88 protein-coding genes (2 of these 88 cut by a window edge) are annotated in these 114914 nt (G+C 64.1%); 37 read left to right on the top strand and 51 right to left on the bottom strand.

Features of this window, described 5'->3' with window-relative positions:
* The 3 genes in view from ACXZ1M_RS08130 to ACXZ1M_RS08120 are tightly spaced (at most 11 nt apart) and all read right to left on the bottom strand, a layout consistent with a single transcriptional unit that may run on beyond the window.
* Positions 1-484, bottom strand: partial view of an ABC transporter permease gene (locus tag ACXZ1M_RS08130; RefSeq protein ID WP_459052667.1) — the 5' portion only. The gene continues 311 nt to the left of window position 1, outside the view; 484 of the gene's 795 nt are visible here — the first part of the coding sequence; its start codon is at positions 482-484; the stop codon falls past the left edge of the window.
* Positions 481-1248 (bottom strand): ABC transporter ATP-binding protein, encoded by a 768-nt coding sequence (locus ACXZ1M_RS08125; RefSeq protein ID WP_459052666.1) that lies wholly within the window; start codon positions 1246-1248, stop codon positions 481-483. Before ACXZ1M_RS08125 ends, ACXZ1M_RS08130 begins: the two co-directional genes overlap by 4 nt.
* An 11-nt stretch (positions 1249-1259) precedes the next feature.
* Positions 1260-2228, bottom strand: a complete 969-nt coding sequence (locus tag ACXZ1M_RS08120; RefSeq protein WP_459052665.1) for an ABC transporter substrate-binding protein — start codon at positions 2226-2228, stop codon at positions 1260-1262.
* Between the two features lie 372 nt (positions 2229-2600).
* Here ACXZ1M_RS08120 and ACXZ1M_RS08115 point away from each other — a divergent pair, with 372 nt between their 5' ends.
* Complete coding sequence (locus tag ACXZ1M_RS08115) at positions 2601-3581, top strand: isopenicillin N synthase family dioxygenase (protein WP_459052664.1); 981 nt, start codon at positions 2601-2603, stop codon at positions 3579-3581.
* On the opposite strand, the gene ACXZ1M_RS08110 is transcribed toward ACXZ1M_RS08115, so the two are convergent.
* The 3 genes from ACXZ1M_RS08110 to ACXZ1M_RS08100 form a co-directional block, all read right to left on the bottom strand.
* Positions 3578-4699, bottom strand: a complete 1122-nt coding sequence (locus ACXZ1M_RS08110; RefSeq protein ID WP_373988723.1) for a branched-chain amino acid ABC transporter substrate-binding protein — start codon at positions 4697-4699, stop codon at positions 3578-3580. The two genes, ACXZ1M_RS08115 and ACXZ1M_RS08110, sit on opposite strands and share 4 nt — an antisense overlap.
* Positions 4700-4804: 105 nt before the next feature.
* Complete coding sequence (locus ACXZ1M_RS08105; RefSeq protein WP_459052663.1) at positions 4805-5593, bottom strand: substrate-binding periplasmic protein; 789 nt, start codon at positions 5591-5593, stop codon at positions 4805-4807.
* Positions 5594-5815: 222 nt separating this feature from the next.
* Positions 5816-7894, bottom strand: coding sequence for a hypothetical protein (locus tag ACXZ1M_RS08100; RefSeq protein ID WP_459052662.1), 2079 nt, complete (start codon positions 7892-7894; stop codon positions 5816-5818).
* 180 nt (positions 7895-8074) lie between these two features.
* Between ACXZ1M_RS08100 and ACXZ1M_RS08095 the strand changes: the two genes are divergently transcribed.
* The 5 genes from ACXZ1M_RS08095 to ACXZ1M_RS08075 all read left to right on the top strand — a co-directional run bounded on the left by ACXZ1M_RS08095 (position 8075) and on the right by ACXZ1M_RS08075 (position 15264).
* On the top strand, positions 8075-8428 hold the full coding sequence (locus tag ACXZ1M_RS08095) for a hypothetical protein (protein ID WP_459052661.1): 354 nt from the start codon (positions 8075-8077) through the stop codon (positions 8426-8428).
* Between the two features lie 88 nt (positions 8429-8516).
* On the top strand, positions 8517-10937 hold the full coding sequence (locus ACXZ1M_RS08090; RefSeq protein WP_459052660.1) for a catalase: 2421 nt from the start codon (positions 8517-8519) through the stop codon (positions 10935-10937).
* Positions 10938-11038: 101 nt separating this feature from the next.
* A complete protein-coding gene (locus ACXZ1M_RS08085) occupies positions 11039-12670 on the top strand; it encodes an MFS transporter (protein ID WP_459052659.1) in 1632 nt (543 codons plus the stop codon).
* 18 nt (positions 12671-12688) lie between these two features.
* On the top strand, positions 12689-13885 hold the full coding sequence (locus ACXZ1M_RS08080) for an HlyD family secretion protein (protein ID WP_459052658.1): 1197 nt from the start codon (positions 12689-12691) through the stop codon (positions 13883-13885).
* On the top strand, positions 13882-15264 hold the full coding sequence (locus tag ACXZ1M_RS08075; protein WP_459052657.1) for an efflux transporter outer membrane subunit: 1383 nt from the start codon (positions 13882-13884) through the stop codon (positions 15262-15264). The genes ACXZ1M_RS08080 and ACXZ1M_RS08075 overlap by 4 nt, the downstream gene beginning before the upstream one ends.
* 95 nt (positions 15265-15359) lie before the next feature.
* Here the strand turns inward: ACXZ1M_RS08075 and ACXZ1M_RS08070 are convergent, their stop codons facing one another.
* The 9 genes from ACXZ1M_RS08070 to ACXZ1M_RS08030 form a co-directional block, all read right to left on the bottom strand.
* Complete coding sequence (locus ACXZ1M_RS08070; RefSeq protein ID WP_459052656.1) at positions 15360-15818, bottom strand: AraC family transcriptional regulator; 459 nt, start codon at positions 15816-15818, stop codon at positions 15360-15362.
* Positions 15790-18924, bottom strand: a complete 3135-nt coding sequence (locus ACXZ1M_RS08065; protein ID WP_459052655.1) for an efflux RND transporter permease subunit — start codon at positions 18922-18924, stop codon at positions 15790-15792. Before ACXZ1M_RS08065 ends, ACXZ1M_RS08070 begins: the two co-directional genes overlap by 29 nt.
* A 9-nt stretch (positions 18925-18933) precedes the next feature.
* Complete coding sequence (locus ACXZ1M_RS08060; protein WP_459052654.1) at positions 18934-20067, bottom strand: efflux RND transporter periplasmic adaptor subunit; 1134 nt, start codon at positions 20065-20067, stop codon at positions 18934-18936.
* A gap of 15 nt (positions 20068-20082) precedes the next feature.
* Positions 20083-21588 carry a TolC family protein gene (locus tag ACXZ1M_RS08055; protein WP_459052653.1) on the bottom strand — a complete coding sequence of 502 codons (1506 nt, stop codon included), beginning with the start codon at positions 21586-21588 and terminating at the stop codon, positions 20083-20085.
* Positions 21585-22283: a CerR family C-terminal domain-containing protein gene (locus ACXZ1M_RS08050; protein ID WP_459052652.1), complete on the bottom strand. Its 699-nt coding sequence runs from the start codon at positions 22281-22283 to the stop codon at positions 21585-21587. Before ACXZ1M_RS08050 ends, ACXZ1M_RS08055 begins: the two co-directional genes overlap by 4 nt.
* Positions 22284-22467: 184 nt before the next feature.
* Positions 22468-23658, bottom strand: coding sequence for a GGDEF domain-containing protein (locus tag ACXZ1M_RS08045; RefSeq protein WP_459052651.1), 1191 nt, complete (start codon positions 23656-23658; stop codon positions 22468-22470).
* A gap of 278 nt (positions 23659-23936) precedes the next feature.
* Entirely contained in the window at positions 23937-25286 is a 1350-nt protein-coding gene (locus ACXZ1M_RS08040; protein ID WP_459052650.1) for a hybrid sensor histidine kinase/response regulator, read from the bottom strand.
* A gap of 34 nt (positions 25287-25320) precedes the next feature.
* Positions 25321-26088: a 2OG-Fe dioxygenase family protein gene (locus ACXZ1M_RS08035; protein ID WP_459052649.1), complete on the bottom strand. Its 768-nt coding sequence runs from the start codon at positions 26086-26088 to the stop codon at positions 25321-25323.
* Positions 26089-26108: 20 nt separating this feature from the next.
* The gene (locus ACXZ1M_RS08030; RefSeq protein ID WP_459052648.1) at positions 26109-26570 is read right to left on the bottom strand and encodes a MarR family winged helix-turn-helix transcriptional regulator; all 462 of its coding nucleotides are present in this window, start codon (positions 26568-26570) and stop codon (positions 26109-26111) included.
* Between the two features lie 115 nt (positions 26571-26685).
* On the opposite strand from ACXZ1M_RS08030, the gene ACXZ1M_RS08025 reads away from it, so the two are divergent.
* On the top strand, positions 26686-27765 hold the full coding sequence (locus ACXZ1M_RS08025; protein ID WP_459052647.1) for an HD-GYP domain-containing protein: 1080 nt from the start codon (positions 26686-26688) through the stop codon (positions 27763-27765).
* Between the two features lie 44 nt (positions 27766-27809).
* Complete coding sequence (locus ACXZ1M_RS08020) at positions 27810-29711, top strand: CHASE domain-containing protein (RefSeq protein WP_459052646.1); 1902 nt, start codon at positions 27810-27812, stop codon at positions 29709-29711.
* On the opposite strand, the gene ACXZ1M_RS08015 is transcribed toward ACXZ1M_RS08020, so the two are convergent.
* Positions 29702-30517, bottom strand: a complete 816-nt coding sequence (locus ACXZ1M_RS08015) for a sugar phosphate isomerase/epimerase family protein (RefSeq protein WP_459052645.1) — start codon at positions 30515-30517, stop codon at positions 29702-29704. The genes ACXZ1M_RS08020 and ACXZ1M_RS08015 overlap by 10 nt on opposite strands.
* Positions 30517-31356 (bottom strand): phytanoyl-CoA dioxygenase family protein, encoded by an 840-nt coding sequence (locus ACXZ1M_RS08010; protein WP_459052644.1) that lies wholly within the window; start codon positions 31354-31356, stop codon positions 30517-30519. The genes ACXZ1M_RS08015 and ACXZ1M_RS08010 overlap by 1 nt, the downstream gene beginning before the upstream one ends.
* Before the next feature lie 110 nt (positions 31357-31466).
* Between ACXZ1M_RS08010 and ACXZ1M_RS08005 the strand changes: the two genes are divergently transcribed.
* Positions 31467-32381 carry a LysR family transcriptional regulator gene (locus ACXZ1M_RS08005; RefSeq protein WP_459052643.1) on the top strand — a complete coding sequence of 305 codons (915 nt, stop codon included), beginning with the start codon at positions 31467-31469 and terminating at the stop codon, positions 32379-32381.
* A 1-nt stretch (position 32382) separates the two neighbouring features.
* Here the strand turns inward: ACXZ1M_RS08005 and ACXZ1M_RS08000 are convergent, their stop codons facing one another.
* Complete coding sequence (locus ACXZ1M_RS08000; protein WP_459052642.1) at positions 32383-33432, bottom strand: M29 family metallopeptidase; 1050 nt, start codon at positions 33430-33432, stop codon at positions 32383-32385.
* 162 nt (positions 33433-33594) lie between these two features.
* Here ACXZ1M_RS08000 and ACXZ1M_RS07995 point away from each other — a divergent pair, with 162 nt between their 5' ends.
* On the top strand, positions 33595-34047 hold the full coding sequence (locus ACXZ1M_RS07995; protein WP_459052641.1) for a hypothetical protein: 453 nt from the start codon (positions 33595-33597) through the stop codon (positions 34045-34047).
* 83 nt (positions 34048-34130) lie between these two features.
* A complete protein-coding gene (locus ACXZ1M_RS07990; protein ID WP_459052640.1) occupies positions 34131-34469 on the top strand; it encodes an apolipophorin in 339 nt (112 codons plus the stop codon).
* A 62-nt stretch (positions 34470-34531) separates the two neighbouring features.
* Here the strand turns inward: ACXZ1M_RS07990 and ACXZ1M_RS07985 are convergent, their stop codons facing one another.
* From ACXZ1M_RS07985 to ACXZ1M_RS07965, 5 genes are all read right to left on the bottom strand, one after another.
* Positions 34532-35197 (bottom strand): PEP-CTERM sorting domain-containing protein, encoded by a 666-nt coding sequence (locus tag ACXZ1M_RS07985; protein WP_459052639.1) that lies wholly within the window; start codon positions 35195-35197, stop codon positions 34532-34534.
* Between the two features lie 210 nt (positions 35198-35407).
* On the bottom strand, positions 35408-37474 hold the full coding sequence (locus tag ACXZ1M_RS07980; protein ID WP_459052638.1) for a GGDEF domain-containing protein: 2067 nt from the start codon (positions 37472-37474) through the stop codon (positions 35408-35410).
* Between the two features lie 170 nt (positions 37475-37644).
* The gene (locus ACXZ1M_RS07975; RefSeq protein WP_459052637.1) at positions 37645-39420 is read right to left on the bottom strand and encodes an ABC transporter ATP-binding protein; all 1776 of its coding nucleotides are present in this window, start codon (positions 39418-39420) and stop codon (positions 37645-37647) included.
* Positions 39410-41164, bottom strand: a complete 1755-nt coding sequence (locus ACXZ1M_RS07970) for an ABC transporter transmembrane domain-containing protein (protein ID WP_459052636.1) — start codon at positions 41162-41164, stop codon at positions 39410-39412. The genes ACXZ1M_RS07975 and ACXZ1M_RS07970 overlap by 11 nt, the downstream gene beginning before the upstream one ends.
* A gap of 148 nt (positions 41165-41312) precedes the next feature.
* A complete protein-coding gene (locus ACXZ1M_RS07965) occupies positions 41313-41960 on the bottom strand; it encodes a phasin family protein (RefSeq protein WP_459052635.1) in 648 nt (215 codons plus the stop codon).
* Positions 41961-42144: 184 nt separating this feature from the next.
* Here ACXZ1M_RS07965 and ACXZ1M_RS07960 point away from each other — a divergent pair, with 184 nt between their 5' ends.
* The 6 genes from ACXZ1M_RS07960 (at position 42145) to ACXZ1M_RS07935 (ending at position 50729) form a co-directional block, all read left to right on the top strand.
* Positions 42145-43419, top strand: a complete 1275-nt coding sequence (locus ACXZ1M_RS07960; protein ID WP_459052634.1) for an amidohydrolase family protein — start codon at positions 42145-42147, stop codon at positions 43417-43419.
* 115 nt (positions 43420-43534) lie between these two features.
* Positions 43535-46342, top strand: a complete 2808-nt coding sequence (locus ACXZ1M_RS07955; protein ID WP_459052633.1) for a bifunctional diguanylate cyclase/phosphodiesterase — start codon at positions 43535-43537, stop codon at positions 46340-46342.
* A 70-nt stretch (positions 46343-46412) separates the two neighbouring features.
* The gene (locus ACXZ1M_RS07950; protein WP_459052632.1) at positions 46413-46934 is read left to right on the top strand and encodes a GNAT family N-acetyltransferase; all 522 of its coding nucleotides are present in this window, start codon (positions 46413-46415) and stop codon (positions 46932-46934) included.
* The gene (locus tag ACXZ1M_RS07945) at positions 46931-47449 is read left to right on the top strand and encodes a GNAT family N-acetyltransferase (RefSeq protein WP_459052631.1); all 519 of its coding nucleotides are present in this window, start codon (positions 46931-46933) and stop codon (positions 47447-47449) included. The genes ACXZ1M_RS07950 and ACXZ1M_RS07945 overlap by 4 nt, the downstream gene beginning before the upstream one ends.
* An 87-nt stretch (positions 47450-47536) precedes the next feature.
* Entirely contained in the window at positions 47537-49162 is a 1626-nt protein-coding gene (locus ACXZ1M_RS07940) for a methyl-accepting chemotaxis protein (protein WP_459052630.1), read from the top strand.
* Positions 49163-49277: 115 nt separating this feature from the next.
* The gene (locus ACXZ1M_RS07935; RefSeq protein ID WP_459052629.1) at positions 49278-50729 is read left to right on the top strand and encodes a putative bifunctional diguanylate cyclase/phosphodiesterase; all 1452 of its coding nucleotides are present in this window, start codon (positions 49278-49280) and stop codon (positions 50727-50729) included.
* Here ACXZ1M_RS07935 and ACXZ1M_RS07930 read toward each other — a convergent pair.
* Positions 50719-53988 (bottom strand): alpha/beta hydrolase-fold protein, encoded by a 3270-nt coding sequence (locus tag ACXZ1M_RS07930; protein WP_459052628.1) that lies wholly within the window; start codon positions 53986-53988, stop codon positions 50719-50721. The two genes, ACXZ1M_RS07935 and ACXZ1M_RS07930, sit on opposite strands and share 11 nt — an antisense overlap.
* Positions 53985-55841, bottom strand: coding sequence for a glycoside hydrolase family 13 protein (locus ACXZ1M_RS07925; RefSeq protein WP_459052627.1), 1857 nt, complete (start codon positions 55839-55841; stop codon positions 53985-53987). The genes ACXZ1M_RS07930 and ACXZ1M_RS07925 overlap by 4 nt, the downstream gene beginning before the upstream one ends.
* A gap of 506 nt (positions 55842-56347) precedes the next feature.
* On the opposite strand from ACXZ1M_RS07925, the gene ACXZ1M_RS07920 reads away from it, so the two are divergent.
* Both ACXZ1M_RS07920 and ACXZ1M_RS07915 read left to right on the top strand, forming a co-directional pair.
* Positions 56348-59104, top strand: coding sequence for a TonB-dependent receptor (locus ACXZ1M_RS07920; protein ID WP_459052626.1), 2757 nt, complete (start codon positions 56348-56350; stop codon positions 59102-59104).
* A gap of 95 nt (positions 59105-59199) precedes the next feature.
* Positions 59200-60528, top strand: a complete 1329-nt coding sequence (locus ACXZ1M_RS07915; RefSeq protein ID WP_459052625.1) for an outer membrane protein assembly factor BamB family protein — start codon at positions 59200-59202, stop codon at positions 60526-60528.
* A 3-nt stretch (positions 60529-60531) separates the two neighbouring features.
* Here the strand turns inward: ACXZ1M_RS07915 and ACXZ1M_RS07910 are convergent, their stop codons facing one another.
* Complete coding sequence (locus ACXZ1M_RS07910; protein WP_459052624.1) at positions 60532-62364, bottom strand: M2 family metallopeptidase; 1833 nt, start codon at positions 62362-62364, stop codon at positions 60532-60534.
* Between the two features lie 135 nt (positions 62365-62499).
* On the opposite strand from ACXZ1M_RS07910, the gene ACXZ1M_RS07905 reads away from it, so the two are divergent.
* Complete coding sequence (locus tag ACXZ1M_RS07905; protein WP_459052623.1) at positions 62500-64134, top strand: ATP-binding domain-containing protein; 1635 nt, start codon at positions 62500-62502, stop codon at positions 64132-64134.
* A gap of 7 nt (positions 64135-64141) precedes the next feature.
* Here ACXZ1M_RS07905 and ACXZ1M_RS07900 read toward each other — a convergent pair whose 3' ends face one another.
* From ACXZ1M_RS07900 to ACXZ1M_RS07885, 4 genes are all read right to left on the bottom strand, one after another.
* Entirely contained in the window at positions 64142-64444 is a 303-nt protein-coding gene (locus ACXZ1M_RS07900; protein WP_459052622.1) for a type II toxin-antitoxin system RelE/ParE family toxin, read from the bottom strand.
* The gene (locus ACXZ1M_RS07895; protein ID WP_459052621.1) at positions 64441-64671 is read right to left on the bottom strand and encodes an addiction module protein; all 231 of its coding nucleotides are present in this window, start codon (positions 64669-64671) and stop codon (positions 64441-64443) included. Before ACXZ1M_RS07895 ends, ACXZ1M_RS07900 begins: the two co-directional genes overlap by 4 nt.
* Positions 64672-64743: 72 nt before the next feature.
* Positions 64744-65124 carry a DUF1761 domain-containing protein gene (locus tag ACXZ1M_RS07890; protein WP_459052620.1) on the bottom strand — a complete coding sequence of 127 codons (381 nt, stop codon included), beginning with the start codon at positions 65122-65124 and terminating at the stop codon, positions 64744-64746.
* Between the two features lie 18 nt (positions 65125-65142).
* Entirely contained in the window at positions 65143-65484 is a 342-nt protein-coding gene (locus ACXZ1M_RS07885) for a YciI family protein (RefSeq protein WP_459052619.1), read from the bottom strand.
* Between the two features lie 76 nt (positions 65485-65560).
* Here ACXZ1M_RS07885 and ACXZ1M_RS07880 point away from each other — a divergent pair, with 76 nt between their 5' ends.
* A complete protein-coding gene (locus ACXZ1M_RS07880) occupies positions 65561-66493 on the top strand; it encodes a CE1 family esterase (RefSeq protein WP_459052618.1) in 933 nt (310 codons plus the stop codon).
* On the opposite strand, the gene ACXZ1M_RS07875 is transcribed toward ACXZ1M_RS07880, so the two are convergent.
* Positions 66485-66913 carry a MerR family transcriptional regulator gene (locus tag ACXZ1M_RS07875; RefSeq protein WP_459052617.1) on the bottom strand — a complete coding sequence of 143 codons (429 nt, stop codon included), beginning with the start codon at positions 66911-66913 and terminating at the stop codon, positions 66485-66487. The two genes, ACXZ1M_RS07880 and ACXZ1M_RS07875, sit on opposite strands and share 9 nt — an antisense overlap.
* Positions 66914-67040: 127 nt before the next feature.
* Here ACXZ1M_RS07875 and ACXZ1M_RS07870 point away from each other — a divergent pair, with 127 nt between their 5' ends.
* Positions 67041-67997, top strand: a complete 957-nt coding sequence (locus ACXZ1M_RS07870) for an acetoacetate decarboxylase (ADC) (RefSeq protein ID WP_459052616.1) — start codon at positions 67041-67043, stop codon at positions 67995-67997.
* A 19-nt stretch (positions 67998-68016) separates the two neighbouring features.
* Here the strand turns inward: ACXZ1M_RS07870 and ACXZ1M_RS07865 are convergent, their stop codons facing one another.
* Positions 68017-70458 (bottom strand): glycoside hydrolase family 31 protein, encoded by a 2442-nt coding sequence (locus ACXZ1M_RS07865; protein WP_459052615.1) that lies wholly within the window; start codon positions 70456-70458, stop codon positions 68017-68019.
* A gap of 170 nt (positions 70459-70628) precedes the next feature.
* On the opposite strand from ACXZ1M_RS07865, the gene ACXZ1M_RS07860 reads away from it, so the two are divergent.
* From ACXZ1M_RS07860 to ACXZ1M_RS07850, 3 genes are read left to right on the top strand one after another with little or no spacing between them, the layout of a single operon-like run.
* Positions 70629-71948 (top strand): MFS transporter, encoded by a 1320-nt coding sequence (locus tag ACXZ1M_RS07860; RefSeq protein ID WP_459052614.1) that lies wholly within the window; start codon positions 70629-70631, stop codon positions 71946-71948.
* A 52-nt stretch (positions 71949-72000) separates the two neighbouring features.
* Positions 72001-73632: an alpha-D-glucose phosphate-specific phosphoglucomutase gene (locus ACXZ1M_RS07855; RefSeq protein ID WP_459052613.1), complete on the top strand. Its 1632-nt coding sequence runs from the start codon at positions 72001-72003 to the stop codon at positions 73630-73632.
* A 21-nt stretch (positions 73633-73653) separates the two neighbouring features.
* Complete coding sequence (locus ACXZ1M_RS07850) at positions 73654-75315, top strand: alpha-amylase family glycosyl hydrolase (protein WP_459052612.1); 1662 nt, start codon at positions 73654-73656, stop codon at positions 75313-75315.
* Here the strand turns inward: ACXZ1M_RS07850 and ACXZ1M_RS07845 are convergent.
* The 3 genes from ACXZ1M_RS07845 to ACXZ1M_RS07835 form a co-directional block, all read right to left on the bottom strand.
* Positions 75231-77054, bottom strand: coding sequence for a sensor domain-containing phosphodiesterase (locus ACXZ1M_RS07845; RefSeq protein ID WP_459052611.1), 1824 nt, complete (start codon positions 77052-77054; stop codon positions 75231-75233). The two genes, ACXZ1M_RS07850 and ACXZ1M_RS07845, sit on opposite strands and share 85 nt — an antisense overlap.
* Before the next feature lie 138 nt (positions 77055-77192).
* Entirely contained in the window at positions 77193-79484 is a 2292-nt protein-coding gene (locus ACXZ1M_RS07840) for a GH92 family glycosyl hydrolase (RefSeq protein ID WP_459052610.1), read from the bottom strand.
* A 13-nt stretch (positions 79485-79497) separates the two neighbouring features.
* On the bottom strand, positions 79498-82224 hold the full coding sequence (locus ACXZ1M_RS07835) for an alpha-1,6-glucosidase domain-containing protein (RefSeq protein ID WP_459053984.1): 2727 nt from the start codon (positions 82222-82224) through the stop codon (positions 79498-79500).
* Between the two features lie 176 nt (positions 82225-82400).
* Here ACXZ1M_RS07835 and ACXZ1M_RS07830 point away from each other — a divergent pair, with 176 nt between their 5' ends.
* On the top strand, positions 82401-83468 hold the full coding sequence (locus ACXZ1M_RS07830; protein WP_459052609.1) for a helix-turn-helix domain-containing protein: 1068 nt from the start codon (positions 82401-82403) through the stop codon (positions 83466-83468).
* A 79-nt stretch (positions 83469-83547) separates the two neighbouring features.
* The gene (locus tag ACXZ1M_RS07825; RefSeq protein WP_459052608.1) at positions 83548-84099 is read left to right on the top strand and encodes a discoidin domain-containing protein; all 552 of its coding nucleotides are present in this window, start codon (positions 83548-83550) and stop codon (positions 84097-84099) included.
* Positions 84100-84160: 61 nt separating this feature from the next.
* Here ACXZ1M_RS07825 and ACXZ1M_RS07820 read toward each other — a convergent pair whose 3' ends face one another.
* Positions 84161-85708: a POT-type proton-dependent oligopeptide transporter gene (locus tag ACXZ1M_RS07820; RefSeq protein WP_459052607.1), complete on the bottom strand. Its 1548-nt coding sequence runs from the start codon at positions 85706-85708 to the stop codon at positions 84161-84163.
* A gap of 217 nt (positions 85709-85925) precedes the next feature.
* On the opposite strand from ACXZ1M_RS07820, the gene ACXZ1M_RS07815 reads away from it, so the two are divergent.
* Both ACXZ1M_RS07815 and ACXZ1M_RS07810 read left to right on the top strand, forming a co-directional pair.
* Positions 85926-87563, top strand: a complete 1638-nt coding sequence (locus ACXZ1M_RS07815) for an alpha-glucosidase family protein (RefSeq protein WP_459052606.1) — start codon at positions 85926-85928, stop codon at positions 87561-87563.
* A gap of 67 nt (positions 87564-87630) precedes the next feature.
* Positions 87631-89505: a glucokinase gene (locus ACXZ1M_RS07810; RefSeq protein WP_459052605.1), complete on the top strand. Its 1875-nt coding sequence runs from the start codon at positions 87631-87633 to the stop codon at positions 89503-89505.
* A gap of 3 nt (positions 89506-89508) precedes the next feature.
* Here the strand turns inward: ACXZ1M_RS07810 and ACXZ1M_RS07805 are convergent, their stop codons facing one another.
* Entirely contained in the window at positions 89509-91659 is a 2151-nt protein-coding gene (locus tag ACXZ1M_RS07805) for a TonB-dependent receptor (RefSeq protein WP_459052604.1), read from the bottom strand.
* Positions 91660-91817: 158 nt separating this feature from the next.
* Here ACXZ1M_RS07805 and ACXZ1M_RS07800 point away from each other — a divergent pair, with 158 nt between their 5' ends.
* Both ACXZ1M_RS07800 and ACXZ1M_RS07795 read left to right on the top strand, forming a co-directional pair.
* Positions 91818-92339, top strand: a complete 522-nt coding sequence (locus ACXZ1M_RS07800) for a PadR family transcriptional regulator (protein WP_459052603.1) — start codon at positions 91818-91820, stop codon at positions 92337-92339.
* Complete coding sequence (locus ACXZ1M_RS07795; RefSeq protein ID WP_459052602.1) at positions 92336-93580, top strand: MFS transporter; 1245 nt, start codon at positions 92336-92338, stop codon at positions 93578-93580. Before ACXZ1M_RS07800 ends, ACXZ1M_RS07795 begins: the two co-directional genes overlap by 4 nt.
* A 6-nt stretch (positions 93581-93586) precedes the next feature.
* On the opposite strand, the gene ACXZ1M_RS07790 is transcribed toward ACXZ1M_RS07795, so the two are convergent.
* Positions 93587-94165 carry a hypothetical protein gene (locus tag ACXZ1M_RS07790; RefSeq protein ID WP_459052601.1) on the bottom strand — a complete coding sequence of 193 codons (579 nt, stop codon included), beginning with the start codon at positions 94163-94165 and terminating at the stop codon, positions 93587-93589.
* A gap of 193 nt (positions 94166-94358) precedes the next feature.
* Here ACXZ1M_RS07790 and ACXZ1M_RS07785 point away from each other — a divergent pair, with 193 nt between their 5' ends.
* From ACXZ1M_RS07785 to ACXZ1M_RS07770, 4 genes are read left to right on the top strand one after another with little or no spacing between them, the layout of a single operon-like run.
* Positions 94359-95246, top strand: coding sequence for a 2-dehydro-3-deoxygalactonokinase (locus ACXZ1M_RS07785; protein ID WP_459052600.1), 888 nt, complete (start codon positions 94359-94361; stop codon positions 95244-95246).
* A gap of 2 nt (positions 95247-95248) precedes the next feature.
* A complete protein-coding gene (locus tag ACXZ1M_RS07780) occupies positions 95249-95872 on the top strand; it encodes a 2-dehydro-3-deoxy-6-phosphogalactonate aldolase (RefSeq protein WP_373988664.1) in 624 nt (207 codons plus the stop codon).
* Between the two features lie 33 nt (positions 95873-95905).
* Positions 95906-96787 (top strand): SMP-30/gluconolactonase/LRE family protein, encoded by an 882-nt coding sequence (locus ACXZ1M_RS07775; RefSeq protein ID WP_459052599.1) that lies wholly within the window; start codon positions 95906-95908, stop codon positions 96785-96787.
* Between the two features lie 9 nt (positions 96788-96796).
* A complete protein-coding gene (locus ACXZ1M_RS07770) occupies positions 96797-97222 on the top strand; it encodes a DUF7684 family protein (protein ID WP_459052598.1) in 426 nt (141 codons plus the stop codon).
* Here the strand turns inward: ACXZ1M_RS07770 and ACXZ1M_RS07765 are convergent, their stop codons facing one another.
* From ACXZ1M_RS07765 to ACXZ1M_RS07735, 7 genes are all read right to left on the bottom strand, one after another.
* Positions 97223-97651 (bottom strand): VOC family protein, encoded by a 429-nt coding sequence (locus tag ACXZ1M_RS07765; protein WP_459052597.1) that lies wholly within the window; start codon positions 97649-97651, stop codon positions 97223-97225.
* A gap of 71 nt (positions 97652-97722) precedes the next feature.
* Positions 97723-98151, bottom strand: a complete 429-nt coding sequence (locus tag ACXZ1M_RS07760; protein ID WP_459052596.1) for a VOC family protein — start codon at positions 98149-98151, stop codon at positions 97723-97725.
* An 85-nt stretch (positions 98152-98236) separates the two neighbouring features.
* The gene (locus ACXZ1M_RS07755; protein ID WP_459052595.1) at positions 98237-99295 is read right to left on the bottom strand and encodes a GGDEF domain-containing protein; all 1059 of its coding nucleotides are present in this window, start codon (positions 99293-99295) and stop codon (positions 98237-98239) included.
* A 151-nt stretch (positions 99296-99446) separates the two neighbouring features.
* The gene (gene groL / locus ACXZ1M_RS07750) at positions 99447-101090 is read right to left on the bottom strand and encodes a chaperonin GroEL (protein ID WP_459052594.1); all 1644 of its coding nucleotides are present in this window, start codon (positions 101088-101090) and stop codon (positions 99447-99449) included.
* 46 nt (positions 101091-101136) lie between these two features.
* Positions 101137-101427, bottom strand: a complete 291-nt coding sequence (gene groES, locus ACXZ1M_RS07745; protein ID WP_008451606.1) for a co-chaperone GroES — start codon at positions 101425-101427, stop codon at positions 101137-101139.
* Between the two features lie 228 nt (positions 101428-101655).
* Positions 101656-102807, bottom strand: coding sequence for a YdcF family protein (locus ACXZ1M_RS07740; RefSeq protein WP_459052593.1), 1152 nt, complete (start codon positions 102805-102807; stop codon positions 101656-101658).
* A gap of 5 nt (positions 102808-102812) precedes the next feature.
* Positions 102813-105299 (bottom strand): TonB-dependent receptor, encoded by a 2487-nt coding sequence (locus ACXZ1M_RS07735; protein ID WP_459052592.1) that lies wholly within the window; start codon positions 105297-105299, stop codon positions 102813-102815.
* A gap of 181 nt (positions 105300-105480) precedes the next feature.
* On the opposite strand from ACXZ1M_RS07735, the gene ACXZ1M_RS07730 reads away from it, so the two are divergent.
* Both ACXZ1M_RS07730 and ACXZ1M_RS07725 read left to right on the top strand, forming a co-directional pair.
* Positions 105481-106566, top strand: coding sequence for an ROK family transcriptional regulator (locus tag ACXZ1M_RS07730; RefSeq protein WP_459052591.1), 1086 nt, complete (start codon positions 105481-105483; stop codon positions 106564-106566).
* An 8-nt stretch (positions 106567-106574) separates the two neighbouring features.
* Positions 106575-107936, top strand: a complete 1362-nt coding sequence (locus ACXZ1M_RS07725; RefSeq protein ID WP_459052590.1) for an MFS transporter — start codon at positions 106575-106577, stop codon at positions 107934-107936.
* Here the strand turns inward: ACXZ1M_RS07725 and ACXZ1M_RS07720 are convergent.
* The 6 genes in view from ACXZ1M_RS07720 to dgoD are tightly spaced (at most 31 nt apart) and all read right to left on the bottom strand, a layout consistent with a single transcriptional unit that may run on beyond the window.
* Complete coding sequence (locus tag ACXZ1M_RS07720) at positions 107916-108689, bottom strand: SDR family oxidoreductase (RefSeq protein WP_459052589.1); 774 nt, start codon at positions 108687-108689, stop codon at positions 107916-107918. The two genes, ACXZ1M_RS07725 and ACXZ1M_RS07720, sit on opposite strands and share 21 nt — an antisense overlap.
* Positions 108690-108713: 24 nt before the next feature.
* Positions 108714-109697 (bottom strand): L-arabinose ABC transporter permease AraH, encoded by a 984-nt coding sequence (gene araH / locus ACXZ1M_RS07715; protein WP_373988657.1) that lies wholly within the window; start codon positions 109695-109697, stop codon positions 108714-108716.
* Positions 109694-111220 carry an L-arabinose ABC transporter ATP-binding protein AraG gene (gene araG, locus ACXZ1M_RS07710; protein WP_459052588.1) on the bottom strand — a complete coding sequence of 509 codons (1527 nt, stop codon included), beginning with the start codon at positions 111218-111220 and terminating at the stop codon, positions 109694-109696. The genes araH and araG overlap by 4 nt, the downstream gene beginning before the upstream one ends.
* Positions 111220-112191, bottom strand: coding sequence for an arabinose ABC transporter substrate-binding protein (locus ACXZ1M_RS07705; protein ID WP_459052587.1), 972 nt, complete (start codon positions 112189-112191; stop codon positions 111220-111222). The genes araG and ACXZ1M_RS07705 overlap by 1 nt, the downstream gene beginning before the upstream one ends.
* A gap of 31 nt (positions 112192-112222) precedes the next feature.
* Positions 112223-114850, bottom strand: a complete 2628-nt coding sequence (locus tag ACXZ1M_RS07700) for a beta-galactosidase (RefSeq protein WP_459052586.1) — start codon at positions 114848-114850, stop codon at positions 112223-112225.
* A protein-coding gene (gene dgoD / locus ACXZ1M_RS07695) for a galactonate dehydratase (RefSeq protein ID WP_459052585.1) crosses the window boundary here: on the bottom strand, positions 114844-114914 show its 3' portion. The gene runs 1078 nt beyond the window's last position; the window shows 71 of its 1149 coding nt (coding positions 1079-1149); its start codon lies off the right edge, out of view — the gene reads right to left on this strand; its stop codon occupies positions 114844-114846. Before dgoD ends, ACXZ1M_RS07700 begins: the two co-directional genes overlap by 7 nt.

Genomic DNA, 114914 nt, shown 5'->3' with positions numbered 1-114914 from the left:
TGATGCGGAACAGGTTGAGCAGGCCGGGGTTCACGCTGCGCAGGCCCAGCACCGTGTTGGAGATGATGGGGAACACCGCCACCATGGTGGCGCAGATCACCAGCGCCATGGTCGGGTCCTTGACCCAGATGATGATTAGCGGCGCGATCGCCACCACCGGCGTCACCTGCAGCAGAATGGCATATGGCAGCAGGCTCGCTTCGATCACGCGGCTTTGCACGAACAGGAAGGCAGCGGCGCTGCCGGCCACCACCGCCAGCGCGAACGCCATCATGGTGATGCGCAGCGTCACCCACAGCGAGCCGGCCAGCAGGTCCCAGTCTTCCACCAGCGCGCGGCCGATGGCGCTGGGTGCGGGCACCAGGTATTCGGGCACCGCCAGCGCGGTGCAAACGGCCTGCCATACGGCGAGCAGGATGACACCGAGCGCCAGCGGCGCGGCCACGCGTTGCGCGGCGGGATGGGAGAGCAGGGGCATGTTCATGCTGCGTTCCTTTCGTAGTCGGTATTCGCTTGCGTCAGCAGGGAGGACAGCTCGGCGCAGTAGCGCATGAAGGGCGGCGACACGCGGAAGGCGTCGTCGCGCACCAGCGGGCCTTCGATCGGCACGTCGGCAATCACGCGGCCCGGCCGCGCCGCCATCACGATCACGCGGCTCGACAGGTACACCGCTTCGTAGATGCTGTGGGTGACGAAGACCACCGTCAGCCCCCGCTCGGCCCACAGCGCGCGCAGGTCGGCATCGAGCTTGTTGCGGGTGAATTCATCGAGCGCGCCGAACGGCTCATCCATCAGCAGCAGGTCGGCGTTGGTGGCCAGCGCGCGGGCGATGGAGACGCGCATCTGCATGCCGCCCGACAGCTCGCGCGGATAGGATGCGGCGAATTTATCCAGTCCCACCAGCTTGAGCGCACGCGTCACGCGCTCGTTGGCTTCGGCGCGGTCCAGCTTTGCCAGGTCCAGTGGCAGGCGCACGTTCTCGGTCACGCGCGCCCACGGCATCAGGGTCGCTTCCTGGAACACCATGGCCAGCTTGCGGTCTTCGGCGCGGCGGATATGGCCGGCCGAAGGCTGTTCCAATCCCGCGAACAGTTTGAGCAGCGTGCTCTTGCCGCAACCGGAAGGGCCCAGCAGCGAGACGAACTCGCCGGGCTGTATGCCCAGCTTCACGCTCTCCAGCGCGATGGTGCCGTTGGGGTAGGTCTTCTCAACATGGTTGGCGTACAGCGCCGGCATCAAGGTGGCCATGGTCATCTCCTTTAAGGCAGTACGCGCAGGTCTTGGACGAACTGCGTGGTGTAGGCTTTCTTCCAATCGGCATCCGCTTTCAGCAGGCCGGTGCTCACCATGAAGTCGCGCGTCTTTTGCCAGCGGGCGTCGCTCATGGTGCCGATGCCTTTGGTGGCGGCCTCGCCGCCGTTGATCATCTTGTATTCCTTGAGCTTTTCCACGCCCCATGCCAGCTGGTCGTCCTGCATGTTCGGATTGTCCTTCTTGATCAGCGCATTGCCCGGCGCCGGATTTTCAAGATAGCTCTTCCAGCCCTCCATCGACGCCTTGACGAAGCGCGCCACCAGGTCCGGCTTGTCCTTGGCGGTCTTCTGCATGGTGACGATGGTGGTGCCGTAGGGCGGATAACCGTCGTCGGCGAACAGGAAGAACTTCGCTTTCACGCCGCCTTTGGTGGCGGCGAAAACTTCCGACGATGCGTAGGCCTGCTGCGCCGAACGCGGATCGGCAAAGAAGGGCTGCAGGTTGAAGGTGTAGACGCGCGACTGCGCATCATCGAGCTGGTATTTATTCTTCAGCCACGGCCACCACGTGGTACGGCCGGAGGTGGAGACCAGCACGGTGCGGCTTTTCAGGTCGGCGAGGCTTTTCACGTCGTCGTGCGTCATCATGCCTTGCAGTTCGCTCTGGAAGCTGGCGGCCACGGTGGTGATCGGCACGCCGGTCTCCACGCTCTTCAGCACCTGCAGGTCGTAGCCCATCAGGAAATCGGCCTGGCCGCTGCTGAGGATCTGCACGCCGTTGACCTGCGGGCCGCCCATGCGGATGGTCACATCGAGTCCATGCTTCTTGTAGTTGCCGGTGGCGACAGCCTGATAGAAGCCGCCATGTTCGGCTTGCGCGTACCACGAGGTGAGGAAGGTGACTTTGTCGGCGGCCAGCGCGGGGGCGCCGAGGCACAAGGATAAGCAGAAGGTAAGGCAGGAGCGTAGTCGCATGATGGTCTTCCAGAGAGCGTTGATAACGCGCCCGCAACCGCACCAATCATGAAGAGCATAGCGCTTCTTGAAGGTGCGCACTGGCGCAGCTTCAAGAGCAATTTCCCCCTGCGGCTAACCTCAGGTGAACGCTTATACTCTTGCCCTTGTGTGATGCAAATCCTGTGCCACCGCTTTTGCCCGTGCGCGGGGCGGTGCGCGCACCATGGTGATGCGAGCGATATCGATATTGGTGCGGCAGCGCCTTAATCATGTGCTTTTTCGCTGGCCTGGAATTTGCATCGACAGGCGGCGAGAGTATAAGCGTTCAGCGGCCGCCCAGGCCTGCAGGGAATTGCTCTTGAATCCTTCATCCATTCAAGAGGAACGCTTATGTACGCACTCAAAGAACTGAACAAAGAAGCCCGTATGGGCACGCTCGGCACCGAAACCGGCAAGCGCGAAATCCGCCGCATCGATCTTTCGGACTTCAACACACGCAAGGCGCAGATCGCCGATGAGCTATGGGCTGCATCGGTGGATGTGGGATTTTTCCAGGTGCGCAATCACGGCATCGATCTGGATAGAGTGCGCGCGGCCTTTGCGGCGGCGGAGTCCTTCTTCGCGCTGCCGGATGCGGTGAAAGCGCAGTACCCGCTGCGCAAGGCCGACAACGCCGGCTGGGAGAGCAAGGCGCAGGTGCGGCCATCGACCGGCACCGCCGATCAGAAAGAGTCGTACCAGATCACGCGTCCGCATATGAGTGTGCTGTGGCCGAGCGAGGAAGAGCTGCCTGGCTTCCGCGCGACCATGCTGGAATTCGAATCGCAGTGCTGGCAGGTCGGCATGCGCTTGTTGTCCTGCTTTGCCGACAAGCTGGGATTCGACAGCGATTTCTTCACCAAGGCGCACGATCCGCAGCAGGCGAGTTACCAGAGCACCTTGCGGCTGCTGCATTACTACGCCATCGACCCATCGATCAAGGACAAGCTGGGACTGTGGCGCGCGGGTGCGCATACCGACTTCGATTGCCTTACCTTGCTGTTCCAGCAGAAGAACCAGAGCGGGCTGCAGGTCTGTCCGGGCAAGGAGATGGATGCGCAGGAGTGGACCAGCATCGAGCCGGCGGACGATGTCATCACCTGCAATATCGGCGACATGCTGATGCGCTGGAGCGACGATCAGCTGCCGTCGAATTTCCATCGCGTGAAAAACCCGCTGCCGGATGAATACCTGGGGCCGCGATACAGCCTGGCGTTCTTCTGCCAAGCCAACCGGGATGTGATGATCGAAGGGCCGGGCAAAAAATACCCGGCCATCAGCGCCGACGACTACCTGAAGCAGCGCGTCGCCGCCAACTTCAAAGCGTATTAATACGTCGTCAGCGGCGAAGGCTGGCCGGCCTTGAAGGTGAAGATGGTTACTGGCGATTGCTTCATGTCGCCTTTGGCGTCAAACGCATAAACGCCGGCCACGCCTTGATACGAACCGGCGCTGATGACCGCCTGTACCTTCTGCGCGTCGATCGAATTCGCTTTCTGCATCGCTTGCGCGTACATCATGACGGCGTCGTAGTAGGCGGCCGCGTACACATCGGCCTCCTGCTTGAAGCGCGCCTTGAACTTGGCCTTGAAGGCCGGGCCGGTCGATGCCTTGTCCAGGATCGCGCCACCCTGCGAGCACAGGACGTTGTCGGCCACCGCATCGCCACCGAGCTTGCCCATTTCGGCGGTGCAGATGGTGTCGCCACCCAGCAGCTTGGCGTTGATGCCCAGCTGTTTCATTTGACGTGCCATCGGCGCGGCCTGTGGCGCATAGCCGCCGAAGAAGATCGCTTCGACCTTCTTGGTTTTCAGCTTGGTCAGGATGGAGGTGAAGTCGAAGGCTTTGTCGTTGGTGAACTCGTGGCCGGCCACGGTCATGCCGGCGGCTTTGGCCTGCTTCTTGAACTCTTCCGCCACGCCCTGGCCGAAGGCGGTACGGTCGTCGATCACGGCCACGTTCTTCAGCTTCAGCTCATTGGCCGCGTACAGCGCCATTTTGGAACCGAGTTGCGTGTCGCTGGCGTTCACGCGGTACAGGCCTTTGTAGCCTTGCTGGGTGAGTTTTGGATTGGTGGCCACGGTGGCGATCAGCGCACCGGCGTCGTTGTAGGCGCGCGAGGCGGGAATCGCCACGCCCGAATTGTACGGACCCACCACGTAACGCACGCCGTTGTCGATCAGCTTCTGGGCGGCGGCCACGCCGGCTTTCGGGTCGCCCTGGTCGTCTTCCGACAGCAGTTCGAATTTCAGCTTCTTGCCGCCCACGGTGATCGGCTTGGCGTTGAGTTCTTCCACTGCCAGACGCGCGCCGCTTTCGTTGTCCTTGCCGGAGAAGGATTGGGAGCCGGACAGGGGGCCGCTATGGCCGATTTTGACGACGGTGTCTTGGGCCTGGGCGGCAAAGGCGGTCAACAGCGCCAGCGCGGCGGCGGTATGCTTCAATTTCATGCGATCTCCTGATTCGAACTGCGGTTTTGATAATCCGATGATTATCGCCAAAAACGCAAAATATTATCGTGTGACTTGGGGCCTCAAACGGTGGCCGTTCAGAATTTAATTCGGTGCGCGCTGGTGTATCCGGGCCAGCGCTGCGTTGATGCGGTCGATGATGGTGGTGTCCTTGTTGCGGGCGATGGCGAAAAACACGCCGGCGTCGATGGCCAGGGGCTTGGGCAGCACGCTGTAGCCGGCGTTGGCGGCGCTGCCGATGTCGGCCAGGCGTGACTTCATGTAGGCGTTGACTTCGGCCTCGACATCGGCGGCGGTCTGGGTGTTGGGCTGGAACAGCAGCACCGCGTCGACCCGCCTGAGCATCAGACGCGTGAGGCGCGTGCCGCGCGAGGCGATGTTTTCGTCGGTGCGGAAGATGGTGCCGCGTGCGCGTTCGACTTCTTCGCCGTAGTCGTAGCCGCGCACCAGACCGATGGATCTGCCGCGCAGGTCTTCGATGGTGTTGAAGCGGAAGGTGGCGTCGCTGCGGGTGACGATCCACAGCTTGTTGTAGGCGGCCACTTCGGAGTAACGCAGGGCGTGCAGGCGTTCGGCGTTTTTCGGCAGGCCGAAGATCACGGCCACGCCGTCGAGGGCGTAGCGTTCGGCGCGCGCCCAAGGGTACATGCGCAGTTCGAAGACGACGCCCAGTTCGCGTTCGAGGTCGTTCAGCAGCTTGCGTTTGAGGGGATTGATCGGTTTGGGCTTGCCTTGTTCGTCCAGCGTGTCGCCGATCAGCAGGGGGATGGTTTGCGGGCCGGCCGTGGCACGCGGCGCAGGGGCGCAGCACAGCAGGGCGGCGAGCAGGATACCCGTGATCGAGAGGCGAGGCGTCGGCAAAAAGGTCGGCATGCCTACGATTATTGCAGATATTCCCGGTCATGCCGAAAAACCGTGGGCCATGATCGTCATTCCCGCGTAAGCGGGAATCCATACGCGATTTGCCGGGCAAATTGTCTATGGGTTCCCGCTTGCGCGAGAACGACGGAGCCGGGGTTATTGACCGGTTCCGATGCTGCGGGTAGCTGCGGTGGCGTTCACCGCGCCTACTGCGGGAATGACGGCAGTGGCGGTTTACGGTGTGCGCGCGTTGGTGCCGGCGACGTCGTTGATGTTGTAGGCGGCGATGGCTGCAGCCAGTGCGGGATTGGCGCGTAGTGGATCGGTCGGCGCGTTGGCGGCATCCTGCGCTGCCGCCAGTTGGGCCGCGCGGATTTGTTCGGCGGCCGCCGACTGGGCTGCGGAGGCTTGCTGGGCGGCGTTGGCTGCGGCTGCGGCCTGTTGCGCCGCGCTGGCTGCGGCGGCGTTGGCGGCGGCCAGGTTGGAAGCGGTTTCCCGCGCGGCGGCCACTTGTTGTGCGGCGACGGTGGCGGCGGTTGCCGCATCGGCGCCGGTAGCGTTGCTTTGGGCTGCACGTGCTTGCGCTGCAGCTGCATTGGCGGCGGCGTTTTGGGCGGCCAATGCGTCTGCAGCGTTTTGCGCAGCTTGCGCCTGAGCCGCTGCCGCTTGTGCTGCCGAGTTGGCGATGGCCACTTGCGCGGCGGCGGTTTGCGTTGCTTCGGCCTGCTGCGCCGGCGTGGCGTTTGGCGGAACGTTGATCGCGCCTTGGGCCGCGTTCTGCGCCGCGATGTACTGCTGCTGCGCAGCCTGCGCGGCGACGGCGGCATTGTTCACACTTGCAGTGGCCTGCTGGCGCGTGGCCTGAGCCTGCGCCGCAGCCTGCGCCTGCTCGGCGGCGGACGGCGCAGTCGCAGTCTCCTGCGCCTGATTAGCAGCAGCCTGCTGCGCTTCCTGCGCGGTCTGCGTCGCCGCAGTGAGTTGCGCCTGTTGCGCCCCAGTCTGCTGCGTTCCCTGAGCGGTCTGCGTCGCTGCCGCGCGTTGCGCCTGTTGGGCTGCGGTCTGCTGCGTTTCCTGAGCGGTCTGCGTCGCTGCCGCGCGTTGCGCCTGTTGGGCTGCGGTCTGTTGCGCTTCCTGAGCGGTCTGCGTCGCTGCTGCGCGTTGCGCTTGTTGCGCTTCCTCGGCAGTTTGCGTCGCGGTGGCGCGTTGCGCTTGTTCGGCGGCGGTTCGCGTTGCTGCGGCTTGTTGGGATTCCTCGGCCGCAGTTGGCGCGGTGGCTTGTTGCGCTTCGTCCCGGGCCGCTTGCGCGGCGGCGGTTTCGCGGGCCTGTTCTGCGGCTATCTGATTGGCGGCGAGGGTCTGCTGCAGCGACGTCACGCCAGCCACCTGCGCCTGCTGCGCGTTCTGGGCCAGCGTCGCCGCCTGCTGCACGCGCGCCTGTTGCTCGGCCTGCGCCTGCTCCAGTTGCTGCTGCTGGGCTAACGCTGCCTGCGTCTGCTGCTGTTGATTGACGATCGGCGACGGCGTCTCCTGCTGCTGCACATTGACCGGCTGCTCCAACTGCGCACGCTGCGCCGCCAGCCGGTCGGCGATGGTCTCCGGCAGCGGATTTTGCGACAAGGTATCCAACGTCGCACGCGCCAGATCCAGCCGCGCATTGGCGGCGACATCGGCAGGTGTCAACGCCGGCTGCAGGGTCGGATTCAAACCGGGAATCTGCGAACTGCCGGCAGCACTCAACTGCTCGGCAAAATCGGTGGCGATCTGGCGGAACGTGTTCAGCGTATTTTGCAGCGTCGACGTGGTCTGCTCATTGTTCGCATTGACAGCCGCGCGCAACCGCTCCGGCTCCAGCGACAAGCCGCCCGTCAGATCCGACAACAACGGCGGCTGCAAAGTCACGCCCACCTGCGCCAGATTCTGCGCCTGCGAACTGGCGCCATCATTATTCTGCTGATTCAGGCTGCTAACCAAATTGTTGAGCAACGAAGCATCCTGCACCTGCTGATCGAAACCCACAGAAGGCAGCAGGTTGAACGAATCCACCACATTCTGCACCGCCGCAGCCACCGTTTCCGCACGCTGCGCATTGTTGCCCTGCGTTTGCGACAGTTGTTCCTGCGCATTCGTCACGGAGAGCAGGAAGCTGGCCACGGGCGACAAGTCTACCGTCACCGAACTGGCAGGCGGCGCATCAAGGGCCGAGCCCACCGCATTGATGGTGGTCCCGTTGACGGCCGAAGTTTCCGCAGTACGGCTGACCGGCTGCAGTTCCGCCGCTGCCGACGACGACGTTAATGACGAGATAGGAAACATGCCGCTCTCCAAAATAGGTTTGCCTCACCTGTAGCATGCGCCTGCAAACACGCCTGTGTCCGTGTGCCAGTTCACATAAGCGGGGCATTTGACCGAGGGTGCGGTCCCGCACGGTCAAGCGTGCCTGATGCGCCTATCGTTGCAGTTCCCTACCTGCACACACAACGAGAGGATCACATCATGGAAAACACCATCGACACCAAAATCAACAGCACCCGCGACGGCGTCACCCAAATCGGTAAAGACCTGCGCGCCGACGCGCATGCCACCATCGATAAAGTCGCAGAAAAAGTACCACCAGCAACTGAACGACTGGCCGGCCAAGCCCACACCGGCGTCGACAAAGTTGCCGACACCGTAGAAAGCACCTCCGACACGCTGGCCGCACGCGGCAAACAACTGGCGGAAACCGCAAAGAACCTGACCGAATCGAGCCGCAACCACGTGCGCGCCAGCCCGGTGATCTCGGTACTGGTGGCCGCCGCCGCCGGCTACGGCATCTCCAAACTGCTCGGCTCCCGCAGCAGCAAATAATTTCTCCAGCCCGTCCGGTATCGCTTCCGGGACGACCGGCAGCGCCCCAGGACGGGCGCCGTTTCGTCTACAGGTTTAGAGGATATCCATGGCTAATAGTAAAAAACCGCCGGCTTCCGTAATGGGAGCCGGTTCTGTATTGAGCACCGTTTCAGGACCGTCGTCACCGGACACGCCGGACAGTCTGGGAGGCGCCAGCCCCCTGGAGCAGCTACTGCTACGCAAAGTCGAAGGCGGCCAGCAGGTCGCCGCAAGCATGCCTTTCAACGCCAACAAGCCAGGCGAACATGGCGACGCCGCACGCACACCGCAGCCGGGACAGACCTGCCCCGTGCCGCATCCTGTCGCCGCCGCCAGTACCGCTAGCGAAACTAGCGCATCGCCCAAAACCGGCAGCGGCACGCCGCCCGCCGGCGTTTGCCCGGCCGGTGACCTGGACCGCGTGCGTGCCGATGCCGGCGACCAGCGCCTGACCACCAATCAAGGAGTGCCGGTGGCGGACAACCAGAATTCGCTCAAGGTCGGCCTGCGAGGCCCGACCGCCATGGAAGACTTCATCCTGCGCGAAAAGCTGACCCACTTCGACCACGAGCGCATTCCCGAGCGCGTAGTGCACGCGCGCGGCTCGGCGGCGCACGGCTACTTTGAAAGTTATCAGGATCTGAGCGCCGTCACGCGCGCCGCGCCGTTTGCCGCCGCAGGCAAACGCACGCCGGTGTTCGTGCGCTTCTCCACTGTCGCCGGCGAACGCGGCTCGGCAGACACCGTGCGCGATGTGCGCGGCTTCGCCGTCAAGTTTTACACCGACGAAGGCAACTGGGATTTGGTCGGCAATAACATGCCGGTGTTCTTTATCCAGGACGCGATGAAATTCCCGGACCTGGTGCACTCGGTCAAACCGGAACCGCACCACGCCATGCCGCAGGCATCGAGCGCGCACGACACCTTCTGGGACTTCGTCTCGCTGATGCCCGAATCGACGCACATGCTGATGTGGCAGATGTCCGACCGCGCCATCCCGCGCAGCTACCGCACCATGCAGGGCTTCGGCGTGCATACCTTCCGCCTGGTGAACGCCGACGGCGAGTCGGTGTTCTGCAAATTCCATTGGAATCCGGTGGGCGGCACGCACTCGCTGGTGTGGGATGAAGCGGCCAAGATCGTCGGCGCCGATCCGGACTTCCACCGCCGCGATCTGTGGGAAGCCATCGAAGCGGGCGCCTATCCGGAATGGGAACTGGGCCTGCAGATCTTCACCGAAGAGCAGGCCGCCGAATTCCCGTTCGACGTGCTGGACCCGACCAAGATCGTGCCGGAAGAACTGGTGCCGGTGCAGGTGGTCGGCAAGATGACGCTGAACCGCAATCCGGATAACTTCTTCGCCGAGACTGAGCAGGTAGCCTTCTGCACCGCGCACATCGTGCCCGGCATCGACTTCTCCAATGACCCGCTGCTGCAAGGGCGCATCCACTCGTATCTGGATACGCAGATCAGTCGCCTGGGTGGTGCCAACTTCCACGAGATTCCGATCAACGCGCCGCTGGCCCCGGTGCACAACAACCAGCGCGACGGCATGCATCGTCAGGCCGTGCATCGTGGCCGCGTGTCGTATGAACCGAATTCGCTGGGCGGTGGCTGTCCGTTCCAGGCCGGCATGGCCGGCTTCACCACGGCCTTCAGCCGCATGCCGCAACCGCCGGAAGATAAGGTGCGCGGCAAGCCGGAACTGTTCGCCGACCACTACTCGCAGGCCCGCCTGTTCTGGATCAGCCAGACGCCGGCCGAGCAAGCCCACATTGTCAACGCTTTCCGCTTCGAGTTGAGCCGCGTGCAGACGCTGGCTGTGCGCGTGCGGCTGCTGTCCATGCTGGCCAATGTCGATCCGATCCTGGTCGAAGGCGTGGCGCAGGGACTGGGCCTGGAAGTGCCGCCGGCGATGCCGCTGGCGACCGACGCGCCGCCGCCGCATTACGAGCCATCGCCGCCGCTGTCGCTGCTGGCGCGTCCCGGCGCCACTGGCGCCAAAACGCGCAAGGTGGCGATTTTGGCCGCTCACGGCGTGGATGCGGCCAGCCTGAAGGCGATCTACGCCGACTTGCTGGCGGCCGGCGTGGCGCCGCGCGTGGTGGCCGCGCAACTGGGGCAACTGGTGGCGAGTGACGGCAGCAAGATCGATGTCGAGATCTCGCTGGAAGCCGGACCTGCGGTGCTGTATGACGCGGTGATCGTGGCCGATGGCGCCGACAGCGCAGCCGCACTTGCCGGCGATGCGGACGCCCGCGATTTCGTGCGCCTGCAATTCAGGCACTGCAAGCCTATCCTGGCGGTGGGCGCGGGCAAGGACCTGTTGTCGGCGGCCGGCGTGCCGACCACAATGAAGGACGGTTCGGCCGATTCGGCGCTGTGGTGCGTGGAGGCGAGTGCCGTTGACGGCGCGCTGGCAGAATTCAAGCAGGCCTTGGCCAGCCATCGCGACTTCCAGCGCGAGACCGATGGCGCACCGCTGTAAGATCATCCTGTACTATTGAAGTATTCAACAATGGCGAGCATAGTGATATGCTCGCCATTGTGCATTTCCGGCCACATTTTTCTATTCTGGACACCTGACGCATGGACGTTTACGCCCCCCAAGTCTGGCAGCCCCACGAGCGTCCTCTTTTGCCGGGATCGCCGTCCACACCGTTACACACGTTTGAAAAGCGCATCGCCTATCTGGTGGTGGGCTTCATCGTCGCCATTACCGGCGGTTTGGGGAACGCGCTGGTGTCGGTCAACCTGCCGTACCTGCAAGGATCGCTGGGCGTGTATTCTGCGGAGATCCAATGGCTGCCGGCCGCTTACGTGATGGCGAACGTCTCCATGAACCTGTTGCTGGTCAAATTCCGCCAGCAGTACGGACTGCGGCTGTTCACCGAACTATTCCTGCTGCTGTACGCGGCGGCCACGGTGGCCCACTTGTTCGTGCATGGATTGGCGTCGGCCATCGCGGTGCGCGCGGCGCACGGCATGAGTGGCGCGGCCCTGACCACGCTGGGACTGTACTACACGCTGCAAGCCTTCCCGGCGCAGCACCGCCTCAAGGGCGTGGTGCTGGGCATCGGCTTCTCGCAACTGGCGATACCGATGGCGCGGTTGTTTTCGTCGGAGCTGATGGAGTTCGGCGAATGGCGCGGCTTGTACTTCTTTGAACTGGGGCTGGCGCTGTTATCGCTGGCCTGCGTGCTGTTCCTCAAGCTGCCGCCCGGTGACCGCATCAAGGCTTTTGAGAAAATGGACTTCGTCACCTTCGGCCTGTTCGCGTCCGGCGTGGCGCTGCTGTCGGCGGTGCTGGCGCTGGGACGCACGGTGTGGTGGCTGGAATCGCGCTGGCTCGGTTACAGCCTGGTGGGCGCGATCGTGCTGATTACGGCGGCGCTGGCGGTGGAGCACAATCGCAAGCGGCCGCTGCTCAATACGCGCTGGCTGACCAACGCCAACATCGCGCGGCTGGCCTTGTCGGTGCTGCTGATCCGCGTGGTGCAATCGGAGGCCAGCGGCACGGTGGGCTTCCTGCAGGCGCTAGGCCTGAACAACGATCAAATGGTGGAGCTGTGGTGGATCGTGATGTTCGGCGCGATCGCCGGCATGGTGGTCAGCGCGCTGACGATCACGCCGGCGCGCATACCGGGGCAGCTGATCTTCTCGGTGGGGATGATGGCGCTCGGCGCTTACCTCGATGCGGACGCCACCAACCTTACGCGGCCGGCCGATATGTACCTGTCGCAGTTCCTGCTCGGCTTCGGCGGCGCCATGTTTGTGGGGCCGACTTTTGTATCGGGCTTTGGCGCGGTGATCGCGGCGCCGAATAACCTGGTCAGCTTCTCGGTCATGTTCAGCATCACGCAAACGCTGGGCAGCCTGCTCGGCACCGCGCTCACCGGCACCTTCCAGGTGTGGCGCGAGAAGTACCACTCCAGCATACTGGTCGAGCATCTGACGCTGCTTGATCCGCTGGTGGCGGCGCGCATCCAGGCTGGCGGGCCGCAAGGCCTGGCGTCGCTGGGTGCTTCGGCCACGCGCGAGGCCAACATCCTCGCGTATAACGATGTCTTCCTGGCGATCACCGTGCTGGCGCTGCTGACCATGGCGTGGCTGCTGGGGCGTCACCTGTGGACGATATGCGTGGTCTGCCAGCCCAAGCAGGCGCACAATGCGCAGACCGGCATGGCCAATGTCTCCCTGAATAACTCGGGCTCCCGTTGAATCACCTGATGAAAAAACATGGATAAAAATACGCCGGACAACGCATCAACTTCGGAAACCCGTGTGGCGGCGGTGGCCGCCGCAGCGGCGGCAGCGGCAGTGGCGGCAGCGGCGCCAAGCGCGCCGCCGCCCGACCGGCGCGCGCAGGTCATCTCGGCCATTTTGTTCTCGATGGTGGCGCTGGTGGGCGTGCTGGTGGTGCTGTACGCGTGGCGCCTGCCGCCGTTCAGCAGCGCCATTGTCTCCACCGAGAACGCGCTGGTGCGCGGGCAGGTGACGCTGATCGGCACGCAGCTACCGGGCTATGTGGTGGACGTGAAGGTGCAGGACTTCCAGCTGGTGAAGCAGGGTGATTTGCTGGCGCAGATCGACGACCGCATTTATCAGCAGCGCTATGAGCAGGCCTCGGCGCAGCTGGCGGCGCAGAAGGCGGCGCTGGACAACTGGGCGCAATCGCATCGTACTGCGGAAGCGGGCGTGCTGTTGAACCAGGCCGCGCTGGCCAATGCGGAGGCGCAGGCGTCGCGTTCGGTGGCGGATCTGAAGCGGGTCGATTCGCTGGCGGCGGATGGTTCGCTGTCCTTGCGCGAGCAGGACTCGTCGCGGGCGGCGCGGGCGCAGACGGTGGCGGCGGTGTCGCAGGCTCGCGCTAGTCTGGATATCGCGCGGCAGCAGGTGCGCACGGTGGCGGTCAACAAGCAATCGCTGGAGGCGGCGGTGGCGGCGGCGGAAGCGGCGCTCAAGGCGGCCAAGGTGGATCTGGATAATACGCGCATCACGGCGCCGGAGGATGGCCAGCTGGGGCAGGTCACGGTGCGCAAGGGCGCTTACGTGAACACGGGCGCGCAGTTGATGGGATTGGTGCCGAAGCAATTGTGGGTGATCGCCAATCTCAAGGAAACGCAGATGAACAATGTGCAGGTGGGACAGCCCGCCACGTTCAAGGTGGACGCGCTCGATGGCGCGCAGCTGACCGGCGTGGTGGAGCGGATTTCGCCAGCCACCGGATCGGAGTTCGCGGTGCTGCCGGCCGATAACGCCACCGGCAACTACGTCAAGATCGCGCAGCGCATACCGGTACGGATACGGATCGACGCCGGCCAGGCCAAAGCGCGCCGGCTGGCGCCGGGCATGTCGGTAACGGTCAGTATCGATACCTCGGTGCAGGTGGACGAGACCGCGCGTACCGCACCGGCGGGCGGAGCCAAACCATGAGCGCAGTCTCGCGCCACACCGCAGCCGCGATGGCAATTGCGGTCATGCTGGCCGGCTGCGCCGCGAAGGTCGCACCGCCGGCGGCGTCCACCTTGCAGGTGCCTGCCGCCTGGCGTAGCGCGGTGGAAGGCCATGGCAGCGGGCCGGTCGCGCGCGAGTGGTGGCAAAGCTTCGGCGATCCCGCGCTGACGGCGCTGGTGAACCAGGCGCTGGAAAACAACGGCGACCTGCGCATCGCCCGCGCCCGCGTCGCCCAGTACCGCGCGCTGGTGGGCGTCGCGGAAGCAGGACAGAAAGCCGACGTCATCGTCGACAGCGCACCAACGCGCACGCGCCAGCTAGCCTACAACGGCGTGCCCTACGTGACAAATGTCTACCAAGCCGAATTCCAGGCCAGCTACGAAATCGACGTGTGGGGCCGCCTGGCCGCGCTGACCGACGCCGCCACCGCCAGCTATCAGGCCGAGCAAGCCAACGCCGACGCGGCGGCGCTATCAATCGCCGCCACGGTCGCATCGGGCTATCTCAACCTGCGCGGCCTGGACGCGCAACTGGCGCTGACCCAAGCCACGCTCAAGCTGCGGGAACAATCGAGCAAGCTGGCGCAGAAGCAGTTCGAAGTCGGCTACAGCTCGCGGCTGGAATGGCTGCAGGCGCAAGCCGAATACCAGACCACCGCCGAACAGGTGCCGCAGTTGAAACGCCAGATCTTCGAACAGGAAAACGCGCTCTCGATACTCACCGGCGGCAATCCAGGCCCGATCGCGCGCGGCATCGACCTGGCGCAACTGGCGCCGCCGGATGTACCGGCAGGGCTGCCGTCGGAATTGCTGCGCCGCCGTCCGGACATCGCGCGCGCCGAGTACAACCTGATCGCCATCAACGCCAACCTGCAGGCCACGCGCGACCAACTGCTGCCGTCCTTCAAACTGACGGCGGTGGGCGGTGTACAAAACCTGAAATGGCACGACTTCGTGAACGCGCCGACGGCGCTGTGGCGGCTGACGGGCGCGGTGGCCGCGCCGGTATTCGAAGGAGGGCGTGTGCAGAGCCAGACCGACTCGGTGGCGGCGCAGCGCGACCAAAGCATCTACGCGTATGAGAACGCAGTGCGGGCGGCGTTCTCGGAAACCGAGAACGGCCTGGGCGCGATCGCGCGTTTGAAAGAGCAGGCGGTGCAGAACGACGCGCGCCGCGCGACGGCGGCCGAAACGCTGCGCATCGCGCACAACCGCTACAGCAACGGCTACGCCTCGTACCTGGAAGAGCTGGACGCCCAACGCACGCTGTTCACAGCGGACGTCGGGCGCTTGCAGTTGAAAACGCGGATGCTGGTCGCCTCGGTGGACCTGTACCGCGCCATGGGCGGCGGCTGGTAAAAAACCGGGGTCAGTTCTGCCAATCGGACACGAGCCCAACCGTAGCAGCCGCTACGGTTGGGCTCGTGTCCGATTGGCAGAACTGACCCCGGTTTTTATTTGACCGGAATGCAGAGTTCCGCTTCGAAGATGCCGGTGGCGGGATCCATTACGTAGTCGGCCGGGTAGCGTTCGAAGCAGACGCCTTGGTCCGCTTTGCCTTCGGCGTGCAGTTGGCCGAAGAATTCACCCCACGCCGCCGGCACGTCCGCGCCGGTGCCCTTGAAGGACGCCACCGCGTAGCGGCCCGCAGGAATGCTGCCTTCCTGCGCCGGCGCCTTGATCGGATATTCCGCCGACACTTCCACGCAGGCGTCGTAACGGCATTCGTTCGCCGGCGTGGTGCTCGGGTCGTCCTGCGCCACGCCGTAGGTTACCTTGCCCACCAGGCCGTAGGCCTTTTGCCACGGCGTGAAGACTTCTTTCCAGAATTCGCCGATGGCGGCGCCGAACGGGCCTTTATAGCGCAGGTAGGCGACGCGGACTTCAGGCAGTTCTTTTATTTCGTACTTCATGCAATTCTCCTTGATCGTCATGCTGGACCGGCGGCTGCTTGCGCAACTTGCGCAGCATGCGCTTCATCCAGTGTTCAAAATCGTCGACGTAGGTGAACACCGCAGGCACCACCAACAGGCTCAATAGCGTCGAAGTTATCAGGCCACCGATGACGGTGATCGCCATCGGTGAGCGGAAGCTCGGATCGGCGCCCCAACCCAGCGCCAGCGGCATCATGCCCGCGCCCATGGCGATGGTGGTCATCAGGATCGGACGGCTACGCTTGTGGCAGGCATCCACCAGCGCATCGAAGCGGCTCATGCCGGCCTGGCGCGCCAGAATAGCATAATCAACCAGCAGGATCGAGTTCTTGGTGACGATCCCCATCAGCATGATCAGGCCGATCATCGACGGCATCGACAGCGCGCTGTTGGTGATCAGCAGCGCCACGAACGCGCCGCCGATCGACAGCGGCAGCGCCGCCAGAATCGTCGCCGGCTGCATGAAGTCCTTGAACAACAACACCAGCACGCAGTAGATGCACAACACGCCGATCAGCATGGCGATGCCGAAGCTGGCGAACAGCGAGGCCATTTCCTGCGTATCGCCCAGCTCCGCGATCTTCACCGAGGCCGGCAGGTTTTTCAGCGCCGGCAGCGCACGCGCTTCGTCGTTGACTTCACCCAAGGCGCGCTTGCCCAGCTCCACTTCGAGCGTGACGTTGCGGCTGCGGTTCAGGCGATTGATCTGCGCCGGGCCGCTTTCCATGGTGATCTCGGCCACGGTGGCCAGCAGCACAGGGCCGTTCTTGCCCGGCACCGTCAGGCGGCCGATGGCGTCCAGGTCGGCGCGCACGGCGTCCGGCAGCTTGACGCGGATCGGCACCTGGCGCTCAGGCAGGTTCATCTTCGTCAGGTCGGTGTCGTAGTCGCCGGCGGTGGCTACGCGCACGGTCTGGCCGATGGAGGCGGCGGTCACGCCCAGGTCGGCCGCCTTGGCGAAGTCCGGACGCACGATGATTTCAGGACGCACCAGCGATGCGGTCGAGCGTACATTGCCCACGCCTTGCAGCGTGCGCATTTCGCGCTCGGCTTTTTGCGCGGTTTCCTTCAGCGCCACCGGGTCGTCGCTGCGCAGCACCAGTTGCATCTTGACGCCGTTGTCGGCCGGGCCCACCTTGAAGCGCGCGCCGGGAATGGCGTCCATCTTGTGGCGGATTTCACCTTCCAGGTCGGCCATCGATTCCTTGCGGTCGGTGCGGTGCGCGGTGGTCAGCGTCAGCACGGCGCTGCGCGCTTCGGCCGCCGCACCCGGTGCGAAGGCGTCGCCGCTGGAGCCGCCGCCGACGGAGCTGAATACCGATTTGATGCCCTTGACTTCCATGGCGGCCACTCGGGCGCGCTCGGCCACCACCCTGGTTTCAGCCAGCGTGGAACCGGGCGGCAGTTCGAGGTTGATCTGCGTTTGCGCGCGGTCGGCCGCCGGCACGAAGCCGGTCGGCAGCAGGCCCACCAACATGATGGAGCTGGCGAAGAACACGGCGGCGGCAATCGCGGTCACCAGGCGGTGCGACAGGCACCAGCGCATCACGGCGATGTAACGCGCCATGATGGGACCATCTTTCTCTTCCTCGTGCGCTTTCGGCTTGAGGATGTAGGCCGCCATCATCGGCGTCAGCAAACGCGCCACCACCAGCGATGCCAGCACCGCGATCACGGCGGTCCAGCCGAACTGCTTGAAGAACAGGCCGGGAATGCCGCTCATGAAGGCGGTCGGCAGGAACACGGCCACCAGCGCGAAGGTGGTGGCGATCACCGCCATGCCGATTTCGTCGGCCGCTTCCATGGCCGCTTCCATCGGCGTTTTACCCATGCGCAGGTGGCGCTCGATGTTTTCGATTTCGACGATGGCATCGTCCACCAGCACGCCGACCACCAGGGCCAGCGACAGCAGGGTGACGGTGTTGAGCGTGTAGCCGAACAGGTAGATGCCGAGGAAGGCCGGCAGCACCGACAAAGGCAGGGCCGCCGCAGCAACCACGGTGGCGCGCCAATCGCGCAGGAACCACCACACCACCAGCACCGCCAGGATGGCGCCTTCATACAGCAGCTCCATCGAGCCTTTGAAGTTTTCTTCGACCGGATGGGCGTTGTCGATCACTTGCGTCAGTGCGACCTTGGGATTGGCCTTTTGCAGTTCCTCGATGGCGGCACGGGCGTTCTTCGCCACCTCGGTTTCACTGGCGCCCTTGGTGCGGAAGATTTCGAAGCCGATCACCGGCTTGCCGTCCTGCAGGGCGATGGCGCGCGGTTCGGACACGGTGTCGGTGACCGTCGCCACCTGGTCCAGGCGCACGCGACGTCCGTCCGGCAGCGGCAGGTCGATGGCGGCCAGTTCGGCCGCGCTCTTGACGGTGGCGATGGTGCGCACCGATTGCTCGGCGCCGCTGATATCGCCACGGCCGCCCGGCGCTTCCTTCTGCACCAGGCGCAGTTGGCGCGACACGTCCAGCGCGGACACGCGCAGCGCGGCCATGCGGCCGTCATCCAGTTCCACGCGGATTTCGCGGTACACGCCCCCCACGCGCTTGACTGCACCCACGCCGGGCACCGACAGCAGGCGCTTGGCGACGGTGTTGTCGACGAACCAGCTCACTTCCTGCTCGTCCATTTTTTCGCCGGAGGTTGCGGCGGCTGCGGCGGTGAAGGTCAGCACCACGCGGCCGGCGGTGGATGCCTTGGTTACGTTCGGGTCGCGCAGCTCGGCCGGCATGTCGGCCTTGACGCGGGCCACGGCGTCGCGCACGTCGTTCACGGCGTCGGAGATATTCTTCTCCAGGATGAATTCCACCGTGGTGGTGGACACGCCGTCGAGCACCGTGGTGTAGATGTTCTTGACGCCTTGCAGCGAGGCCACCGAGTCTTCGATTTTGCGCGAGACTTCGGTTTCCAGCTGCGCCGGCGCGCTGCCGTCCAGCGTCGCGGTGACGGTGACGATGGGCAGTTCGATGTCCGGGAAGTCCTGCACCGGATTGGCCTTGTAGGCCATGAAACCCGCCAGCGACAGCAGCACGAACAGCATGATCGCCGGGATCGGGTTTTTGATGGATAGGGCGGAGAAATTCATTGTGCTTCCTTATTTCGCGGCGATCTTGTCGGCCACGATGTTTACCAGGTCGCCGTCGTTGAGGAAGCCGGCGCCGCGCACCACCACTTGGGTGTCGGTGGTCAGCCCGCCCAGCACTTCGATGCGGTCGCCCAGGCGACGTCCCGGCTGCACCTTGATCTGGCTGACGTGCTTGTCGGCGTTGAGGCGGAACACGAAGCTGAAGCCGTCGCGCACCACGATGGCCTGCTGCGGTACGGTCATGGCGGACGAGGCGCCCAGTTCGAACTGGCCGCTGGCGAACATGCCGGCCTTGAACGGCGCGTCTTTGCTGCCGGCGTTGGCCGGCAGGTCGACGTAGACCAGCGCGGAGCGCGTTTGCGGATCGACGGTCGGAGCAACCATGCGCACCTTGCCGGTGACTTCGCTGCCGTTGGCCGCTTTCACGGTGGCGCTCAGGCCAGGCTTGATGTTGCGCAGGTCGGCGGCGACGATTTCGGCACGCCATTCAAGGCGGCCCTGGCGGATCATGCGGAACAGTTCCGTGCCGGCGCCGGACACCGCGCCGACGGTAGCGCTGCGGGCCGAGATCACGCCGCTGTCCGGCGCCACCACCTTGGTGTATTTCAGGCGCAGCTGCTGGCTGGCCAGCACCGCCTTGGCCGAGGCGATGCGGGCGTTGGCGGTTTGTTCGGCGGTGTTGTATTGGCTGATCTGCTGCACGCTCAGGGCGCCGGAGTTTTGCAGCGTGCGTGCGCGCGCCGCATTGGCGGCGGCATCGGCGGCGTTGGCCTGGGCTTCGTTCAGGGCCGCTTGCGCCTGCGCCAGGTCGGCGTTGACGGTTTCGGCGGAGAACACGGCCAGCACTTCGCCGGCCTTGACCACGTCGCCGACGTTGACGCGCACTTCGGTCAGGCGCAAGCCGCTCGATTCGCTGCTGACGCTAGCCTCCTGCCAGGCCGCGACGTTGCCGTTGGCGGCCAACTTGATCGGCAGGCTGGCGTTGGACGGTTTGGTGGTGGTGACGGTGAGGGCGGCTTTCGGCGGTTCGGTTTTCTTGTCGTCGGCGGCCTGCGTGGCCGGGGAGTAGGCGACGATGCCGGCCGCCGTCACTGCGAACGCTGCTGCCAGGATGTATGCGGCTGGTTTGAGTTTGGTTTTCATAGTATGCGGTGATGGTTAGTTGGTGGCGGCGGGTGCGGTCCAGCCGCCGCCGGCGGCGCGGTACAGGGCAACCCAGGCGGCGCTGCGTTCGCGCTGCAGGCTGATGACGGTTTGTTCGGCGGCCAGGCGCGTGCGGCGTGCGTCTTCCAGTTCGAACAGGCTGGCCATGCCGTTCTTGTAGCGGTCTTCCGCTGCGGTGTAGTTGACGCGGTAGCCTTCCAGTGCGGTTTGCGCGTCGCCGGCGCGGGCGGCGGTGGCATCGAGGTTGACCAGCGCCTGTTCGACTTCGCTCACGGCCTGGCGCACGGTGGCGCGGTAGCTGCTGACGGCGGCGTCGTAGCGCGCGCTGGCCGCATCGACGTTGGCGCGACGGCGGCCGGCGTCGAACACCGGTACCGAGATCGAGAGCGGGCCGATGGTCCAGGTGTCGGTCTTCGTGTTCTCGCCGCCGGCGCGGAAGTTGGCCACGCCGATAGAGCCGGACAGCGCCAGGCGCGGATAGCGCTGCGCTTGCGCGGCGCCGACATCGGCGCTCGATGCCGCCACTTCGCGTTCTGCGGTGAAGACGTCGGGGCGCTGGCTCAAGATGCGCGCCGGCAGCTCGGCAATCGCCATCGACGGCGCGGCGAAGACGGGCGCCGCGCCCGGTGCGCCAGCTGCGGCAGCGGCAGCGGCCACGTCGCGCGACGCGCCAGCGGCGGTCATGGCGGCCGTGGTGGCGCCAGCCGCTGGGATGGCGGGAGCGGGCGTGGCGGCGGCCAGCTTCTGGCGCAGCGCCGGTTCGGCGATGGCGGTCAGCGCGGACAGCACTTTGACGTCGATGTCGCAGGCCGCACGTTGTGCGATGTAGCGGCTGTTGCCGTCGGCGGCGCTGGCGCGCGCCAGTGCCAGGCTGGCCGGCGACTGGAAGCCGGCCGTGGCGCTCAGCTCCGTCAAGCGTGCCGTATCGGCACGCGAGGCCGCATCCTGCTTGGCCACCGCTAGCAACTGCTCGCAGGCGCGCAAACCGTAATACTGGTTCGCCACCTCGGCCGCCACCGACACCCGGGCATCATGCCAGCCTGCGTGCGCGCTATCGAGGCGCAACTGCGCCGCATCGCGCGCCGCGCGGTTGGCGCCGAACAGATCGATCTCCCACGAGGCGTTCAGCGCCGCCTGGGAAGTAGTCCCCATCGGCAGCGCCGATTGCTGGTTGGAGCGGTTCACGCTGCCCGCCGAGTCCACGTTGGGCACCAAAGCGGCGCCCGCCGCCACGCGCTCGGAACGCGACTGCGCGATGCGCGAGGCCGCCGACGCCACCGTCGGACTGACCACCTGCGCGGTCTCGATCAGCTCCACCAGCAGGCCGTCGGCCTGGCCTCGCCACCAGGTGGCGAGATCGGCCTGGCTGCCGTTGTGCGGCAACGGCGCCTGCCACTGCTGGGGCGCTTGCGACTCGACCTGCGGCGCCGGTCCCTGCACGGCGCAGGCGCTCAGCGCCGCCGCGACGGCAAGTCCCATCGCGCGTAAAAAGATACTCATGCTTTCCCTTGTTGAAGTTTGGTTTTTTCGGCGTTGACCAGGGCCTCGGCAAACGCGGTCAGGTGCTGCGCCCAATCGGCGATGGCCTGTGGCGAGGACATCATGTGTGGCGTGATCGCCGCCACGATGTCGCGCCCGATCATCATCTGCACGCACATGGCGGAAATGGCATAGGCCAGCCGGTGCATGCTGTCGTTCGGCTTTGGCACGCCGAGATGGCGGCACAACACACCCACCAACGCCAGGTGCTCCGGCTTGATGTTGTTCTCGATCTCCTGCTGCCAGATGCCGGTGGGTTCCAGCATCTCGCGATAAAACAGGCGTAGCAGCACGTCCGCATCGCCCCCCATCAGCAGCGGCGTAATCATCTGCCGGTAGAAACCGTCCAGCGATTCGCGCAGCGTGAAATGCGGCTGGTCGAACTGGGCGATGTTGTCCGCAGCCGGCGTGCAGACGGCGGTGAAACATGCCTGGTACAAGCCGGCCTTGTCGCCGAAGTAGTAGCTGATGGCCGCCACATTGGCGTTGGCCGCCTGGGCGATTTCGCGGGTCGAGGTTTTCGAAAAGCCTTGTTCGCCGAACAGGCGCATGGCCGCCTGCAACAGGCGTACCCGCGATTGTTCACCGTCGGAACGTGGCTTGCGGGCGTCTTCGGCTGGCGGGCTGGTATCGGATGAGATTGGTTTAGCGTTCATGGCGGGCATTACAACATATAATTCAAACGAATGATATAACTAAATCGATTGTTTAAACTGTTGGCGGGTGGTCGTACCCACCTGCAGACGTATGCCAAACGCAAATATTGCAAAATGTAGAAATAAAAAAAGCGCCATCCTCGGATGGCGCTTGCGCGGGTGTTGCTACTGCTGCGGGCAGATATCAGGCGGTCATGGTAACTACCGGTATCGCCATGTCCTCGCCATACACGCTCAGGCGATTGCGGCCGTGGCGTTTGGCGTGGTACAGCGCCTGGTCGGCGCGGCGCAGGGCGTCGTCCCATTGCAGGTCGTCGTCCTCGCAGCCGGCCACGCCGAGGCTGACGGTCAGCGTCAAACGCTGGCCGTCGATCAGCAGCGGGCTGCTTTCGATCAGCGCGCGCAGGCGTTCGGCGATCTGGCGCGCCTGCAGGTTGCCGTCGCCGGTGATCAGCACGGCGAACTCCTCGCCGCCGATGCGGAAGCGGGCGTCGTAGCCGCGCAGGGCCTGCGCCGACACCGTCGTCACATGGCGGATGGCGGCGTCGCCCACGGCGTGGCCGTGCTGGTCGTTGATGGCCTTGAAGTGGTCGATGTCGAAGGTGAGGAAATGCAGCGCCTCGCCGTTGCGGCGCTGGCGCTGGAATTCGCGTTCGGCCATGTCCAGCAAGGCACGCCGGTTCAGCCATCCGGTCAGGCTGTCGGTCAGCGAGGCGCTGCGCAGCGCCAGTTCCTGGTGGCGGATCACGATCAGCGCGCAGCACATGGTGGCCAGCGACAGGAAAGCCAGCACCGCCAGCGAGCCCGCCGTTTGCCAGATTTGGTTGCCCATGAAGGTCAGTTGCGGCGGCTTGCCCAGCGCCAGGAACAGGGCGCGCAGCGCCATCTGCGTCATGAATGCGGCTTCCACCAGCAGCAGCGGCAGGTAGGAGCCGCGCACCGCGCGGTCGGTCTGACGCGCCAGCAGCCACACCACGGCGGCGTTGATGCCGACCACGAAAGGCGTCAACATGATCAGGCGCTGGCCCACCGGGCCGTGGGCGAAGCCGCTGGCGTGCAGGGCCAGCACCACCAGCGCCAGTGCGGCCAGCCAGTCGTAGCGCGGGCGCAGGCCCAGGTGGCGGCGCACGCCGGCCAGAATCAGGTAGTGGCCGCCGATGTAGAACACGTTGGCCAGGCCGGGCGCCAGCAGGAAGGGCAGCGTGGTGTGCATGGCCAGCAGGCCGATGGCGTTGGAGGCGAGGAAGCTGAGGCCGGCGGCCGACCAGTCCAGCAGGCAGGGCGTGCGCCGGCTGGCGCGATGGAGCAGGTACATCGTGGCCGCCATGATGGTGCTTGCCAGCGCCGACACGATGACCAGGGTGAAGGAATCCATTGCAATCTCTTGTCTAGGTAGCCGGACAGTATAAGTGCTTGCGATGTGGAAAATAGTCACCAATTCTCACCGCCGCGCCGGAACCCGGGCAAAAAAAAACCCGCGACCATACGGTGCGGGTTGAATTCCAATGTTCTGCGAACGGTTGGAGGAGACAGTTCCAAATATACGCCTCTTTATGTTGCGGCGCAATACCGTAGAACTACTTACTTCCTCCCTCTGTGGCGATAGAATTTTAGGCAACCTTTGTTGCGTTGCACATGATTTCAAGAAACTAGTTACGCCGGCAGCGCCAGGGTGAAGGTGCTGCCGTGGCCGAAATCGCTCTTGAAGAACAGCGAGCCGCCGATCAGGTTGGCCAGGTTCTGACACAGGTACAGGCCGAGGCCGGCGCCTTCGGCGTGCCGGGTCGAGGTCGAGTCCAGCTGCGAGAAGGCCTGGAACAGCTTGGCCTGGTCTTCCTCGCGGATGCCGGCGCCGCTGTCGGCCACCGAAAATTCGATGACGCTCTTGCCGCTGTCGCTGGTGCGCTCGGCCAGCGTGACGCGCACCGTGCCGGTTTCCGTGAACTTGATGGCGTTGTTGCCCAGGTTGAGCAGGATCTGCGTCAGCGCGCGGCGGTCGGTTTTCAGCACGATGGAAGGATTGGCCAGCTGGATCTCCAGCGCCAGGTTTTTTTGCACCGCCAGCGGCCGCAGCGTGTCGACCACGTCCTTGACCAGGTCCTGGCATTGCACGGTTTCCAGCTCCAGCGTCACCTTGCCCGCTTCGATCTTGGCCACGTCCAGGATGTCGTTGATCAGCGAGAGCAGGTGGCGTGCGCTGGTGCGGATGGTGTTGAGTTGCTTGTCCTGCTCCGTCGTCAGCGGGCCGGGCAGCTTCATCAGCAGCGCGCCGGTGAAGCCGATGATGGCGTTGAGCGGCGTGCGCAGTTCGTGCGACATATTGGCGATGAAGGCCGATTTCATGCGGCTGGCTTCGGCCAGCTCCAAGTTCTTCAGCGCGATTTCGCGGTTGATGGTTTCCAGCTCGCCGGCATGGTGGGCCAGGCGCATATTCAGTTCGATCACCTGGCGCTCGCGCGCCTGCAGCTCGGCGTTGACCTGCACCGCCTGCTCGTAGGTGGAGATCAAGAGGTCCAGGATTTGCTGGCGGTCGGCGTTGATGAAGTGCTTTTGCTCGCCCAGGTAGAGGGCGATGCCGATCTCCATGTTCTGGTTCTTGCGCAGCTTCTGGTTCATCAGCATGTGGCCGATGCGGTTGAGCAGATAGTCTTCCGCGTAGGGCTTGCGGATGAAGTTATCGGCGCCGCATTCGATACCGCGGATGATGTCCTTGGGGTCCATCAGCGACGTCACCAGGATCACCGGAATGTCGCGCAACTGGTCGTCGGCCTTGATGGCGCGGCACAGCTCGTAGCCGTCCATCTCCGGCATCACGATGTCCGACAGCACCAGGTGCGGCTTGCGCTCGCGGATCGCTTCCAGCGCCAGGCGTCCATTGGGCGCGACGCGCACGCCATAGCGCATGGACTGGATCAGGCGGCGCAGGCGTTCGGCCTGGGTGGGACTGTCTTCGACGATCAGTATTTCGATTTCATCGGGCTGTAATTCGTAGCTGGTGTCCACAGACCCCCTCCTGGTGCATAGTTAGCTGTACAGACTATATCGGATTCGCCACCGCAGGGGAAGTTTCCTGTCCCTGGAACGCGCCGGCGCGCCAGGTCAGCACCAGCGTGTCGCGGTGGCCCGCCGCGCCGTCGGCCGCCAGCGGCTGGATCGGCGTCGATTCATGGATGACGGTGGCGTCGTCGAGCAGCAGCATGGTCCACGGTTCGGTCATGGTGAAGCGCTTGCCGTTGGGGCCGTCGGCCTCGAACACGCGGGTTTCGCCGCCCTTGATGCCCTCGCGCGCGATCAGCAGCACGGCGACGAAATCGACGCCGTCGCGGTGCGCGCCTTCCGGCGTGGGGCGGCCGATGCCGTCGGCGGTGTCGATGCGGAACTGGTGCGCTTCAACGAACCACGGGCTGCTGGCGCCGCGCGCCTGGCTGCACAGCTGGCCGATGGAGGCGATCAGCGCCGGCCAGGCCGGCTGCGTGATGGTGGCCGGCTGCACCGGTTCAAACAAGCGGTTCATGCCCCCGTGCAGGGCGTTGTATTCGAGCGGCTGCCAGTGCGCGCGGTGCGCGGTCTGGGTCAGGTGGCGGCCGTCCTGCACGAAGCAGGAGTGGCGCCGGCGGCGGTAGCGGCCGCCGTCCTTGAGGTAATTGTCGAGTTCCAGCGCGTTCCAGCTCGGCACCAGGTCGTTGAGGGCGGCCAGCGGCACGCCGGCCAGCGCGGCCACGTCTTCGGGAGGCAGCAGGGCGTAGCCGTGTTGGCGCAGCGCGTCGGCCGCATCGGCCAGCGGAGTGTAGATAGGTGTGGTCATGGTGCGTAGAGTTTATTCAGCTAGTCGGCGGCGTTCATCAGGCTGGCGCGCAGCTCGTCGAGCTGGTGCTTCATGCCGACCACCTGGTCGAGCGTGCACTGGGTGGCTTGCAGGATGGAGGGCGGCAGCTTGGCGGCTTCGTGGCGCAGGGCGTCGCCGTGCGGCGTCAGCTTGATGATGACCTGGCGCTCGTCGCTGGCGGCGCGGGTGCGGGTCAGCAGTTCGGCCGCTTCCATGCGCTTGAGCAGGGGCGTCAGCGTGGCCGAATCGAGGAACAGGCGTTCGCCCACTTCCGAGACGGTCAGTTCGTTTTTTTCCCACAACACCATCATCACGAGGTATTGGGAGTAGGTCAGGCCGAGCCCGCGCAGCAGCTTGCGGTACAGCTTGTTCATCGCCAGCGAGGTCGAGTACAGGGCGAAGCACAGCTGGGCATCCAGCTGCGGCACGCCGGCAGTGGGAGTGTTGTTCGTGGTTTCCATGTGTTCAGTATAGATAGTGCGCTATATAATTGCAAGCAAGGCCCGAGAAAATAATTTTGGGGAGCAATTCCGCTCGGTTATGATGGTGGTGAGAACACACCGGGAGTGGCGCTAGATGAATGTCAAAAAGGCCATCGTACTAATTGTCGATGCAGCCACGGACCACCTGATCCTGATGAACGGCATGCTGGAGGATCAGTACGAAGTCCGGCTGGCCAACAGCGGCCGCGCGGCGCTGGAGATCATGCAGACCGTGCCGCGCCCGCATCTGGTGGTGGTGGATGCCGGACTGAACGACGTGGACGGCTACAGCGTGTGCCAGCAACTCAAATCCAGCCCGGACACCGCCGACATCCCCGTCATCCTGTTGCAGGCGGACGAGCAGCGCGCGCTCGACCTGTGCGCGGCCGACGTCGTGCCCAAGCCGGTCAACGCCAGTGTGTTGCGCGCACGCGTCGACACCCATCTGCAACTGCGCCACTCGCGCGAGCTGCTCAAGCAGCAGCGCAACCTGCTCGAACACGTGGTGGAAGAGGTCACGCTGGAATTGAGCCAGATGCTCGACGCCATGATCTGGGCCATGGCCTCGCTGGCCGAAACGCGCGAATACGAAACCGCCAACCACCTGCGCCGCGTGCAGCACTACATCGCCGCGCTGGGGCGCCAGCTGCAATCGCACAAGCGCTTCGAGGAAGAGCTGAGCGACGCCAACATCAAGGCCCTGTTCAAGGCCGCGCCGCTGCACGACATCGGCAAGGTGTCGATCCCGGACGCCATCCTGCTCAAGCCGGACCGCCTGACCGACGACGAATTCGAAATCATGAAGAAGCACACGGTGTATGGGCGCGACGCCATCGTCAACGTCGAGCACGCGCTGGGCTACACCAACACCTTCCTGCGCTATGCGCGCGAAATCGCCTACTCGCACCAGGAAAAATTCGACGGCTCGGGCTATCCGCAAGGCCTGGCCGGCGAGGCGATTCCGATGTCGGCACGCCTGATGGCGGTGGCCGACGTGTATGACGCCTTGATCTCCAAGCGCGTCTACAAGCCTGCGTTCACCCACGAAACGGCCATGGAGATGATACGGCAGGGAAGCGGCGAACACTTCGATCCCGATGTGGTGGACGCCATGCTGACGGTGGAAGAGGAGTTCATGGCCATCGCCAACCGTTACACCGACCCTGTCGGCTGACCATGCGCGGGCGCGGCTACCTGGCTTTCTTCGTCGGGATCTTTTTGACCGCATGGACCTGCTATTTCGTCATGGAGGAGCAGCAGAAGCTGCAGGTGCGCGCCGGCTTCCAGCGCGACACCGAAAAGGTGGCGCGCGATACGCAGACCCGCATGCAGGTCTACTTCGATTCGCTGCATGCCTTGAAGGGCATGTATGCCGTCAACGACCGCATCGACCGCCTGCAATTCCACCGCTTTGTCAATGAGCTCCGGATCGATCGGCGCTATCCCGGCTTCCAGGCCTTGCAGTTCGTGCGCGTGGTGCCGGCCGCCGGACTAGCCGCCTTTGCCGACGGCGTGCAGCGCGACACCAGCGTCGTGCCGGCCGGCTACCCGGACTTCCACGTGCACCCGGCCAGCCTGCGCCCGCTGCATTACATCATCGAATACACCGAGCCGCTGAAGGGCAACGAGAACGCCTTCGGCCTCGACCTGGGCGCGCTGCCGACGCATTTGAAAGCGCTGGAACTGGGACGCGACGGCGGCGAGATCGTCGCCACCGAGCCGATTACGCTGGTGCAGGACAAGAGCGGCGAGCCGGGTTTCGTGGCGCGCGCGCCGGTGTACCGTAACAACATGCCGCTGGAGACCACGGCGCAGCGGCGCGAGGCGCTGGTGGGCTTCGTGGCGGTGGTGTTCCGCATGAATACCTTGATGCGCGAGGTGATCGACGGCGCGCTGCTGGAACATCTGCACGTGCGCATCGAGGACGGCGGCTTCCAGAACGGCAAAGCGCCTGCGCCCGACGCCAACACCCTGCTGTATGACAGCGACGGCAAGGTGCAGTCGCATCAGACGCGTCTTGAGCCCATATCGGGGCTGAGCACCAGCACCGTGTTGCCGGTCGGCCAGCGCAACTGGGTCATCAAGTTCGAGGGACGCTCCGGCGCTCGCTACGGGCGCTCGCAACTGCCGGTGGTGCTCATCGCGGTGGGTGGCTTCATCATCAGTGGCCTGATCGCGCTGCTGCTGGTGGCGAACCGGCGCGAGTCGGATGCGCGCCATGGACTGGAGTTCAGCCTGAAGGAGCTGGAGCTGCATAAGAACAAGGTCGAAGAAGCGCGCAACGACCTGTCGCGCGTGGTGGCGACACTGAAGCAGGCGCAGACCAATCTGCAAACCTCGGAGAAAATGGCGTCGCTGGGGGCCTTGGTGGCCGGCGTGGCGCACGAACTGAATACCCCGATCGGCAACAGCCTGCTGACGGCCAGCGCGCTGGGCGACATGGTGCGCGACTTCGAGCAGCGCCTGAAGCAGGACGGCGGCCTGAAACGCTCGGCGCTGGAAGCGCACCTGAACGACGCGCGCAAGGCGTGCGACATCATGAACAGCTCATTGGTGCGGGCGGCGGACCTGATCACCTCCTTCAAGCAGGTGGCGGTGGACCAGGCCAGCGGCCAGCGGCGCCGCTTCCGCCTGGACGAAGTGTTGCACGATACGCTGGCGACCTACGCGTCGCAGCTGCGGCGCGCGGCTTGCACGGTCACGGTGGACGTGCCGGCCGACCTGGTGTGCGATTCCTATCCGGGCAGCGTGAGCCAGGTGCTCAGCAACTTGATCGGCAACGCGCTGCTGCACGGCTTCGACGGCCGTGAAAGCGGCACGCTGGACATCAGCGCGCGGCGCGAAGGGCCGGACCTGGTGGTGGTGCAAATGAAGGACAACGGCGTCGGCATGACCGAAGTGGTGCTGCACAAGATCTTCGATCCCTTCTTCACCACCAAGATGGGGCAGGGCGGCTCAGGCTTGGGGATGAACATCGTCTACAACATCGTCACCGGTGTCCTGAAAGGGAATATCCGGGTGGAGTCGGTGCCGGCGCAAGGCACTTGCGTGACGCTGGTGCTGCCGCTGCGGCTGGAGCAGGAAGCCCCGAACGTCCGAAGCCCGGTGTTTCAGGCGTAGCGCTGGCGCAGCAGGGCCAGCATGGCGACGTTCAGCTCCCATGCGTTCGACACTTCTTTTTGCGTATAGGGCAGCGTTTGCGTGTAGGGCGCGGGACCGAATTCCGGCGTCAGCGTCATGTGGCTTGCGCCTTCGGCGCGGCGCAGGCGGATCACTTCATCCCACCACGACAGATGCGCTTCCAGCGCCGCCTGCGATTCCGGCGCGCGGAAGTCGCCCACCTGCGGGCCTTGCGTGTGACCGACGCGGGCGTGGATGTGGCGCACGCGCGGCAGGGTGAGGGCCAGCGTTTCGGGCTGGTCTTCCAGCAGCGATTCGCAGACGCAGCACCAGTGCGACAGGTCGGCCGTCAGCTGCAGCGACGGCATCTGCTGCAAATAGGGCAGCAACAGCATCGGGTGGCCGCTGAAGCGGCTGCGGTGGATCTCATGATAGATCGGCACGCCGTGCTGGCGCGCGATGTCGTCGGCCAGTTCCAGCAGTTCGCGGTTTTGTTCCGACGTGAAGTAGTCCTTGCCGGTTTGCGAATTGACGTGCAACGGCCTGGCGGCGCAGGCGTTGTGCAGCAGCTCGGCCAGCGCGGCCTTGTGCGGCGCGAAGGTCGGGTGGAATACCGTTTCCCACTGCCCCACGATCAGGCCCAGGCCGGCGTCGGCGATCTGGCGGGTCCAGTCGTCGCGCTCTTTGGCGTCGAGCGGCAGCGACATTTCGATGCCGTCGAAACCGGCGGCTTTCACGCGTTCGATGAACACCGGCGCCGGCAGCTCGTTGTTGCCCCACTGGGCGGCGAAGATCTGGATGCGCATTACAGGAAACCTCGCGCCGGCAGTTTGTCGTCGCGCTGGATCCAGTTCTGCGGCGAATACGTGGTGGCGCCGTCGGTCACGTGCAGGGTGTAGGCGTGGCGCGACACGGCCGAGCGGTTCGGCGCGCTGTAGTGCGGCAGCAGGCCGTGGAAGCACACCAGGCTGCCGGCCTTGCATTCGAGCGGCACGGCGGTGCTGTTGTCGGGCCAGGGCAGGTCGCTGAGTTTTTCCATGCGCACGTCGTCGCCGTTGCGCAGGAAGCGCTCGCGCATCGGGCCGCGATGGCCGCCCGGCTCGGCCCACATGCAGCCGTTGTCCAGGGTGGCGTCTTCCAGCGCGAACCAGAAGGTGGTGACGCTGACCGGATCGGTGTCGAAATAGGTGGCGTCCTGGTGCCAGCGCACCTCGCCGCCGATGCCGGGCTGCTTGAAGATGTACATCGACTGCCACACGCGCGGATCGGACAGGCCGATTTCGCGCGCCAGTTCTTCCAGGCGGGCGTCGGCGGTGAAGGCGCGGAAGGCCGGGTCGAGGTCATGCATGGCGTGGCCGATCTTGTTGATCGACAGCGACTTGGCTTGTTTCAGCCGGCCGTCCGGGCCGAATGCTTCCTCTTCGAAGAAGCAGCGCACGGTGTTGTCGGAGCGGAGGAAATAATCGTCGGTGGTTTTTTCCTGCTCGATGGTGCTGAAGATGCCGGATTGGTCGGCTGGATCGAAATCGTTGACAATCTGCGCGGCGCGGGCACGCAGGGCGGCGATCTCTTCGGCGGTCTTGAAACCGGGGATGACGATAAAGCCATCGCGTTGATATTGTTGTTTTTGTGCTTCCGTCAGCATTTCCAGCTCCATTAGTGGATATTCGATGGATGCCATTCTACGGAGGCATGCCAGGCGCCACAATCGGCAAAAGGTTGACACATTGTCGCCAAATTGGAGACAATCAGGCCATGGACCAATTACGGGCAATGGAAATCTTCGTCGAAGTGGCAAGGCTGCGCAGCTTCAGCGAGGCCGGCCGCCGGCTGGGCCTGACGCGCGCCATGGTCAGCAAGCACATCCTGCAACTGGAGGAAAAGCTCGGCGCGCGCCTGCTGCACCGCTCCACGCGCGAGGTGAGTCTGACGGACGTGGGCCAGGCCTACCTTGCGCCCTGCACGGCGACGGTGGCGCAGGCACAGGAAGCGGCGCGGGTGGTGGCGCAGAGCGGCCACGAGCTGGCGGGGCCGCTGAGGATACAGGCACCGTCGAGTTTCGGCAGCGAGTGGCTGGCCGGCTCCCTGGCGCGCTTCGCGCTGCGGCATCCGTTGCTGGAGCCGATGCTGTTTGTGGACGATGCGCTGCTCGATCCGATCGAGCATGGTTTCGACCTGACGATACGGGTGGGCGGCATACCGGACGTGCACGCGCTGGCGATGCGCCCGCTGGCGCCATGCCGTGGCGTGTTGTGCGCCTCGCCGGACTACATTGCGCGGCACGGCATGCCGGCCACGCCGCAGGACCTGCTGCAGCACCGCTGCCTGCATTTCAGCCACCTGACCGACGGCACGCAATGGCGCTTCACGCGCGGCGACGAGCAGCAAACGGTGCGAGTGCCGGCGGCCTTCACCGCCAACAACGGCCTGGTGTTGCAGCAGGCGGCGCAGCAAGGCCTCGGCATCGTCTACAACACCACCTTCCTGGCGTGGCGCAGCCTGAAGGAGGGTACGCTGGTGCCGGTGCTGAGCGACTGGGAACTGCCGCTCAACCACCTGAGCGCCCTCTATCCCGCCAGCCGCCAACCCTCGCCGAAAGTGCGCGCCCTGATCGACTTCCTGGTCGACGAATACCAACCGGTCCCGCCATGGGACCAGGCCACGCCCTGATTCAGGCGATTTGCCAGGCGCCGTTTTGGTAGACGCGCTGGTCGTCGAGGTAGACGCCTTCGGTGACGGCGAAGACGTCGATGTGGTAGCGGGCGTCCTTGCGTTTGAACTGCGGCTTGGCGTAGACGCCGTGCTTGGCGCCCAGCGAGAGGTGGATGCCGCACATGCGCTCGTAGGTGCCGATGTCGTTCACCATGCAGTCGCGCGAGAAGGCGCGGTTCATGCCGAAGCCGAGTTCACGCAGCCAGACTTCGCCTTCGTGCTCGCGGATGATGGCCAGCATGTTGTCGAACTCCGGCGTGCTGTTTTCCACGCCCGTCACGCGGCCTTGCTCGACGATCAGCGTGACCGGCGTTTCTGGACGGTTGACCAGGAATTTTGTGTCGCCAAACACGAACACCCGCACGCGGCCACTCACCGCTTCCAGGTCGCGCGCTTCGGTGAAGACTTCGCCCAGCGGAAACTGGCCGCCGATGTTGTTCATGCCGCTGTAGTCGCCGATGTTGAGCTTGGCCGATTCGAACGGTGAAGCGAATACCAGCCGTTCGCCGTTGCCGCTGTCGACCACGCCGCTTTGCGCAGTGTCGATGCGCGCTTTCAGCGCGTGGCCGACGCCACGGTAGTAGGCCGGGTCGTAGGCCAGCGAGGCGATGTAGTGCAGCCCCTGCTCGCCCGGCATGCGCGACAGGTGCACATGCTCGATCACCTTCAGCCCGCGCTTGAACAATTCGATCCGGATGCGGTAGGCCTCCAGCCGGAAGCTGGTGGACTGGATCAGCACCACCAGGTCGCCGGCGTTCATGCGCGCGAAGATGGCCAGGATGTCGTCCGGCGTGGTGTCGTCGAAGTCGACGAACTGGGCGTCCGGCACGGCGCGGCGGTAGGCTTCGGTCAGCGCGCAATTGAGGTCGCTGCGGCCGTCGTGCACGATCAGCGCCGCATGCGGGGCGCGGTGCTCGATGGCGTAGGCCAGCGTGTCGCGCAGGTTGCGTTCGGCGGTGTCGACCGCGTGCTCGGGAATGGCGCCGAAACGCGAGGGGGAGGAGGTCATGGTGCGGCGGTGTCGGGGGTGTTATCGGGATCAGCCCGCATTATAAGGTAGTTGCCGGGCACGCCACGCCCTACGCCTATTCTCCTTGTATTGCTGGGGAGCGCGATATAGAATTAAAAAATAGCCTCGCAGCAACTCCAGGCAATAACAACAGGACGCAAGATGACCGTATTGATGGGACAGGATTTGCCGCTGGAACGACCGGATCTGACCGGGCGCGCAGCGTTGTTTGTGCCGACGGCGGCGATCAAGGGCGATGTGCTGGAGGCCGTGCGCATGGGCGCGGCGATCGTCGGCTATGGCAACCATGACCGCAGCTTGACCATTTACTACGAGAGCAACCGCTTCAACGAAGTCACCCTGGTGAAGTGGGAGCAAAAGGCGCGCAAGGCCTTCGAGCGCCTGGCCGAGAATCTGCCGACCGTCTCCAAGATGGTGAGCAAGCCTGAGAACTTCGAGCAGATCGGCTACATCAGCAGCAAAGGCATCCTGATCCGCCGCATGGAGAAGCTGATGACCTGGCTGGAAAAGTCCGACGCCCTCGATACCGCCCCCGCCTCCGAATCCATCGACTTCGCGCCACCGCCGCCGCCCAAGAAGATCGTCGCCGAATAAATCACGGCCTTCATAGCGTGCGCTGCGCAAGCGCGGCGCGCTGTATGCTCTTGGAAAGAACTCATTCTTTCAGGAGATTAATCATGATGATCCGTTATGTGGCAGTGGGCTTGACCGCGCTGGCCTTGCTGGGCGGTTGCCAGAAGAAGAGTGACCCCAGCGAAGCCGGTCCGGCGGAGCGTGCGGGCCGCAAGTTAGACCAGGCCACCGAACAGGCCGGACAGAAGCTCGATAACGCCACCCAGCAGGCCAGCCAGCAACTCAGCGACGCGGCCAAGGAAACCAGCCAGAAGCTCGATCAGGCCAGCGACAAGGCCGGCGAGAAGCTCAACGAGGCCACCAAGGAAGCGGGCCGCAAGCTGGAGCGCGCCGGCGAGAAGATGCAGACCGCCGCCGAGGAGCGCGAGGCAGCGAAGAAGTAAGCGGTGTCCATCAAAGCGCCACAAGGTGATATCGCCCTGTGGCGCTTTTTGCGTTTACCAGCTTACGAGAGACGACGGCGACGCATCGCCGCGCCGAGCAGGCCCAGGCCGCCCAGCAGCATCACGTAGGTGGATGGCTCCGGCACGGCCGCTACCGACAGGTGGAAGTCGTTTACCGTCGGCCACACATACTCGCTGTCCGTGTGGATCGAGCTTACCGTCACCGATACCATGTGCGCCGTCGACACGAAGCCATAGAAGGAATTGACCTGCGAATTGCTGATCTCGTAACTCAAGGTCGCGCCGGTGCTGTCGGTGCCGGTCACCAGCACCGAGTAGCCCGGTTGCGAGTAGCCGCCCATGTCGGAGGTGAAGAAAAAACCGCCGGCGCCCGCCACCTTGTTGCCGAAGCTATCGAAGATCAGCGCGTCGGAGTCATGGCTGGTGCTTAGCCACCACTCGCCGTCGTTGTCGCCCGCGACGTACATGTGCGGGTTCTTCGGCCCGGCGCTGACGTTGTAAGCATAATCGCCCGCAGTGCGTGCAAACGGCGAGTCGTGACGCGGGTCCCAGTAGTCGAGATCATCGAAGGTATCGACCCCGGTATTGCCCACGGCCGCAAGGTGGGCGGCCTGGCTCGCGTAACCAGTGAGTTCCGCCTGCGCCGTGGTAGCGGCAAACAGCAGGATGGCGGAAGCAAGGGTGGATCTGACGGAAATAAGCTTCATACACATAACTCCTGTAACAAAAGTTGAGGAATAGTTGGTTTTCATCGCTGAGTCTCAAATGTAGCTTCGTCACGACAGCCGCGCAACAAAAATATAAAATTTATATTATTTTTGCGCATTGCAGCACAAGGCTCTTGTATAAATGACGATGGGGATAGTGCGGACGTCAATCCGGCGGCCGCCGGATGGGGAAGGAATTGTGACTAGCGGTTAGTGGCCGTTCTTCTGGCCGGCCTGCTTGATCGAGACCACGTTGGTGTGCTCGGTCGGCGTGGTCGGGTGGCTGCCCGGATCGCCGCCCAGCACCACGCTGAGGTCGACGAAGCCGGCGCGCCAGGCGCGTTCCAGATCCTGCTCGATCGCTTCCATCGAGGTCAGATGGAAGTTCTCGAAGCCGCGCACGCCGTAGGCGCGGTTGCGGCCATGCGCCTTGGCCAGGTACAGCGCCATGTCGACCAGGTTGACCGCGCGCTCCCACGCCAGCGGCACGCCGTCCGGCACCAGCGGGAACGGCGAGAAGCCGACCGACACATTCACTGAAATCTCGTGCTCCTGGTATTTCAGCGATTGCGAGGAGATGCCCAGCAGGATGCGCCGCGCCACTTCATCGACGCCGTGGCGCGGGATCGCCGGCAGGAAGGCGAGGAATTCCTCGCCGCCCCAGCGCACGATCATGTCGGTTTCGCGCAGCGCCACGCGCAGGTTCTCGGCGATCATCTTCAGCACGGCGTCGCCGGCGGCGTGGCCGTAGTTGTCGTTGATGTGCTTGAAGTGGTCGACGTCCAGCAGGAATAGCGCGCCGACGATGTCGTCGGAACGCTTGTCGAGCGTGTTCATGCTGCGCATGAAGTCCTGGAAGTGGCGGCGGTTGTACAGCGACGTCAGCGGATCGAGCGTGGACTGCGCCTTCAGCTCCAGGTTCTTGACCTCCAGCTGCGCGTTGGCATGCCGCACCTTGCGGTACAACAGGCCGACCACGGCGGCGGCCAGCGCGAACACCAGGGCCAGCAGCCACCACACGCGCTGCTGCAGGCGGCGGTTGTCGATCTCCGCGCCCTTGACCTGGTTCTCGCGGCTGAGCAGTTCGATCTGGCGCTGCTTTTTCTCGGTCTCGTATTTTTCCTGCAGCTCCAGCACGGCCTGCTGGCGGCGCTTTTCAAACAGCTCGTCGGAGATGGCGCGCTCGCGGTGGTAGGCCGACACCGCGCCGCCCATGTCGCCGGCGCGCTCCAGCGCCTCGCCGTATTCGCGCAGGGCGGCCTGCAGGTCGGGCTTGTTGTTCTCCTGTTCGTAGCGCTTGATGCCGCGCTCGTACTGCTTTTTGCCGTCGGCCAGGCGGCCCATGCCGATGTAGGCCTGGCCCAGGTTCAGGTAGCCGGTGGCTTCCACCGATTTGTCGCCGGTCAGCTGGGTCGAGCGCAGCGACTCCTGGGCGTACTGCGCCGAGCGCGCATAGTCGTGCGCCTTCAGGTAGCTGTCCGACAGGTTCACCAGCGTGATGCCGACCATGCGTTCGGCGCCAAGCTTGCGCTCGATGTCCAGGCTTTGCAGCAGGGCGCGCAGGGCCCGTTGCGGCTGGCCGGAGTCGATCGCCAGCGCATATTCGGTGTTCTTGGCCATGGACATGCGGCCCGGCGATTTGAGTTTTTCCGTTTCGGCCAGCAGTTCTTCCAGCGTTTCCGAGGCGTTCTCGAATTCCTTCATCTGCACATGCAGCTTGGCCAGCGCGTTGAGCGCCGCCACCAGGCTCAGGGCGTCGCCGCCCGGTTCGCGGGCGATGTCCACCGCGTGCTGCAGCTTGAGCAGCGCGGCGGGGAAGTTGCCCTGTTCGGCGTAGCTTTGGCCGGCGGTGATGGTGGCCTGCACTTTGAGCTGGGTGTCGCCGGTGGTGTTGGCCAGCTTTTCGGCCTCGAACGCCAGGCGGTGGGCCGCTTCCACCTCGGCCTGCGCGAACAGCACGTAGGTCTTGGCCAGCATGCCCTTGGCGATGATGGCGTCGTCGTGCAGCGATTTGCCGAACGAGATCACCTGTTCGGCCGCCTCCAGGGCGACGTCGTTCTGGCCCAGGCGCATGCGCGTGGCGCTCATCTGGTTGAGGAATTCGGCGCGGGTGTAGGAGGGCGCGGCGTGCAGTTCGGGCTGCAGCTTTTGCAGCGCCACCAGTGCCTTGTCGGGCACGAAGCGGCTTTGCTCGCGGATGTCGAGGATGCGCTCGTCCAGCGTGGTTTGCGCCAGCGCGCATGCGGGCAGCAGTGCCAACGCGGCAGCTACAGCCATGGCGCGCCGCCTGCTCTGCCACCACCGATCATTTCTGATTCCTGCCAACTGGACGCCCCCGCGTATGCACCGCAATGTCTAGACAATTATATGCTTGTTGCAGGCGAGAAAGCCTTAACCCAGGCTAATTTTTGCCCAAAAACGCACATTTTTCAAGACATCGCCGCCCGTCAGGCCGCCAACTGTTGCAAAAGATATAGGCGTTGGTACAAGCCGCCGTCGATCTGCATCAGCTGTTCATGCGCACCGGTTTCGGCGATGCGGCCGTGATTCAGCACGATGATGCGGTTGGCGTCGCGGATGGTGGACAGGCGGTGGGCGATGGCGATCACCGTCACCTTACCGCGCAATTCATCCATCGCCACCTGCACGATCTGCTCGGTGGCCGAGTCGATGTGCGAGGTCGCTTCGTCCAGCAGCAGGATGCGCGGCGCCCCGGCCAGCGCGCGGGCGATGGCGATCAGCTGCTTCTGGCCCACCGACAGGCGCGAGCCGCCTTCGCCCAGCGGCGTGTCGTAGCCCTGTTCCAGCGCGGTGATGAAATCGTGGGCGTGGGCGGCGCGGGCGGCCGTTTCGATCTGCTGCTGCGTCAGGCCGCGGCCCATGTCGATGTTCTCGCGCGCCGAGGCGGCCAGCAGGAAGGGGTCTTGCGGCACCAGGCCGACTTCGGCGCGGAAGCGCTCGTTGTCGATGGCGTCCAGCGCCATGCCGTGCACCGTGATGCTGCCGTGCGGCGCTGGATAAAAGCGCAGCAGCAGCGACAGCAGGGTGGACTTGCCGCTGCCGGTGTGGCCGACGATGCCGACGAAGTCGCCCGGCGCGATGTCGAGCGAGAGGTCGTGCAGCACCGGCTGCCCTGCGTTGTAGGCGAAGCTGAGGTGGCGGATGGAGACGGCCGGCGCCTGCGGATCGGCGGCGGCGTCGCGTCCGGCCAGCTGCGCGTGTTCCTTGGCCGCGCCTTCGTCGAGCAGCGCGGCCACGCGGGCGGTGGCCACCACCGACTGCTGCAACTGGCTGAACTGCATGGTGATCTGGATCAGCGGTTCGATCACGCGCGCCAGGTAGCTGATGAAGGCGTACAGCACGCCGACTTCGGTGGCCGTCATCTCGCGCTGGCCGAACATGTAGATCACGGCGGCCAGCAGGATGATGTTGAACAGGTCGAGCGCGGGGCGCAGCAGCCAGGCATTGGCGCGCAGCTCGGCCAGGCGTGCCGTGTAGTGGTCCTGGTTGGTGGCGGCGAAGCGGCGGCCGAAACGCGTCTCGGCGTTGCTGGCCTGGAGCACGCTCATGCCGCCGATCGATTCGGCCACCTGGCCGTTGATCTCGCTGCGCAGCGCGCGGGCGCGGGTCACGGCCGGCGCGCTCCAGCGCTGGTACAGCCAGACGATCAGCAGCACCGCCGGCAGCAGGGCCAGCACGATCAGCATCAGGCGCCAGTCCAGCCAGGCCATGGCGCACATGGTGCCCACCAGGACGATGGTTGAATCGAGCATCACGAACAGTACCTGGATGTACAGGCTCTTGACCGCCTCGGTGTCGTTGGTCACGCGCGAGACCAGCTGGCCGGTGATGGCGCGGTCGAAGAAGGACATCGGCAGCAGCAGCACGTGGGTGTAGACCATCTCGCGCAGGCGCATCACCGAGCGCATGGCCAGGCCGGACAGGCGCACCAGCTGCAGGTAGCGCAGACCGCTGGCGATCCATCCTGTCAGCACCAGGCCGGCCAGCAGGCCCGCCATGCGCGGCCAATCGAGGTGGTGCGGCAGCAGATGCTCGTCGATCAGGGCTTTGCCCATGATGGGGCCGAGCACCTCAAGCAGCGCGGCCGCCATCAGCCACAGCACGGCCCACAACAGGTGATGCTGGTCGGGCAGGGCGGCGCGGCGCAGCAGCGCGAAAGCCTGCCGCATCTGGCCGGCGGTGGAGGTGTGTTCAAGCTTCATCGAGACTGGCTTCCAATTGTTGATAGCGCCACTGGCTGGCGTACCAGCCGTCCAGCGCAAGCAGTTGTTCGTGGCTGCCGGTTTCGGTGATGCGGCCCTCGCGCAGCACGATGATCACATCGGCGCTGACCACGGAGCTGAGGCGGTGACTGGCGATGACGGCGCTGCGGCCCTTGCGCGCCTGGCGCAGTTCTTCGAGGTGCTGCAGGATGCGCGTTTCGGTGCCGGTGTCGACGGCCGACAGGGCATCGTCGAGCAGCAGCAGGTCGTTGTCGGCCAACAGCGCGCGGGCGATGGCGACGCGCTGGCGCTGGCCGCCGGAGAGCGTGATGCCTTTTTCGCCGACCTCGGTGTCGTAGCCCTTCGGGAACAGCAGGATGTCGTCGTGGATGGCGGCCAGGTTGGCCGCATGCTCCACTTGCGCGCGGGTGGCGTCCGGGCGGGCCAGGGCGATATTGTCGGCGATCGAGGCGGAGAACAGGAAGGACTCCTGCGGCACCCAGCTGATGGCGGCGCGCAGGGCGTGCAGCTTGTATTGATCGAGCGCGTGGCCGCTCCACTGCACGCTGCCGTGTTGCGGCGTCAGTTGGCGCAGCAGCACGCGCAGCAGGGTGGACTTGCCGCTGCCGGTGGGGCCGACCAGGCCCAGGGTCTGGCCGGGCTTCAGCTCCAGCGTGATATCGCTGACGGCCGGCGTGCTTTGCGCGGCGTGGGCGTAGCTGACGCCGCGCAGGGACAGCGGGCCGGCGGGGACGGTGTTCAGCGTGCCGTAATCGTCGACCGCCAGCGGCGCATCGAGCATGGGCTGCAGGCGCTGCCAGGCGGCGCGTCCGCGTTCGATCAGCGACAGCACCCAACCGGCGGCGAACATCGGCCAGATCAACTGGCCCAGGTACATGGTGAAGGCGGTCAGCGAACCGATGGTCAGCTGATCGTGCCAGACCAGATAGCCGCCCAGGCCGAGCGTCAGGCCGCTGGCGGCGGTCAGTGTCAGGCCGACCGCCGGTTCATAGGCGGCCTCCCAGACCTGCGCGCGCAGGCTGGCATCGGAGGCTTTGGCGGCCAGCTCGGAAAACTGCTTGGCGCTGCGCTGTTCGAGGCCGAGCGCACGCAGGGTGCGCACGCCGGACAAGGTCTCCTGCACATGATCATTGAGGGCGCTGAAGCGCTTGAGCGAATCGGTGGAGGCGGTGTGGATATGGCCGGAGATATACCAGAACGCCCACGCCATCAACGGGAAGGGCAGCAGCGCGATGCAGGCCAGGCGCCAGTCGACGCCGAGCAGCATCACGCCGAGCACCATCACCAGGGTCAGGGCGCCGTCGAAGCCGGCCAGCATGGCTTCGCCGGCGGCCATCTCGATGGCGTCGATATCGTTGGTGGCCAGCGCCATCAGGTCGCCGGTGCGCTGGCGCTGGTAGAAGGCCGGGCCTTGCAGCGTCAGGCGCTCGTACAAACGGGTGCGCAGGGAGACGCCGAGCTTATAAGCGGCGCCGTACAGGATCTGGCGCCAGGCGACGCGCAGGAAATAGATGCCGATACCGATCAGTAGCAGCGAACCGATTTGCATCAGCAGCGCGTTGCCGGCCAGGGTATGGTTGGCCAGGCCGTCGATCATGGCGCCGACCTTGCGCGGCACCCAGATGGTCAGCACGGCCACGCCGGCGAGCATGGCGCCGGACAGGATATAGGCGCGGCTGTGCTGGCGGACAAAGCCGCCGATCAGCCGAGAGAGCTTGGACATGTTGCCTCAGAAAAGCGTGTAGCCCGCTAGGATAACATGCACCCAATTCGGGGTCAGTTCCGACATTCGGACACGAACCCAGCCCTAGCGACTGCTAGGGCTGGGTTCGTGTCCGAATGTCGGAACTGACCCCGAATGCTGACCCTGTTTATTTCTTTGGCTGGGCTGGCTTGGCTTTGGCGCTTGGCTTGGCGGGCTTGCTTTCCGGCGCCAGGGCGATCGGTTTCGGTGGCGGCGTTGGGAAGCTGGTCGGTTTTACGTCTGCCTTGACTTCGATGAAGCTGTCTTCTTCGGCGATCGGCGCGGCGACCGGCTTGGCTTTCGGGATTTTTGGCGCGGCTTCCACCGCCAGCGGTTCGTTGGCAGCTACTGCCGCGCTGACGGCGGCGGCCAGGACCGGTGGCGTCGCTTGGACCGGCATCGGCGCGGTTGGAATCGTCGGCTTGGTGGCGGCCAGTTCGGTCACTTGCTTGAGCGTGCTCTGTGCGCTCTGCAGCAACACGCCCTGGGCGGCCGAGGCGATGCTGTACAGCTCGCGGCTGTAGGCCAGCAGGCCTTCGATGCCGGACGGCTGCACCGCGTTGAGGGTGAACAGTTCCTTCGGGTCGGTGACGGTCAGCAGCTTCTTGGCGGCGGCCGAGGATTTTTCCACCGTGGCCTTGGTGGTGCTGAGGTTGAGCGCGATGACTTTCTCGGCGCTGCCGACGGCCGTGCTGGCCAGGGTGCTGAATAGCTGGAACTGCGCTTCAAGTTGCGATTTCGTGGCTGCGGAAAACTGTTCGGTGATCGAAGACATGGTTTCTCCTGAAATTATGATGCAACGCAATAAGTCCATTCTAGCGACGATTGTTTGGCTTGGAAAGTTATTTTTTCCACCATGACCGCCGGCGCGCTACATTCGAAATTAATGCAACGCAACAAGTGCTGCATTTTGATGAATCTGCCCTACAATGGTTTACTTTAGATCAACGGAGGTGCGGATGGATGTCGTGATACGCAACGCCAACCTGGCCGATGGGCGGCAGGGCGTCGATGTGGCCATCGAGCACGGGCGCATCGCCGCCGTCGGCCCGCGCCTGCCGCTGCAGGCGGCGCAGGAGATCGACGCCGGCGGCGATCTGCTGAGCACGCCCTTCGTCGATGCGCATTTCCACATGGACGCCACGCTCAGCTACGGCCTGCCGCGCGTGAACGCTTCCGGCACCCTGCTGGAGGGGATCGCGCTGTGGGGCGAGCTCAAGCCCGATTTGACCCAGCAGGCCCTGATTGAGCGCGCGCTCCAGTATTGCGACTGGGCGGTGGCGCGCGGCCTGCTGGCGATCCGCTCCCATGTCGACGTCTGCGACGACCGCCTGCTGGCGGTGGAGGCGCTGCTCGAAGTCAAGCGCATGGTGGCGCCTTACCTCGATCTGCAACTGGTGGCCTTTCCGCAGGACGGCGTGCTGCGCGCGCCCAACGCGCTCATCAACCTCAAGCGCGCCATCGTCATGGGCGTCGACGTGGTGGGCGGCATTCCGCACTTCGAGCGCACCATGGCCGAGGGCGCCGAGTCGGTGCGCATCCTGTGCGAGTACGCGGCCGACCAGGGCCTGATGGTGGACATGCATTGCGACGAGTCCGACGATCCGCTGTCGCGCCATATCGAAACGCTGGCCTACCAGAGCAACCGCCTCGGGCTGCACGGCCGCGTCACCGGCTCGCACCTGACGTCCATGCATTCGATGGACAACTATTACGTCAGCAAGCTGTTGCCGCTGATCCGCGAGGCCGGCGTGGCGGCGATCGCCAATCCGCTCATCAATATCACGCTGCAGGGCCGTCACGACAGCTATCCCAAGCGGCGCGGCATGACGCGCGTGCCGGAGATGCTGGCCGCCGGCATCCCGGTCGCCTTCGGCCACGATTGCGTGATGGACCCGTGGTACAGCCTGGGCTCGGGCGACATGCTGGAGGTGGCGCAGATGGGCTTGCACGTGGCGCAGATGACCGGCCAGGAGGCGATGCGCGATTGCTTCCGCGCCGTCACCAGCACCCCGGCCGCCATCCTCGGGCTGGAAGGCTACGGCATCGCGCCCGGCTGCCATGCCGACCTGGTGCTGCTGGACGCGGCCGACCCGGTCGAGGCGATCCGCCTGCGCGCCGCGCGCCGCCTGGTGATGCGGCGCGGCAAGGTCATCGCCGAGTCGCCGCGCGCCGTGGCCAGGCTGGCGCTGCCGGGACGGCCGCCGCAGACCGATTTCCGCCTGCGGCGCTAAGGCCGCGCCGCGCCGATGGTTGGCATTGTTCATCTGCTTGAATGACGGGATAGGAAAATTCCTATCAGATTCTCCAGAGGCAAATGATGAGCAACCATCCAACCCGCGGAGACACATGAGAAATTACTTGCGCACCCCTTGGAGACGGCTCACGCCGGGCCCGCGCCGTTTGCGCACCTACCTGATCTGGCTGACCTTGGCTTCATTTTTGCCGGCACTGCTGCTGGCGGTGTTTGCGGTCTGGCAAACCACCACTTCCTACCGCGAGGCCAGCGCCCAGCGCCTCACCGAAAGCGCCCGCACCCTGGCGCGCTCCTTTGAAAACGATTTTCTCAGCCGGGAACAACTGCTGCAGATGCTGGCCGCCGCCGCGCCCGACGGCCACCAGGACAATGCCACGCTGACGCGCTGGCTGAACCAGGCCGCGCCGGACACGGGCGCGCTGATGCGCTTCAGTGCCGCCGACCTGGCCGGCGCGCCGCTGCTGCCGTCCGGTGCGCCTCCGCTGGCGTTCCTGCGCGCGGCGCTGGCGTCGCCGTCCGGCGCCGGCAAGGCCAGCGTTTCCAATCTGTATTTCGCCGATGGCGTGCCGCAGGTGGCGTTCGCGCTGCCCGATCCGGATCTCGAAGGCCGCGCCGGCCGCCTGCTGGTGTTTGCGACGCGCCCGGACCGCCTGCTGCGGCTGGCGGGCCAGGCCGGCGCCAGCAGCACCAGCCTGCTGGTGGCCATCGTCGACGGCACCGGCCACATCGTGGCGCGCTCGCGCGACAACCAGCGCTACGTCGGCCGCCGCGTGCCCGATTGGGACACCTTGCTGCAGCTGGGCGCCGGGCAGCGCCTGTTCAATGCCCAGACCACCGAGGGGCCGCAGGTGATCTTCGCCTATGACGAGCTGATCGGCACGCCCGGCTGGGTGCTGGTGGTGGGGGAGCCGCTGGACGCCTTCAACGCGCGCTGGAAGCAGCCGCTGTGGCAACTGCTGATCGGCGGCGTGCCGATGCTGATCCTGGCGCTGGTGCTGGCCGCCTGGCTGGCGCGCCGCATCCTGCAGCCGGTGCGCTCGCTCGAACGCGACGCCCGCGCGGTGGCCGACCACGACGCGACGCAGCACGGGGCGCGCGAAGCGGCCCCCGAGGGGGCCGCCAGCGGGCTGTCGGCCCTGCCGCCGCTGCCGGCGCTGAGCGGCGGCGCGGTCACCCACATCCGCGAGTTCGAATCGATGCGCACCAGCATCGAGGCGGCCCAGGCCGCGCTGCACCAGCGCGCCGTGCAGGAGCGCGACACCCGCGTCGCCATCGCCCGCAGCGAGCTGCGCTACCGCACCCTGGCCCATGCCGGGGCGCTGGTGCTGTGGCGCGCCGAGGCCGGCGTGCGCCTGACCGCCGTGCTGGGTTGGCAGTCGCTGACCGGCGAGGTCGACGAGCTGGCGCTGGGCCGGCGCTGGCTGGAGCGGGTCCACGCCGACGACCGCAGCGCCTTGCTCGAGCGGCTCAACAGCGACACCCGCAACCTCGACATCGAATTCCGCATCGCCGACGCCACCCAGCTATGGCGCTGGGTGCGCGCGCGCGGTTCGCTGGTGCCGCCGTCGGGCGGCCATGCCGCCGAGTGGGTGGGCGTGCTGGAGGACGTGCACGAACGGCGCCAGGCCCAGGACCGCATCGCCTACATGGCCCAGCACGACGCGCTGACCGGCCTGCTGAACCGCGCGGCGCTGCAGCAGCGGCTGGAGGCGGCGGTGCAGCGCGCCGGACGTGGCGAGCCGAGCGCCGTGCTGTACCTCGACCTCGACCGCTTCAAGGAAGTCAACGACACGCTCGGCCACCCGGTCGGCGACGCCCTGCTGCGCGCGGTCACCAGGCGGCTGCAGCAGCATGTGCGCGACATCGACGTGGTGGCGCGGCTGGGCGGCGACGAGTTCGTGGTGATCTACACCATGATCACCTCGGAGGATGCGGTGGCCGTGATGGCGGGCCGGTTGGTGGAGGCGCTCGGCGCCCCCTACGTGCTGGGCGAGCACCAGGCCAATATCGGCGCCAGCGTCGGCATCGCGCTGATCACCAGCGGCAGCGACGACCCCGACCGCACCCTCAAGTGTGCCGACCTGGCGCTGTACCGCGCCAAGCAGGAAGGCCGCGGGCGCTATTATTTCTTCGACGAGGACATGGATGCCCGCTTGCAGCTGCGCAAAAAAATGGAGCAGCAGCTGCGTCGCGCGCTGGAACGCGACGAGTTCGAGCTGAGCTACCTGCAGCAGCGTCATCCACGGCTGCGTACCTTGGCCGGCATCGAGGCGCTGTTGCATTGGAAACACAGCGAGCACGGCCTGCTGCCGGCCGCCGATTTCGCCGCACTGGCCGACGAGAGCAAGCTCACGGCCGAGTTGTGCCAGTGGACGCTGCGGCGCGCCTGCCGCGACCTGAGCGGCCTGCCGCACTGCCCCAAGGTCAGCATCAACGTCAGCGCCAGCGTGCTGCGCTACGGCGACTTCGTGGGCATCGTGGCGCAGGCGCTGGAGGCCAGCGGGCTGGCGCCCGAGCGGCTGGAGCTGGCCGTCAACGAAAGCGTGTTCCTCGGCGATACGCAAAAGATCATGGCCACCCTGACCCGGGTGCGCAAGCTGGGCGTGCGCATCACCATGGACAACTTCGGCGCCGGCTATGCCTCGCTGCTCGGCCATCTGCGCGGCGGCCCGTTCGGCCAGCTCAAGTTCGGGCTGAAGCTGGCGAGCGAGCCGGGCCTGGTGGAGGAGTGGGATGCGGCGCAGCGCGCCGTGGCCGGCCTGTGCGCCAGCCTGGGGATCAAGGTGGCGGCGCGCGACGTCAACGACGAGGAACACCTGGCGGCGCTGGGGCTGGACCGCTACGAGGAAATCCAGGGCCGCATCTGCGGCGAGCCGGTGCCGGTGGCGCGGGTGGCGTAGCAAGCGAGCGCTGGACTTGCCGACTGAAATCCCCGACAATCGGATTTCATCCATCGCGCTGGAGCTGCTTTTGAAAGAAATCGCCATCCGCCCCGCCACGGAAGCCGACTTCGGCGCCATGTGGCAGATATTCCAGGAGCTGGTCGCCAGCGGCGACACCTATTATTTTGCCGCCGACACCAGCCGCGACGATTGCCACGCCTATTGGTTCGGTCCCGGCGTGCAGAGTTTTGTCGCCATCCACAACGGCGAGCGCCTGGTCGGCATGTACCGCCTGATGGCCAACCAGCGCGACCGTGGCGCCCACGTCGCCAACGCCTCCTTCATGGTCAGCCCGGCCGCGCAGGGCGTCGGCGTCGGCAAGCTGCTGGCCGGCGACTGCCTCGAGCGCGCCCGCGCCCAGGGCTACCTGGCGATGCAGTTCAACTACGTGGTCAGTTCGAATATGCCGGCCGTGTTGCTGTGGAAAAAGATGGGCTTTTCCATCGTCGGCACCTTGCCGCGCGCCTACCGTCATCAATACCTCGGCTATGTGGACGTCTATGTGATGTACCAGTTGCTGGAAGATCCCACCCATTGGCCCGACGCATGAAAATACTGGAAACCGAACGCCTTTCCCTTCGCACCATCAACGCCGACGACGCCCTGTTTTACTACGAACTGGTGAACGACCCCACCTGGCTGGAACATATCGGCGACAAGGGCATCCGCACCGTGGCCGAGGCGCGCGCCGCCATTCTGGACGGCCCCTGCGTGATGCAGCAGCGCCTCGGCCATTCGCTGTACGTGATGGAGCGCAAGAGCGACGGCCTGCCCTTGGGACTGTGCGGCCTGATCAAGCGCGACAGCCTGCCCGAGGTCGATATCGGCTACGCCATCCGCCCGGCGCATTTCGGCCAGGGTTACACCTACGAGGCCGCCGCCGCCGTGGTGGCCTATGCGCGCGACGTGCTGCGCCTGCCGCGCCTGATGGGCATTACCAATCCCGCCAATACGGTGTCGATCAATCTGCTGGCCAAGCTGGGCTTGACGTTTGTCGAGCACAAGGTGCTGCCGCCGGATGGCCGTCCTACCAATATTTACTGCCGCGAGTTGTTGCAGGTGTGAGAATTCGATAGAATTTTTTCTTCCTTCTATTGGCATTTGTTGGACGCGCGAGCATCATGAACAATAGTTCTTGCCAAGGGGGAAATGATGAAACTCGCCAATCTCAAGATCGGTGTGCGTTTGGGTTTGCTGGGGGTCTTCTTCTTCGTCGCGCTGGCTGTGGTCGCGACTTCCGGCTGGCGCGCGCTCGATAGCAGCAATTTGCGCAGCGCCGAGGCCTTGGCGCGCTCGGTCGCCATGAGCCAGGCCATCGACACGGCGCGCAGCGCCCAGGTCCTGTTCAAGATCCAGGTGCAGGAGTGGAAAAACATCCTGATACGCGGTAACGATCCGGCCCAGCTGGACAAGCACCGCGCCGCCTTTGTCAAAGGCGGCGAAAGCACCGTCGCCGAACTGAAGAGCCTGGACGCGCTGCTCGCTAAACTCAAGCTGAGCACGCCACTGGTCGACGCCGCCATCAAGACCCAGAACGACCTGATCGCGCGCTACATGGACGCGCTGAAGAAATACGATTCCGCCAATCCCGAAAGCGCGCACGTGGTCGATGCGCTGGTCAAGGGCATGGACCGCGAGCCGACCAAGAAGATCGACGATATCGTGGCCTACATCGGCAGCGAGGCCAAGCGCCTGACGGTGACCATGGAAGAGGAAAATAGCGCCGCCCACCGCTCGGCCATGCTGGCCATGGGCGGCACCCTGCTGGTGACCCTGGTGGTTGGCGTGGTGACGGTGGTCTGGCTGATCAAGAGCATCACCGGGCCGCTGGACGCGGCGGTGAGCGTGGCGCAGACCGTCGCCGGCGGCGACCTGAGCAGCGAGGTGCGGGTCGAAAGCACCGATGAAATCGGCGACCTGCTGGGCGCGCTCAAGCTCATGCAGACCAACCTCAGCAACATCGTCGGCAAGGTGCGCACCGGCACCGAGACCATCCACGGCGCCACGGTGGACATCGCCGCCGGCAACCTCGACCTGTCGGGCCGCACCGAGGAGCAGGCCAGTTCGCTGGAGGAAACGGCGGCGGCCATGGTGGAGCTGACCACCACCGTCCAGCAGAACAACCAGAACGCGGCCGAAGCCTGCCGACTGGCCGACAACGCTTCGCACGTGGCGGCCAAGGGCGGCGACGCGGTGGCGCAGATGGTGCGCACCATGGGTGAGATCAACGACAGCTCGCGCAAGATCGTCGACATCATCGCCGTGATCGACGGCATTGCTTTCCAGACCAATATCCTGGCCTTGAACGCGGCCGTGGAAGCGGCGCGCGCCGGCGAGCAGGGACGCGGCTTCGCCGTGGTGGCTTCCGAGGTGCGCAACCTGGCGCAGCGCTCGGCGGCGGCGGCCAAGGAGATCAAGGAGTTGATCGGCACATCGGTGGGCCGGGTGGAGGAGGGCAGCCGCCTGGTCGGCCAGGCCGGCGACACCATGAACGAGGTGGTGGCCAGCGTGCAGCGCGTGACCTCCATCATCGGCGAGATTTCGGTGGCCAGCGGCGAGCAGCGCGACGGCATCGAGCAGATCAGCATCGCCATCAGCCAGATGGACAGCGTGACGCAGCAGAACGCCGCGCTGGTGGAGCAGGCCGCCGCCGCCGCCGACGCCCTGCAGCAGCAGGCAGCCAGCCTGTCGGAGGCGGTCAGCATCTTCAAGCTGCAGAACCAGCCGGCCGCCGTGGCGGCACCGTCGCGCTCGCGCTCCTTGCAGCTGGCAGGCTGAGCTTTTGCCACAGGCCGTTTGATGCGCCTCAAACGGGCGCATGAACGGCCTGTTTTCACGTCCCCGATCTAATATCATCCCCTCTTTCGCAGTCCACCCGACGAAGAGGGACAGCATGAACAGCTTATGGCCGATAGCGGCCGGCTTGGCGCCATGTTTGCTGGCGCTGGCGGCCGGTCAATGGCAGGCGCGCGGCCTGCGTGCGCGTTGCGCGCAATTGCAGGCGGCGCTGGCGGCGCAGCGCGATACCGAGATGCGGCTGGACTTCATCGCCCACCACGACAGCCTGACCGGCCTGCCCAACCGCCTGCAGTTCCAGATTCAGCTGGAGCACGGCGTGGCCTACGCGCGCCGCCACGAGAGCCTGCTGGCGGTGCTGTTCGTCGACATCGACCATTTCAAGACCATCAACGACACGCTCGGGCACGACGCCGGCGACCAGGTGCTGGTGCAGTTCGCCCAGCGCCTGCGCCAGTGCGTGCGCGAGGTCGACACCGTGGCGCGGCAGGGCGGCGACGAATTCATCATCCTGCTGACGGAGCTGCGCAACGGCGCCGATGCGCAGCAGGTGGCGGAAAAAATCATGAAGGCGATCGCCGAGCCGTTCCTGATCAACGCGCAGCCGATGATGGTGGCCGCCAGCATCGGCGTGGCCGTGTATCCCGATGACGACGAGGATATCGAGACGCTGATCGAGAAGGCCGACCTGGCCATGTACGCCGTCAAGCAGCGCGGCAAGGGCGCCAGCCTGCGCTTCTTGCCCAGCATGCAGGCCAAGGCGTATTCCGCGCTGATCCTGGAGACGGCGCTGCGCCACGCGCAGGCGCACGATGAGTTCATCCTCACCTACCAGCCCAAGCTCGATCTGCGGCGGCAGCAGATCACCGGCGTCAAGGCGCTGCTGCGCTGGAAGCATCCGGAACTGGGGCTGGTGATGCCGCTGGACTTCCTGCCGGTGCTGGAGCAGAGCGCGTTGATCCTGCCTGTGGGCGCGTGGGTGATGACGACCGCGATGGTGCAGGCCCGCCAATGGCTCGATCGTGGCCATGTGCTGACGGTGGCCGTGCATTTGTCGCCGCGCCAGTTCTTCCACAAGGAGATCGTGCAGGTGTTCACCGCCGCGCTGGAGAAGGCTGGCCTGCCTGGCCGCAGCATCGAGCTGGAAATCCCGGAGGCGGTGCTGATCGATAAGAGCCAGGGCGCGGAAGAGGTGCTGCAGCAGTTCAGGCAGCTGGGCGTGCGCATCGCGGTCAGCGATTTCGGCACCGGCTACGCCTCGCTGAATTACCTGCGGCGCTATTCGGTGGATGTGGTGAAGATCGACAAGTCCTTCGTCGACGATTTGTCGCGTGGCGGGGCGATGGTGCGCGCCATCATCGAGATGGCGCATACGCTCAATATGCGGGTGATCGCCGCCGGCGTGGAAACCGGCGAGCAGTTGGCGCAGCTGTCGGCGATGGGCTGCGACGAAGTGTTCGGCTTCTGCCTCAGCGCGCCGGTGTCGCCGCAGGAGGTGGAGGCGTTGCTGGCCGGGCGCCGGCAACGCCTGGCGGCGCCTATTTCCTGAAGAACCAGGTCAGCGGCCTGTCCACCCGCGCCGACCACGATTTTTCATTGTGGCTGCCGCCTTCCGCTTCGTAGTACAGCAGGTCCTGGCCGGGCTGGTAGCCTTGCGCCAGCATGGCTTCGCGCATCTTGCGCGTGTCGCTGATGCCATCGCCGTCGGTGCCGGCATCGATGTAGAACTTCACCGGCTGGCGCGCCGGCACGTTCTTGATGAAGGCCTGCTCGTTCCACCAGAAGGAGCTCGATACGCCGCCGGCCATGGAGAACACCTGCGGATATTTCTGCGCGATGTACACCGAAGCGATGCCGCCCAGCGAGGAGCCCATGATGGCGGTGTGCTCGCGTTCTTTCATGGTGCGCAGGTTGGCGTCGGCCCAGGGCTTGACGGTGTCGACGATGAAGGCCGCGTAGGCGTCGATCTTGCCGCCGCCGTGCTTGGGATCGCAGCACGGCGTGTATTCGCCGATGCGGTCGTCCGTGTTGTCGATGCCGACCACGATGGCCGGTTCGATGGCGCCGGTGGCGATCAGCTTGTCCATGGCCGTGCCGATTTCCCAGGCCGTGCCGAAGGCGGCGGTCTTGGGATCGAACAGGTTCTGGCCGTCGTGCATGTACAGTACCGGGAAGCGGCGCTGCGGCTCGGCGTCGTAACCGGGCGGCAGGTAGATGCGCAGCTTGCGGCTGTTGTTCAGCTGCGGCGATGCGAACTGCTCGACGATGCGCAGCGTGCCGGCGGCGACGGCGTTGGTTGGTGCGTCACTGGCGGGCACCGGCATCACGCGCACGCCGTGGATGTCGAACTTGTTGGACGGGCCTTTGACGCCGCCCGCATCGCTGTAAGTGGCGTTGTTCTTCATGTAGCTCATGTTGTAGAAGTCGCTCAGCTGCAGCTTGTAGCTGCCCGGCTTGAGTTTCGCGCGCAAGGGCGTGGAGTACTTGGCGCCTTCCTCGGCCGGCGAGTGCGGCATCTGCAGCACGCCGTTGGCGACGATGTTGCCGGCGCCGTCCTTCAGCACCGCCCATTTGACGCCGCCGCTGACGCCGAGGTTGATCTGGTGCGCGGTGTTGCGGTATTTGATCTGCAGCGCGTAGCTGCCTTCGCGCTCCACCTTGAATTCCTGCGCGAAGATGTCGGACGGCGATGCGCCGAAGTCGACGCGGGCCACCGAGATTTCCTCGCCCGCGTTCAGGCACGCCGGCATGCTGTGGTGACTGCGGTTGCCGGAGCTGGCATATACCGCTTCCACCGCGTAGCACAGGTTGGCGGTAGCGCCCGAAGCTGCGCCGGCGCTGCGGTCGGCCCACTGCGTTGCAGTGATGCGCGGTCCCACCAGCTGGCCGTTGCGGTAGATGTTGTACACCACGCCCTTGGCGGTGGCCTGTGCATCCGCTGGCGCGATCTGCAGCGTTGGCAAGCCATAGACGCCGCGTTCGAGCTTGACGATACGCGGCTCGGCCGGCGCATACACGGCGGCGTCCTGCACCAGCGGCTTGGCGCTGACGTTGCGCTTGGCCTGCTGGCCAAGCAGCAGCTTGCCGAGGCGAATATCGATCTTGTTATCGTCGCCCAGCGCATCCCACGCCAGCGTGGCGCTGGCTGGCTTGCCGTTCAGCGTGACGCCATCGACCGCGTAGGAGCCATCGCCCTTGGGGGTAGCGGCGGCGGGTAGCAGCACGCGCACCTGCAGGCGCTTGCCGCGTACCGTCAGGTTGTTGAGCGTGATCGCATCGCTGCCGGCGAAGGTATCGCGTCGCAGTTTGGCGGTGATGAAAGGCTTGAGTGCGATGCCGTCGTTGGTGGTCTGCACGCCGAATACGCTGCCGACCACCATGCCGAGATAACCGCCCACGGACCACAGCTGGCGGCGCGAATTGACCACCGGTCCACTGAGCTTGCCGTCTTCAAAGGTCGGCTGGCCGGACAGCCATTCGAGGTTCTCCATGTTGGACAGGTTGGTGGCGGCGCCGCGCATCAGCGTGGAATAGGCGGCATCGGCCACGGCGACGTTGCCGCCGATGGCTGCTGCCTTCAGGCCGTAGGCCGTCACGAACGGCCAGATGGCGCGGTTGTGATACACGGCGGTGTTGGACTGCTGCGGATAGATCACCGGCGCACCCAGCGGCCCATGCGGATAGTGCTCGAGGATGCTCTGCGCCTGGCGCTGGTCGGCGATGCCGGTGACGATGGCCAGCGATTGGCCCAGCCAGTCGTACTTGTACATGGCCGCGCCGTCGAAGTGGCCGGCGGTGACGCTGCTGTACATACCGCTGTCGGCTTGCCAGAAGCGCTGGTTGATGGCGGTCCTCAGGTCGGCGGCCCAGCCGGCGTAACGCGCCGCCAGCCTGGCGTCGCCCTGTTCGCCGGCCAATTGCGCGGCCAGCGTCAGCGCCTTGTAGTGGGCGGCGTTGGTGGACAGCGCCTTGGAGGTTGCCATGTGCGACAGCTCGTTCGGCATCCACGCGGCGTAGCTTTGTTCGCGCCAATCGAGGAAGGATTCTTCGCCGTTGTACAAGCCGTCGGCGGCGTCCCAGATGGCGAGGCGGTCGTTCTCCAGCGTGTTGCTCAATGCGTGCAGGGCTTTCTTGGCGAAGGCGGCGCGCTGCTCGGGTGGCAGGGCTTTCAGCGCCTCGTCGGCGCCGAAGGCCCAGCTCACGCGGTCGGTGCTGACCGGCCAGCTGCCGCCGCTGCCGGTGTCCTGCACGATCTGGTAACCGTCGCCGACGGCGTGCAGACCGGCGCTCACGCCTTCGCGGTAGCCGGCCAGCTTGAATTCCAGCGAATTGCGCGTGCGCTGCGGGTCCAGCATGCCGAGGCCGAGCGAGGCGGCGTAGGACAAGTCGCGGGTCCAGACGTAGTGCCACAACTCGCCGGTTTCGAAGCACTCGCACGGGATGGCGTTGCCGCCGTTGTAGCTGCCGTCGCGGATTTCGTCGACCGAGTCCAGTTTCATCTCATTGCCGGCCAGGGCGAACAGGGCGTCGAAGGCCAGGTTGCCGCTGCGGACGGTCGGCAGCGATGCGGATTCCGCGTAGCCGACTTCCTGCTTGCCGCCTTCGCGCACGCGCATGGTGGTCGATTGCGTGTAGCTGCGCAGCGCGGCGCCGGCGTCCGGCGTGGCGTAGCGTACCAGTTCCTGCTTGCCGTCCCAGGTTGAATACGCGGCCGTGGCGGAATTGGCCGGGGCGGCGGCTGCGTTGGCGGTTACCGCTAGCATTGCCATCAGCGTTGCGCCATGCAGCGCGGGAAGGTGCTTCTTCATTCGATCTCCAATATCAGCGCGGAACTCGCTGGCAGTTTAACTTGTCCATCCAGCGACACGCGCTGGCCGCTGATCACGTCCACGCCGGCGCGCGCGCCGTTCAGCATCTCATGGAAGCGCGCGGTCGGCAGCGTGGTGTCGGTCGTATTCTTGTTCAGGGCCACCATCACCTTCTTGCCGCCGCCGTAGCGGAAGTAAACGTAGATGCCTTTTTCCGGCCCGTAGTGCATCAGCTTACCGCTGTGGATGACGGTGGCGCTCTTGCGCCAGTTGAGCAGCTTGCGGATGTAGGCCTGCGCGTCGGCCTGCTGCGGCGTCAGTCCGGCGCCGGTGAAGGCGTTGATCTTGTCGCCGCTCCAGCCGCCGGGGAAGTCCTGACGGTAGGAGGCGTCGTCGCGTTCCTTGGTGGCGCTGGTCATCTGGATCTCGGTGCCCGAGTAGAACTGTGGAATGCGCGGCATGGTCGATACGAAGGCGATCGCGATGCGGAACAAGCCCTGGTCCGCATCGAGCGCGCTGTAGATGCGCGACAGGTCGTGGTTGCCCTCGAACAGAACCAGGTTCTTCGCGTCCGCGTAGAGGTAGTCCTGCGACACCATTTCATACAGCGTGTTCAAACCCTGCTCGGGCGTCTCAGGCGCCAGCAGCGCGCGGCGCAGGGCGTCGTTGAGCGGGAAGTCCATCATGCTCGGCATGTGCGAGACGTAGCCGTCGAAGTTCTGCTTGCCGCGCTGCCAGTGCGCCACCACCGGCACCAGCGGGCTCCATTCCTCGCCCACCAGGTTCAGTTGCGGATACTCGGCCATCACCGCGCCCGACCAGCGGCTCAGGAAGGCGGTATCCGAGTAGCCGTAGGTGTCGACGCGCAGGCCCGAGAGGCCGGCGTACTCGATCCACCAGATGCTGTTCTGGATCATGTAGTTGGCGACGTAGGGATTGGCCTGGTTCAGGTCCGGCATGGCCGGCGAGAACCAGCCCTGCGTGAAGTTGCGCTTGTCCTCTTCCGATGCATACGGGTCCTGCACCGCCACGCGGTGGTGCGCGGTCGGCACGTGCTTGCCCTGGTAGGTCAGCCAGTCGGTCATCGGCATGTCCTGCAGCCACCAATGCTTGCCGCCGATGTGGTTGAGCACCACGTCCTGGATCACGCCGATGCCCTTGGCGCGCGCCTGCGCCGACAGCTTGCGGTAACCCTCGTTGCTGCCGTAGCGCGGATCGATGCGGTAATGGTCGGTGGTGGCGTAGCCGTGGTAGGAGTAGGCCGGCATATTCGATTCCAGCAGCGGCGTGGACCACAGCTGGGTGAAGCCCAAGCCCGCCACGTAGTCGAGATGGTCGGCTATGCCCTGGATATCGCCGCCATGCCGGCCGCCGCCTTTGGCGCGGTCAAGCTTGTCGGTGTAGCCGTTGACGCTGTCGTTGGATGGATCGCCGTTGGCGAAGCGGTCCGGCATGACTTGATAAATGACGTCGCTGGTGTTGAAGCCGGCGCGCTGCGCCGAGCCTGGCGCGCGCGCCTGCAGGTCGTAGCTGTAGCGGATGCTTTGCGCCCCGCGCTGGAACTGCAGCGCCAGCTTGCCCGGGGCGGCGTCCGGCGCGATGTCGAGGTCGATGAACAGGTAATTGCGGTTCGGCACGCGCGAGACGGCGGCGATGCGCACGCCGGGATAGCTGAGCGCTGGCTCCAGGTCGGCGATCTGCGGCCCGTGCACCATCAGTTGCAGCTTGCCGTTGTGCATGCCGGTCCACCAGGAGGGCGGCTCCATGTGGTCGATGCGGTAATTTTGCGACGCGGCGCCGGCGATGGCCGGCAACAGGGCGGCGCATAGCGCAGCCAGCAGGGTTTTGGTCATTTTGTCTCCAAAAGGTAGTCGTACTACAGACTCGTATTTTTAATGCTGTCGAGCTTAATGTATTGATTTTACGAGAGAATACTCTGAAAGTCCTGCCGTATCAAACTATCTCAAATGGCCGGAATTGAGTCCGAATACAACAATCTTGTCATTTTCCTCCATTTTGCGTTTCAGCACGGAAAGTTGCGCATATCTGCGGCGTTCCGGGGCGGCAGAGCTTGCTGATTCGCCACAAAAATAGCCTGTTTTTGCTTGTTTCGTGTAGTTCTACTACAAGTCGGGCTAGCTGATCCTGTAGCCGAAATACAACGTGAACGGGCTTATCGTGGGGCGTGGCGCGTAGATAGCGCCTTGTAATCCGTAGTGGGCGGGAAGTTTCATTGACATCGAATCTAGTTTTAGTACAAAATTCTTCCTAGAACGTCTTTAGAACGTTGAATTTCCTTGGATCCCGTGTAGTTGCAGTTTTGCGGGACTTATATTTGTGTCATGAGAGGGGACATTAAATGAATTTCTTCGCAAGTACGCGCAGCCACACTGCATTCCCGTTGAAACCAGTTGCCGCAGGTTGCGCACTGTTGTTCGCCGCCGCCACCGCGCCGGTATACGCACAATCCGCTAGCGGCGAGGCCGCTTCGGCCGATGAGCCGAAAGTCATGTCGGTGACCGTGGCCGGTATCCGCCGCGGTATCGAAGACGCGATCTCGATCAAGAAAGACTCGAGCTCGATCGTTGAAGCCATTTCCGCCGAAGACATCGGCAAGCTGCCGGACGCCTCGATCGCCGAATCGATCTCGCGCCTGCCAGGCCTGGCCGCCCAGCGCGTCGCCGGCCGTGCGCAAGTGATCTCGGTGCGTGGTCTGTCCCCGGACTTCTCGACCACCCTGCTGAACGGCCGCGAGCAAGTCTCGACCGGCGACAACCGCAGCGTGGAATTCGACCAGTACCCATCGGAACTGATCAGCGGCGTCACCATCTACAAAACCCCGGACGCCGGTCTGGTGGGCCAGGGCCTGTCGGGCACCATCGACATGCAGACCGTGCGTCCGCTGGCCTTCAGCAGCCGCGCCGTGGCACTGAACGTCCGTGGCGAGAAGAACTCGCTGGGCAAGATCGCCGACGCCAAGTCGACCGGCAACCGCTTCAGCGCCAGCTACATCGACCAGTTCGCCAACCGCACCATCGGTATCGCGCTGGGCTTCGCCCACCTGGAATCGCCAGTGCTGGACAATGAAACCGGCCTGTACGAGCCGTGGAAAAAGGATGGCCGCCCAGGCGTGCCAGCCGGCACCTACATCATGGACGGCATCAAGGCCGTCGCCCGCAGCGGCGTGAGCAAGCGCGACGGCTTCATGGGCGTGCTGCAATACCGTCCTAACAAGCAGTGGACCAGTATCGTCGACGTCTACGCGTCCGAGTTCCGCCGCGAAGAAACCGCCAACCAGATCGAGATCAACCTGGGCGGCTGGAACGGCAACAACACCCCGGCCTTCGGCTACACCAACGTCAACGTGCAGTCCGGCGCCCTGGCCAGCGCCACCGCCAACGGCGTGTACCCGCTGGTGCGCGGCATGTACAACGACCGCAAGGACAAGATCCACGCCCTGGGTTGGAGCAACACCCTGAAGCTGTCGGACTGGACCCTGTTCGCCGACATCAACTACTCGAAAGCCAAGCGTAACGAACTGAGCCTGGAAAACAATGCGCAGCTGGGCAACGGCCGCGGCACCAACGACGGCGCCGGCAATGCTTACCTGGACACCGCCAAGCTGACCTTCAACACCGGCACCTATTCGAGCATCGGCCTGGGCCGCGACTACAGCAACCCGGCCACGCTGTTTATCGGCCCGACCATCTACGGTTCCGGCTACGGCAAGACGCCGCGCGTGGAAGACGAGCTGAAAGGCTTCAAGCTGGTGGCCACCGCCCCGGTACCGGCCGCGCTGGAGAAATTCGTGTCGAGCATCGACGCCGGCGTCAACTATGCCGACCGCAGCAAGCAGAAGCGTCAGCCTGAAGGCAACATCAACCTGAAGGGCACCGATCCGGTCAGCCTGAACAACGGCTTCCTGTTTGGCTCGGCCGACCTGGGCTTCGCCGGCGTCGGTACGATCCCGACCTGGAACGTGCCAGCGATGGTGTCGAAGTTCATGACCTTCAATCCGACCGATACCGAGAGCTACCTGATCTCCAAGGCCTGGGACGTGAACGAGAAGATCACCACCACCTTCATCAAGGCTAACCTGGAAGCGGAACTGGGTGATGTGACCATGCGCGGTAACGTTGGTATCCAGGCGCAGCACACCGACCAGTCGTCGGACGCCAACTACTACGACGGCACGGCGCCTGCCGGCCAGCAGGTCAAGCCTGTGCATGACGGCAAGAAGTACACCGACTACCTGCCAAGCATGAACCTGTCGTTCCAGTTCGACGGCCAGCAGACCCTGCGTCTGGCGGCAGCCAAGCAGATCGCGCGTCCACGCGTCGACCAGCTGCGCTCCGCACTGGACTTCGGCGTGTCCGACACCACCTTCAAACCGGGCGGCAGCGGCGGCAACGCCAAGCTGGATCCATGGCGCGCGAATGCTTTCGACGTCTCGTATGAAAAATACTTCGACAAGAAAGCCTACGTGGCACTGGCCGGCTTCTACAAAAAGCTGAACACCTACATCTACACCCAGACCAAGGATTACGATTTCTCGAAATTCATTCCTGGCACCAAGGCCAAGTTCACCAACGGTGACTACTCGGCGCCGTACAACGGCAACGGCGGCACGCTGAAAGGCGCGGAACTGTCGGCATCGCTGCCGCTGAACCTGCTGACCAAGTCGCTCGACGGTTTCGGCGTGCAGGCCAGCCACACCTACAGCGACAGCTCGATCTCGATCGAAGACCCAAGCGGCAGCATCGGCTCCAAGATCCCGCTGCCAGGTCTGTCGAAGCACACCACCAACCTGACGGTGTACTTCGAAAAGAACGGCTTCGAGACCCGCATCAACCAGCGTCGTCGTTCGGACTTCGTGGGTGAGATCGGCAACTTCAACGGCGAGCGCAGCCTGCGCTACGTGGTTGGCGAAAACGTGGTGGACTTCCAGGTGGGCTACAGCTTCAGCGAAGGCGCACTGAAGGGCATGGGCGTGGTACTGCAGGTCAACAACCTGACCAATACCGCCTACGAAACCTACACCGGCACCGCCAACCAGCAGCTGGAATACCAGAAGTACGGCCGCACCATCCTGGCCGGCGTGAACTACAAGTTCTAAGCTGACTTAGCGGCAAACAAGAATGGCGTCCCTCGGGACGCCATTTTTTTTGCCGCTACAATGGACGTGCCGTCAAAAAAACAGGAGACCACCGAATGCGTTTATACCGTTTGCTTTTGCCGCTCTTTCTGGCCCATGCCGCCCATGTCGCACGTGCCACCGATTGGCCGATGTTCATGGGTGGTCCGCAGCACGCGGGCATGGCGGTTGCCGATGCCGCCGACACGGCGTTCGAGAAACTGGCGCCGGCATGGCAGTTCCGCGTCGAGGGCAATATCAGCGCCTCGCCGGTGGCGGTGGGGACGCAGCTGTTTGCGGCGTCCGAAAACGGCAACCTGTATGCGCTGGATCTGGATGGGCGGCGGCTGCAGTGGTTGTTCCACGCACGCGGCGGCATTGGCTCCACGCCAGCCGTCGCCGATGGCGTGGTCTACTTCCTCGGCCGCGATGGCCGCCTGCAGGCGCTGGAGGCGGCCAGCGGCAAACCGCTATGGTTGTTCCGCACGCAGGGCGAAGTACAGTTCTCCGCGCATGGCCTGTACGGACAGCCGGCGGAGCAGGAGTTGCCACCCGATCCCTGGGACCTGTACCTGTCTTCGCCGCTGGTCCACGGCGGCAAGGTGTACTTCGGCAGCAGCGATGAACGCGTCTATGCGCTGGACGCGCGCAGCGGCAAGCTGCTGTGGGCCTACAAGACGGGTGGCGTGGTGCATTCCTCTCCCGCGCTGAGCGGCAAGAACATCATCGTCGGCAGCTGGGACGGCGCGGTCTATGCGCTGGATGCGGAAACCGGCGAACAGCGCTGGCGCGTGCAGACCGAAACCGAGCAAAAGCAGAGCATCATGCTGGGCATACAGGCGTCGCCGACGGTCGATGGCGACACGGTGTATGTCGGCTCGCGCGACGGCTACTTCTATGCGCTGGACGCCGGCAGCGGCAAGCAGAGATGGCGTTGGAGCGCAAAAGGGTCGTGGGTGGTGGGGACGGCGGCGGTGGACCGCGACAGCGTCTACTTCGGCACTTCGGACACCGGCGTGGTGGTGGCGCTGGACAAGGCCACCGGCAAGGAGCGCTATCAGTACGACAGCAAGGTGTGGACCTTTGCCTCACCGCTGCGCGTGGGAACGGCGCTCATCGGCGCCAATATGAAAGGCGAAGCCTTCGTGCTGGATGCGGCGAGCGGCAAGCAGCGCTGGCACTACCAAACGGAGGAAAGCCGGCGCGACGCCAGCGGCATCCTGGACCAGGCCAACGGAAAATTCGACAACGCCCGCATGTTCACTGCGGAGCCGCATACCCTGTACTCGGCGATGGAACACGTCAAGCGGCTGGGCGCTTTCGCCGCTTCGCCATTGTGGCACCGTGGCCAGCTGGTGCTGGCCACGGCGGATGGACGCCTGCTGTTCTTCAGCGCGCCCAGGTAAGGCTTACTTCTTCTCGGCCGCTGCGAATGCCGCGTTCTGCTGATCGAGCCAGGTCTTCAGCGGTGCGAAGTATTCGATCAGCGCGTTGCCGTCGATTTTGTCTTCGCCCGAGATGGCTTTCAGCGCTTCCGGCCATGGCTTGCTGGCGCCCAGTTCCAGCATCTGTTGCAGCTTGGCGCCGGCCTTGGCGTTGCCGTACACGGAACAGCGGTTCAGCGGGCCGCTGTAGCCGGCCTCGCGGCACAGCGCGCGGTGGAACTGGAACTGCAGCATGTCGGCCAGGAAGTAGCGCGAGTACGGCACGTCGGCCGCCACGTGGTACTTGGCGCCGGCGTCGAAACCGGTGGCGTCGATGCCGGCCAGCGGACGTTTCATGCCCATGTACTGCTCGCGCAGCTGCCACCAGCTCTTGTCGTAGTCGGCCGGCTTGGTCTTGCCCGAGTAGACGTCCCAGCGCCATTTGTCGACCGAGTAGGCGAACGGCAGGATCGCCACCTTGCTCAGCGCGCGTTCCAGCAGTTGCGGGATGTCGGCGTTGACGTCCGGCTCCTGGTCCATCAGGCCGATCTTCTTCAGGTAGCCTGGCGTGATCGACAGCGCCACGGTGTCGCCGATGGCTTCGTGGAAGCCATCGTTGGCGCCGTTGCGGAACAGGAAAGGCTGCTTGGTGTAGCCGAGGAAGTAGTACACGTGGCCCAGCTCATGGTGGATCACGGTGAAGTCTTCGGCGGTCGGCGTGATGCACATCTTGATGCGCACGTCGTCCTTCTCGTTCAGCGGCCATGCCGAGGCGTGGCACACCACGTCGCGGTCGCGCGGCTTGGTCAGCAGCGAGCGTTCCCAGAACGTCTCCGGCAGCTTTTGCATGCCGAGCGAGGTGTAGAATGTCTCGGCGTACTTGGTCATCTGCTTGGCGTCGGTCTTGCGCTGTTCCAGCACCTTGGTCAGGTCGTAGCTCTTGGTTTCGCCGGCCGGCTTCAGGATCGGGTACAGATTGGTCCAGGTCTGGCTCCACATATTGCCGAACAGGTGGGATGGAATCGGGCCGGTGAGCGGCACCACATCCGGGCCGTAGGTGGCGCGCAGCTTGTAGCGGGTGTAGGTGTGCAGCGAATCGTACAGCGGCTTGACCTGCTGCCACAGGCGTTCCATCTCGGCGGCGAAGGCTTCCGGCGGCATGTCGTACTGCGAGCGCCACATCACGCCGGTGTCGGCGAAGCCCATCTGCTTGGCGCCCTTGTTGGACAGGGCGACGTAGTCGATGTACTTCTGTTTATAGGCCGGGGCCTGGGCGTGCCAGCCGGCCCACATCTCTTTCAGTTTCGGTTCGTCGCGGCTGTTGGCCAGGACTTTTTCCATCTCGCCCAGCGCCATGCAGGCGTCGGCGGTGCCGTCATCCTTCTTCGGGCAGTACTTGGCTTTGCCGTAGGCGCCGTTCAGGGCGGCCTGCAACGAGGCGTATTGTTCGCGCTCCTTCGGATCGGCGAAGACCACGGTCTGCTGCAGCAGCATCAACTTGCGCGTCGCTTCCGGCGACAGCTTCAAGCCGTTGAAACGGCGCGCGCCGATGGCCGCTTCGCCCGAAGCGCTCAGATAGCGTTCGGCGAAATAGGAGGCGATGCCTTCGGTATCGTCGGTGATGAAGTTGGAACCGACCCAGGCGGCGCGGGCCTGTTCGTTATTCAGCTTGTTCAGCTTCGCTTCGGTATCGGCTAAAAAGCGGTCCGCTTCGGCGGCGGTGGGTTTGGCGGTGGGGGCGGCCAGCACGGTGGTGCTGGCGGCTGTCATGGCGGTGACCGCCAGCAGCGTGCTGATAATTTTTGGTGACACAGGCATCTCCCTTGGTATCTTGGTCTAGGCTATCGGACCGGTGGGCCCGATGGGCGACAATCATACACGCAAGCGCTAGCCTGCGGCTGATCCGCCCGGGTGGCGCTACAATGCGTTTTTCCCTACAGGCGCTGCGTACCCATGGCCCATCTTCATCCCACCGGCTGGCAGGAAATGGCCGCTACAGGCGCGGCGGCCCGCGAAATCGAAACGCTCACCTATCTGAAGGCCGCGCTGGCCGAGGAGCCGTACCGCATCTACCACGGTGTGCACTGGACCAATGTGGAAAACGGCTTCTCGGCCTACGACGAAATCGACTTCATCATCGTCGCGCCGAACGGCCGCGTGCTGCTGATCGAGCAGAAGTCGGGCTTCCTCAACGAGACGCCGGAAGGGCTGGTCAAGAACTACGCCGGCAAGCCGCGCAAGGTGGCCAACCACATCATGCGCTCGATCAAAGGGCTGACCGAGCGTTTCGGCGGCGAGATGTCGATCGACTACCTGCTGTACTGCCCGGACTACATCGTGCGCGACCCGCACCTGGCCGGCATCGACCCGCGCCACATCCTGGACACCAACAGCAAGCACCGGCTGGCGGCGGTGATCCGCGAGACCCTGCCGGTCGCCGATGCGGAACCGAACGAGCAGTTCGACAAGGTCACGCGCTTCCTCGGCAATATGCTGAGCCTTCGGCCCGATCCCAGTTCGATGATCGGCAACGCCGCCGAGATGGTGGCGCGGCTGGCCGGCGGCCTGGCGACATGGGCGCGGCGACTGGACTTCGCGCCGTTCCGCCTGCGCGTGGTGGGCACGGCCGGCAGCGGCAAGACGCAACTGGCGCTGGCGGAATTCAGCGTCGCCATCGATGCCGGGTTATGCCCGCTGTACGTGTGCTACAACCGGCCGCTGGCCGACCACATCGCGCGCCTGGTGCCTGCGGGCGGGCGCGTGGTCAGCTTCCACATGCTGAGCGATGCCTTTGCGCGCGAGCAGGGCAGTGCGCCGAACTATGCGGCGCCCGACGTGTGGGAACAGATCGAAGCGCAGATGACCGCCTCGCCGCTGCCGGAGAGCTGGAAATACGATGTGGTGATTGTCGATGAGGGCCAGGATTTCTCCGTCGCCTGGCGCGACATCGTGCTGCGCATGCTCAAGGAAGACGGCCGCGCGATCTGGCTCGAAGATCCGAACCAGAACCTGTACGGCAAGGACAGCGTGCCACTGCCCGGCTGGGTCACGCTGCACTCGGACACCAACTACCGCAGCCCGCGCCAGATTGTCGACATCCTGGCGGCGATCGGCGCCACGCAAACGCCGGTGGAGGCGGGCAGTCCGTTCAAAGGCGCGGATATCGAAGAACTGATCTACCCGCAGGGCGACACCGAAGCGATGCTGGCGCAAACGCGCCGCGCTATCACGCTATGCCTGGGCGCCGGCTTCACGCGCGACGACATCGCCATCGCCTCGTTCCGCGGCCGCGAGAAATCGGTGATCCTGCATCTGGACCAGTTGAGCGACGTGCATACTTTGAAGTCCTTCACCGGCGAATACGACCTGTTCGGCAATCCGCAATACCGCGACGGCGGCCTGCTGGCCGAATCGGTCTACCGCTTCAAAGGCCAATCGGCACCGGCCATCATCTTCACCGAGATCGACTTCGCGGAAATGGACCAACTGGTGCTGCGCAAGCTATTCGTAGGCATGACGCGCGCCAGGCTGAAGCTGGTGCTGGTCCTCAGCGACAGAGCCGAACGCCAGCTGCTTGACCGGCTGTGAGAGCGCCTCACTTCGACGCCTTCCTACCCAACCAGTATCCAGGTTTTCTTCGGTGATGTGCCAGCGCTACGATGAGTATTTCCGTATCACTCGGTCGATAGACGACGCTAAAAGGAAATCCCTTGATGATCCTTCTGCGTGTTCCGTTTTGTGCAGGAGTGCCAGCTTCCGGTTTTGCGGCCGCGAGTTTTACTGCTTCTTCAACAGCAAGTTGAAACTTGGCACCCAAACCAGAACCGGCGTTTGAATAATAGGCGACTTCCTTCATTAATTCGTCTTCAGCCTCTGGAAGGAAGCGTGCCTGGATCATTTTGCAATGCTTCGCGCTTTAATGAAGACATCTTCTGCCGGGACGCTTTTGGTTTCGCCACGATCATATACAGCCAAACGGCGATCTATCTCTTCGCTCCAGGCCTCTTCAACTTCTGCAATAGGCGGCTCTTGGAGTGACTCCAGCAAAAGGTCAACCAGGTGCGAACGCTGGTCTTTCGATAAGGCTAGCCCCCGCTGAACAAGCTCATTGACTGTGTCATCCATAGCAATCTCCGCAGAATAGATACCTGCAGTTTATACCGTCTGTTGATTCACGCTTCAAACTCCGTTATGACGTCAATGCCAGAGTCCCAGCACCAGTCCGTACAAAATGAATTGCGCGGTATGGTAGCCGCCGTCGATCAGCCACAGTTTGAATGAGCGTTGGGCGAACTGGTAGTTGATGCCGAAGCTGGCGGCGACGAAGCAAAAGCCGACTGTGGCGCCGGCCTTGAGCGCGGTGTCCAGCGCCGGCGCGGCGCCGAGCCAGCTGGCGAAAGCAAAGGCCGAGAGCAGGGAGAACACGAAGCTGATGCCGAAGACCTTGGCCGGATGACCGGGCGGCTTCTCGCCGCCATTCTCATGGTTCCAGGTGCGGCCGAACAGCGCTGGCGAATACCAAAGTCCGCCGAGGATAAAGCTGGAAACGGCTGCGAGCAATACGGCACCGATATTCATGTGATCTCCTTGTGGTTTTTATGATGCGGGATCGAACTGGAACACGCGCAGTTCTTGCTGACATTGACAAGCCTTGGCGATGCGCGCGGCCCATGAGATGGCGTCCTCGCGCGACGGCAGTTCCAGCACCGTGAAGCCGCCGTTGAGCACAGGCGCCCACGGGTAGCCGCCTTCGGCCACCGAGCCGTCGGCCGAGACCAGCACGGGCGGCACACTTTCGTTGATGCCGCCGGCGTAGACGTAGACGCCGGCCACCTTGGCCTCCTCAATGACCGCACGCGCAGCCTCGCCCACCGCCGGCAAATCGGCTTCGCTCACGACCATGGCCGCGCTGGGAAAAGAAATCAGGTACTTGGCCATCTGTTCCTCCGTTAAACTCTGTTCTCGATGCTGAAACTCAATATGAAACAGGATACGAATGCTTAGCTATGCTAGCGTGAAATCAGATTTCCGTGCAATTTTCCGTGGCGCCAGCGATAGCGCCGGACCAGCCTTGACGCCGGTAGCTGCAACGCTCGATCGACCGGAAGGCGCGCGTCGCTATCTGGTCGCGGCACCGCCCGCAGCAACGCCCGGCGGGCGGGCGCTGATCCTGGTGCTGCACGGCGCCGGCGCATCGGCAGAGCAGGTGCTGGGACAGGCGTTTCCACCGTCACCCTTGTCACTGTGGCTGGAGATCGCGGTGCGCGAGCAACTGGTGGTGATGGCGCCGGATGCCGGCAAAGGCGGCTGGAGCGATTGCTTCGCATCGGCTGCGCGGGTCGCGCGCAAGAGCGACGTCGCCTTCATCGGCGCGCTGATCGACGAGGCGATCGCCAACCACGATGTCGATCCCGCCCGCGTCTACCTGATTGGCGTGTCGCGCGGCGGCTGGATGGCCTATGCTGCCGCTACCGAGATCCCGCACCGGCTGGCCGCGTTCTCCGTGGTGCTGGCCGGGATGCCGCCGCCCGGCCGTAGCAAGATGCCGGCGACGCCGCTGTCCGCGCTGATCTTCGGCTGCACAGCCGATCCGCTGATTCACTATCACGGCGGCAAACCCTGGTATGCGCTCGGCTTTGCCGAACCGGTGCGCGGCATCGAAGACTCTGTGCTTGTATGGCGCGAGTTGGCCGGCTTGCCGGACGCGCCGGAGGTCGTCAACCTCACGCCCAGCGTCACGCGTTCCATCTGGGGCCGGGCGCCGGATAGCCTGCAAGTCGGCCTGTACCGGATCGAAGGCGCGGGCCATGCGGAGCCGAGCCGCCTGAAGCGCTACCCGCGCTTCGTCAACTGGATGACCGGCTCCCAGAACGCCGACCTGGAGGTCGCCGAGGCGGCCTGGGGTTTTTTCCGTGAGAAGCGGGCAGGAATAGCACAACTATTGTGAGGTCTTGGCGCCGGAGTCGGGGATGTTCATGCTGTTCAGTACTCGTGTGGCGTTGTCCTTGCACTCCACGTCGTCCGGCTTGGTGTCGATCAGGTGGATCAGGCTAAGCAGGTGGGCTTTGTTTTGCGCGAGCTTCACTTCCAGCGATTCGATATCGGCCACTTTCTTTTTTAGCGCGGTCATCAGGTTCTCGTGCTGCCACGAGGAGAAGTCTTCCGGCAGCACCTGCTTGATCTCTTCCAGCGAAAAGCCGGCCTGCTGGGCGCTGTCGATGATCGATAGCACAGCCACCGCTTCCAGCGGATAGTCGCGATAGCCGTTCGACTGCCGCTTCCCAAGTTTCAACAAGCCTTTGGACTCGTAGAACCGGATGGTCGATGCCGGGGTGCCGCTGCGTGTCGCCAGTTCGCCGATTTTCATGTTCCCTCCATAGGTGACGGCACTATAAGTCTAAACCTCACTTGAAGGTCAAGCGTTGTATTTTGGTGCTTGACCTTGAACCGAGCTTCAAGCTTATCTTGCCTCCATTCTCATAAAGGAGTGATGTATGAATATCTTGAAAACCCTGGCGGTTGCAGGACTGATGGTGAGCGCGTCGTCCCAGGCGCAGACCATGATTGATGTTGGCGGCCACGCGGTGCCGGTCGCCGCCGGCGGATTGTATGACCGCTACCGTTCGAATCCGCCGCTGTCGGTGATTGCGGCGGAGGCGCCGGATGTGGATCTCAGCTGGTTCCGCAGCTTGAAAAAGGAGAAGGTCGATATCGGCTTCGAATCGTACTCGCCCAACTTTTACTACAAGAACAGCAAGATCACCGCCGTGTTCACCGCAGATATCGAGCGGCTGCGCGAGTTGATGCCGGAGCAGGTGCGCAAGGAGGTCCAGCCCCTGCAGGTATGGCCGGGCCGAGGCGTGGTCGCGCTGACCGCTTATGCCTACCAGTACTGCGACAACGACAGCTACAACGAGATCTCGCTGTCGGTGGTCACCAACAAGCCGGGCAAGTCCAGCTTTGGTCCCTTCACGTTGATGGGGCAATCATCTTCCGGCGATTTCTGGGGCTATGTGTTGAAGCTGCCCGTGAATACAGAGCTGGCGAAGGTGCGCGGCGTGGTGGGCTACAACCTGCCCAAGTGGCTGACGGGGATCGAGTTCAAAGAGACCGATCAAACCATCTCGGTCGTCGTGACCGACAGCGCAACGGGCAAGGTCGATTTTGTTTTGGAAGGGAAGAAGCTGGGCGACCTTGCCACCCAGCCCGAGATCGTGAAGAGCAGCTTCACCAATCTGGACAAGCAAGGCCGCCTCACTTACGGCTATGCGCTTTCGCGCCAGCTTCGCTACGCCACCAGCAGCAGCGCGGACGCCGTCGATTTGAAACTGGGCGACGGCAGCTTTTCCACCTACATCAAATCGCTCAAGCTGGGGCGGATGATGAAGTACGAATACGTGCCCGAGTTCCAGAGCGCGCTGTACGCGCCGACCGGCTCTCCACCGCAGTAAGCGGAGAGCCGGCGGCGAGTTACAGGGCGATGTCGACGCTGCGGCTGGCGGCGTCGCTGGCCGGCAGGTCCACGGCGAGCTGGAAGGTCTTCTGGTCCCATCCGAACACGGCGACCTTGCCGTCCACCCGTACCGATGATGGCGCGGCGGTGATGGTGTGGACCTTCACGCTGATACCGCGCTCCGGGCGCTGCCACTGCTTGCCCACTTCCGACTCCACCTTCAGCGACAGGGCTTTGCCATCAAGCTTGCTGGTGAAGCGCAGCAGTTCGTACTTGCCTTGTTCGTAGGACTGCGCGGTCAGGCCGTCGTCGTCATACAGCTTGCCGCTGCCGGCTTTTGCCGACGCATCGTGCCAGTAATGCAGCTCGATGTTCTTCGTGTTGTAGTCGCGCGTGGTCTGCACCACTTTCGCCATCGGCACAAACGCGCCGGCACGCACATACACCGGCACGTGGTCCGCCGCCAGTTCGATCGAGCGCGTGGCGCCGCCGGCCTGGCGTTCGCCGGTGTAGAAGTCGAACCACGCGCTGCGGGCGGGGAAGTAGACGTCGGCCTTGGTGGCGCCTTGCTTCAGCACCGGCGTCACCAGGAAGTCCTTGCCCCACAAATAGGTCGACGACATGGCGCGCACCTTGGCGTTGCCCGGTTCCTCGTACATCATCGGACGCATCAGCGGCAAGCCTTGCTGGTTGTTGTCGAAGCCCAGCGTGTAGTTGTATGGCAGCAGGCGATAGCGCAGGCGGATCGCTTCGCGCGCCAGCGCCTTGGTCTTGTCTTCGCGGTAGACCGGCTCCGACGGCACTTCCTCCTGCGCGTGCGGACGGAACACCGGCTGGAACACGCCGTACTGCAGCCAGCGCGTGTACAGCTCATTGTCCAGCACCGGGTTGGCGAAGCCGCCCAGGTCCGAGTGCATATAGCCCACGCCCTGCATGCCCATCTGCAGCGCGATTTCCGGCTGCGATTGCAATCCGCCCCAGCCGCGATCAACGTCGCCCGACCACGGGATGATGCCGTAGCGCTGCGTGCCCGAATAACCGGAGCGCATCAGGATGAATGGACGCTCGGTCGGGAAGTCCTGCTGGTAGCCCTCGGCCACCAGCCGCGCCCATTGATGGCCGTAGATGTTGTGCACCTGGTCCGCCGTGCCGGTGGCGTGGCGCGTTTCGGTCGGATGCATCTCCGGCTCGCCCAGGTCGCCCCACACGCCGGTCACGCCCTGCTGGCGCAGGCCTTTGTAGATGTCCCAGTACCAGTCCTTGCCCTGCTTGTCGAAGATGTCGATGATGCCGGTGTGGCCGAAGAAGAAGTCATAGGTCATCGGCTTGCCATCCGGCCCGGTGGCCAGCACCTTCTTGTCCACCGCCTCTTGCCAGCGCTTGGAGGTATCGACCACGAACGGCTCGGTAATCACCACCGTCTGCACGCCTTTTTTCTGGAAGTCGGCGATCATGCCTTCCGGGTTCGGGAAGCTGTCCTTGTCCCACGCCAGATTGCCCATCGTGCCTTTGACTTCCTTGCCGAACCAGTACAGGTCGAACACGATGGCGTCGAGCGGAATATCTTCGGCGATGAACTTGTCGACCGTGGTGCGGGCTTCCTGCTCGTTGTGATAACCGAAGCGCATGGCGAAGTTACCGAAGGCCCAGCGCGGCGGCAGCGGTTGTTTGCCGGTCAGGCTGGTGTAGTTGCCCACCACGTCTTCCCAGGTATCGCCGGCGATCACCTGGTAGGTCTTGCGCCCGCCGATGGCTTCGTAGGTCAGGCTGTTGTTCTTCTTGCTGTCGAAATCGAGGTAGCCGGTTTGCGGATTGTCGAAGTGGATGGCGTACATCCTGGACGACATCGCAATCGGCATGGTGTAGCCCATCAGCTCCGAGCGGTCGCCATAACCGTAGTTGGCCTTGTTGTACAAGGTGTAGCGCAGGCCGCGACGGTCCATGCCCACCGCGCGCGAGCCGGCGCCGTACAACGCTTCGTTCTTGTCGATGGCGAATTCGATGGCTTCCAGTGTGCGCGCCTCGCCTTTATTGATATCCTTGCTGCCGGTGGTGACGCTGTCTTTCACATGGATGTAGCCGCGCTTTTCCGCCACCAGCGGCTTGCCCTTGTAGGCGTAGGCGATTTTGAACGGCGCGCGGGTAATGGTGACGGTGATGCCGGATGTGGCATATTCATAGCTGCCGCCTTTTTGCTTCAAGGTGGTTTTCACATCGGCCGGCGCCAGCACCACGGCGTGCGAGGCCGGGTCCACCGTTTCGCCCTTCGGGACGAAGGTGGTTTCGACGATGCCGGTGGAGTAGGGCTTGATCAGGTAGTGGCCGTCGCTGGTGCGCACTTCAAGGTGGCCTTCGCGTTGGGTGACGCCGTCGAACTTGCGGTCGGCGTTTTGCGCCAGCGCGGCCTGGCTGGCCAGCAGCGTGACGGTGGCCAGGGTTGCAAATGAGTTAATGGTCATGTCTAGGGTCTCGTAGTCGTCTGTGAGTTTTGTTGTTTGGCTACATTTGACACCATAGCCGTGCCTCTGAATAGGCTTATTTCCTTCATTTTACTAGGAAGTTCTTCCGATTGACATGCCTGGGGTGGCGTGTTATTTTCCTACAAATTTCAAAATACGGGACGCGCAGCATGCACTCTTCCAGTAATAAGCCCATCCTGTCGTTCTGGCAGCTGTGGAACATGAGCCTCGGCTTCTTCGGCATCCAATTCGGCTTCGCGCTGCAAAACGCCAACGTTAGCCGCATATTCTCCACGCTGGGCGCCAATCCCGACGATCTTTCCCTGTTCTGGCTGGCCGCGCCGGTGACCGGCCTGCTGGTGCAGCCCGTGATCGGCTACCTGAGCGACAACACCTGGCACCCGACCTGGGGCCGCCGCCGTCCGTTCTTCTTCGTCGGCGCGCTGCTGGCGTCCATCGCCCTGTTCCTGATGCCGAATTCCTCGTCGCTGTGGATGGCCGTGGTGGTCCTGTGGTTGCTCGACGGCGCCATCAACGTGTCGATGGAACCGTTCCGCGCCTTCGTCGGGGACAAGCTCGGACCGTCGCAGCAGACCGCCGGCTTCGCGATGCAGACCTTCTTCATCGGCTGGGGCGCGGTGATCGCCTCCATGCTGCCGACCATCTTCACCCACTTCGGCGTGGCCAACGTGCCGGTCGATGGTGGCATCCCGGACACCGTGCGTTACTCGTTCTACGCCGGCGGCGCCGTGTACTTCCTGGCCGTGATGTGGACCGTGCTGACCGCGAAGGAACTGCCGCCGGAAGACATGGTCGCGTTCCGCGCCGAGCAGCTGCGCAGCAAGGGCCTGGGCCATGCCATCACCGAAATCTTCAGCGGCTTCACCAAGATGCCGAAGACCATGGTGCAGTTGGCGGCCGTGCAGTTCTTCACCTGGATCGCGCTGTTCGCGATGTGGATCTACACCACCAACGCCGTCAGCGAAAACGTGTTCGGCACCACCGACGCGCAATCGGCCGCGTTCCAGGAAGCGGGCAACCATGTGGGCGTGATGTTCGCCGTGTACGGCGGCGTGTCGGCGCTGGCCGCGTTCATCCTGCCGGTGTTCGCGCGCTACACCAGCCGCAAGATCGTGCACCTGACTTGCTTGATCATCGGCGGCGCCAGCTTGTTCAGCATCTACGCGATCCGCGACTTGAATACCCTGTTCATCCCGATGATCGGCGTGGGCATCGCTTGGGCCAGCATCCTGACCATGCCGTATGCGATCCTGGCCGGCGCGCTGCCGCCCAAGCGCATGGGCTACTTCATGGGCCTGTTCAACTTCTTCATCGTGATTCCGCAGATCGTCAGCGGCCTGGTACTGGGCTTCGTCACCAAGTACTGGTTCGGCGGCCACTCGGTCAAGACCTTGATGTTGGGCGGTGTGTGCATGGTCGTCGCCGGTGTGTTGACGCTCATAGTGCGCGACGAGGCCGAACCCGTATGATGTAATATTGTTCGCGAGACAAGAATTATTCACTTACTTTTGCGGAGCGAACATGAGCATCAAAACCGTCAGCACCACGCCTTTCCCCGGCCAGCGGCCGGGTACTTCCGGCCTGCGCAAGAAGGTCAGCGCTTTCCAGCAAGCCCATTACCTTGAAAACTTCGTCCAGAGCGTGTTCGACACGCTCGGCGATTGCAGCGGCAAGACGCTGGTGCTGGGCGGCGATGGCCGCTATCACAACCGCACCGCCGTGCAGACCATTCTGCGCATGGCGGCGGCGCACGGCTTCGCCAAGGTGCTGGTGGGGCAGGGCGGCATCCTGTCCACGCCCGCCGTCAGCTGCGTGATCCGCAAGCACGCCGCCCTCGGCGGCATCGTGCTGTCGGCCAGCCATAATCCCGGCGGCCCGGATGGCGACTTCGGCATCAAGTACAACATCGCCAACGGCGGCCCGGCGCCCGAGGGCGTGACCGAGGCGATCTTCCACCGCACCGAAACTATCCAGCAGTACCGCATCAGCGACGCCGCCGATATCGACCTCAATCGCCTCGGCCCGGCGCGCGTGGAACAGATGGACGTGGAAGTGATCGACTCCGTGGCCGACTACGCGGAACTGATGCAGCAGCTGTTCGACTTCGACGCCATCCGCAAGCTGTTCGCCGGCGGCTTCCGCATGTGCTTCGACGGCATGTCGGCCGTCTCCGGCCCGTATGCCAAGGCCATCATCGAAGGGCAGCTTGGCGCTCCGGCCGGCACCGTGATCAATGGCGTGCCGCTGGAGGATTTCGGCGGCCACCATCCGGACCCCAATCCCGTCAACGCCGCGCAGCTGATCGCCATTATGGCCGCTGAAAACGCGCCCGACTTCGGCGCCGCCTCCGACGGTGACGGCGATCGCAATATGATCCTCGGCCGTAAATTCGACGTCACGCCATCGGACAGCCTGGCCGTGCTGGCCGCCAACGCCACCGTGGCGCCGGGCTACCGCGCCGGCCTGAAAGGCATCGCCCGCTCGATGCCGACCTCGCAGGCGGCCGACCGCGTGGCGGAGGCGCTGGGCATCCCGAGCTTCGAGACGCCGACCGGCTGGAAGTTCTTCGGCAACCTGCTCGACGCCGGCAAGGCCACGCTGTGCGGCGAAGAGAGCTACGGCACCGGCTCGGACCACATCCGCGAAAAAGATGGCCTGTGGGCCGTGCTGTTCTGGCTTAACCTGCTGGCCGCCAGCGGCAAGTCGGTCGAGCAGCTGGTGGGCGAGCACTGGGCGCGCTTCGGCCGCAACTACTATTCGCGCCATGACTACGAAGGCGTGGACACCCACGCCGCCAATGAACTCATGGCCTCCCTGCGCATCAAGCTGACCGCGATGGTGGGGCAGGACCTGGGCCACTACGTGGTGTCGCTGGCCGACGATTTCGAATACACCGATCCGGTCGACGGCTCGGTCTCCAAACAACAGGGTGTGCGCATCGTCATGACGAACGGTTCGCGCATCGTGTTCCGCCTGTCGGGCACCGGCACCGAAGGGGCGACGCTGCGCGTCTACCTGGAACGCTACGAAGCCGACCCGGCTCACCACCATCTGCCGACGCAACAGGCGCTTTACCCGCTGATCTTGATCGCCGAGCAGGTGGCGGGCATCGCCGACTGGACCGGTCGCGCCCATCCCACAGTCACGACATAAAACCACTATAAGGACGACAGCATGAAATTGACCACACTCGCACTGACCCTGGCATTGGGTGCAAGCACCACCGCGCTGGCTGCGGAAAAGCCCAAGCCATTCCTGTGGGAGAACGCGACAGTCTATTTCCTGCTGACGGACCGTTTCAGCAACGCCTTCAACGGCAACGACCTGGCCTACGATCGCCGCGCCGACGCCGCGCCGCTGCGCGGCTACATGGGCGGCGACCTGGCCGGCATCATCAACAAGATCAACGAGGGCTATTTCGATTCCCTGGGCGTGACCGCCATCTGGGTGACGCCACCGGTCGAGCAGATCCACGACGGCACCGACGAAGGCACCGGCCGCTCCTACGGCTTCCACGGCTACTGGGCTTCCGACTTCACCACGGTTGACGCCAACATCGGCACCGAGAACGACTTCCGCAATCTGGTCGATGCCGCCCATGCGCACGGCATCCGCGTGGTGCTGGACGTGGTGATGAACCAAACCGGCCCGGTGACGGAGATCGATCCGGTGTGGCCGAAGGACTGGGTCCGCACCGGCCCTGTATGCACCTACAAGGACGCCAAGACCTTCGTTGAATGCACGCTGGTGAAAAACCTGCCGGACTTCCTGACCGATAGCGACACGCCGGTGGAGCTGCCGGAGCGTTTGATGGCGAAGTGGCAGCGCGAGGGCCGCTTTGAAGAGGAGGTCAGGAGCTTGAACGAGTTCTTCGCCCGCACCGGCTATCCACGCGCGCCGCGCTACTACCTGATCAAGTGGCACACCGACTGGATCCGCAAGTACGGCGTGGACGGCTTCCGCGCCGACACCGTCAAGCACGTGGAGCCGAAGGCGTGGAAGGAACTGTTGAAGGAAGCGTCGCTGGCCTACGAGGACTGGAAGAAGGCCAACCCGGAAAAGAAACTCGGCGACGACAAATTCTTCTCGGTGGCGGAGGTCTACAACTACAACATCGCCGAAGGGCAGTCGCACCATCTGGGCAGCGGCCAGTACGTCAACTACTACCAGGCCAACTTCAACAGCATGATCAACTTCGGCCTGGTGCACGACGCCAAGAAGGACTATGAGGCCATCTTCAGCGCCTACTCCAACGCCCTGCACGGCGGCGCGCTCACCGGCTACTCGGTATTGAACTATCTGGATTCGCACGACGACGGTGCGCCGTTCGACGCCTCGCGCAAGAAGCCGTTCGAGAGCGCGACCAAGCTGCTGCTGGCCCCCGGCGCGGCGCAGATTTACTACGGCGATGAAACCGCGCGCAAGCTCGATATCGCCGAAGCGACTGGCGACGCCAAGCTGCGCTCCTTCATGAACTGGAATGAGCTGGAACAGAACGTGGCGCGCGACGGTTACAAGGTCGCCGAAGTGCGCGCGCACTGGGCCAAACTGGGCCTGTTCCGCAAGGCGCACGTTGCGGTGGGCGACGGCGTGCATCAGCAGCTTCAAGCCAAACCATATGTATTCAAGCGCACATATGAAAAGGACGGCTTGCGCGACAAGGTGGTGGTGGCGCTGGATCTGCCGACCGACAAGCCGACCAGCATCAAGGTGCACGGCGTGTTCGCCAACGGCCAGAAGGTCAAGGACTACTACAGCGGCAAGACCGCCGTGGTGCGTGGCGACAGCGTCAACTTCGGCACGCGCAACGCCGTGGTGCTGATCGGGCAGGAGTAATCCACGAAGGCCTTCGCTTCCAGCGGGGCCGCAAACAGATAGCCCTGGACTTCGTCGCAACCTGCCTCGCGCAGGAAGTCCAGCACCGCCTTGGTCTCCACGCCTTCGGCCACCACGTGGTGGCCCAGGTCCTGCGACAGCGTGATCATGGCGCGCACCAGCGCCTGCTGGCGCGGGTCGCTGGCCAGGTCGCGGATGAAGGACTGGTCGATCTTCACCACATTGGCCGGCATGGATTGAAGGTAGGCCAGGCTGCTGTAGCCGGTGCCGAAATCGTCGATGGCCAGGCGCACGCCCAGCGCCGCAATGGCGTCCAGGGTGGCGTGCGCCTTGACCGGCTGCTCCATGATGGCGCTCTCCGTGATCTCCAGCTCCAGGCACTCCGGCCGCAGGCCGTAGCGCGCCAGGCCGTCCGCCACGCTGGCGGCGAATCCCGCTTCGATCAGGTTGGCGGCCGACACGTTCACCGATACCTGCAACACCACGCCGATGGCGCGCCAGGCCTGCTGCTGGCGCAGCGCCGTGTCGATCACCCACGCGGTGGTGGCTTGCGCCAGGCCGGAACGCTCGATGATGGGAATGAATTCCGCCGGCCCGACAGGGCCCAGCAGCGGATGATTCCAGCGCAGCAGGGCCTCGGCGCCGACGCAGCTATCGCTGCCGACATCGATGCGCGGCTGGTACACCAGCCGCAGTTGGTCATCGCTTTCCAGTGCCGCACCGAAGTCGTTGAGCAGGCGGAAGCGGCGCTGATACAGCGCGTCTTCTTCCTGCGAATAGACGGCGACATGCGAGGGATAATCGATCGCGTCCTGAGCCGCGCTGCGCGCCTTGCGCAGCACCGCCAGGCTGTCGTCGCGGCCGACGTCGAACGGCACCACGCCGGCGGTCGGCGTGGCCACATAGCGGGTCTTGGCGACGCTGACGGCCATCTGCATCTTCGCTTCCACGCGCGGCAGCCAGGTTTCCAGTGTTTCGCCCGGCGCCGACAGCAGCATGAACTGCGCGGTCGCCACGTGGTACATGCGGTGGCCGGCGCTGATTTCCGCGCGCAGCCAGCGCGCGCCCTCCGTCACCAGATCGTCCAGGTAGGAGGATTTCATGGCGCGTGCCGCGTGCGCCAGCTGATCGAGCGTGGCCAGATTGATCAACACCGCCAGGCGTTGCTCGCCCTCGGCCGCATCGAGTTGCAGGTCCTGGAAATCGTCAAAGAACTGCTGGCGGTTGGGCAGGCCGCTGACGGCGTCGACGCGGCCCAGCGCGTGCTGCAGTTCGATCTGCGCCATCACCATGCCGGCCAGGTCGCACAGAGCGGACAGCTCCTGCGGCGTGGTGTCGCGCGGCTCGGTGCCGAGCACGCACATTGCGCCCAGGCAGTGGCCGTCCGCAGTGATGAGCGGCGCGCCGGCGTAGTAGCGGATGCCGCTGCCGGCCAGTGCGCTGTCGCGGTAATTGTCGTCTTCCAGCAGATCGGGAATGAGCAGCACAGTGCTGCTGTCGGCCACGTGGCCGCACGGTGCGCGCAGGCGCGGGATGCTGGTGTGTTCAACGCCGACGCGCGACTTGAACCATTGGCGGTCGGTGTCGGTCAGCGAGATGGCGGCGATCGGCAACTTGAACACGCTGGCGGCCATGCGCGTGATCCGATCGAACGCTTCGCTGGCTGGGGTGTCGAGCAGATTGAGTTTGTGGAGGGCGTCGAGCCGGCGCGCCTCCGTCAGTTCACAAGGTAACGTCATGTGCAAATCCCTAGAGCAAATCAACTATGCGTGCGGGGCAGGGCACTGGCGTTTAACGGAGCGGGGCAGGGCTCGTGATGTGGAAAACATAACTCTCTTTCCACATGGAAATCATATCATAGCACGTTCAGCGCATCCTTACGGTTTGGATAGGGAGTAGGGCGCATCGGCGGTTGCGGTGCCGCGCCGCGTGTTGGGCGTGGCGGACATGTCGAAGTCCAGCGTGGCGCCGCGCAGCAGGGCGGCGTGATCGAACCAGTTGTGGGCGTAAGGCTTGCCGTTCACTTTCAAGCCGCCGACATAGCGGCGGCTGTCGCCATTGGCCGGCGCGTTGATGACGATCTGCTTGCCGCTTTCCAGCGTCAGCGTGGCTTTTTTGAACAGCGGTGCACCCACCACGTATTGCGGCACGGCCGGCGTCACCGGGTAGAAGCCCAGCGCCGAGAACACGTACCAGGCGGAGGTCTGGCCGTTGTCCTCGTCGCCGCAATAGCCGTCCGGCGTCGGTTTGTATAAGCGGTTCATGGTCTCGCGCGCCCAGTACTGCGTCTTCCACGGCGCGCCGGCGTAGCCGTACAGGTAGATCATGTGCTGGATCGGCTGGTTGCCATGCGCGTACTGGCCCATGTTCGCGATCTGCATTTCGCGGATCTCGTGGATTACTTCTCCGTAGTAGCTCTCATCGAAGGTCGGCGGCAGCGTGAAGACTTCATCGAGCTTGGCGACGAACTTTTCGCGTCCGCCCATCAGGTCCATCAAGCCGTTCACGTCCTGGAACACGGACCAGGTGTAGTGCCAGCTATTCCCTTCGGTGAAAGCGTCGCCCCATTTGAAGGGGTTGAACGGCGACTGGAAGCTGCCGTCCTGGTTCTTGCCGCGCATGAGGCCCGTTTCCGGATCGAACAGCTTCTTGTAGTTCATGGCACGCTGCTTGTAGATGGCGATTTCGAATTCCGGCTTGCCCAACGCCTTCCCTAGTTGGTAGATGGCGAAGTCGTCATAGGCGTATTCCAGCGTGCGTGCGGCGTTCTCCTTGATCTTGACGTCGTAGGGCACGTAACCGAGTTCGTTGTAGAACTTGACGCCCTTGCGGCCCACGGCATCCATCGGTCCTTCGTTGTCGGCGCCGTGCTTGAGCGCTTGCCACAGCGTTTCGATATCGTAGCCGCGCAAGCCTTTGACATAGGCCTCGGCCACTACCGAGGCCGAGTTATTCCCGATCATGACGTTGGCCAGGCCGGGGCTGGACCACTCGGGCAGCCAGCCGCCTTCCTTGTAGTCGTTGACCAGGCCCGCCTGCATCTCGCGGTTGATCGACGGGTACATCAGGTTCAGGAAGGGATACAGCGCGCGGAAGGTGTCCCAGAAGCCGGTGCCGGCGAACATATAGCCAGGCAGCGTTTCGCCGTTGTAGGGACTCCAGTGGACGATCTGGTTGTCGGCGTCGATCTCGTACAGTTTGTTGGGGAAGAACAGCATGCGGTACAGGCTCGAATAGAAGGTACGCGTCTGCTCCTCGCTGCCGCCTTCGACGCTGATGCGGCCCAGCGTCTTGTTCCACATGTCCTTGCCCTTGTGCGCCGTGGTGTCGAAGCTGTCGCTCGCCAGTTCGCGCTGGAGGTTGAGTTCCGCCTGCTGCTCGCTGATGAAGGACGAGGCCACGCGCATGCCCACCTTCTCGCCCTTTTCGGTCTTGAAGCCGAGCACCGCGCCGCTATGGTTGCTTGCCAGTTCCGTCACGCCTTCCACCAGCTTGTCTTCGCTCCAGATCTGGGCCGAGGTGAATGGCTTGTCGAAGTAGATGACGAAGTAGTTCTTGAAGTTCTTCGGCAGCGGGCCGCGCGCGTAGCGGGTGCTGTAGCCGACCACTTTTCGTTCGGCTGGAATCACCTTGACGTAGGAGCCCTTGTCGTAGGCGTCCACCACCACATAGGCCTGGTCGGTTTTCGGCCAGGTGAAGCGGAACTGCGCGGCGCGCTCGGTGGGCGTGATCTCGGTGGTGACGTCGGCGTCGGCCAGGTACACGCTGTAGTAGTAAGGCTTGGCCACTTCGGCCTTGTGCGAGAACCAGCTGGCGCGGTCGTCCTGTGTGAACTTGAGCTTACCCGTCACCGGCATGATGGCGAACTGGCCGTAGTCGTTCATCCACGGCGAGGGCTGGTGCGTCTGCTTGAAGCCGCGGATCTTGTCGGCGTCGTAGCTGTAGGTCCAGCCGTTGCCCATTTTGCCGGTTTGCGGCGTCCAGAAATTCATCCCCCACGGCAGGGCGATGGTGGGATAGGTATTGCCGTTGGAGAGTTCAGGCTTGCTTGCGGTGCCCATCAAGGGATTCACCCATTCGACCGGATCCTTGATCGGGGCGGCCGATGCGGTAATCGCGACCAATAATGCGGTCAACAGGGCGGGCAGGGCAAGCGAGCTTGGTTTCATGGCTGGTCGGCTGTTATGGGGTAGCGATAGTATCCACGAAAACGACGGCGCTGCGCGCGGGGATGGTGTAGGTGCCGCTGGCTCGGTCGAATTTGGCTTCCGATGCCACGCGCTTGTCCGCCGCGTTGGCGCTGGTGTGGACCGGGTGTAGCTTGTAGTTGCGGCCTTGTTCCGCCGGCACGGTGATGCGCTGCGCGGTCTTGTCAACGTTGATCAGGTATGTGATGGATTTGAATCGCGCGCCGGCGTAGCCCTGGCCGTCGATGTGGGCTGCGATCACCGTTGGCACCTGCGACGGGCCAGTGTTGAAGAAGCGCAGGCGCTGCTTGATGTCCTCCGAAGTGCGCAGGCGGAACAGGGTGCTGCTGGAACGGATCGCCAGCAGGTCGCGGAAGGCGTCGCGCGCCCAAGCGATATCGGCCGGTGCAGGCTTGATGGCGGCGTTGCGCAGCAAGGGCTTGAGCAGCGCGTAGTCCTTGCCGTTGTCGGCCGCCGGCGGCAGGCCGGTACCGTAGTAGTTGTCCTGGTAGGTCCAGTCCAGGCGATTGAACCAGTCGCCCGATTCGAAGCTGTTGCGGTCCAGCGATTTGGAACGCAGGATGTCGAAGCCGGCGTGGAAGTAGGCCACGCCCTGGCTGAAGGCGTTGATGGCTGCCCCCAGCATCTGCACCTGCGCGCGTTCACGCGCGGTGGTCGCCTGCGGCAGCTTGAAGGCGTTGATGTCGTACAGGGTCTGGTTGTCGTGGTTCTCCACGTAGTTGACCGTTTCACCCGGTTCGCTGGCGTAGCCGGCCGGCTGGTTGCCGCCGTAGACGATGTCCTGCAGCGCCACGGTGCGGCCGTCTGCGGTGGGCAGCGGATAGCTGCGGATGGTACCAGCCAGTCCGGCCTTCACCATGTCGGAGGCGGCCAGCAGATCGCTGGCGGGGCGCTGGCGGGCCTGCGCGTTGGCGTCGTAGACCAGGCCATTGATGTAGCCTTGCTGGGTGATGAGCTGCACGCCGCTGTCGCCGGCGCCGCCGCCGCGCACGGCGTCGCGCGCGCGGTCGCTGAAGGTGCCGATGCCGCTGCCGTTCAGCGACAACTGCGAGGCCTGCACGAAGCGCGCGCCGTCGGCCACTTCGCCGAAGTTCCAGCCTTCGCCGATCAGGTTGATCGGTCGGCCGCTGCCGTGCTTGCCGACGCGCTGCTGCAGCTGCTCCATCACGGCGCGTGGCTGGTGGCCCATCAGGTCGAAGCGGAAGGAGTCGATCTTATAATGCTTGGTCCACAGGGCGACCGAATCCACCATCAGCTTGCCCATCATGAGGTTTTCGGTGGCGGTGTTGTCGCAGCAGGTGGAGCGTTCGATGTCGCCCTTGGCGTTCAGGCGATGGTAGTAGCCGGGCACTACGCGGTCCAGCACCGACTTCTCGTTCTGGCCGGCGATGTAGGTGTGGTTGTAGACCACGTCCATGCCGACGCGCAGGCCGGCCTTGTGCAGCGCCTGCACCATCTGGCGGAACTCGACGATGCGCTTGGCGCCGTCGGCTGGATCGGTGCTGTAGCTGCCTTCAGGGGCGCTGTAGTGGAACGGGTCGTAGCCCCAGTTGTAGCAGTCCTGGAACTTGACCTTTTCCACGATGGCTTGCTGCGCCTCGCTGTCCGGGGCTTCGGCTGGAATCACAGGCGCCACGCAGCCTTGCTCCGGCACGCTGCCGATGTCGTACACGGGCAGCAGGTGGATGTCCGTCATGCCTGCTTTGCTCAACGCGGCCAGGTGCTTCATGCCGTTGGACTTGGTCTCGGTGAAGGCGGTGTACTTGCCGCGATTGGCGGCGCTGACCGTGCCGTCGTTGATGGAGAAATCGCGCACGTGCAGTTCGTACACCGTCATGTCGGTTTGCGCGGCGACCTTGTTCGGCGCGGGCGTGCGCTCCCAGCCTGCGGGCTTCAAGCGCGCCGCGTCGAGGTCGACGACGTAGCTGCGTTTGGAATCGGTGGTCAGGCTGATGGAGTAGGGATCGGTGACCAGGTTGCGTACCAGGCCTGCGGTGGGCGTCACCACGTCCACCAGGTATTGATAGTATTCGCCGGCGCGGCTGCCGCGGGCGGACCAGATGCCGCTGGCGTCATCGCGTGTCATGGTCGTGATGGCGGTCGCCTTGCCGCTGTTGGTGGCGTAGGAGCACAGCGCCACGTTCTGCGCGGTGGGCGCCCACAGCTTGAAGCCGGCGTCGCGCGGGCCGACGGTGACGCCGAGATCTGCGGCCTTGGCCGCGTCGGCGTAGATGTCATCGAGCGCGCCGGCCAGTTGCAAAGAGGTGAAGTCGCGCACGGTGCCGTCTTCGGCTTCCAGCACGAGCAGCACTTGCCGCGTCAGCGCGACCGGTACGCGCGCCGGATCGGCGACGGCCAGCAGCGCGCCATTGCCGACGAATTTGAAGCGCTCGGGCGTGCCGCCTTCAAAGCGCGACAGCGTCAGCTCACCCTCCGCGCCGGTGACGCGTGCGCCTGGCGCGGCGCGCAGCAGCGCGGTGGAAGAGTAGTACAGCTTGAACACGCCGGCGCCGGCATCGACGCCAGGCCATTTGATCAGCTGGCGATTGAGCCAGTACGCACGGGCGTCGATGGCGGGCGCGGCACGCACGGTCGTGGCGAACGTTCCGTCGCAATCCGCCAGCGTCGGCGCGGCCGAAGCCCGCAGACAACTCAGCGCCAGCGCGCTCCCCAAGCCAACCACCACCAAGCGCTTACCCATCATATTCGGTCTCCGAGCCATAGATTAAGGTAGTGCAGTTACATCTACCTGCGAACTACCCCTGAGTTTGGCGGATATGGTACTCCAGAAACTGTAGTTTAGATACGGCGTCATTGTGCGCTATGATGGTGCTTAAGTTGCTAATTAGATATTAAATTGCTAGTTGCACACCAACCATGAATCCAGCTTACTCCTCTCCTGCCAGCCGGCTGATCGCCATGCGCGATCAACGCATTGTGCTGCCTCCGGCTGACGTGCCGCTCATACGCGGTCATTTCACGGTCATGCAGGAGCAGAAGCCGCTCCAGTTGCTGGCTTGGCGCGATTATCTCGACCGTTTCCTTGATGTGTCGATCCAGCGACAGCAACTGGCGCATGGTTTTCGCGGCGAGATTGATACCTATATCCTGCCGGACCTGATTTATCTGGACAGCCGTACCGGCGCGTTTTCCCAGAGCCGCAGCATTGCCCGCATTTCCACCGACAGCATGCGCGACTTTGTGTTCCATGTGGCGGTAGAAGGCATCGTGGAAACCACGACCACGCAGCCGTCTTCGCGTTCCAGCCAGTACACGCCGGGGATATTGGCGCTGGACATGAGCCAGCCCATGGCCATGGTGCGGCCGACGTCTGCGCGGGTGCTGGCGTTCTTTCTGCCGCGAGCCATGGTGCAGGCCGCGCTGCCCGATCCGGAGGCGATACATGGCCGCGTGGTCGGCTACACGACGCCGCTCACGCGCCTGATCTTGCATCAGGTTCGTCTCCTGTGCACGCAACTGCCGTCGCTGGCTAGCGATGCGCAGGCGCAGGCCATTCGCACGTGCGCGCAGTTGATCCTGGGGGCGTTCGGCAAGCAGCAACGCCTGGGCGATCATCAGCGCGCCGCCGCCCGCGCGGTGCTGCAGCGACAGATCGAGGAATACATCCAGGCCAATCTGCATCATGAGGATTTGTCGCCGGACAGCGTGATGCAGGCCTTCCCGGTGGCGCGGTCGACCATCTACCGCATGTTTGTTCCCCAAGGCGGCTTGCAAGCGTATATCCGCCATTGCCGGCTGCGCGAAGCTGCCGACGAATTGGTGACGATGCCGCAACTCTCGGTGTCGGAAATTGGCTATGGCTTGGGATTCAGTAGCGCGTCCGATTTTTCGCGGGCGTTCAGCCGCCAGTACGGCATGTCGCCGCGTGACTTTCGGGAGCAGGCGGGGATAGCGTTATTTAAAAATAATCTTTTTAATAAGTGAAACAGGCGGTCAAGTGCACGGGGATTCCGCGTGGAGAATGGGTTGGGCAGCACCTCAACATCAACTACAAGGGATCCTTATGAAACGCTATTTGCTCGCAACATCGATGGCCGTGCTGATCGGCCTGGCTGGCGCCGCGCAGGCCAGTACCAATGCAGCAGCCGGTCTTCCGTCGGCCAGCTACTCCGACAGCAGCAACTGGAACGGCTTGACCGCTGAATCGCTGTTCAACGGTGCATCCTGGAACGCCGGCACCGGCGACGCGCAGTGGGTGCAGGTCGACCTGCTGGGCACCAAGCAGATCACCGGCATCAGCTATGTCACCGATCAACTGCCAGATGGTCACAGCTGGCAGAAAATCTACATCTCCGACACCCCGATCGGCGAAGACTGGGCCAACCTGACGCCCACCCTGACATTCTCGGGCTATACGGTGGCGAACACGCCAATCTCCTTCAACTTCGGCGCCATCTCCGGCCGCTACGTGGAAATCGTGGCCTACAACGAGGGTAGCTGGACCGCCCTGCAAAAAGGCGTCATCACCGCCGTGCCAGAGCCTGAAACCTACCTGATGCTGCTGGCAGGCCTGGGCGCAGTAGGCTTCGCCGCCCGCCGCCGCAAAGCGGCATAAAGCGAGCGCAAAAAAAAGACGGCTGCGCGGATCATCCGCGTAGCCGTCTATCCCGTTTTGCTTATGCCGTCTTGCGGTAATTATCCACCATCTTGTAGCGCATGGCGTACAGCGCGAAGATGGCCGCCACCACCGCTGCGAACGCGGCGAAGAAGAACATCTGGAAGGCGATCGGGCTGAATCCGCTGCCGGCGATCCAGCCGCTCACCACATCGTTTTTCACCGCCGAGTTCACGATCAGCACCCACAAGTTGCCCACTGTGACGGCCAGGTACCAGAAGCTCAGGATGATGCCCTTCATCGGCGCCGGCGCCTGGCTGTAGGCGAATTCAAGTCCGGTGGCGGACACCAGCACTTCGCCCAAAGTCAGCAGCGCATACGGCAGCAGTTGCCACAGGATGGAGACGTGCTCGCCACCATCCATCCACAGCTGAATAATGCCGATCACCACCCACGACGATGCCGACAGCGCAATGCCCAGGCCCATGCGGCGCAGCTGCGTTGGCGTGATGCCGATCATGCGCATCAGCGGGAACAGCACGATATTGTTCAAGGGGATCAGCAGCATCACCAGAATCGGATTGACCGCTTGCATTTGCGCCGGCAGCAGCTTGAATTCCCAGCCGAGGATCGACAGCAGCGGGCTGTCCATCGAGTTGGCTTGCACGATCCAGGTCGATGCCTTCTGGTCGAACAGCGACCAGAACGGCGTGATCATGGCGAACACGATCAGGATGCGCAGCACGGCGCGCACGCCTTCCACCGCCGCATCGGTATGCTTGCCGCGCGCGCGGTCGAGCTGCATCGAGACGCCGACACCACCAAACGCCAGCAGCAGCACCAGCGCCGTGCAGGCTGCGATCACAAAGCCCCACGACGGCGTCATGCACAGCGACACCACGGCCGCGACCGCACCGGCGCCCGCCACCATCAGGCCGGGACGCGATTGGCCCGGTGCTTGCGCCAGCAGGGCGGTGCGCGCCACGCTGCTGAAGGAATCGGGATTCGGCGCGGCCGGCGGCACGTGCACATACTTTTTGCGGCCCAGCCAGAACACCGCCGTGGCAATCGCCATCAGGATGCCGGGGATGCCGAAGGCCACTGCCGGACCGTAGTCGCGCAGGAACACCGGCATCAGCAGCGAGGCGAAGAAGGAACCGAAGTTGATGATCCAGTAGAAGGCGTCGAACACCACCTTGGCGCGGTTCTTGTTGGTCTGGTCGAACTGGTCGCCGACAAACGCCACCACCAGCGGCTTGATGCCGCCCGAGCCGAAGGCGATCAGCGCCAGGCCGGTGTAGAAGCCGGTGATGTCATGCTCGAAGATCGCCAGGCAGGCATGCCCGGCCACGTAGATCAGGCTGAACCAGAACACCGTCTTGTATTTGCCCCAGAAGCGGTCCGCGATCCAGCCGCCCAGCAGCGGGAAGAAATACACGCCGATGACGAAGGTGTGGAAGATGTGTTTGGCTTCAGCCGTGCGCTCGGGCATCGGGATGAATAACAGCAGGGTGCTGAGCAGGAAAGGCGTCAGGATATTGCGCATGCCGTAGAAGCTGAAACGCTCGCAGCCCTCGTTGGCGATGATGTAGGGAATTTGCCGGGGCATGGGCCCATTGCCGTTATTACTCACGTATTCACTCCTGTATTGTGTAGTTTGACTACTATTTTTTATCTCAAGTATTCGGGTGAAAATACCTAAGTTTTTGTTTTTTAAAGATTATTCATGATATTCGTTAAGCCGGTCGCCGATTGAAAAATCTGTTTTCGTGATGTATATTCTCTACAAAAAACAATCCCACAGACAGCCAACCCCGGATTCTCTTATGACCAAGCAACTTACTCAAGTCTCCCCGCACTCCCCAGACTGGTATCGCGAAGCGATCATCTACCAGGTTTACCCTCGTAGTTACATGGATAGCAACGGCGACGGCGTGGGCGATTTGCCTGGCATTACGGCAAAGCTGGACTATATCGCATCGCTGGGCGTGGACATCGTCTGGATTTCCCCGTTCTTCAAATCGCCGATGAAAGACTTCGGCTACGACATTTCCGATTACTGCGACGTCGATCCGCTGTTCGGCACCCTGGCCGACTTCGACGTGCTGATCGCCAAGGCACACAGCCTCGGCCTGAAGATCATGATCGACCAGGTGATGGCCCACACTGCGGAAGATCATGCCTGGTTCAAGGAAAGCCGCGCCAGCCGCGATAATCCAAAAGCCGACTGGTACGTCTGGTCCGATCCGGCGCCGGACGGCAATCCGCCGAACAACTGGATGTCGGTGTTCGGTGGTTCGTCGTGGCAGTGGGACACGCGCCGCCGCCAGTACTACCTGCACAATTTCCTGGTCAGCCAGCCGCAGCTGAACTTCCACAATCCGGAAGTACAGCAGGCCCACCTTGACGCCCTGCGTTTCTGGCTGGAGCGCGGCGTGGACGGCATCCGCCTGGACGCCTGCAACTTCCACTTCCATGATCTGGAACTGCGCAGCAATCCGCCGGCCACCGTGCGCGACACCGCCACCGTGTCGGACGTCAACCCATACGGCATGCAAGCCCACATCTACGACAAGACCCGTCCCGAGAACCTGCCGTTCCTGCAAAAGCTGCGCAAGCTGCTGGACGAATACCAGGCTGTCTCGATCGGCGAAGTCGGCGCCGACGATTCGCTGGCCGTGATGGCCGAGTACACCGCCGGCGGCGACAAGCTGCAAATGGCCTACAGCTTCAACCTGCTGGTGCCGCAGTGCTCCTCGCACTACATCCGCAAGCAGGTGGAAGCGTTCGAGGCGCGCGTGAAGGGCGGCTGGGCTTCGTGGTCGGTTGGTAACCACGACGTGCAGCGCGTGGCGTCGCGCTGGGGCGGCCCATCGGCGCCGCAGTCCTTCGCCAAGCTGGTGCTGGCAATGCAGCTGTCGCTGAAAGGCACGCCGTGCCTGTACCAGGGCGACGAACTGGCCTTCGCCGAAGCGGATGTGCCGTTCGAACTGTTGCAAGACCCGTATGGCATCACCTTCTGGCCGGAGTTCAAGGGGCGTGACGGCTGCCGCACGCCGATCGCCTGGTCGAACGACGCCAACGGCGGCTTCACCACCGGCAAGCCATGGCTGCCGGTATCGCCGGACCACCTGGCCAAGGCGGCCTCGGTGCAGGAACAGGACCAGGAATCGTCGCTGGCCTTCACGCGTGCCTTCATCGCCTGGCGTCGCCAGCATCCGCAACTGCTGCGCGGCGATATCGAATTCTTCGACACGCAGGACGCCGTGCTGGCGCTGCGCCGCGATCTGCAAGGCGAACGCAGCATCCTTGCCGTGTTCAACCTGAGCGACCAGGCGCAGACCGTGGACCTGCCGCAAAGCGCGGGCGCCGAGCAACTGCACGGCTACGGCTTGCCGGGCGATGCGGCGGACGGCAAGGTGAGCTTGCCTGCTTACGGCGCATGGTTCGGCTACGCGGCATAGCGGGATTTCCTTCTTAACATCACGTATTTCGGGTATGCTTCCGCCAACTGTTTTGACTGAAACGACGATGAAACAAGCAGAAGTAGAACAAAAGCTCAATCGCACCGCCTTCGCGGACGGCCCGCGCTTGCTGGCCGACATCGGCGCCACCCACGCACGTTTCGCCCTGCAGACCGCCCCCGGCGAGTTCCGCGCGGTGCGCGTGCTCAAGTGCGATGACTACCCGGACATCGTGGCCATGCTGCGCTCCTACCTGGCCGACCACGCCGGCGTCAACCTGAACCACGCGGCGCTGGCGGTGGCCAACCCGGTCAGCGGCGACTACATCCGCATGACCAACCGCGACTGGGAATTCTCCACCGACGAAGTGCGCCGCGTGCTCGGCCTGCACACGCTGCTGGTGGTGAACGACTTCACCGCGCTGGCGATGTCGCTGCCGGGCCTGAAGCCGGCGGACCTGATGCAGGTGGGCGGCGGCAAGCCGGCCTCCAACTCCGTGATCGGCGTGCTGGGACCGGGCACCGGCCTGGGCGTATCGGGCGTGATCCCGACGGTGGACGGCTTCGTCACCCTCGGCTCCGAAGGTGGTCACACCAACTTCGCGCCGGCCGACGAACGCGAATACGCCATCCTGCAATACGCATGGCAAACCTGGTCGCACGTATCGACCGAGCGCCTGATCTCCGGCCCCGGCATGGAAATCATCTACCGCGCCATCGCCAAGCGCAACGGCCGCCAGGTGCGCGATTTGACGTCGCAGGAAATCATCTCCGGCGCGCTGACCGACAAAGACCCGCTGTGCCTGGAAGTGCTGGAATGCTTCTGCGCCATGCTGGGCGGCGCCACCGCCAACCTGGCCGTGACGCTGGGCGCGTTCGGCGGCATGTTCATCGGCGGCGGCATCGTGCCGCGCCTGGGCGACTGGTTCACCACCTCGCCGTTCCGCGCACGCTTTGAAGCCAAGGGCCGCTTCACCAGCTACCTGGCCGAGATTCCAACCTACGTCATCACCACGCCGAATCCGGCGTTCTACGGCGTGGCGACGATTCTGTCCGAACACCTGCGCGGACGCAGCGGCGCCAACACGCTGATGGAGCGCGTGCAGCACCTGCAGCACGAACTGACGCCGGCCGAGCAGCGCGTGGCGCAGCTGGTGCTGGAGCAGCCGCGCTTGGTGTTGAACGAACCGATCGCCGACATCGCGCGCCTGGCCGAAGTCAGCCAGCCGACCGTGATCCGCTTCTGCCGCTCGCTGGGCTTCCTCGGCCTGGCCGACTTCAAGCTGAAGTTCGCCAGCAGCCTGACCGGCGCGATTCCGGTGCGCCACAGCCAGGTGCGCGTCAGCGACAGCACGCACGACCTGAGCGCCAAGGTAATCGATAATACGGTTTCCGCGATTCTGAAATTCCGCGACCAGCTGGACGTGCGTTCGCTGGACAAGGCGATCGCCCTGGTGGCGAAAGCCAAGCGCGTGGAGTTCTACGCCATGGGCAATTCGCGCGTGGTGGCGCTGGACGGCCAACACAAATTCTTCCGCTTCCGCATTCCGACCTCGGCCTACGGCGACTCGCACCTGTTGACGCTGGCGGCCGAGCTGCTCAATCCGGGCGACGTGGTGATCGCCATTTCCAATTCCGGCAAGCTGCCGGACCTGCTGGCGGCGGTGGACGCCGCGCGCGCGGCCGGCGCCGACGTCATCGCCATCACCTCCAGCAATTCGCCGCTGGCCAAGAAGGCCAGCGTCTGCCTGACGGTCGATCACACGGAAGACAGCACCACCTTCCTGTCGATGATCTCGCGCATCCTGCAACTGCTGCTGATCGACATCCTCTCGGTTGGCATCTCGCTGGACGCGCAGAACTCGCGCCTGGTGGTCGAACACAAGGCCGGTAACGGCGAGGCGGACAACCGCCGCCTCCTGATCTCCCACCTGGACGGCTAAGTTCTACAGCTTGTAGCGCAGCGTCAACGCGACGCTGCGCGGCATGCCGGGAAGGCTCAGGTTAGGGCTGGAGCCGTGTCCGGAGACGATGTAGCGCGCATCGCCGATATTGTTGACGTTGAGCTGCAGCTCGTAGTTCCCGGCCTGGTATGCCAGCATCGCATCGGCCGTCACGTAGCCCGGCAGCGCGACCGTATTGCCCGCATTGGCGAAGCGCTGCCCCACCGCATTGACGCCACCGCCGGCCTTGAAGCCATATCCCAATTCCTTGGTCAGCCACAGGTTGCCGCTGTTACGTGCGGTCAGCGTGGCGCGCTTGCCCTGGATGGGGATGGCGGCGGCCACGGTTTTTCCCACCTGATTGACGCTGGTATCGACGGCGACGGATTCCGTGATGGTGGCATCGGTGTAGGCGTAGCCGGCGATACCTTTCCAACCGTCGCCGAGATCGGCGCTGAACGTCAGCTCCAGGCCGTCGGAACGCTGCTTGCCGATCGGGACGATGCGGTTGGTCAGCGGATCGGTCACCTTGATGTTGTCGCGCTCCAGACGATACAGCGACACCGTTGCGTTGGCCCGTCCGCCCCACAGCTCGTACTTGCCGCCGACTTCCGCATTGCGCGTGATTTCCGGCGCCAGGTCGGCGTTGTTGGCGGCCAGCGCGAAGTTCTCGCCGCTAGGCTGGAACGAACGGCTCCACGACGCGTAATACGACTGCTGCCGGGTCGGCTGCCACACCAGGCCGGCGCGCGGGCTCCAGGCGGTATCGGTGCGCGCCAGGTTGGCGGTGGTGACGCCGGCCGCCGTGACAAGGCGGGACGCTTGCTTGAAGCTGTCGTAGCGCACGCCGGCCAGCGCCTTCCATTCTTCACTCAGCACCAGCGCATCCTGCAGGTAGACGGCTGAATTCTTGTAGGTGCCGAAGGTGTCGGTGCGCGCGCCCAGCTTGTTCGGATCGACCACCGGCAGCACCGGATTGAAGATCGACATATTCGTTTGCACCACGATGGCGGCGTTGCTGAAGGCGTCCTTGCTTTGCTGGCCGAACTCCACGCCGTAGAGCAGCTCGTGCTGGACATTGCCGGTGGCGATTTTCTGCGTCAGCTCGGTCTGGTTGGACCAGCCGTGTTCCTTGCGGCCCAGCTTGGCGTGCCCCAGCGACATGGTGCCGGCCACTTCGTTGATGTTGCCGGAGATGTTGGTGTTGTTGCGGTCCAGCGTGTAGTCGTAGTAGCGGAAGCCGTTGCGCAGCGACAGGCCGGGGCTGAACCGGTGCGTCAGCGTGGCGGCGGAAGAGGCCACGCGCGACTGGCTGTAGTCGGCCGTGGCCGCGTTGGCCGCGCCGTAGTAGGTGGCCGGATCGACAAACACCGGGCGGCCGTTATAGGAAGGGATGCCGAAGTCGGTGAGGCGGCGGTCTTCCAGGTAATCGGCCTGCAGCAGCAGCTTGGTGTCGCTGGAGAAGCGCAGGGCCACCGAAGGCGCCAGCGCGCTACGGTCGAGGAATTGCTGCGAGCGGTAGCTGTCCGCTTTTTCGCGCGCGCCGGTGAGGCGCCAGGCCACCGTTTCGCCCGCCCGGCCGAAGTCGATTTCGCCGCGCCGGCCGGAATGGTCGCTCAGGCTTACACTGAGGTCGTTGACATCCGCGCCCGGTTTCTTGGTCACGCGGTTCACCAGGCCGCCGGAAGAGCCGCGGCCATACAGCACGGCCGCCGGTCCCTTGATGACCTCCAGCCGCTCGATGTTGGAGAGATCGCGGAAGTACAGCGCATCGTCGCGGAAGCCGTCGACGAACTGGTCGCCGATGGCGGTGAAGCCACGGATGAAGACCTGGTCGCGCTGGCCGTCGCCGGTGGACAAGCCGACACCGGGCACGGTCTTCAGAACATCCTGCAGCGAGGTGGCGTGCAAGTCCTTGATCACGGCGGCGGGAATCACATTCACAGTCTGCGGCACGTCTTTCAGATCCATGTCGATCTTGGTGGCGCCGCCGGAGCTGCGCGCCACGTAGTTGTTGTCGCTTTCCTTGGCGCCCACGACTTTGATGACCTGAAGCGGTTCATCCTCCGCATGGACCGCTGGCGTAAGCGCCAGCGTTGCCCAAACACTCGATACCGCAATACTTGCCGCTTTCTTTCTGAACCGCATGTGCATCCTCTGTAGGCGAAATTAGCAATTCTACATAAAAATCAGATAATATGGAATGAGAATCAATTGCATTTGGATTTTTCTGCTGTTACAAATCGCTACTTGAATTTTGGACTTTGTGAGTTAAGATATATCGTAATAAGTTATATCTTAAGGAGTTTTACATGCCACGTCCCGATCACCACCATCCTCACCATCCCCATCATCCTCACCACGGTCATGAAGGCGGCCCACGCGGTCGCGGGCCTAAGATGTTCGACGCCGGCGCCATGCGCTACGTCGTGCTGCAGCTGATCGCCGAGAAGCCGCGTCATGGCTACGAGATCATCAAGGAGCTGGAGCAGCGTTCCGGCGGCGGCTATTCGCCCAGCCCGGGCGCCATCTATCCGCTGCTGTCGATGCTGCTCGATATGGGCCATGTCGTCGCTTCGCCGGACGGCAACAAGAAGCTGCATACGATTACGCCGGAAGGCGAGGCTTTCCTGGCCGATAACCGCCAGTTCGTCGATGCAATCCTGGCCCGCATGGCCGAAGGCGATGAGCATCGCGAAGGCTTGCGCAACGCCATGCACGAGCTGAAGCACGCCGCCATCGAGCAGGCCCGCGCCAGCAACCACAGCCCTGAACGCATCGAGCAGATCCGCGCCATCCTGCGCCAGGCTGTTGCCGATATCAACGCGCTATGAGCGCCGTTCCATTGACGCCCGCGCGCGAGCGCCTGGTGCTGTGGCTGCTGGCGCTGACGCAGTTCACCGTCATCATGGATTTCATGGTGATGATGCCGCTGGCGCCGCAGCTGATGCAGGCCTTCCAGATCGAGCCGGCCGCCGTCTCGGGCGCGGTGTCGGCTTACGCCTGGTGCGCCGGCATCTCCGGCCTGGCCGCCGCCATGTATATCGACCGCTTCGACCGCAGGAAGCTGCTGCTGGTCGTGTTCGCCCTGTTCACGCTGTCCAACCTGGCCTGCGCCGCCGCGCCGAATTTCCATGTGCTGGTGCTGTCGCGCGCGTTTGCCGGGCTGACCGGCGGCATCCTCGGCGCCATCGTCATGGCCATCATCGGCGACCTGATTCCGGTGCATCGCCGTGGCGCCGCCACCGGCATCGTGATGACGTCGTTCAGCCTGGCCTCCGTGGCCGGCGTGCCGACCGGCGTGATGCTGGCCGCGCACTATGGCTGGGCCTCGCCGTTTTATATCCTGGTGCTGTGCTCGCTACCCATCCTGGTGCTGGCCGCGCGCACTCTGCCGGCGCTGGACAGCCACCTGCCCAACCGCGCGCCGTTGTCGGCCGCGCTGCCCAACCTGATTGCGCTGTACCGGGAGCCGGCGCACATCAAGGCTTTCCTGCTGTCGGCCATTAATATGACCACGGGCATGATGGTGATTCCCTTCATCTCGCCTGTGCTGGTCAGCAATGTGGGCCTGCAGCCGGCCGATATCACTTACATCTACCTGGCCGGCGGCATCGCCACGCTGTTCACCGCGCGCATGATCGGCAAGTGGTCGGACCGTTACGGCGCGCAGAAGCTGTACCGCATCGTGTCGCTGTTGTTCATTGCGCCGCTGCTGTTCATCACCCACATGCCGGTGATGCCGCTGGTGGGCGTGATCGTGTTCTTCCCGTTCTTCATGGTGCTGGCGTCCGGGCGGACGATTCCGATGCAGGCGCTGATGACCACGGTGCCGGACCCGGTCCGGCGCGGCGCCTTCCTGAGCGCCAACGCGGCGGTGCAGCAGGTGGGCACAGGTGTCGGTGCGCTGCTGGGCGGGCTGACCTTGCATACCGAGGCCTCCGGCCACATCGCCGGCTACGGCTTGAACGGCTGGATCGCGGTGGGGCTGGTGCTGCTGGCGGTGCTGTGGGTGGGGAGGGTACGCGGCGCCGCGAACCTGGCGGCGCCGGTGGCCGAGCCGAAAGCGGCCTAGCGGGGATTAGTTCTCGATGCTGGTGCGCTTGGCCGGGTGCTTCTCGCGCCGCCAGCGCGCCAGGCTGATGACTTCGTCGTTGGTGGCGTCTTCCACCAGGATTTCATCGTCGCTCGACGAGACCAGGAAGCTTTCCCAGCGCAGCGCCGATTCGGCGCTGTTTTCCACGTAGCTGAACTGCCAGTAGCTTTTGCCGTTGAGCTTGCGCGGCACCGGGTCGTATTCAAGCAGGCCGCCGTGGGCCTTGCCGCCGGTGTTCTTTTCGATCAGCGACGACCAGGCTTGCAGTTCCGGCAATGCCATCAGGGCGGCGGCGCCTTGTTCCTTGGTGCGCACGGCCTTCGGTTCGGCGGGCGGCGTCGGGTCCTTGATGTCGGCCGGACGCTGCGGCGCGGAGGCCGAGGCGGCTTTCTTGGCCGCGGCCGCGCTGCTGGCGCTGGCCGACGCGGCCACCGGCACCTTGACCGTCACCTTCGACTCGGCTGGCGTCGAACCAACATAATAGGCGGCCAAACCCAGCGCAACGACCGCTGTTGCCGCACCGGCGATAATCAGTTTGCGGGAGGACTGCTTGCTTAATTCCATGGGGGAAGGGTGTGGGACTATTTTATTGTCGGCCATACTAAACCAAAGGCATCTGAGGGGCAACTTTTTGCGGTGTTTCGCCGCTAGCCTATACTATTTTGGTATTCGTCCGGAGAGATATTTTATTGGCTGTTGACGGCGGTTTTTCGTACCATCGTTGCAGTATAAGCAAAGTACACAAAAGGATACGCTGGTGAACAAGAATATTGTGGGAATCGATTGGGGCACCAGCAACAGGCGTGCCTATCTGATCGATCAAACCGGCGCCTGTCTGGCCGAACATGAGGACGGCGAGGGCATGCTGGCCGTCGGCAGCCGCGACAAGTTCGGCCCGTCGCTGGCCGGCGTGCTGCAGGCCATGCAGCTGACGCCGGACCTGCCGGTGATCATGTCCGGCATGGTCGGCAGCGCTTCGGGCTGGCAGGAAGTCGATTACCTGGACGCCTCGGTGCCGCTGGAGCAGTTGCCGCAGCACCTGGCCGCCGTCACCGACCCGGCCTGGGCCGGCCGTGGCTACATCGTTCCTGGTTATGTTTATCGCAACGGCGCTTCGGCCGACGTCATGCGCGGCGAGGAAACCCAGCTGCTGGGCGCGGTGGTGCTCGGCCATCGCGACGGCTGGATCGTGCTGCCGGGCACCCACAGCAAGTGGGTGCTGCTGCGCGACGGCGTGATCCAGTCGATCGCCACCTACATGACCGGCGAGCTGTTCGCCATGCTGTCCAAGGGCGGCACCCTGTCGGCGATGATGAGCGGCGACGCCGCCGATGCCGAAGGCTTCGTCACCGGCCTGAATCAGGCGGCGCGCAACGAGCCGCTGTCCAACTCCCTGTTCCGCGTGCGCGCGGGCGTGGTGTCGCGTTCAGCGCCGGCGCAGCAGGCTGCGGCCACTGTCAGCGGCTTGCTGATCGGCGCCGAGTTCGCCGCCGCGCGCGACGCGCAGCAGGGCATCACCGTCATCGGTTCGCCGGCGCTGGCCGCGCGCTACGATGTCGCCGCCCGCCATTTCGGCCTGCAGTGTTCCGTGCTCGACCCGCACCTGGTGTATTGCACCGCCATTTCCCAATTCCTGAAAGCCTGATCATGACTACGCCATCCCATCCAACCACGCCGCTGGTCGCCATCCTGCGCGGCCTCGATCCTGCCGAAGCGGTTGATGTCGCCAAGGTGCTGTACGGCGCCGGCTTCCGTGCGCTGGAAGTGCCGCTCAACCGTCCGGGCGCGATCGAGGCGATTGCCGCCATCGTCAAGCTGGACCTGCCGGATACCCTGGTGGGCGGCGGCACCATGCTCAACGTCGGCCACGTGGAAGCCGTGCACGCCGCCGGCGGCCGCCTGCTGGTCTCGCCGAACTGCGTGCCGGCCGTGATCCGCCGCGCCGCCGACCTGGGCATGTACTGCGCGCCGGGCGTGGCCACGCCGACCGAGGCGTTTGCCGCGCTGGATGCGGGCGCGCACGCGCTGAAGATTTTCCCGGCCGAGTCGGTCGGCCACGGCGGCATCAAGGCGTTGAAAAGCGTGCTGCCGGCCGGTACGCCGGTGTGGCCGGTGGGCGGCGTCTCGCCCGAGACCATGGCGGACTGGGTCAAGGCCGGCGCCACCGGTTTCGGCATCGGCGGCGCGCTGTACACGCCGGGCGTGACGCTGGAACAACTGGCCGAACGCGCGGCCGCTTTCGTCGGCACCTGGCGTGCTTTGGCCGTATGATGGCGGCTGTCTAAAACTAACGGAATCGAACTGATGAGCAAGCATGACGTGCAGTGTCTGTGGGAAGTAAAAGCGCAACTGGGCGAGGGCCCGCTGTGGGTGGCGGAACAGAACCGCCTGTACTTTGTCGACCTGAAGAACCAGACCCTGCACGCGCAGGACGTGGTCACTGGCGCGCGCCGCAGCTGGGCTATGCCCGACTACATCTGCTGGCTGATCGCGCGCCGCGACGGCGACGGTTTCATGGCCGGCCTGCGCGACGGCATCGCCCGCGTGTGGCTGGAGCCGGAGCTGCGCATCGAATACCTGCATCGTCCGTTCCCGGCCGACAGCGGCCTGCGCATGAACGACGCCAAGGTCGATAGCGCCGGCCGCATCTGGGCCGGTTCCATGCACAACACCGACTACGCGCAGGACATCGGCATCCTGTTCCGCCTGGACACCGACCAGCAGCTGCACGCGATGGACCAGGGCTACCACATCTGCAACGGCCCGACCTTCAGCCTGGACGGCGCCACCATGTACCACACCGACAGCTACGAAGGCCGCACCTACGCCTATCCGTTGGCGGCCGACGGCACGCTGGGCGAACCGCGCGTGTGGCGCCAGTTCGGCGAAGGCGAAGGTTCGCCGGACGGCATGACGGTCGACAGCGAAGGCTGCGTGTGGATCGCGCAATGGGGCGGTAGCCGTGTGTGCCGCTATTCGGCCGAGGGCGAGTTGCTGGAAACGATCGCCGTACCGGTACGCAATCCGGCCTCCTGCACGTTTGGCGGCGCCGACCTGAAGACGCTGTACATCACCACCGCCAGCGAAGACAACACGCCCGAGCAGCTGGCCGCGCATCCGCTGACCGGCGCCGTGTTTGCCGTGCAGGTCGAAGTCGCCGGTGTGCCGGCCGCCCGTTTCGGCTAGAATGCGGGCATGCAAAGCCCAGCCCCCAAATACCTGCACCTCAGCCCTGACGCGGACCTTCCAGCACTGGAAGGCCTGCGTCAGTTCAAAGCGATTGTCGTGGTGGAGTCGGATGTCGACGAGACCATGATGTGGGACGTCAGCCGCTGGCTGATCGAATCCGGTTGCCTGTATGCGCTGGCGTGGGGCAAGGGCTGCGAAGCCTGGCGCGAGGCGATCGAGGATGCGGCGCTGGAGGCAGTCGATTATGAAGACGTGCCGGAAGCCCAAAAAGTCTTCATCACCGCGCACGACGATGAAGACCTGCAAGAGGCGTTCTGGTTCGCCCAGCACCGCGCCGTCCACCCCGCCCACGATCTCAATACCACCCTGATCGTCCACCTGGCCGACAGCCCGCGCCGCGACGAGCTGGAAGCCATGTACCACGACGCCTGATCAGCCTTCGCTGCGCGCCACGCTCAGCGACCACGAAACGCCGAAGCTATCCGTCAACATGCCGAACAACGGCGACCATTGCGCCGGCGCCAGCGGCACGATGACGCTGGCGCCTTCGGCAAGCTTGTGCCACAGGGCGCTGGCTTCTTCCGGCGTCTTCGCTTCTACAGCGACCATGAAGGCGTTCTGGCCCGCATCGTGCGGCGTATGCGACGGCACGTCGTAAGCCATCACGCGGAAGCCGCTCTCCGCCGCCACCTGTCCCCAGATCAGTTGATCGGCTTCGGCTTCGTTGGTGACCTGGCCGAAATCCCGATAGCTCATGGCCATCAATTCGCCACCGAAAACGGCCTGGTAAAAGCCGAGAGCTTTGCGCGCCTGGCCACGGAAGTTGAGGTGAGGAACAGCGCTGACGGTAGTTGGTTTCATCGAAGATCTCCTGTAAGAAAGTGAATCTCATTCTATGCAGGAGCGCTGTCAGTTTCTGTCAGTAGCCTGGTTCAAAAGGTGATCTTCACTGAAGGCGCGCTGCGCTTGGCGTCGCCATGGAACACGGCTTCGATGTTGTTGCCGTCCGGGTCGATCACGAAGGCGGCGTAGTAGCCGGGATGGTAGGGGCGCTCGCCGGGAGCGCCGTTGTCCTTGCCGCCGTTCTCCAGCGCCGCGTGGTAGAACGCTTCCACCATCGCGCGGTCCTTGGCCTGGAAGGCCAGGTGGTGGCGCCCGGTCAGCACGCCTTGCGCCGCCTCGCTGTCCGCCGTGGAGACGAACAGTTCATCGGCCCAGAAAAAACCGTCACCGGTGCCGCCGGGCGGAACGCCCAGCACCTCGAAAATAGCGGTATAGAATTTTTGCGAAGCAGGCAGGTCGCGCACGACCAGCTGGATATGATCGATCAAACGGCCGCGATGCAGTTCTTGCGTTTCCATGGCCAGGCTCCTCGAAAGGTGAGCAGCCGATTCTAGCGCAAAGCGATTTTTGCACGCGCCACGCAAATGGCCGGTCGCACAGCCGCTAGAGATTGCTTGCCAGCTCGTAGCGGTTCTTGCCGTTTTGCTTGGCTTGATACAGCAGGTCGTCGGCCAGCTTGTAGCTCACCGCCAGGTCGACGTTCTTCAACAGGCGCGCAACGCCAATGCTGACGGTCACGCCGCGATCCGGCAATGCCACCGCCTGCATTTTCTTCAGGATGCCTTCGGCGAATGAACACACCGAAGCCCTGTCGCCGCTGTGCACGATGGCGAATTCCTCGCCGCCCAGCCGGGCGCACAAATGCGGTCCCGATTGCTCGGCGATGACACCGCCGACTTTCTTCAGCACCTCATCGCCGACGTCGTGCCCGAGCTGGTCATTGATTTTCTTGAAGTTGTCGATGTCGATCATCAGGAAGTTGAGTTGGCTCTCGTTGCCATCCTCCAGCATCGCCAGCGCACTCTGGGTGAACATGCGGCGGTTGTTCATGCCGGTCAACGCATCCTTGAAGGCCATGGTCTGCAGCTCTTGCTCGGCATTGAAATTGCGCATCCGCAGCAGCAGGAATACCAGGTTGATGACAAAACCGATCAGCAGGCTGGCCGCCATGGTAAACGCGGGCCAGAGCGCATCGGCGCGCCCGCTATGGTCGGGGAAATAGTCCCATCCGAGGATCATCCACGTCATGACCGAGACGGCGTTGTAATACAGCACGCCGTTGAAGATGGGCGCGCTGGTCAGGGTGATGATCAGGCCGATCGGCAACACCCAGAAGGTCGGGTCTTCGACTTCCGCCAGCAGCACGCGAAAGCCCAGGCTCAGGAAGAACACCGATACCGCGCCGGCCAGGATGTTCAGCGTCAAGGTGCGCGAGAAGGCGGTCATGAAGGAGCCCAGCATCATGCCCGCAAAGACGGCGCCGGTGGCCGGCACGTTGTGGTCGGCGCCGGTGGGCAAGCACAGGTACAACACCAGCCAGCTGATCACGCCAAAAATCTGGGTGGCCAGCGTCATCAGGTGAACTTCCTTGAAAAAGCGCTTTTGCTGCGCCGGATTACCGATGAATAAGGCGTAATACAAGACACCTTGAAAGTTACTCATAAAACATCCTTATGAACTTACGTTAAGGAATGAATTATCAATTGTCCTCCAATGCCGGCAATCAACCAAGTGAATTTTTGATAAAAAAAGCCAGCCTCCGGAGAGACTGGCTATCTATGCAGCGAGGCTTAGGAACTAAGCCGGCCGGCTATTACATCATGCCGTCCATGCCACCCATGCCGCCCATGCCACCCATACCGCCCATGGCAGGCTTGTCTTCGCTGATTTCAGCAACCATGCAGTCGGTGGTCAGCATCAGGCCAGCGATCGAAGCTGCGTTTTGCAGTGCCGAACGGGTGACTTTTGCTGGGTCCAGAACGCCCATTTCGACCATGTCGCCGTAGGTGCCGTTGGCAGCGTTGTAACCGTAGTTACCCGAGCCGGCCAGAACCGCTGCAACCACGACCGACGATTCTTCGCCGGCGTTTTGCACGATCATGCGCAGTGGCTCTTCCATGGCGCGCAGAACGATCTTGATGCCTGCGTCCTGGTCCGGATTGTCGCCTTTCAGGCCTTGCACTTGAGCGCGTGCGCGCAGCAGGGCAACGCCGCCGCCTGGCACGATGCCTTCTTCCACGGCAGCGCGGGTAGCGTGCAGTGCATCTTCAACGCGGGCTTTCTTTTCTTTCATTTCAACTTCGGTGGCTGCACCGACTTTGATCACCGCAACGCCGCCTGCCAGTTTGGCAACGCGCTCTTGCAGTTTTTCACGGTCGTAGTCCGAGGTCGCTTCTTCGATCTGCACGCGGATCTGCTTGACGCGCGCTTCGATGTTTGCAGCTTGGCCGGCGCCGTCGATGACGATGGTGTTTTCCTTGCCGACTTCGATGCGCTTGGCTTGACCCAGTTCTTCCAGGGTGATTTTTTCCAGGGTCAGGCCGACTTCTTCAGCAACAACCTGGCCGCCGGTCAGGATGGCGATGTCTTCCAGCATGGCTTTGCGACGGTCGCCGAAGCCTGGGGCTTTCACGGCTACGGTTTTCAGGATGCCACGGATGTTGTTGACCACCAGGGTCGCCAGCGCTTCGCCTTCGATGTCTTCGGCGATGATCAGCAGAGGACGGCCCGACTTGGCGATTTGTTCCAGGATCGGCAGCAGATCACGGATGTTCGAGATTTTCTTGTCGCACAGCAGGACGAATGGGTTGTCCAGAACGGCAACTTGTTTTTCCTGGTTGTTGATGAAGTATGGCGACAGGTAGCCGCGGTCGAACTGCATACCTTCAACGATGTCCAGCTCGTCGTTCAGCGACTTGCCGTCTTCCACGGTGATGACGCCTTCTTTGCCGACTTTTTCCATCGCTTCAGCGATGCGGTCGCCGATCGACGAATCCGAGTTGGCCGAGATCGAACCGACCTGGGCGATTTCCTTGGTGGTGGTGCAAGGACGGGCGATGGCAGCGATCTGCTCGACGGTGGCAGCAACTGCCTTGTCGATGCCGCGCTTCAGGTCCATTGGGTTCATGCCGGCGGCAACGAACTTCATGCCTTCGCGCACGATGGCTTGGGCCAGCACGGTGGCGGTGGTGGTGCCGTCGCCGGCGTTGTCGCTGGTGCGGGAAGCAACTTCCTTGACCATTTGCGCGCCCATGTTCTGCAGCTTGTCTTTCAGCTCGATTTCCTTGGCAACGGATACGCCGTCCTTGGTGACGGTAGGGGCGCCGAACGAACGTTCCAGCACAACGTTGCGGCCTTTCGGGCCCAGGGTGACTTTAACTGCGTTGGCCAGGACGTTGACGCCTTCAACCATTTTGGCGCGCGCTGCGTCGCCGAAGATTACTTCTTTAGCTGCCATGTTATTAACTCCTTAAGGGTATTAAGTGGGATCGGTGGGTCAAGAATTACTTGACGACGATCGCCATGATGTCTTCTTCGCGCATGACCATCAGTTCTTGACCGTCAACTTTGACGGTTTGGCCGGCGTATTTGCCGAACAGAACGCGGTCGCCTACTTTGACATCCAGAGGACGGACTTTGCCATCTTCCAGGATCTTGCCATTGCCTACCGCCAGGACTTCGCCTTGGTCTGGTTTTTCAGCAGCCGCATCAGGGATGATCAGGCCGGACGCAGTTTTGGTTTCCTGGTCGAGGCGTTTGACGATTACGCGATCGTTCAAAGGGCGAAGGTTCATTCAAAACTCCTTAATATTAACAATGGTACAGTTTGTTGTCGTTTCAATCAGATTGCTACGACGAAAAGTTTGGCTTGAGGCTGTTAGCACTCAACCTGAACGAGTGCTAATTATAGGGACGACCTTGGTGCATTTCAAGGCAAACACTTCGCGAAACATGAAAAAGGAAGCTAAATGATGCAGATATGACTACGGCCAGGCGGGTTTCCGCCTGGCCGTTGAGGGAGATCAAGGATCGAGCGGGTCGGCCGGATCGATGCGCAGCGACTTGGAGGATGGTCGGAATGTCAACTCCGTGGGCGACAAACGCTGGCCGACGGCGCCCGGCGCATAGCCCAGCTCCTTCAGGTTGCGGGCCGCGAACTCGGCGCTTTCGATGTAGCTGCTCTGGCTGACGTTGGTGATGATCAGGCTGTCCTTGTCCAGCGGCGCCCCCATGGCCACCAGCCGGCGCGTGACGTTGCGCAGGTTGGTGGTGGTGTGGCGGGCATACGGCTCGATGATGATGGACTCGGCCGGCACGCCGTAACGCTCGATCAGCGCCTTGCGCATTTCGACCGCCTCCACAAAGCGCGTGTTTTTCGGATGCACCGAGGCGCCGCTGAAGATGATGAAGGGCGCCACGCCCTCGCTGAAGCGCTGGGCCGCCAGCCGCACGTTGAGCTTGCCGCGCGCGCTCAAGGGCATGCCGGGCACTTCCGGGCCGATGCCGGGAATGATGATGGCCGTGTACTTGAACAGCTTCCAGTCGATGATGCCGGCGCGGCCCAGCGCGGCGCCGTTGTGCGCCAGGTCCAGCGGCTCGAAGGCGACGGCGTCGTTGCGGTCGTTGGCGTCGAGCAGGGCGACCGCCAGTTGCAGGCTCGGGTCCAGCGTGAGGGCGGCATCGTCGGCGCCGGCCTTGGCCATCCAGGCCGCATCGGCCACCGTGGCCTTGAAGCCGGCGCTGCCGGCCTGGTCGAGCGGACCGTCGATCAGTGGATAGCGCGGCGCCGCGCCCAGGCCGTAGACCTGGATGATGCTGTTCAGGCCGCGCAGCTCGCGGCCGACCTGGGCCTTGACGCCGTCATCCGGCAACGCGGCCTTGCACCAGGTGGACAACGGCGCCTTGGCTGCGGCGCTGGCCAGGTCGTCGATTTCGCGTTCGCTCCAGATGCCGGCGTTGAGCACGCAAGCCGGTGCCTGCTTGCAGGCGTCGATGCGGGCGCGGCGCTCGGCCAGCGTGGCGGAATTGGCATGGGCATTACCCATATCTATCAACGCCGGGAACAACTGATTGGCGATCAGCGACCAGTGCTGGTCGCGCAGCGGTGCGGCGCCGCCCGGCAGGGCGGTGAGGAGGGATAGTGCCAGTAGTGTGAGTGTCGATTTTTTCATCATCTTGATTACCATGCCTTGCTTGCCACCAGGCGGAAACTGCGGCCGAACACCGGGCGGCCATAAATGGCTTGCTGGCTGCCCTGGCCGGCCAGGGTGTCGGTACGGGTATTGCCTTCGGTGAGGCCTTTGGCGTTGCTCAGGTTATCGCCGCTGAGCTGGATACGCCAGTCGCCGCGCGTGACCGATATGCCGGCGCCGATCGAGTGATAGGCCGGCAGCGCGGTGGCCTGGAAGAAGTCCACATAGCGCTTGCCGGTGTAGGCATAGCTGCCGTACAGCTCGACCAGGTTGGCATCCACATTGAAGCTGTAGTTCGGACGGATGTTGCCGAACACTTTAGGCTCGCGGATGATCTGGTTGCCCACCACCTTGGATGGATCGGCGCCGGTGGCGTTCACAAAGTCGCGGTACTGCGGATCCTGCACCGTCAGCGAGCCGTTGATGTGGAAGCGGTCGGTCAGATAGACAGCGCCATCCAGTTCCGCGCCGCGCACGATGGCCTTGCCGAAGAACGGCACGGTCTGGTCGTTGCGGCCGGTGGCCGGATTGAACGCGACGAACGAAGCGTTCAGCGGATCGAACTGCGTGTAGAAACCGGTCACGTACAAATAGGAGCGGCCGGCGGTGGCCTTGAAGCCCACTTCATATTGATTGGCTTTGGTCTTCAATACCAGTGGGTCGACCGATGCCGCCACCTGCATCGACGGTGGCACTTCCAGGTGCGAGATGCGCGCATAGCCGCCCAAGCGCGGTGTGAAGTCGTAGTTGGCGCCCAGCGTCCAGTTGATGGTGTTGATGTTGTACTTGTGCGCCTGGATGCCGCCGGTGAAGGCGCGCGTGGTGTCGTCGGCCAGCGTGGCCTTGTCGCCCAGGTTGACCTGATTGGTCAGGCGCGCGTAACCATCGTAGTGATAGCGCTCGCGGCGCACACCGCCGTCCAGGCGCAGGCGGTCGCTAACTTCCCAGGTGTCGTTCACGTAGAAGGCGCCCATGCGCGCATCGACGTCGCCCTGGTTCAGGGTGGTGGTGTAGCGCAGCACGCCGTTGTCGGTGACGGAGCCGAGCACCGCGCCGCTGGCGGAGTAGGCCACCAGGTCCAGCGTGCGCGGCTTGCCTTGCACTTCGATCAGCATGTCGTTGTAGACCGACTTGCTGGTCTGGCCGTAGCCGCTGGCGTAGACGCCGAACTTGACGTCATGGTTGCCGCTGCCGGTCTGGAAATTACGCGTGAAGTTGACGTCGGCCTGGTTCGAATAAAAGTCGGAACCGGCGGCGCGGTACTGCGCCTGCATCACCAGGCCGGAGGCCGCCGCCGGATTGTAAGCCTGCGTGCCGTTGCTGCCGGCAATGGCGTAGCCCAGATGGTCGACCGCGCCGAAGGCCGTCCTGGCGGCGTTCATGAAGCCGTTGGCAAAGGTGGTGGCGTCGGCCGGATTGGAGGTGGAATAGAAGGCGTCGAAATTCAGCTTGCCCTTGGTGGCGCCGGCCTTGGCCGAGATGAGCCAGCTGCCGATTTCGCCCTCGTAGTTGACGCCGATGTTGCCGTATTCCAGATGGCGGCCATTGGCCAGGTCGCGCGTGTCGGTCACCAGCTTGCCGCTGCCGTCCTGGTATTTCTGCGGCACGCTGCGCAACGCCGGCGAGTTCATGGTGCCGTCGAAGTAGTCGATGTATTTATCCAGCGAGACCGAAGGATTGCGCGGATCGGCGATCGGAATCGGCAGGTAGAAGGTGTTGTGGTCGTTCAGGTAGTTGGCGCTGACGGTCAGCGTGCCGTTTTCCAGCACGCGCTTGATGTTGCCGCGAATCTGGCCGCCCTTGTCGTTCGGGAAGCCGTTGTCGCGGTGGCCGTCGTCCTGGCGCAGGAAGCCGCCGACGGCGTAGAAGGTCTTGTCGTCGATCTTGCCGGCCTGGTAGGCGTCGATGCGCGCCAGGCCGGTGGTGCCCAGCGTGACCTGGGCTTTGCCCTTGGTCTTGTCGGTGCCGGTGACGGTGCTGCTGTTGACGATGGCCGCCGCCTGGCCGGCGTAGATCGGCGCCGGGCCGCCGCGCACCACCTCGATGCTCTTGGTCATCAGGTCATAGCGGTTCAGGCTGTCGCCACGGAAGAAGAAGCCGTTGATTTCGGTGAACAGCGGCAGGCCGTCCTGCTGAAACAGCGCCAGGCCGTCATCGGTCGGAATGCCGCGCACGCGGGTGATGTTCTGCACTTCGCCGCCGGTGGCTTCGACCTGGATGCCGGGAAGTTTGCCCAGCAGGTCGGCCATGTTTTGCGGTGCGAGTTTTTGCACATCGTTCTGCGACAGCGAGTTCACTGCATAGGACACGTCGAAGCGGCGCTGGGGGCGGGCGGAGCCGGTGACGACCACGCTTTCAAGTTCCGCCGTATCAGCGGCGGGCGCGGCTTGCTGGGCTTCCTGGGCAAAGGCAGGGCTGGCCGCAGCGCATAAAGCGCTGATGGCGTGGGCTAGCGTCTTCATTTTCGTACTCATCGATTTCTCCAGTCAGGACAAGGGGTAAGCAACTGGCGCCGAGTATATGGCCGGGATTTCGGTATAATTATTTATTACTTGTAAAATAAATAGAATATGACAGTTGTGTGACAAGAATTGTCTGTTTGCCAGCATTACTATGAAAATTGCGCGACTAAAACTGTCTTCAGAAGAAAAGCGTTTGTTATGGCACTTGCGGACCAACGGCCCGACGCCGCGCACCGAGTTGTCGACGATGCTGCAGGTGAGCAATTCGGCGCTGACCAAGCTGTCGCGCAACCTGATCAGCCTGGGGCTGGTGGAAGAGCAGGAAGCCTCCACCGATGCCAGCGGCAGGGGCCGGCCGACCGTGCCGCTGGCGATTTCGCCGGCCGGCGGCTTTGCCGTCGGCGCCACGGTGCACAAGGGCGTGCTGGAAATCGCGCTGGTGGATTACGCCGGCGGCATCATTTCCCTGACCAGCGAGGCGGTCGGCGCGCCGGAACCGCTGGCGTTTGCGCAATTGCTGGAGCAGCGGATTACCGAATTGTCCGTCAAGCACAAGCTGCTGGGCGGGCGCTTCCTTGGCGTCGGCGTCGGGCTGCCCGGCCCGCCGAGAGGGCGCGACGGCAATTATTGGAACATCGTCAGCGAACTGCCGGGATGGCGCAACGTGCCGCTGCGCGAGATCCTCGACGCCGCCCTCGGCCTGCCGACCATGCTGGAGAACGACGCCAATGTGTCGGCGCTGGCCGAGTACTACCTGAACGCCACGGTACGCCGCTCGTCCACGGTGGTGGTGCTGTTGCTGGGTTACGGCATCGGCGCCGGCGTGATCGAGGATGGCCGGCTGCTGAAGGGCGAGTTTGGCGGCTTTGGCGATATCGGCGGGCTGTATCCGATGGACCAGCCGCGCCCGACGACCATCGACTTGCTATCGGTGCTGCAGGAGGCGGGATGCCCGATCCAGTCGGTCGCCAATTTCGCTGAGGTCACCGTCGGTCACGAAGCGTTGATTGAGCAGTGGCTGGACCGCGCCGCCGTGCAGCTGGAGTCGGTGGTGAATAGTGCGATCTCGTGGTTCGATCCGGGCGAGATTATTTTCTCCAGCCCGCTGCCGGCTTCCATCATGGTGCGCCTGGCGGCGCGGCTGAACCGGGGCCAGTTGCGCTGGCCCGAGCACCGGCCGCCGACCGAGATCCGCGTGTCGGGCCTGGGCGGCAGTTCAATCGCCTTGGGCGCGGCCTTGTTGCCGATACACGCGTCCACCACCGTCTCCTTCTGGTAGAGCGCCTTATGCCCCGTTATCTGAACATGGTGAAGCAGGACCGTCATCTGATCGGTTATTCAACGGGGAATTTTGGCAAGAACCTGCTGTTGGGCAGTTTCGACGTGACGCTGCTGTTCCTGTTGACGGACGTGCTGGGCGTGGCGCCGCAACGCGTGAGCGTGTTGATGCTGGCGGTGTTTGTGGCCGACCTGGTGCTGGATCTGGGCGCCGGACTGTTGGCGACCTGGGCGCAAAATCACGGCATAGGTTACCGGCGCCTGATCGCAGTGGGCGCGCTGCCATGCGCCGTGTCGTTCGCCCTGATCTACGGCCTGCCGCTGCTGGGCGTGCACGATCTTCCCGTGCTGGCCGGCGCCATCATCCTGTTTCGCGGCGCCTACGCGGTGATCGACGTGCCGCATAACAGTTTGTTGGCGCGGGTGGCCAGCGACAGCCGCGCGCGCGGACGGGTTTCCGGCTATCGCACGGTGTTCAGTTCCATGGCCGGCGTGGCGATTTCCACCATCGTCGCACCGCTGGTGATGGTGGCCGAGCAGCAAGGGCCTGCGCGCTTGCTGGCACAACTCGGTGTGACGGCAGGCCTGGTGTTTTGCGGCGTGATGCTGTTTGCCGCCTGGTCGTCGCAGGAAGCGGACGACGGCAGGCTGCGGCAGCGTCGCAGCTTGTCGCGCATGGTGTTCCTGCCCAAGCTGGACCGGCTGTTCGGCGCGATCGCGCTGATCGCCCTGATCACCGGATTTGCGACGCCGGTGTTCCTGAAAATGATGCTGTATCTCGCCACCTATGTGCTGCATCAACCTGACCTGACAAGCCAGGTGCTGCTGGTGCTGACGCTGGGCCAGTTGGCCGGCGCCGCCTTGTGGATTGCGCTGGTACGCGCGCAAGACAAAACCGCCTTGCTGGCAATGAGTCATGGCGTCTTCATTTGCGGGCTGGCCTGTTTCTTCCTCGCCGGCGGCAACCGTTGGCTGCTGACCGGCGCCACCGCGCTGATCGGCGTGGGCAGCGCGGGCGTGTTCATGCTCCCGTGGGGCATCCTGGCCGACATCATCGACTTTGCCGAATTCCGTCATGGCGAGCGCCATGAGACGGCGGCTTTCGCCACCATTCTGGTCATCCTTAAAGCCGGCGGCATGGCGTCGGTGTCCGCCATCGGCTGGACGTTGGGGCAGCTCGGTTATGTGCCCGGCGTGGCGCAGACCGAGGCCGTTGTCCACGGCATGCAGTGGATGGCCTTCGGCGTGCCGGCGTTGGGTTCCGTGATTGCGATCCTGATGTTGCGCCGGCTGGCGGTCGGGCATGGCATGCATGCCCGCGTGGTGCGCGCCAATCAGGCGCGGCGTCGCTTACTCGTGGTAGAGCTGTGAACGGCCGCCGTCGATCAGGATGTCGGTGGCGTTGATGAAGGGTGCTTCGTCGCTGGCGAGGAACAGGGCGGTGGCCGCCACTTCCTCCGGCTTGCCTAGGCGCTTGCAGGGCAGCAGGTCGGCCTGGCGCGCGCGTTCGGCCTCGGGATCGGGGCAGGCGGCGAAGTGGCGCTCGATCATGTCGGTGACGATCAGGCCCGGCGAGATGGAGTTGACGCGGATGCCGCGCGCCGCGTATTCGATGCCCAGCGCGCGCGTCATGCCGATCAGCGCGTGCTTGGCGACCGGGTAGGGGAAGCAGCCGGGAATGATCTTGTGGCCGTGCACCGAGGCGATGTTGACGATGCTGCCGGCGCCTTGCGCCAGCATCGACGGCAGCACGGCGCGCGCGCCGTTCCAGGCGCCTTCCAGGTCGACCGCGAAGCAGCGCTTCCAGTCTTCTTCGCTCAGCGCCAGCGGTTCGTCGAAGACGTTCATGCCGGCGTTGTTGATCAGGATGTCGACCTTGCCGAAGCGTTCGATGGTGCGCGCGGCCAGGGTTTCCATGGCGGCGCGGTCGGAGACGTCGGCCAGCACGAACAGGCTGCGCTCCGGGCCCAGTTCCGCGATGATGGCCTGCGCGGCTTCGTCGTCGCGGTGGCTGTTGAGGGTGACCATCGCACCTTCGGCGGCGAAGCGGCGGGCGATGGCCAGCCCGATGCCTTGCGTGGAACCGGTGACGATGGCGACTTTGCCTTTCAGGCGTTCAGACATTACTGCTCCTAAGTTGACGCTAAGTTAGCGGCGCTCGCCGCGGGTTTTCAATTGGTCCAGCAGCACGGCCAGCAGCAGTATCACGCCGCGCATCAGGTATTGGTAGAAGGCGTCGACGTCCATCAGGTTCATGACGTTTTCCACCGTGCCCATGATCAGCACACCAATCAGCACGCCGAAGATGCGCGCCTTGCCTCCCTGGAGCGACACGCCGCCCAACACGCAGGCCGAGATCACGTCCAGTTCAAAGCCCTGCGCCGCATTCGGCTGGCCGCTGGTGATGCGCGCCGCCAGGATCAGGCCCGCCATCGCGGTCACCAGGCCTTGCAGCAGGAAGATCCAGACGCGCAGGCGCTCGACGCGCACGCCGGCCAGCCGCGCCGCTTCCGGATTGCCGCCGATGGCCAGCGTGTTGCGGCCGAAGACGGTCTGGTTCAGCAAAATGCCGAACACGATGAAGCAGGCGCCCGCCACCAGCACCGGCAGCGGCATGCCGAAGATGCGGCTGTCGCCGAAGTCGATGAAGCTGTCGTCGTTGATGCCGACCGCCTGACCTTTCGATACGATGAAGGCCAGCCCGCGCACCATCAGCATGGTGGCCAGCGTGGCGATCAAGGCATTCACGCGCAGGTAGGCGATCAGCACGCCGTTCAGGGCGCCGATCAAAGCGCCGGCACCCAGTCCAGCGCCGACCGCCAGCGCCACGCTGCCGCTATGTTCCAGCACGATGGCGCCCAGCACACCGGCGAAGGCGATGGTGGAACCGACCGACAGGTCGAAGTCGCGCGAGGCGAGGCACAGCATCATGGTGCAGGCCACCATGCCGATCTGCGCCACCGACAGCATCAGGCCGATGACGTTGGTCACGGAGAAGAAGTTCTCCACCGTGGCCGACAGCACGGCGAACAACACGACGTAGGCCAGCGGCATGCTGTATTCGGACAGCCACTGGCGCGAGACCAGCGCGCCGCCAGCGGCGGCCGATGGGTTGAGTTGAGAGACGCTCATGCGATGCTCCGTTCTTCTGGTTGGGGCGCCACGGCATCCGGCAGGGCCAGGCGCAGCACTTCGGTTTCATTGGCTTCGGCGCGCGACAGTTCGCCGCAGATCTCGCCTTCGCGCATCACGATCACGCGGTCGGAGATGCCCAGCACCTCCGGCAGCTCGCTGGAAATCACGATCACGCAGCAGCCGCGTTCCGCCACCTCGTGGATGATGCGATAGATGTCGTTCTTGGCGCCGACGTCGATGCCGCGCGTCGGTTCGTCGAGGATCAGCACCTTGAGGCCCGGCTCCGCCAGCCAGCGCGCCAGGATCACCTTTTGCTGGTTGCCGCCGGAGAGCAGGCGGATCTCCTGCTGGCGATTGGGCGTCTTGATGCGCAGGCGCGCGATGAATTCATCGGCCAGCGCCGCTTCCTGCTTGTGGCGCAGGAACAGGCCACCGCGCAAGTCATTGCGGCGCACGCTGATGTTGATGTTCTCCGCCACCGAAGCAGTAGCGAGGATGCCTTGCTCCTTGCGGTCCTCGGGACACAGCACGATGCCGGCCGCAATCGCATCGGCCGGACCGCCGGTGGCGACTGGTACGCCGTCCAGCAGCACCGTGCCGGCGCTGCGCGGGTCGGCGTTGTACAGCAGGCGCATTAACTCGCTGCGTCCCGCGCCCACCAGGCCGAAGAAGCCCAGCACCTCGCCGCCGTGCACGTCGAAACTCAGCGGGCCTTTCACGTGCTTGCCGTTCAGGCCTTGCACCTGCAGGCGCGCCTGGCTGTGCTGGCGTTCGCGGTAGTCGTAGATGTCGGACAGTTCGCGGCCCACCATGTCGCTGATGAGGCGATCGCGCGGCACGTCGGCCATCACGTCGTGCGTGACGATCTTGCGGCCGTCGCGGAAGATGGTGCAGGCGTCGCACAGCTCATACAGTTCTTCGAGACGGTGCGAAATGTAGATCAGCGTGCGGCCGTCGGCGCGCAGCTCTTTGACGAGGCGGAACAGGATGTCGGTTTCGCGGTGCGAGAGCGAGGAGGTGGGCTCGTCGAAGGCGATCACCTGCGCGTCCTGCATGATGGCTTTGCAGATCTCCACCATCTGCCGTTGCGCGATGGACAGGTCGGCCAGGCGCGCATCCGGCGACAGGTCGACGCCGATGGCGGCCAGTTTTTCGGCGACGATGCGATGGGCTTTTTTCTTGTCGAGGAAGCCGAAGCGGGTGGGCATGCGGCCCAGCAGAACGTTCTCGGCCACCGTCAGTTCCGGCACGTACTGCAATTCCTGGTGGATGATGGCGATGCCGGCGGCGATGGCGTCCTTGGCGCTGCCGAAGTGGCGCTCGGTGCCGCCGACCAGCAGGCGGCCGCCGTCAGGCTTGTACTGGCCGCCGAGGATTTTCAGCAGCGTCGACTTGCCCGCGCCGTTCTCGCCCAGCAGGCCGTGCACCTGGCCGGCGTGGGCCGAGAAGCTCACGCCGTTCAGCGCCTTTACGCCGGGGAAGAATTTGCAGACCTGGTCGAATTCCAGATATGCGGCCATTACTGCCCCATCGCTTTGCGGACCTCGGCCTGGTTGGCGCGGGTCATCAACATACCTTTCGTGAGCACTTCCGCCGGCGGCGTGGCTTTGCCGTTGATCCAGTTGACCAGATTGACGGCGGTCTGGTAGCCGTGTTCCTTGGCGCTGATCATGACCGTGCCGAAGAAGCCGGTCGGCTGTGGTTTGTTCAGTTCATTCTCGGCCGCCTTGGCGCCGCCGATGCCGATGCCGACCATGTTGTCGGCCTTGATGCCACGGCCTTCGGCCGCGCGCACCGCGCCCAGCACCGCTTCATCGTTCAGGCCCACGGCCACCCAATGCTTGAACTTGGCGTTCTTGGTCAGCGCGATATTGGCGGCGTTGAAGGCGTTCTCGGTATCGGTCTTGGCTTGCGGCGCGTCGATTATGTTCGCCGCAGGGAAGCCGCCGGCCTTGAGCGCGTCGACCGCGCCGGTGGTGCGTTCCTTACCGGTCGGCAGTTGGTCGTAGGCGACGCGGATGGCGCCCACTTCCGCCATATTCCACTTGCGGGCCTTGATCTCGGCGATGATGCCTTCGCCGACCTGCTTGCCGATCTGGTAGCCGGAGATACCCATGTGCGGGATCGATTCGATCGGCTTGCCGCTGCCGTCGACCAGGCGGTCGTCGACCGAGACGACCTTGAGGTTGTTGCGCTTGGCCGCGCGTTCGATCGCCTTGCCCAGCTTGACGTCCGGCGCGCAGATCACGAAGCCTTGCGCTTTTTGCGCAGCCAGGTTGTCGATGGCGGCCATGGTTTTTTCACCATTGGGGATGCCGATCTTCACCAGCGTGAAACCTTTTTCCTTGGCGGCTACCTCGGCGTAGCGCCATTCATCCTGAAACCACGGCTCCTCCGCCTGTTTGACGAGGAAGCCGATTTTTACCGGGTCAGCGGCTTGAGCGAAGGTCACGGCGCAAAGCGCCGCAACTGCCAGCAAAGTACGTTTCATTTTGAGTCTCCAGTTTGGTTTTCATTTTATTTTATGGGGTGATACGTAACTGATATACCGGAATCACGGTGACACCGCGCACGGTTGCGATCTGGCTCTCGCCGCCGAAGTCGGGGCGTGCCTCTTTGGGCAGGTAGATCGGGGCGTCGGCGCGCAGCGGCAGCACGGAGACGGTCAACGGCTTGTCGAGCAGGGCGGCTTGCTGGCGCAGGCCGATCTGCCATTGGTAGCCGCTGTAGTACCAGTCGTCCAGCATGCTGGTGCCGGCGTACAGGCGGCCGATGTCGCCGACGAAGTCGATTTGCAGCAGGGCGTCGTCCAGGCCTTTCAGTTGTTCGCGCGGGACGTTGATCTGCCATGCGGCGGCGGCTTTGAAGTTCTCCGGCAGCGGTTGGATGGCTGCCTTGGCGGTGCCGCCGATTACGATAGGCGCGGCCTGCTGGGCGTTGCGCGTTTGCGTGATGGTGGCTTTTACTCCATGGCTTGGCAGGACGGCTTCGAAGGCTTGGAAGATGCCGTCGTTGCCGGCCGCGCGCACCGCGACTGTGGCCGATTGCGCATCGCCTACGGCGTTGGCGCCGGCATTGCTCGGCACCGCTGCGGCAGCGAGCGGCACGGAGGCGGCGGCAGACGGAGCTGCGTTGATGCTGCCCGAGGCGATACCGCCGTGGCCTGGAGCTGCGGCCTTGGCGGCGGTCCACGCCGCGCCGGTGGTGGTGGCTTTCGGTGCGCTGCTCAGCGCCGGGTAGATGGCGAAGCGGAAGGTGCTGTCGCCGACCGAGCGCAGTTGCAGCGCGTTGCCGTCCACGTAGGCTTGCTCTGCGCTCAGCAGCAGGCGACGCTGGCCGGCCAGTTGTACCACGCTCAGTTGCTGCGATTGTTCCGCCGTCAGCACCACAATGGTCAGCGGACGCTTGCCCGCGCGCTGCACGGTCACCGCCGCGCCGGCGCCAGGCTGCACGCCCGTCACCAAGGTCTTGCCAGCCGCCGTGGCGATCTGCGCGCCCGGTGCGCTGACCTGCGCCGAAGCGTCGAACGACAACTCCACCGGCACGCCGGCGCCGGCGGCAAACACCGCCACCACGCCTGCCTTGCCCTGATCCAGCAGCGTCAGTGGCTGCGCGGTGGCGTAATGCAGATTAGTGCCATCGAGGTCCAGATTCAGCGGCCAGATGAAGTAAGCGCCGTCGGCGATGTCCACTGGCTTGCTCGGCAGCGTGATGCTCTGGCCTTGCAGCTTGACCGCGAACTGCGTGCCCTTCTGCGCCGCCATCGGGTACTGACGAACATGGTTGTTCACGAACAGGAAACCGCGATCACCTTCACTGCGCACGGCAAAGCGCGCAGTCGCCAGATCATCCGGCTTGGCCGGAGAAACGTCCGGCTTACGTACGGTCATCGGCGCCAGGCGCGAACCGAAATCGTGCAGGAACAAATGGAAGGGACGCAGCTTCTCCAGCACCTTGCGCTGCTGGCCGTCCGGGCCGAGCGGCGCCTGGAAGTCGTAGCTGATCATGGTGGTGTCGTTGTAGCCGCCACTGAGCGTGCTTTCTTCCAGGCCGCTGCCGCCAAGGCTCAGCGGATTGCGGCCACCGTGGAACATGTAGTAGCCCATCAGGTTCACGCCGGAACCCAGCTGCACCGGCAGCATGGAGGCGATATCGTCCGGCGACACCACGGTGCGGCGGCGATACATGAACGGCAGGCCGGCGCCGTATTCGGCGCCGAGGAATGGGGTAACGTCTTTATCGGTTTCCGCAGTACCCGGCGCATGCGCGGCGGTCTGCGCACCGAGGTCGCCGCTGACGCGGGTATCGAAGCGGAAGGCGTAGGTCTCTTTCGGCGGCAGCTCCTTGGTGCTCACGCCCCAAGGCTCGTCGGGATAGCCACCGAATACCGGCGTCACTTCGCCGGTCGGATAAATCGTGCCGTCCCAGCCGGTGACGGTGTAGTAGGGCACATCCATGCCCGCCTTCAGCGCCAGCTTCTTCAGCGCGGCGATGTGTGCCGCGCCCTTGCCGGGACCATCGATGTTGTATTCATTTTCCAGCTGTACGCCGATCACGCGGCCGCCGTCTTTCCACAGCTGGCCCTTGATCTGCTGGCCGATCTGCGCGTACAGGCGCTCGACGAGCGCCATGTATTGCGGATCGTTGGAGCGGGTCGGCATGGTGTTGACCACCCAGTCCGGAATGCCGCCGTAGCGCACTTCGGCGTGCGCCCACGGGCCCACGCGCACCACCACATCCAGCCCGGCCTTTGTGGCCAGCTGCACGAAGCGGCGCAGGTCGCGGTTGCCGGACCAGTCGAACTTGCCCGCCACTTCCTCGTGGTGATTCCACATCACATAGCTGGCAACGATGTCGATGCCGGCCGCCTTCATCTTGCGCAGCTCCGCGTCCCACTGCGAAGCCGGCGTGCGGCTGTAGTGGAACTCGCCCATCACCGGCAGCCATGGGGCGCCGTTGCGGGTCAGGTAGCGGGCGTTGGCGCCCAGCGTATCGCCGTTGGGCGCGACCGCGCTGCCGAGCCGTAGCGCGGCCTTCAGCGGCGCCGGTGTTGGCGCGCTGGCGTCGATCGATAAAGTCGCTGCACCGGCAGCGAAAGAGAATGCGCCGGCGACCAGCGCCGCGCAAGTACGAAGGCGGACGCTTACCATTCGGCGACGCTGCCGTCTGCGTGGCGCCATAAAGGATTGCGCCAGTCAGGGGCATTCTTGCTCG

Source organism: Duganella paludis (assembly GCF_054461335.1).
Note: the sequence above shows the minus strand (reverse complement) of the source record. Positions and strands in the feature narration are given on the sequence as shown.

Excerpts from the sequence above, each read along its gene's own strand:
- ACXZ1M_RS07835 (WP_459053984.1), bottom strand. The coding sequence starts at position 82,224 with ATGGGTAAGCGCTTGGTGGTGGTTGGCTTGGGGAGCGCGCTGGCGCTG.
- araH (WP_373988657.1), bottom strand. The coding sequence starts at position 109,697 with ATGAGCGTCTCTCAACTCAACCCATCGGCCGCCGCTGGCGGCGCGCTG.
- ACXZ1M_RS07895 (WP_459052621.1), bottom strand. The coding sequence starts at position 64,671 with ATGGATGACACAGTCAATGAGCTTGTTCAGCGGGGGCTAGCCTTATCG.
- ACXZ1M_RS07850 (WP_459052612.1), top strand. The coding sequence starts at position 73,654 with ATGAAATTGACCACACTCGCACTGACCCTGGCATTGGGTGCAAGCACC.
- ACXZ1M_RS07920 (WP_459052626.1), top strand. The coding sequence starts at position 56,348 with ATGAATTTCTTCGCAAGTACGCGCAGCCACACTGCATTCCCGTTGAAA.
- ACXZ1M_RS07905 (WP_459052623.1), top strand. The coding sequence starts at position 62,500 with ATGGCCCATCTTCATCCCACCGGCTGGCAGGAAATGGCCGCTACAGGC.
- ACXZ1M_RS07985 (WP_459052639.1), bottom strand. The coding sequence starts at position 35,197 with ATGAAGCTTATTTCCGTCAGATCCACCCTTGCTTCCGCCATCCTGCTG.
- ACXZ1M_RS07815 (WP_459052606.1), top strand. The coding sequence starts at position 85,926 with ATGACCAAGCAACTTACTCAAGTCTCCCCGCACTCCCCAGACTGGTAT.
- ACXZ1M_RS07795 (WP_459052602.1), top strand. The coding sequence starts at position 92,336 with ATGAGCGCCGTTCCATTGACGCCCGCGCGCGAGCGCCTGGTGCTGTGG.
- ACXZ1M_RS07775 (WP_459052599.1), top strand. The coding sequence starts at position 95,906 with ATGAGCAAGCATGACGTGCAGTGTCTGTGGGAAGTAAAAGCGCAACTG.
- ACXZ1M_RS08065 (WP_459052655.1), bottom strand. The coding sequence starts at position 18,924 with ATGAATTTCTCCGCCCTATCCATCAAAAACCCGATCCCGGCGATCATG.
- ACXZ1M_RS07975 (WP_459052637.1), bottom strand. The coding sequence starts at position 39,420 with ATGAAGCTTGAACACACCTCCACCGCCGGCCAGATGCGGCAGGCTTTC.
- groL (WP_459052594.1), bottom strand. The coding sequence starts at position 101,090 with ATGGCAGCTAAAGAAGTAATCTTCGGCGACGCAGCGCGCGCCAAAATG.
- ACXZ1M_RS08025 (WP_459052647.1), top strand. The coding sequence starts at position 26,686 with ATGAATGTCAAAAAGGCCATCGTACTAATTGTCGATGCAGCCACGGAC.
- ACXZ1M_RS07725 (WP_459052590.1), top strand. The coding sequence starts at position 106,575 with ATGCCCCGTTATCTGAACATGGTGAAGCAGGACCGTCATCTGATCGGT.
- ACXZ1M_RS07805 (WP_459052604.1), bottom strand. The coding sequence starts at position 91,659 with ATGCACATGCGGTTCAGAAAGAAAGCGGCAAGTATTGCGGTATCGAGT.
- ACXZ1M_RS08045 (WP_459052651.1), bottom strand. The coding sequence starts at position 23,658 with ATGGATTCCTTCACCCTGGTCATCGTGTCGGCGCTGGCAAGCACCATC.
- ACXZ1M_RS07755 (WP_459052595.1), bottom strand. The coding sequence starts at position 99,295 with ATGAGTAACTTTCAAGGTGTCTTGTATTACGCCTTATTCATCGGTAAT.
- ACXZ1M_RS08110 (WP_373988723.1), bottom strand. The coding sequence starts at position 4,699 with ATGAAATTGAAGCATACCGCCGCCGCGCTGGCGCTGTTGACCGCCTTT.
- ACXZ1M_RS08035 (WP_459052649.1), bottom strand. The coding sequence starts at position 26,088 with ATGACCACACCTATCTACACTCCGCTGGCCGATGCGGCCGACGCGCTG.
- ACXZ1M_RS07930 (WP_459052628.1), bottom strand. The coding sequence starts at position 53,988 with ATGAAGAAGCACCTTCCCGCGCTGCATGGCGCAACGCTGATGGCAATG.
- ACXZ1M_RS07900 (WP_459052622.1), bottom strand. The coding sequence starts at position 64,444 with ATGATCCAGGCACGCTTCCTTCCAGAGGCTGAAGACGAATTAATGAAG.
- ACXZ1M_RS07705 (WP_459052587.1), bottom strand. The coding sequence starts at position 112,191 with ATGAAACGTACTTTGCTGGCAGTTGCGGCGCTTTGCGCCGTGACCTTC.
- ACXZ1M_RS07770 (WP_459052598.1), top strand. The coding sequence starts at position 96,797 with ATGCAAAGCCCAGCCCCCAAATACCTGCACCTCAGCCCTGACGCGGAC.
- ACXZ1M_RS08050 (WP_459052652.1), bottom strand. The coding sequence starts at position 22,283 with ATGAACGCTAAACCAATCTCATCCGATACCAGCCCGCCAGCCGAAGAC.
- ACXZ1M_RS07935 (WP_459052629.1), top strand. The coding sequence starts at position 49,278 with ATGAACAGCTTATGGCCGATAGCGGCCGGCTTGGCGCCATGTTTGCTG.
- ACXZ1M_RS07830 (WP_459052609.1), top strand. The coding sequence starts at position 82,401 with ATGAATCCAGCTTACTCCTCTCCTGCCAGCCGGCTGATCGCCATGCGC.
- groES (WP_008451606.1), bottom strand. The coding sequence starts at position 101,427 with ATGAACCTTCGCCCTTTGAACGATCGCGTAATCGTCAAACGCCTCGAC.
- ACXZ1M_RS08090 (WP_459052660.1), top strand. The coding sequence starts at position 8,517 with ATGGCTAATAGTAAAAAACCGCCGGCTTCCGTAATGGGAGCCGGTTCT.
- ACXZ1M_RS08070 (WP_459052656.1), bottom strand. The coding sequence starts at position 15,818 with ATGAAGTACGAAATAAAAGAACTGCCTGAAGTCCGCGTCGCCTACCTG.
- ACXZ1M_RS07995 (WP_459052641.1), top strand. The coding sequence starts at position 33,595 with ATGACCGTATTGATGGGACAGGATTTGCCGCTGGAACGACCGGATCTG.
- ACXZ1M_RS07860 (WP_459052614.1), top strand. The coding sequence starts at position 70,629 with ATGCACTCTTCCAGTAATAAGCCCATCCTGTCGTTCTGGCAGCTGTGG.
- ACXZ1M_RS07825 (WP_459052608.1), top strand. The coding sequence starts at position 83,548 with ATGAAACGCTATTTGCTCGCAACATCGATGGCCGTGCTGATCGGCCTG.
- ACXZ1M_RS07865 (WP_459052615.1), bottom strand. The coding sequence starts at position 70,458 with ATGACCATTAACTCATTTGCAACCCTGGCCACCGTCACGCTGCTGGCC.
- ACXZ1M_RS07940 (WP_459052630.1), top strand. The coding sequence starts at position 47,537 with ATGAAACTCGCCAATCTCAAGATCGGTGTGCGTTTGGGTTTGCTGGGG.
- ACXZ1M_RS07885 (WP_459052619.1), bottom strand. The coding sequence starts at position 65,484 with ATGGCCAAGTACCTGATTTCTTTTCCCAGCGCGGCCATGGTCGTGAGC.
- ACXZ1M_RS08060 (WP_459052654.1), bottom strand. The coding sequence starts at position 20,067 with ATGAAAACCAAACTCAAACCAGCCGCATACATCCTGGCAGCAGCGTTC.
- ACXZ1M_RS08080 (WP_459052658.1), top strand. The coding sequence starts at position 12,689 with ATGGATAAAAATACGCCGGACAACGCATCAACTTCGGAAACCCGTGTG.
- ACXZ1M_RS07890 (WP_459052620.1), bottom strand. The coding sequence starts at position 65,124 with ATGAATATCGGTGCCGTATTGCTCGCAGCCGTTTCCAGCTTTATCCTC.
- ACXZ1M_RS07870 (WP_459052616.1), top strand. The coding sequence starts at position 67,041 with ATGAATATCTTGAAAACCCTGGCGGTTGCAGGACTGATGGTGAGCGCG.
- ACXZ1M_RS07735 (WP_459052592.1), bottom strand. The coding sequence starts at position 105,299 with ATGAGTACGAAAATGAAGACGCTAGCCCACGCCATCAGCGCTTTATGC.
- ACXZ1M_RS08030 (WP_459052648.1), bottom strand. The coding sequence starts at position 26,570 with ATGGAAACCACGAACAACACTCCCACTGCCGGCGTGCCGCAGCTGGAT.
- ACXZ1M_RS08120 (WP_459052665.1), bottom strand. The coding sequence starts at position 2,228 with ATGCGACTACGCTCCTGCCTTACCTTCTGCTTATCCTTGTGCCTCGGC.
- ACXZ1M_RS07910 (WP_459052624.1), bottom strand. The coding sequence starts at position 62,364 with ATGCCTGTGTCACCAAAAATTATCAGCACGCTGCTGGCGGTCACCGCC.
- ACXZ1M_RS08015 (WP_459052645.1), bottom strand. The coding sequence starts at position 30,517 with ATGCGCATCCAGATCTTCGCCGCCCAGTGGGGCAACAACGAGCTGCCG.
- ACXZ1M_RS07720 (WP_459052589.1), bottom strand. The coding sequence starts at position 108,689 with ATGTCTGAACGCCTGAAAGGCAAAGTCGCCATCGTCACCGGTTCCACG.
- ACXZ1M_RS08105 (WP_459052663.1), bottom strand. The coding sequence starts at position 5,593 with ATGCCGACCTTTTTGCCGACGCCTCGCCTCTCGATCACGGGTATCCTG.
- ACXZ1M_RS07780 (WP_373988664.1), top strand. The coding sequence starts at position 95,249 with ATGACTACGCCATCCCATCCAACCACGCCGCTGGTCGCCATCCTGCGC.
- ACXZ1M_RS07700 (WP_459052586.1), bottom strand. The coding sequence starts at position 114,850 with ATGGTAAGCGTCCGCCTTCGTACTTGCGCGGCGCTGGTCGCCGGCGCA.
- ACXZ1M_RS07990 (WP_459052640.1), top strand. The coding sequence starts at position 34,131 with ATGATGATCCGTTATGTGGCAGTGGGCTTGACCGCGCTGGCCTTGCTG.
- ACXZ1M_RS08100 (WP_459052662.1), bottom strand. The coding sequence starts at position 7,894 with ATGTTTCCTATCTCGTCATTAACGTCGTCGTCGGCAGCGGCGGAACTG.
- ACXZ1M_RS08095 (WP_459052661.1), top strand. The coding sequence starts at position 8,075 with ATGGAAAACACCATCGACACCAAAATCAACAGCACCCGCGACGGCGTC.
- ACXZ1M_RS07765 (WP_459052597.1), bottom strand. The coding sequence starts at position 97,651 with ATGAAACCAACTACCGTCAGCGCTGTTCCTCACCTCAACTTCCGTGGC.
- ACXZ1M_RS07875 (WP_459052617.1), bottom strand. The coding sequence starts at position 66,913 with ATGAAAATCGGCGAACTGGCGACACGCAGCGGCACCCCGGCATCGACC.
- ACXZ1M_RS07960 (WP_459052634.1), top strand. The coding sequence starts at position 42,145 with ATGGATGTCGTGATACGCAACGCCAACCTGGCCGATGGGCGGCAGGGC.
- ACXZ1M_RS07980 (WP_459052638.1), bottom strand. The coding sequence starts at position 37,474 with ATGGCTGTAGCTGCCGCGTTGGCACTGCTGCCCGCATGCGCGCTGGCG.
- ACXZ1M_RS07945 (WP_459052631.1), top strand. The coding sequence starts at position 46,931 with ATGAAAATACTGGAAACCGAACGCCTTTCCCTTCGCACCATCAACGCC.
- ACXZ1M_RS07970 (WP_459052636.1), bottom strand. The coding sequence starts at position 41,164 with ATGTCCAAGCTCTCTCGGCTGATCGGCGGCTTTGTCCGCCAGCACAGC.
- ACXZ1M_RS07955 (WP_459052633.1), top strand. The coding sequence starts at position 43,535 with ATGAGAAATTACTTGCGCACCCCTTGGAGACGGCTCACGCCGGGCCCG.
- ACXZ1M_RS08005 (WP_459052643.1), top strand. The coding sequence starts at position 31,467 with ATGGACCAATTACGGGCAATGGAAATCTTCGTCGAAGTGGCAAGGCTG.
- ACXZ1M_RS07915 (WP_459052625.1), top strand. The coding sequence starts at position 59,200 with ATGCGTTTATACCGTTTGCTTTTGCCGCTCTTTCTGGCCCATGCCGCC.
- ACXZ1M_RS07845 (WP_459052611.1), bottom strand. The coding sequence starts at position 77,054 with ATGACGTTACCTTGTGAACTGACGGAGGCGCGCCGGCTCGACGCCCTC.
- ACXZ1M_RS08000 (WP_459052642.1), bottom strand. The coding sequence starts at position 33,432 with ATGACCTCCTCCCCCTCGCGTTTCGGCGCCATTCCCGAGCACGCGGTC.
- ACXZ1M_RS08125 (WP_459052666.1), bottom strand. The coding sequence starts at position 1,248 with ATGGCCACCTTGATGCCGGCGCTGTACGCCAACCATGTTGAGAAGACC.
- ACXZ1M_RS07855 (WP_459052613.1), top strand. The coding sequence starts at position 72,001 with ATGAGCATCAAAACCGTCAGCACCACGCCTTTCCCCGGCCAGCGGCCG.
- ACXZ1M_RS08075 (WP_459052657.1), top strand. The coding sequence starts at position 13,882 with ATGAGCGCAGTCTCGCGCCACACCGCAGCCGCGATGGCAATTGCGGTC.
- ACXZ1M_RS08115 (WP_459052664.1), top strand. The coding sequence starts at position 2,601 with ATGTACGCACTCAAAGAACTGAACAAAGAAGCCCGTATGGGCACGCTC.
- araG (WP_459052588.1), bottom strand. The coding sequence starts at position 111,220 with ATGGCCGCATATCTGGAATTCGACCAGGTCTGCAAATTCTTCCCCGGC.
- ACXZ1M_RS07740 (WP_459052593.1), bottom strand. The coding sequence starts at position 102,807 with ATGATGAAAAAATCGACACTCACACTACTGGCACTATCCCTCCTCACC.
- ACXZ1M_RS08085 (WP_459052659.1), top strand. The coding sequence starts at position 11,039 with ATGGACGTTTACGCCCCCCAAGTCTGGCAGCCCCACGAGCGTCCTCTT.
- ACXZ1M_RS07790 (WP_459052601.1), bottom strand. The coding sequence starts at position 94,165 with ATGGAATTAAGCAAGCAGTCCTCCCGCAAACTGATTATCGCCGGTGCG.
- ACXZ1M_RS07810 (WP_459052605.1), top strand. The coding sequence starts at position 87,631 with ATGAAACAAGCAGAAGTAGAACAAAAGCTCAATCGCACCGCCTTCGCG.
- ACXZ1M_RS08010 (WP_459052644.1), bottom strand. The coding sequence starts at position 31,356 with ATGCTGACGGAAGCACAAAAACAACAATATCAACGCGATGGCTTTATC.
- ACXZ1M_RS07840 (WP_459052610.1), bottom strand. The coding sequence starts at position 79,484 with ATGAAACCAAGCTCGCTTGCCCTGCCCGCCCTGTTGACCGCATTATTG.
- ACXZ1M_RS07820 (WP_459052607.1), bottom strand. The coding sequence starts at position 85,708 with ATGCCCCGGCAAATTCCCTACATCATCGCCAACGAGGGCTGCGAGCGT.
- ACXZ1M_RS07760 (WP_459052596.1), bottom strand. The coding sequence starts at position 98,151 with ATGGAAACGCAAGAACTGCATCGCGGCCGTTTGATCGATCATATCCAG.
- ACXZ1M_RS07925 (WP_459052627.1), bottom strand. The coding sequence starts at position 55,841 with ATGACCAAAACCCTGCTGGCTGCGCTATGCGCCGCCCTGTTGCCGGCC.
- ACXZ1M_RS07965 (WP_459052635.1), bottom strand. The coding sequence starts at position 41,960 with ATGTCTTCGATCACCGAACAGTTTTCCGCAGCCACGAAATCGCAACTT.
- ACXZ1M_RS08055 (WP_459052653.1), bottom strand. The coding sequence starts at position 21,588 with ATGAGTATCTTTTTACGCGCGATGGGACTTGCCGTCGCGGCGGCGCTG.
- ACXZ1M_RS07800 (WP_459052603.1), top strand. The coding sequence starts at position 91,818 with ATGCCACGTCCCGATCACCACCATCCTCACCATCCCCATCATCCTCAC.